Genomic DNA, 115,343 nt, shown 5'->3' on the forward strand with positions numbered 1-115,343 from the left:
CTAAATTCATCATGCCTGCGGTTAAAAGTGCTGGCTGGAATTTAATGACTCAAATACGCCAAGAAGTTAAGTTACGTGATGGTAAAGTGATTGTCCGTGGTCAGCTTGGTGTGCGCAAAACCGTTAAGTCTGCTGACATTGTTCTCTACCATAAACCTAATATTCCGTTAGCGGTTATTGAAGCAAAAGCTAATAAGCATGAAATAGGCAAGGGCATTCAACAAGGGCTTGATTACGCACGTTTATTAGAAGTTCCGTTCATCTTTGCCTCAAATGGCGATGGTTTCATTTTTCACGATAAAACTAATCTGAACCAGCTTGAAACCGAAATATCTTTAGAAGACTTCCCAACACCTGATCAGCTTTGGCAAAAGTATTGTGCTTATCGTGGATTTAAACCCGAACAAATACCGTTAATTACTCAAAGTTACCATGATGATGGCAGTGGTAAAGCACCACGTTATTATCAGCTACAAGCCATTAATAAAACCATTGAAGCGGTATCTCAGGGTAAAAACCGTATGTTGCTTGTTATGGCAACAGGTACCGGTAAAACCTATACGGCTTTCCAAATCATTTGGCGTTTATGGAAATCTCGCCAGAAAAAACGCATCTTATTTTTAGCAGACCGAAACGTGCTCGTTGATCAAACTCGTATTAACGACTTTCAGCCTTTTGGCCAAGCTATGACTAAAATTTCAGGGCGTAAAGTTGACCCAGCTTATGAAATTCACCTGGCATTATACCAAGCATTAACAGGCCCAGAAGAAAGTCAAAAAGCTTATAAACAAGTAGAGCCTGATTTTTTTGATCTGATTATTATTGACGAATGTCATCGTGGTAGTGCCGCAGAAGATAGTGCATGGCGTGAAATTCTCGAATACTTCAGTGCCGCTACACAAATCGGTTTAACAGCAACCCCCAAAGAAACAGAAGAAGTCTCAAACATCGACTACTTTGGCGAGCCTGTTTATACCTACTCATTAAAAGAAGGTATTGAAGATGGCTTTTTATCTCCTTATAAAGTAGTGCGTGTTGATCTTGATATCGACCTACAAGGTTGGCGACCAGAAAAAGGTCAGATAGATGACAACGGCGAAGAAATAGAAGATCGTATTTACAACATCAAAGACTTTGATCGCACTATCGTCATTAAAAATCGTACTGAATTAGTGGCACAAACCATTACCAGTTATTTACAACGTACCGACCCCATGGCAAAAACCATCGTCTTTTGTAACGATATTGACCATGCTGAACGTATGCGTCGTGCCCTTGTTAATTTAAACCCTGAACAAGTGGCAAAAAACGACAAATATGTGATGAAAATTACCGGTGATGATGAAATAGGCAAAGCCCAACTTGATAACTTTATTAACCCGAAAAAAGCTTACCCAGTGATTGCCACCACCTCAGAGTTAATGACCACAGGTGTCGATGCTAAAACCTGTAAGTTAGTGGTGCTTGATCAAAACATACAATCAATGACTAAGTTCAAGCAAATTATTGGTCGTGGCACACGTATAGACGATAAATACGGTAAGCTATGGTTTACCATTCTCGACTTTAAAAAAGCCACAGAGCTGTTTGCCGATGAACGTTTTGATGGTGTGCCGGAAAAAGTATTAGTCACCAAACCAGAAGATATCATTGAAGATGAAGACGATAGCTTTATTGATGATATCAATGGTGAAGAAGAAAATGAAACAGAAGCTCAAACGATAGCTGAGCCGCACCCAGATTTCACAAGTGATACTCAAACAGAAGAAACATCTGGCAACGCTGAAATAGACAGCGATTGGGGCGAAGATGAAGAAGAAAAGCGCTTCATCAAATTCCAAGTATCAGGTATATCCGTAAAAAAAATGGCAGAGCGTGTTCAGTATTACGATAGTGACGGTAAGTTAGTGACCGAATCATTTAAAGATTACACCCGCAAAACCATACAAAAGCAATTTACCTCGCTTGATGACTTTACCCGTAAATGGAACGAAGCAGATCGCAAACAAAGCATTATTGATGAACTCGCCAATGAAGGGGTTATTTGGCAAGCTCTGGAAGATGATATCAGTAAAGATTTAGATCCCTTTGACCTAATTTGTCATGTTGCTTTCGACCAACCACCCTTAACGCGTAAAGAACGTGCAAATAACGTGAAAAAGCGTAACTACTTCACTAAATACTCAGAGCAAGCGCAAACGGTGTTAAGTAACTTGCTTGATAAATATGCTGATGCTGGCGTGAGTGAAATTGAAAGTATTCATGTGCTTAAAGTTCAACCATTTAATCAAATGGGCAAGCCAATGGAAATAGCAAAGAAAGCCTTTGGTGGCAGAAAAGAGTATGATCAAGCCATTACCGAATTAGAAGCTGAGTTGTATCACGACGGTTCTCGTTCAGCTTAATTCTCACAATATTTTATCGGATAATACTAAGAAAATATGACGTGATTAGTCGTGATGATAAAATTCTTTTGAATACATAAATAATTAAATAAGAGAACGAGCAAAGTGAGTTTTTATAAAAAGAATGCAAGTAAATACGCAAGGGAGAAGACTAAAGTGCTATCCCTAGAAAGCGAAAATCCCCGAGGTATTCCCCGAGGATATAGCGCCGACCGAGCATTCCCAGTCCACTTATAAGTAAAGTGTAAGAACTCACCTCACATTTGTAAAGTATTAAACAAGATAAATTTAAAATAAGAGAAAAATATGTCAATTAGCTCAGTAATAAAATCCATTCAAGACATTATGCGTAAAGACGCCGGTGTAGACGGTGACGCCCAACGACTAGGGCAAATGTCATGGTTACTCTTTTTGAAAATATTTGACGCGCAAGAAGAAGAACTCGAATTTGAATTAGACGACTACCAAGAGCCAATTCCAAGCGAATACTTATGGCGAAATTGGGCTGCCGATGACGAAGGCATAACCGGTGACGAGTTACTTGAATTTGTTAACGACAAACTTTTTGTAGATTTAAAAAACCTTACCGCACCTATCAACCTTAACCCGCGTGGTTATGTGGTGCGTGAAGCCTTTAGTGATGCCTTTAACTACATGAAAAACGGTACGCTACTGCGCCAAGTCATTAACAAGCTCAACGAAATAGATTTTACAGACTCAAAAGAACGTCATCTTTTTGGTGATTTATACGAGCAAATATTAAAAGATTTACAAAGCGCAGGTAACGCTGGTGAGTTTTATACCCCAAGAGCCATTACCCGTTTTATTGTTGACCGTATCGACCCGCAATTGGGCGAAAGCATTATGGACCCAGCATGTGGTACGGGCGGTTTCTTAGCCTGTGCGTTTGATCATGTTAAAGAAAAATACGTGAAAACAGCGGAAGATCACCAAACCTTACAAAAGCAAATTCACGGTGTTGAGAAAAAACAATTACCGCACTTACTCTGTACCACCAATATGCTATTGCATGGCATTGAAGTACCGGTACAAGTTAAACATGGCAACACTCTTAATAAACCACTTTCAAGTTGGGACGATGAAATAGACGTTATTGTTACCAACCCACCATTTGGTGGCACCGAAGAAGACGGTATTGAAAAGAACTTTCCTGCCGACACCCGAACCCGTGAAACTGCCGACTTGTTTTTACAGCTGATTATTGAAGTGCTTGCTTCACCAAGCGGAACAGGTGATAACGCCAAAGCTGGCGGTCGTGCTGCCGTAGTATTACCCGACGGTACCTTATTTGGTGAAGGTGTTAAAACCAAAATCAAAAAGCTACTCACAGAAGAGTGTAATTTACACACTATTGTAAGATTACCGAACGGCGTGTTTAACCCGTACACAGGCATTAAAACCAATATCTTGTTTTTTACTAAAGGTCAGCCAACTGAAAAAGTATGGTTTTATGAGCACCCTTATCCAGCAGGTGTTAAAAATTACAACAAAACCAAGCCAATGAAGTTTGAAGAATTTCAAACAGAAATACAGTGGTGGGGTAATGAAGAAGACGGCTTTGCATCGCGCATAGAAACCGAACAAGCATGGCAAGTCAGCATAGACGAGATTATTGCGCGTAACTTCAACCTTGATATTAAAAACCCACACATTGAAGAAACCGTGAGTCATGATCCGCAAGAGCTATTAGCCGATTACGCCAAACAACAAGCGGATATTCAAGCACTGCGTGACCAGCTTAAAAGCATTTTGTCTAACGCATTGTCACCTGAAAGTAGTGAGGTGAAGTAATGGCATCTAATCGTCATTCCCGAGCAGGCGGTAATTTAGTTTCAGCATTAAACACTGATAACTTAATTACTGACAACTTAATTACAGACAACATTGATGTCTGGACGAGTGCGATCAAAAAGCGCAATTCACAAGGGCGTGGCAGTAATAGTAAGGTTGAACTAGTTGGCATTAAAAAACTACGAGAACTGATTTTAGAATTAGCCGTGCGTGGCAAGTTAGTGCCACAAGACTCCAATGATGAACCTGCTAGGGTGTTGCTTGAAAAAATAGCAGCAGAAAAAGCACAACTGGTTGCCGATAAGAAAATAAAAAAACAAAAGCCTTTACCTGAAATAACCGATGAAGACCAACCTTTTGAGCTTCCTAAAGGTTGGTCTTGGTGTCACTTACAAGATATCTCAATCTATATTCAACGCGGTAAAGGTCCTAAATATGATGAAAGTGGTAAAGTTAAAGTTATTTCTCAAAAATGTATTCAATGGTCAGGATTCGATCTAGAACCAGCAAGGTTTGTAAATAATGAGAGTTTAAGTAAATATCAGGAAGAACGATTTTTGCAGCCAATGGATTTATTGTGGAATTCAACCGGAACAGGTACAGCAGGTAGAATTAATTTACTTGAATATGTGGAAAATAAAACTCTTGTAGCTGATTCTCATGTCACAGTTATCCGTACAATATTGATTAATGCAGCTTTTATTAAAAATTATATATCAGCCCCAGGTATTCAATATCGTATTGAACCAGGACGTGAAAACTCGCTTGTTTCAGGTACCACGAACCAGGTGGAATTAAATACTAGTGCAGTTACAAGTATTGAAGTGCCGATTCCACCTCTAACCGAACAACACCGCATCGTCGCTAAAGTCGATGAATTGATGGCATTGTGTGATCAGTTAGAGCAACAAACTGAACAAAACCTAACATCACATCAAACCTTAGTGGAAGAATTGTTAAAAACATTAACCCAAAGTGTTAATGCAGATGACTTGACCGCCATGGATGGTGGAAATATCAGCTCTAATGAAGATAGGGCAGGAGCAAATTCCTTTCAACAAAGCTGGTTGCGCATCGCCGACCACTTTGATCTGTTATTCACCACCGAAGACAGCATAGAGCAACTAAAACAAACCATCTTACAACTGGCAGTCATGGGCAAACTCGTGCCACAAAACCCCAGCGACGAACCTGCAAGTAAACTACTTGAAAAAATCGCCGGAGAAAAAGCTCAACTGATCAAAGATAAAAAAATCAAAAAACAAAAGCCATTACCAGCCATCACAGATGAAGAAAAACCGTTCGAATTACCGAGTGGCTGGGAATGGTGTAATTTAGGCTTTATAACTGTAATACGTGGTGGTAAACGATTGCCAAAAGGGCAGCAGTTAACTACAAATAAAACCCCTTATATTTACATTCGTGTTACGGATATGAGAGACGGCAGCATAAGAGAAGATGATCTACATTATGTTTCTGGAGACGTTCAATCAAAAATTAGTAATTACATAATAACTAAAGATGATATTTACATGACGATAGTTGGTGCAACTATCGGCAAATGTGGTCTAGTCCCGCTTAGATTTGATGGTATGAATTTAACAGAGAATGCTGCGCGTATAACACCTTTTTACGGTATTGATCGTACATATTTATTCAAGTGTCTTGATAGCAAGTTCGCTCAAGAACAGTTTTTTGATAAGACTAAACAAGTCGGCGTTCAAAAGATGGCTTTGAACAGATTATCTAGTACAAAAATTCCATTACCACCACTAGCTGAACAACACCGCATCGTCGCTAAAGTCGATGAACTGATGGCGTTATGTGACCAACTCAAAACCCGACTAGCTGATGCCCAAACCACACAACTCCACCTTGCCGATGCTGTGGTTGAAAACGCATTAAGTGAGTAGTAATAATGCGCTATATTGTATTAATCGCTAATACACAGGAATACGATTTATGAAGCAAGATCTAACCTCATCGCTTGTAGCACGTCAGAATGTACTGAATAACCAATATGCGCTAGAAAAATTAGAAGAACACCTTGAATTGGGTGGGCTTGTGCATAATGGTGAAATTATTTTCACAAAATCGCAAGTGGCGGAAATATTGGCGATAGATGAACGCACTGTTGATCGGTATTTAGTGAAAGAAAGTGGTGAATTAAAGTCTAATGGTTATAAAGTGATAAAGGGTAAGCCACTGAAAGAATTGAAATTAAACTATGTCGACGACATGAATGTCGTCGACATACTTGATCCTAAATCACCTAGTTTAGGCGTGTTTAATTTTAGAGCCTTATTAAATATTGCCATGTTGGTTACCGAAAGTGAGCGAGCAAAGTCAATACGCAGTAGATTACTTGATATTGTTTTAGATGTGGTTGCCGAAAAAACAGGGGGGCAAACACGTTTTATTAATCAGCGAGATGCTGATTATTTACCTACAGCTTATCTGGAAGAGAGTTACCGTAAGCAATTTACTAATGCCTTAAGAGATTATTTAGATTTGGGACCTTATAAGTATGGTGTTTATACAGACAAATTATATCAGGCAATATTTTTAGAAAACTCTGCAGAATACAAAAAAGTATTGAGCCTTGCAGACAAAGATAAAACGCGTGAAACCATGTATGTAGAGGTTCTTAAAGTTATTGCTAGTTTTGAGCATGGTTTAGCTGAAGATATGAAAGTTTTTTTTAATAAACACGGGCGTAAATTAACACCTGCTGAATTAGATTTGTTAATTATAGAAGCGAAAGAGTCACCGTATTTAAAGCCAAGTATTGAAGATGCAAGAATACGTATGGCAAGCCGAGATCTTGGATTTAGGGCAGCGTTACACCAAAAACTTGAAGGTTATGTTCAAGCAGTACCACAAGGTGATTTTGATAAGTTTTTGGGTGATAAAAGTCGCTCATTGGAAGACCAATTATCAGACACTCGTACATTAGATGTGTTGAAAAGACTCAAGGATAGATAATTATGCTTGAAACGTTTTACTTTGATATAGCACATGCCATCGGTGTTCATGACTGGATAATTGAGCATTCTGGTGGTTTGGCGGGTACAAAAAATATTGGTCAATTAGAAAGCGTACTGGAGCACATTAAAAATGATCTTTATTACCCATCATTTCTGGATAAGCTAAACCACTTGGTGTTTGCTATTAATAAATTTCATGCTTTTAATGATGGCAATAAACGATCAAGTATTGTGCTTGGTTCATATTTCTTAGAGATAAATGGATACGATTATTGTGTGCAAGATTTTGTGATAAAAATGGAAAATATCACTGTATGGTTAGCTGAAAGTAAAATATCAAAAGAGTTACTCATCAAGCTGATTGATTGCATTATTATGGAAGAAGAATATCCAGAAGAATTAATGTTAGCGTTAATTACTGCTGTTGATAGATGAAGTGATACTTAAATACGGATGAGAATGGACGAACTATTAGAAAAATCAGAAGCACTAAACAGCGAGTTTAGCCGTATTTTTGATTATGGTCCTGCAGATGATAGTAAACGCGTTATATCTAGCTGGATAATGTGCTCAGTGGCTTTAGAGCATAGCGTAAGTGTTAGGCAGCTTTGTCTTCATGGTAGCTATACGTCAGCTATCTGTATTTGCCGTTCTCAATTTGAAGCGTTAACACGCGCAACATGGTTATTTTATGCAGCAAGTGATACAAAAATTGAAAATACTTTTGAGGAAGCAAGTAAACTCTCAAATACTGCAGAACAAAAATCAAGTAATGAAGACATGATTAAAGCAATGAAGGGGAAAGCGCCTGAACAAGCTGTATTGATGTTTAAAGAGTTTAGATATGTACAGTGGAAAGCATTAAATTCATACGTTCATGGTGGTATACACGCTTTACAGCGTCATGGTGCTGGTTATCCCGAACAACTAATTATTGATATTGTTAAATCATCAAATGGTTTGTTAAGCATGACAGCGATGATGGCAGCAATATTAACCGGCAATCAAGTTATTGCAAAAGATGTGTCTCAAATCCAGCGTCGACATGAAGAGTGTTTGCCTTCCTTATTAATTTAACTTCTTTGGCTTTAGTGACTACTATTTTTGTTAAAGTCTGTCATTACTTCTTTAAACTCTTCAGAGGTAAATGCTGCTTCCCAATCTTCTAGCCATTCATCGACAGTTTGCACTTCTGGTTGTTTATTTTTAATTAGTGGCTTGTTATTCGGGGTTTCAGTTCGATTATATTTATAACTATCTAAAGTACTTATATCTGCATTAGTAAACTCTTCTATTACTTCCTTCCTTATATACTTATTACCGTGGTTTGAGATACACGTACTTTTATTGGTCGCTAACCCTTTACTGTTAGGCTCTGGAGAGATACTCTTAGCGGTAAGAATTAGTGGTTGGTTAGCGGTTTTTTGGTGAAAGGTAAGAGATTGCTTAGCGGTCAAACTTTCAGTTACTTGAGCATTTTTAGGCTTCTTAAGCTTATTCAATATTTCATGATAGGTAACTTCAAGTAAAGTTAACTTTTTATCTTTAATCCTATCTTTAGAGTCTATTTCTCCAGTAAAAGTTAGTGGTTTTAATTTACTCATACACTCGTAAAACTTTGATAGTGAAGTAGGTAATGGTAAACCAGTAGAAAGCCAAAATTTATAAAAGTTACTTCTTTCACCTACAATAAACTGTTTATTAGGTAAGGGATCTCCTTTTTTACCATATTTACTTTTTCTACTTCTTTTTAGGTTAGCGTTAAAAATAATGTAAGCATTTTTGCGTGAAAGTAAATCAATAAACTGCAGTGTTACACCTGGGCTTTTATTTTGGCCGTAATTCCCCGTGGTGTAGCTGATATACTGTAGTGGAATACAATTTAATAACTTACAAATGTCATTTATCAGTAAAGTTCTATTTTGCTTTAACCAGCATACAGGAACGGGTAAACCACTATTAGGTTGCATGATTAACTTACCTTTGACAATGGATACCTCGTCCCCTCTATTTATTAATTTCACTAATAAACTGGAGCTACTATCAATAGTATTATTAAATTCAGAAGTCATGATCATTTATACAAGTGTAAGCGAGCTTTTAAGAGCTTTGCTCACAGTTCCTTAACCTAGTAAATTATGACGTTGTTCGATTAATTTTTGTACGAGACTTTTTAATTCCTGTTGTGTTTTTCCTGTAGCCATAGCTATTATCACAACAGCTAATTCATGTTTAAAATAACCGACAGAATTTGCGCCAAGGCTTATTCCTGAAGGTAAAAGTCCTTCGTTAATTTTTATGTGAAAATTGCTTTTAGATATACCAAGCATCTTTAATGCTTCAGGTTTACGAATTATTTGTAAATCTTGTGTAGCTAATTGAATTGTAGAGATGTGATGTTCAGTGTGGTTCATGATTCGCCTCAGTTGTTTGTGTTTGGATTAACTGAGAGAAATTTATAGACTTAGTTGTGTAGTTAGTGGCAATTACCAAAAATAATTGGCAATTGCCAAGAATAATTTAGATATCTTTAAGGTAGTTTAATCCTTTACTAATCCTTTCTCGCAAAGCTCTATCCTTTAAACCAGTATCATCATCTGGTAAATATTTTGATAATTCTATAGCAACCTGATTAATTACTGGCTTTTCCGTGTTACCTAATATATTACCTTTTGAATGAGTTAATGCTTTTGTTAAAAGTCCTATTGTTTTATAAAGGTTTTTACGTTCTTTACCGGAAAAGTCAACACAGCCATTTATGTGTGTTAAAGATAAGCCAAATAAAGCAAAATCAGTGCTATATATAAATACATTATGAAGTGTCACCTCTTGATATGACTTTTGATATGAATCAGGTGATGGTGAATAATTTGTACTGTCTTTTGATGATACCGAAATCAACCTATCGCCAATATAGTCACTATTTTCAGTTGAAAATGAAAAAATTTTATACTGATTTTCATTTCTTTCTATTAAATTGAAGTAAAAATTTTCTACTTGATGAGCCCACATTTTCAAGAAAGAGCTATGATAGCTTAGTGTGCATGGATTTGGACTGTTTATTATACGAATATAACCGCAATATCTTATATATGCAGGAATGTTTTTAGATTGAATGGTGTACAGTATGTCTACAGCAGGTATTTTCCAAAGATTAGATAGTTCATCTATTGAATAATATTCTTTCATTCGTAACCTCAACACAAAACCTCAATCAAATAATCAAACCAAAGCGGTGAGGTTACCGCCCGTTCGGGAGCTACCCTAGGCTTGATTAATTAGCATTTTAGCTAGATCATGTTTATTTCACCAGTGCTATTTATCCTTCATTGGCTGTGGTTGGTCAAACTAGTAAGCAATAGCGTTTCCATTGGTGGGCTAACGTAAGCTTAATCAATAGTGCTTAATATTAACATTTGTTATGTTTTGTACAGAATGTATACTTTAACTCTCATAAAAAAGTTTTCTTATTTGTTACACGTAAAAATTGAATTAAGAGGCTGACTAACAACACTACCTAACCTCAACAATTAGATAGCCCACCATTAATTCAAGGTGATCTGTACTTCCGTATTACAGTGCCTAGAATATCGGCCTGAATTGCAAACATACTTAAACGCTATTCATGTTTATTCTGTCTGCACAATACAATGTTCCCCTTTAGCTGTTCGCTTTGATGGCACATAAGCAATATTACCCGTTTTAATGTCGTTAAAATCGCTTAATATTTCTAGTTGGATTGTATTGATAAGATCTAGGTTGTGGTTAGTTGCTTGATAACCCATTATTTACCTATTTTAAATATAAAAGTTAACACTATACTTAAACTGCTTTTAACAGTTTAGTGCCTGATAATGAAAAACTACCCGTTGAACATTTCTCAATATGATCAGACCACCAATCCATCATTTTAGCTCGGCGTTTTAAATAATCAGCTCTGTTATAGGCTCGTCTAACTTCATTACTATCCACATGAGCTAGTGCGGCTTCTATCACGTCAGGATCAAAGCCTTGTTCGTTTAAAGTTGTACTTGCGAGAGCACGTAAACCATGAGCTACCAATTTTCCGTGGTAACCCATTCTTTTTATCGCTGCGTTTGCGGTTGATTCATTCGCATGACTTCTCGGGTTTCTATCTGCTGGGAATATATATTCTCTATGTCCGCTTATAGGTTTAATTGTAGTGAGTAAGTTTAATGCTTGCTTTGTCAAAGGTACGCTGTGAGGGCGTTTTCTCTTCATTGTTTCTGCGGGAATATTCCAAAGCTTTTGCTCAAAATCTATTTCTGACCATCTTGCTTTAACGGCTTCACCTGGTCTTATCATTGTGTGTAATTGCCACTCAATTATGTATCGGGTAACAATCTTTATGCTGGCAATGCTTAAAGCTTGCATGAATTGAGGCAGTTCATCAGGCTTAATAGTTGGCATACTTTTTTTCTTTGGTTTTTCAAAGGCAGCTTTAACGCCAGATAAAGGGTTGGAGTGAATAAGGCCTGTATTAACCGCATAGTTCATTATCTCATTTAGTCGTTGATTGATTCGTTTAACGGTCTCAAGGCTACCCTTTTCGGCAATAGGCTTTACGGTTTTTATTGCTATCGGAGCTGTTATTTCTGAAATAGGGCGTTTACCAATATAAGGAAAAACATGTAGTTCAAGAGAGCGCCAAATATCTTCAGCATAATTTGGTGTTACTGCTGACTTCTTTACTTGAAACCACTTCTTAGCAACATTAAGCAGAGTGTTTTCGATTTTCTCTTTTTGATGATTTGATATACTGTCCCTGTGCTCCATTGGATCGATGTTTTTAGCGAGCAATGTTCTGGCTTCCGCTCGTAATTTTCGAGCATCAGCTAAAGAAATATCAGGGTACTTTCCAAAACCTAAATTTACTCTTTTTTTAGTATATGGCCGAGAATAGTTTAGTAACCAAAGTTTAGATCCATTTGGTTTTATTCTTAACTGTAAACCTTCACCGTCTGATAAGTTGTATTCTTTATCTCTAGCTTTAGCCTGTTTAACTTCAGTATTAGTCAGTGGGGTAGTAATTCTAGCCATGATATTCTCTTTTTAGTAACACCAAATTTAGCAATGTTGCTCAGTGTTACAATTGATGTTACTAAAATTATAGGATTCTATCAAACTGGAAAAGACGCTATAGGTCAGTGTTTATGGATAATTTGTTGATTTTAGACGAAAAAAAAGACGCCGTAAGACGTCTTTAATTTGTTATGTGGTGGAGCGGGGGGGAGTCGAACCCCCGTCCAAAAAACCTACATCCTCGGTACTACATGCTTAGTCGATTATTTATTTAACCAATTAGACGCCAAACGACAGGCTTCGTCATGGTGAGCTTAATACTATTTCGCGGTTCAGCCTTAAGCGTGCTTCCCTCGCTATCCTATTTGGGGTGACCATCTATCCTCTAAACAACAGGACAATTTTCGAGGCGATGGCTAGCCTTAAGCGGCTAGTGCGAACGTTTCGTCGTTTGCAATTATAGTTTTGCGGCTTTTTACGAGGCCAACCGCCCCTCGGCATGCACCTTGGGTTTCGTGAATCTTGTCGAATCCTAGATCCGCCCCGACTAGTCGATTACCCTTGGTATCAAACATTACTAGTAAATATTTATTTATCAGTAATATCGTTATTCTACCTGCTATAGCTAGCTACAACAAGTATTAAGCTATATCTTTTTAGTTTTATACAATGAATGTTAAGCATCGAATATACAGGGTTGATTACTTTGGATTGTTTCAGAAGCAAACTGTTTTAATAATTGCTGTGAAGGCTCATCAATATCAATATTGTCAATATAAGGGAGTAGATCAGCAGGCTCTCCAGTAATAATTTCATAAAAAATATAAGAGGTTAACAATTTACCTAGTAACGATGCATGATTTCCGTCACTGCTGTGTAGCTGAAGTTGAGTATCTATTGCTAAGACGCTGTCCCATGCTAAACCAATAGGAGCAACACATGCTCTTTGAGATGCTGAGATACCCGTATGAATTTGATGCACCCTCATAGCTTCTTCCTTATTATCTTTTCTTGGGTGTTCAGGGAATAAAATTGGGGTGATGTTATTTTCCTTAGCTTTAGCAATCCACAGTTTAGTTGGTGCTGTGGGATAAGTATAACTGCCTGACTCAGAGTATTTTTGGCCTTGTAAAATAACATGTGTCCATGCTTGGTTGTCTAACAAAGTCTCTCTAGTTGACTGAGTATTTGGGTTGTCTAAAAAGCCTCCACCGGCGCTAACCACATTAACGGTTGCAAAAGGAGAACCCACCTTAATAAGGCTTGAGATTAAGCTATCAAGTCCAGAGATATGGCTATTGCCAAATAAAACAACTTCATAAGTATTTGAAAAACGGTTGTCAGGAATAGCTAAATTTGTGCTAGAAATTTCTTCGTTACTTTTGTCTTCCACTGCGATTTTTGTCGCATTGTCTGCACTACCGGAACAACCTGATAGATAAAATAATATAATAAAATAGTAGACTGTGCGCATAAGACTTCCTCGGTTAACATTTAATCTAATTTAATAATTACGCGTAAGTACTTCACCATTGCCTTTCATAAAACAAGTATTGAACTATTTGATATCGATTTTATGACTTTTTTCTAATAGTATACGTCGTAATGTTTGAGTCCGTAGTCTGCCATATTGCTGATTTTATGAAATAAAGGCGCAGTAATGGTTTCATAATGGTTTGATAATGATAGCTAACATATAGGTGATATATGCGTTTTCTCTTTGGTGATATTGTGGTTGACGCAGCTCAGGTAAAGTTAACTAAAAATAATCAACAGTTAGCATGTGAGCCTAGAGTTTTTGAACTTTTAGTGTACTTTTGTAATCATGCCAATAAAGCTATTTCAAGAAATGAATTACTTGAACATGTTTGGGAAGGAAGAGTCGTAAGCGATGCTGCAGTTAATAGGGCGGTTGGTGAATTACGTAAGTTGCTAGAAGTAAATCCATCTTCACCTCAATTGATAAAAACAATTAGCAGAGTGGGTTATTGCTTAGCTGTAACGCCGACTATAGTCACAGATCCGTTACCAAGCAAAGAGCTAATGAAAACAGAATCCATTCATGATTCAAGCTTTGTTTATTCAAAAATTACACGTAGTCAATTAGCTTCAACATGGCTTGGAAAAAGATTTTGGCTATTTTTACTCATAAGCTTAACCTTAGTTGTTTTTACTTTTTACCGTTACCAGCTTGATTTCATAGAAAGTAATGGCGGAACATTTCGATTATTAAGTCAAAAGCCTGTTACTATATCAAAGGGAAGCTCATTCAACCCTTTTTATCATTCTCAAACTGGCACTCTTGTTTTTCTTCATCGCAAAAATGCTAATGCTTATGCGCAAGTTTATATGAGAAAACAGGGTGAGCAAGGAAAGGTCATTTTAAGTGATGATTATTACTATACCGATGTTATTTATACAGGAGATGGTTTTATATATGCTTCTAGATTAAATAATTTGGAACAAAGACTTTGTGAAATTGTAAAGGTTGATCCTGAAACAAAAGAGCAAACACTAATAACAAAGTGTGGTGAAGGCGTTATTACGCAAATTGCGCTAGATGAGTATAAAAACAGATTAATTTACCAATCAAGAGCCAGTATATCTGAGCCTTACTCGTTATACTCTTATTTAATCGACACTGGACGCAAGCAACAGCTTACTCATCCTGCTCAAATAGGCAATAATACCGGAGATTACGCTTTTGCATTGTCACCTAATGGTCACATGCTAGCTGTTATTGAGTACCGTGGTGCAGACGTCGATAAGCTTAAATTATTAGACTTAAATACCCATCAAATAATTGTGAATAAAGCATTTATAAATAATGTTTATGGTTTGGTTTGGAATTTTGATCATCAAGTACTTGGATCAAATGGCGAAGGGTTATTTGAATTTGATATTAAAACACTTAAATTAACAAGCAAAGAACAAAGCGTTCAGTATGGCCGCCTTGCGTTAGGAGATAATCGTCTATCCCTACTGACAGAGCGTAGCCAGCAAACGATTAATATTTATAGTTATTTAAACGATAATACTTCGGTAAAGGCTTTAACTTCGAATAGAGGGGTTAATTTAATGCCAGTGTTTGGTAATAACTCTAACATCATGGCTTTTCGATCTAATAGTACAGGTATTGATCAAATATTTATTCAACCGGAGAATAAGCCCGCTTATATCGCAGAGTTTAATTCGGCTATAGAAAGTATTGGTGCGATGGCGTGGTCTGAGAGTGATGAGCAACTCCTAGCCAGTATTAATAACACTTTATATCTTTACTCTTTGGTTAATAAGCGGTGGACAGCATTAGCAAAAAATTTTAATCAAGTTCATTACGTCACTTTTGTTGAACATTCAATAATGTTTAGTGCGGAGGTTGATGGTCAGTGGAATATATGGAAGCTATCATTACACAATAATGAAGTAAGTCAGATAACCTTTAAAGGTGGTTATAGCGTTCAAGGTAATACTGATACAATTTATATAACAAAGTTTAATCGTAGTGGCTTATATCAGATAGATTTGAAGTTGGGTGTAGAGTCGGTACTTATCGAAAACTTTCCTATTGCTGGGTGGCGACATTGGCAACTACGAGATAATAAAATTTATTATTTAGAGGGTAAAGAATATAAGGTGCTAGATTTAAGTTTGAGCCTTAAGCAAACGTTACATTACTTTGAGGAGCGTAAACCTAGTAGCTGCAATATGAGTTTTCAGCATAAATTTTTTGCGTGTGAAAAAGTAGAATTAAGTAGTAGTAATATTTGGCAAATACAATTATCTGAGGGTAATGAGTACTAAGCTGTAATAAAAAGGCACTTCGCTTTAATGTTAAAAAAGCGTTTAAGCACCTATTTAAATTTGTGTGATAGTAGAAGGTTATTTATCTAAATTTTTGTTTTTCAATAATCGCCCTTTATCAACAGCCCATTCTCTGTCTTTAATATCAGCACGTTTATCGTGATCTTTTTTACCTTTACCTAAATAAAACTCTAATTTTACCCAACAAGCTTTCCAGTACATTGCTGTCGCGATAAGCGAATAGCCATCACGTTCAACAGCGCCAATAAGTTTATCTAATTCTCGGCGGTTAAGTAGTAATTTACGTGGGCGCACAGGATCACATACCACATGACTTGATGCCGCATTAAGGGGCATTATTTCAGCGCCGACAAGAAAAGCTTCGCGGTCTTTAACCATAACGAAACAGTCAGAAATATTAACTTTTCCGCTACGGATGCTTTTTATTTCCCAACCTTGCAAACTCATACCCGCCTCATACTTATCTGATAGCGTGTAGTTATGGCGTGCTTTTTTGTTAAGCGCTATGGTATTGCTGTTTGATTTTTTATTTTTTTGTTTTGCCATTATCGTTCCATATTTAACGGCGTTATTATACGTATATATGCAGTCTTTTAAATGGTTTTTCTTCAGAGAATGTATATATATTTCATTTTTCGTAATCTAATGTGTTTTTGACTTAGTTTTGCTATGATGCTGTCCATTATTAAGGAGAGAAAATGCCTGTTGTAAGTCGTAATGCGTTAGTAATGTATAATGTTGAACAAATGTATCAATTAGTGAATGATGTACTTGCATATCCACAATTTTTACCTGATTGCTCTGATAGCAAAATACTTGAGCAACAATCAGATAAAATGAAAGCCTCATTATTAGTGTCTAAAGGTGGTTTAACTAAATGGTTTACTACTGAAAATACATTAATTGAAAATAAACAAGTGTTACTAAAATTGATTGATGGGCCTTTTAAACGCTTACAAGGTAGTTGGAGCTTTACTCCTTTATCTGAAGATGCGTGTAAAATTAGTTTAGAACTTGATTATGAGTTTTCGAGTAAAGTTTTTGATTTAGCATTTGGGCGAATATTTAACGGTTTGACGAATAATATGGTACAAGCATTTTCTCAACGAGCAAAAGAGGTTTATGGCTAATATGGCTATAAAAACAACAAGTGTTTCATCTGAAAAGCTTGAACAAATACAGGTTGAAGTTGTGTATGGAACACCACAAAAGCAAGAGATTTTAACAATTTCCGTTGATCAAGGAACTACAGTTGAACAAGCGATTGAGGCTTCAGGAATTAAATCAATTTTTGAAGAGATTGATTTGAATATTCATAATGTGGGTATTTGGAATCGTTCGGCAAAATTAACCGATGTGTTAACTGACTTAGATCGTATTGAAATATATCGCCCGTTAATCGCAGATCCTAAAGAAGTTAGAAAGCGCAGAGCAGAGAAAGCAAAACTTGAAGGCAGGGCTGATAAAGTAACCGGCGGTAGAGTAGATCCTCGTAGAGGAAAGTCAGAATAAAATTAATTATGCTCAGGCTTTTTTTTAAGCGGGGCATTTAATAATTGATAGCCGTTTTTGTCAAACTTTAGCCATGAGCCTTGTTCATACCAATCACCTAGTACAATTCGCTTAGCTTGTTTGCCATTAACATTCACATTATGAATGTTTGGACGATGGGTATGTCCATGAATCATTAACAAACTATTATGCTCACTAAGAGAATTTACCACTTCTGAATCAGTAACATCCATAATCTCTTGGGACTTCATAGCAGTCGCAGATGCACTTTTTTTTCGGTAATCTTCGGCTATTTTTCGACGAACGAATAATGGTAGGCTTTTGATCATTGCTTGCCACCACCACGAACGTGATTTTTTTCTAAATTTCTGATAGCCGACATCTTGAGTACATAACGTATCACCATGCATTATGATAATTTTTTGATCATGAAGGTTAATCGTATCTATTTCTGGTAATAAAATCATTCCTGCTTTTTGGGCGTATTTTTTACCTAACAAAAAGTCTCTATTACCATGAATAAAGTAAATGGCAGTACCATTATCGGCTAACTGCTTTAAACCTTGGGCTATTTCTGCAACAAAAGGTGAATCATCGTCGTCGCCAATCCAGTATTCAAATAAATCACCTAATATATACAGAGTCTGCGCGTTCAATGCGTCAGTTTTTAAAAACGATAAAAAACAGGCCGTAATATCAGGCCTGTTCTGTGCTAAATGTAAGTCAGCAATAAAGTATGTTACTGAATTGTTTTTGTTTGCTGTCATTACATGGTTATCATTATTAATCAATCAATGGTATTAGCTTGTTTTACGCTTCAACAAAAGCCGATTCAACTACAATTTCTTCTTTAGGTACATCGTCGTGAAAGCCCATACGGCCAGTATCAACTAATGTCATTTTATCAACAATATCCATTCCTTCTACTACTTCACCAAATACGCAATAGCCCCAACCTTGTACAGATTCGTTTTTAAAGTCTAAAAAGTTATTATCAACTAAGTTGACAAAAAATTGTGCAGATGCTGAATGCGGGTCTTGTGTACGCGCCATTGCTAATGTGCCGCGTTTGTTGCTTAGACCATTATTTGCTTCGTTTTGAATAGTTTCACGAGTATCTTTTTCTTCTAAACCAGAAGAAAAACCTCCACCTTGTACCATAAAGCCTTTAATTACACGATGGAAAATAGTGCCGTTGTAGAAGCCATCTTCAACATATTGTTGGAAGTTTTTAGCAGTAATAGGTGCGTTGTCAAAATCTAAAGCAATTTTTACATCACCTAATGTTGTTTTAAATATAATCATTAATCTATTCTCAAAGTGTTCACATATAAATTTATTGGTGAATTGTAACCTAAAGAGCGAATCTGTAAAGGGAAGTGATGACCCTTAGCAATTGTTACGCTACAATAGTGCCAATTTTTTGTATTAATTTAATTTATTAAGTAAGCTTTTACTCATTTACGTAAAAGACAATTATTAGGAGTCATAAAACCTCATGTTGCAGATCTACAATACCTTAACTCGTAAGAAGGAAGTTTTTACACCGATTAATGAAGGTAAGGTTGGATTGTATGTGTGTGGTTGCACTGTTTATGACTTATGCCATATCGGACATGGCCGTACTTATATCAGCTTTGACAATATTGCACGTTATTTGCGCTTTTCAGGTTATGACGTTAACTATGTCCGCAATATTACTGATGTTGAAGATAAAATTATTCAACGTGCTATAGCAAATAATGAGACCACTGAGCAATTAACTGAACGTACTATTGCTGCAATGCATGAAGATTTTGATGCTCTTAATATTTTGCGTCCTGATATTGAGCCGCGAGTAACTACACATATGGATGAGATCATTAGCATGATCGAAACCTTAATAGCGAAAGAGCATGCATATATAGCAGATAGTGGCGATGTACTTTTTGAAGTGTCAAGCTTTGATGATTATGGCAAGTTAAGCGGGCAAAATTTAGAGCAGTTGCAAGCCGGATCTCGTGCAGAAATTGATGAGACTAAACGAAATCCACTTGATTTTGTTTTATGGAAATTAGCCAAGCCGCAAGAACCAAGCTGGGAATCACCATGGGGTGCTGGTCGTCCAGGATGGCACATTGAATGTTCAGCAATGAATGCAAAAGAATTAGGTGCTCATTTTGATATTCACGGCGGTGGTTCAGATTTACAATTTCCGCATCATGAAAATGAAGTAGCACAAAGTTGTTGTGCGCTTGATACTCCATATGTGAATTATTGGATGCATACAGGCATGGTACAAGTTGACCAAGAAAAAATGTCTAAGTCATTGAATAATTTTTTTACTATTCGTGAGGTGTTAGCTAAATATGATGCGGAAACAACTCGTTTTTTCTTAACGACAGGGCAATATCGTAGTCAGTTAAACTATTCTACTGATAACTTAGAGCAAGCACGTGCGTCACTCGAACGTATTTACACCGCACTTAGAGATATTGATACACCAGTAGATTTTACTTTAGATAAAAGTAACCCTTTTGTTAAAGCATTTTGTGTCGCAATGGATGACGATTTCAATACGCCTCAAGCCTTATCGGTACTTTTTGAGTTAGCTAAACAATTGAATGTGGCTAAAGCTGAAAATAATGAAAGCATGGTTGAATTAGCTGCAACATTAAAAGCTTTAGGTGGTTTACTGGGGTTATTACAACTTGACCCTGCAACCTTTTTACAAGGTGATGTTGATGAAGTGGCTGAAATAGAGGCATTAATAGCGCAACGTAACCAAGCTCGAATCGACAAGAACTGGGCGTTGGCCGATGAAGCTCGAGATAAGCTAAATGCTATGAATATCATTTTAGAAGATAGCGCGGGTAAAACCACGTGGCGTAAAGGATAAATTTAACAAAGTCATTTGAAAGTTATTAGCAAAATAAAAAAAATGCCAATCAATTGATTGGCATTTTTATTTTTAAAAGATATCAGAGATAAGCTTAATGACCAAATTGCTCGCACGCAATTAGTGTATTTTCAATTAAACTTGCTACTGTCATTGGTCCAACTCCACCAGGAACAGGAGTAATAAAAGAAGCTTTAGTTTTAGCAATATCAAATTCTACATCACCCACTAAACGACCAGTATCCATACGATTAATACCTACATCAATTACTATTGCGCCTTCTTTAATCCAATCACCTGGAATAAATGCAGGCTTACCAACAGCAACAACAAGTAAGTCAGCATTACGAACCTTACTTTCTAAATCTTTTGTAAAACGGTGAGTGGTTGTTACAGTACAACCCGCTAACAGTAACTCAAGCGTCATCGGTCTGCCGACAATATTTGAAGCTCCAACGACTAAGGCATCTAATCCGTGAGTTTTTACCCCTGTAGAATGAATCAGTGTCATTATACCTTTTGGTGTGCAAGGTCTGAGGCCTGGTTGGCGTAACACTAACTTACCCACATTAGAAGGGTGGAAACCATCGACGTCCTTATTAGGTGCGATATGCTCGATAACTGAATTTGCATCGATACTTTCAGGTAATGGTAACTGCACTAGAATACCGTCTATAGCATTGTCATTATTTAATTCAGTTATTAAGTCAAGTAACTCGGCTTGAGAGGTAGTAGAGGGTAAGTCGTAAGAACGTGACACAAAGCCAACTTCTTCACAGGCTCGGCGTTTACTACCAACATACACCTCTGATGCTGGATTATTTCCAACTAGAATAACAGCTAAGCCAGGGGCTCTCTTTCCTTGCTCAATGCGAGTTTTTACTTTTTCTTGTACAGAAAGTCTCAGTTGTTGTGCAATTGCTTTGCCGTCTATAAGTGATGCAGTCATAATTCCTAGCGCGTAAAGTAAGTTAAAAAACAAGCTTATTTTCGCACAGTTTCACAATTGAGCATAGATGAAAATACGCTATGTAGATCAATTGTCTTTTATTATATTGTATACACAATGCCATTTTAGTGGTGTGTTATTATTTCATCATTAGCTGGCGTAAAAACATACTAAAAGCATTTGATTGTTTTAAAAGTAGACGAATAGCTATTTTTTTATAAAAAACGTTTGACGAGTAACTGCCAACTAGGTAATATCCGCACCCGTTGAAAGCGCTATGTTTTTAACTAGAAGTCGGTGATTAGCGCAGCTTGGTAGCGCACTTGGTTTGGGTCCAAGGGGTCGCAAGTTCGAATCTTGCATCACCGACCACTTTTTAATATATTTTATAAAGTGTAGTTTTGTGTTATTTAACTAAGTATAATTTTTAGTTTTATAGCACTATTAACTTATTTAGTTTCATTTAAAATAAGTTTAGCTTCAGTAGGTAATGTGCGCCACTAGCTCAGCTGGATAGAGCAACGCCCTTCTAAGGCGTGGGTCTCAGGTTCGACTCCTGAGTGGCGTGCCACTTATGACCTATTAACCTTTTCAAATGTTTAATTTCACCACATCAATTAATGAACCTCAGTTGCAATAACCCCCTTAGTGTTTAAATTCGTATTTACTAAATAATATTTTAATTAGATTGATTTGCTTGACGTAAAGTTTGTTTTAAAAATATTTTATGTAGGAAGATGATTCTACAAAAGCTAGATATTATTAAAATTGTCTGAATTATTAAATTAGTATATGTGTTAATTTATTGACTTTATTTCTGTTGTTTAGTGTTATTCAAGTTACAAAGTCATACGGCTATAACAAAGTTACTAGTCTAAATGTGATTGGATGTAATAATTGTAATGCTACAATGTATGAACAAACGGCTTATGAACAGGCTAAAAGTATAGGTTTTGATTATGAATTAGGAGAACCTGTACCGACAAAAGTTTATGTATTTGATTATACAAAAAAACAGGTAAAATCATACAATGTCACTGAGCAATTTAATCCGTTTACAGGGGAACAATATATAACTTCAGCTGCCGCAGTTGAACTTTCCGTTTCTAATGAATGGTCAAACATAGTGAATGTTTCTAATTCATTTTTTTCTGATCCCTTTGTATCAACATTCAACGGTTATGATTACCTACTCTCTACTTCTGTTAGAAATGCTGTTCACCAACAGATATTAAATAATTGGTACGGTGTTGTCTTGGGCATGTCTTCTATGGTTTTAAAGTTAGATAATGTCATTGGTATAATTCCTGATAGTTTAACCGGTGATAAATTGGTCGTTACGTTTGCAGATAATTTGGAGCTAACATTAAAGCTCAAAGATCCGAATAAAGCAGGACTTAATCGACTATTAGATGCTCAATTAGAATATCAACCCGACTCAGCGTATTATGTTGATGAAGATGGCAATGTAATTAAAATACCTGATGATGTTAAAGAGTGGACTACTCCTATGCAAAGAAACTTTGATTCTGATGATGCTTTGAACAACTTTACTGGTTATATGTTAAACTGGGGGTTCGTAATTAGCGGTTCTAGTATTAACCGAGCAAATATGTCTTGTACTAAGGTTGTACATCCTGCGACAGATACGCAGTCGGAACGTGTGGTTTTAACTTGTACTTTAACTGGAGGATAATTTTATGTTTGTTTTAGGACAATTTATAGCCCTTTTTATTGCAATAGCTCTTCCTATTCTTATTATGAGAAAGAAAGTTAGGTGTGCTAAACAGAGAAGAGTTTGGTCAATACTTTTTATAATTTTTCCAATTATTAGTTTTATTGCTTATCTTATATATCAATATATTTATTTGATGAATATCACTAAAACTTCAGTTTGATATCAGATTATTCGTAATGCCCAGCTATTAGTTATAATCTAAGCAGAGAGGTTGTAATTTATAGTCTGGGGTTTTCTTTAGATAAGTAAATTATTCTGTTTTAATTGGCTCTCTTTATATGTATAGCAAGTGTATTTTAAAGTGACTAACTAACTGAGTATAGGTAAATTAAGAGACTCAAGAGTGTCGAATAGACTATTTACTTTAGCATCACATTTAAAGTTAGTTAAGCCTTTGGCAATTAATAGTTCGAATTGTATTTGTAACCGATTTTTTTGCGTTATAGACCTACATATGTTTATTTATTTTTCACCAAAATATCAAAACGTTTAGTCTCGTATAATATAATGATGCTACCTCTATAACTTAGTAAAGCGCATCAATAGTTTGCTATGCTAAACTTTTCAAGTAGACCATACGTCTAACTTATTGGTTAATATTTATTTGGACGTTTAATGAACGATTTTGATAGGGTTAATTTCTATTGTTTACAATAAATTACCTTATTACTCGTCAATATGTTTTTTTTTGGCGTATTTATGCGTTTTAGTCATAAAAGTTGTTGACTTTGGTAAGGGCGATAATTAATATACGCCTCGTTCTGAGCAGGGTGGATACAGCATTTAGGTATTTGTTGTGATTTAGAATGTTAACGTCTTGTATTATATATTTTTTACTTTGCAGGGCGTGCCGTAAAAAAATATTATGGTGGCTATAGCTCAGTTGGTAGAGCCCCGGATTGTGATTCCGGTTGTCGAGGGTTCAAGTCCCTTTAGCCACCCCATTTTTTATTGGCAGAAGTCATATATGTATCGGTGATTAGCGCAGCTTGGTAGCGCACTTGGTTTGGGTCCAAGGGGTCGCAAGTTCGAATCTTGCATCACCGACCACTTCTTAAATGTTTATTAATTCATTAAAATTAAGCACTGTTTACATTTAGATAAGAACTTGCGAAGCAAGTCGAAAAAATTGTCTGGAACAATTTTTAACGCGTAGCGACCCGAAGGGCGAAGTACAGGATGTACGAAGTCATCTTGCATCACCGACCACTTCTTTATTACTTGCCTCTATTTACATATTTAAATTATCCATTACTCACATTTAGCATATAACTTGTAGAGCAAGTCGAAACACTGTATTCATATCGATCATATATGATTAAAACTCTCCTTATATCGATTATTTTCCTTTAGTATTCAGTTATTAAATTTGGATGGATTATTGGGTTATTTACTTGAATTTTATTGATATAAATTGAAATTTAGTTCGTGTAAAAAAATTAATTTGGATCTCTGCTCGACTCTTGCTAAAAGCGCCGCTATAATTCTGCGTCATTATTTTTAATCTGAATGTCTGTTTTTCGGATTTTCCGGGCTCTCCTAGCATTTGCTGATGAGCGAGGGCAAATATTTTGCTCGCTATAGATAGATTCATTATATAAGAGCGTAGTAACGCTAAGTATTGAGGTAATTAAATGCAAGTTTCATTAGAGACTACAAAAGGTTTGGAACGTCGATTAACTATTTCAGTTCCGGCAGAAAAAGTGGATGTTGAAGTAAAAAACCGTCTTCGTCAAATTGGTAAAACGCAGCGTATAAACGGTTTCCGTCCAGGTAAAGTGCCACCATCTGTTATTCAAAAGCGTTATGGCGCATCGGTTCGCCAAGAAATCGCGGGTGAAGTAATGCAACGTAACTTTGTTGAAGCTATCATTGCAGAGAAAATCAACCCAGCGGGTCGTCCACAATTCGTTGCTAAAAGCAACGAAGATGGCAAAGATTTAGAGTTTGAAGCGACTTTTGAAATTTATCCTGAAGTGAGCTTATCTGGTTTAGATAAAATTAAAGTTGAACGTGCTATTGCTGAAGTAACAGACAAAGATTTAGATGAAATGTTTGTTACCTTACAGAATCAACACAAAACTTGGAAAGAAAACAAGCGTAAAACCAAAAAGGGCGATAAGTTAACGATTAACTTTTTAGGCCGCGTAAATGGTGAAGAATTTGAAGGCGGAAAAGCTGAGAATTTTGAATTAGAACTTGGTGCTAGTCGTATGATCCCTGGTTTTGAAACTGATATTATTGGTATGAAAGTCGGTGAAGAAAAAACGATTAAAGTTACTTTCCCAGAAGACTACCATGCTGAAAACCTAAAAGGTAAAGAAGCTGAATTTGATATTTCTATTCTTAAAACAGAAGGTCCAGTTTTACCTCCGGTTGACGAAGAATTTGCTAAATTATTTGGTATTGAAGAAGGCGGTGTTGAAGCTTTACGTGAAGAAGTACGTAAAAATATGACTCGTGAATTAAATCAAGCAATTAAAGCTAAAGTTAAAGAGCAAGTGATTGAAGGTTTATTAGAAGCCAACGAAATTGATTTACCAAGTGCTTTAATCGCCCAAGAAATTGATGTGTTACGTCAACAAGCGATGCAGCGTTTTGCAGGTCAAATGGATCCTAAAAACATGCCTGAACTTCCAGGTGACATGTTTGAAGAGCAAGCTAAACGTCGTGTTAAAGTAGGTTTGTTACTTGGTGAAGTCATTAAAATTAACGAATTGAAAGTTGATGAAGCCAAAGTTAATGAATTAATTGAAACGGCAGCTTCTGCGTACGAAGATCCTCAAGAAGTCATTGAGTACTACAAAACTAATAAAGAGTTAAATCAACAAATGCAAAATGTTGCTTTAGAAGAGCAAGCAGTTGAGTTATTAGTTGAAGGTGCTAAAGTAAAAGATAAGAAAGCTAGCTTCAAAGATATAATGAATCCTGAAGGTAAATAAGCTTTTTCATTGACATTAGCTTAAGCAATAGCTTAAATGGCTTATATGGAAACATATAAGCCATTTTTTATAGTAAGGAAATAATAGTTGTTTACTTCTCAAAATAATTCTCACGATTTTACCAATATCACTGAAAGTGCTTTAGTACCAATGGTTGTTGAACAAACACCTAAAGGGGAACGCTCTTATGATATATATTCTCGCTTATTAAAAGAACGAGTGATCTTTTTATGTGGTCAAGTAGAAGATCACATGGCAAATCTTATTGTCGCTCAGTTACTATTTTTAGAGTCAGAAAGTCCAGAAAAAGATATTTATCTTTATATTAATTCTCCAGGTGGTTCGGTCACAGCAGGAATGGCCATATACGATACCATGAAGTTTATTAGACCTAATGTAAGTACTGTCTGCATTGGTCAAGCTGCAAGTATGGGAGCCTTTTTGCTTTCAGGCGGTGAAAAAGGGAAACGTTACTGCCTACCTAATGCTCGCGTGATGATTCATCAGCCATTGGGTGGCTTTCAAGGTCAAGCATCTGATTTTGAAATACACGCAAAAGAAATTTTGTATATTAAAGATAAATTAAATCGTTTAATGGCAGAGCATACTGGTCAACCATTAGAGAAAGTCTCAGTTGATACAGATCGTGATAATTTCTTAAGTGCTGAAAGCGCAGTTGAATATGGATTAGTTGATGCCATATTAGAACAAAGAGCTGACAAGTAAAATTGTCATTATTTCACAGTGTGATTTGTAGGTTTTACGAAAGATTAAAAGCTATAGATATTGAATTCAAACAGTTTAGAGGTACCGTATGACCGATATTAAGAAAGGTGACGGTGATAGTGGAAAATTATTATACTGCTCGTTTTGCGGTAAAAGCCAACATGAAGTGCGCAAATTAATTGCGGGCCCTTCCGTATTTATTTGTGATGAATGTGTTGAGTTATGTAATGACATTATTCGTGAAGAAATAAAAGAAATTGCACCAAAACAAGAAAGTGAGTCTTTGCCTTCCCCTATTGAGATAAGAAAGAGCTTAGATGATTATGTTATTGGTCAAGACCATGCCAAAAAAGTACTAGCCGTAGCTGTTTATAATCACTATAAACGATTACGTAATGGTGATATGCATAATGGTATAGAACTTGGTAAAAGTAATATTTTATTAATTGGCCCAACAGGTTGTGGTAAAACTTTACTTGCAGAAACATTAGCTCGTTTATTAGACGTACCATTTACAATGGCTGATGCAACTACCTTAACAGAAGCGGGGTACGTGGGTGAAGATGTTGAGAACATCATTCAAAAGCTTCTTCAAAAGTGTGACTACGATGTAGAAAAAGCACAACGCGGTATTGTTTATATTGATGAAATTGACAAAATTTCACGTAAGTCAGATAACCCCTCCATAACTCGTGACGTTTCTGGTGAAGGTGTCCAACAAGCATTGCTAAAACTTATTGAAGGCACTATTGCTTCTGTTCCACCTCAAGGTGGTCGTAAGCATCCGCAACAAGAGTTTTTGCAAGTTGACACGTCTAAGATTCTATTTATCTGCGGTGGTGCATTTGCTGGGCTAGATAAAGTGGTTGAGCAACGTAGCCAAGTAGGAACTGGTATTGGCTTCGGTGCTGAAGTGAAAAGTAGCGATAAAAATAAATCATTAACGGATCGCTTCCAAGAAGTTGAACCAGAAGATTTAGTTAAATACGGGCTTATTCCTGAGTTTATAGGACGCTTACCTGTAGTTGCTACATTAAGTGAACTTGATGAAGAAGCGTTAGTACAAATTTTACAAGAGCCTAAAAACGCGTTAACTAAGCAATTTACTGCATTATTCGATATGGAAAAAGTAGAACTAGAGTTTAGGAAAGATGCCTTACTTGCTATCGCGAATAAAGCTATGGTACGTAAAACAGGTGCTCGTGGTTTGCGTTCAATTGTAGAAGGTGTATTACTTGATACTATGTATGAGTTACCATCAATGGAAAATGTTAGTAAGGTGGTGGTCGATGAAACAGTAATAAAAGGTGAATCAAAGCCCATTATTATTTACGAAAATCCACAGGAACAAGCTGCGTCAGAAAATTAGTACACCAACCACTTATGAACAAACTAAAAAACCACGTTTCAACGTGGTTTTTTAGTTTCAGGCCTTAACTTATTTTTGAGCTGATATAATTCGAAGTTTCCTAGGCTTTTTTGTTACTCTTTCTTGAAAGATAAAAAGTATATCCCCATATACTTTTTATCCAAGTTGTAATAATACTATACTGACTAATTTATTAGTTCAGTTGGTATAGCATCTAATAAGATTTCCAAGAGAGAATCCATAATGTCTGAAGAATTAGTTGATGTAGCCACGAATGTTGCTGCTATCCCCGTATTAGCTTTACGTGATGTTGTAGTGTACCCACAAATGGTGATCCCATTGTTTGTTGGTAGAGAAAAGTCGATTCGTTGTTTAGATATTGCAATGGAAGGAGATAAACAAGTATTTTTAGTAGCACAGAAAGATGCAGCTGTTGATGATCCTAATACTGACGACGTATATGAAACAGGTACTGTAGCTACCATTTTACAGATGCTCAAATTACCTGATGGTACTGTTAAAGTGTTAGTTGAAGGAGTGCGTCGAGCTAAAATTACCGCTTTTGTTGATACTCAGGAACACTTCACAGCAGATATTGACTATCTTGCATTAGAAAATATTGATGATGACAATGTAGAAATACTTGTACGCTCTGCTATCTCGCAGTTTGAAGGGTATGTAAAACTTAATAAAAAAATCCCTCCAGAAGTTTTAACGTCTGTAGCAGGTATTGATGATGCAGAACAGCTTGCAGACACTATGGCTGCTCACATGCCACTAAAATTAACAGATAAACAGAAAGTATTAGAAATCACTAGTGTGACTGAGCGACTTGAATATTTAATGGCGCTCATGGAAGGTGAAATTGATCTACTACAAGTAGAGAAAAAAATTCGTACTCGCGTTAAAAAGCAAATGGAAAAAAGTCAACGTGAATATTATTTGAATGAACAGATGAAGGCTATTCAAAAAGAATTAGGCGATGATGAAGAGGGAAGTAACGAAGTTGAGCAAATTGAAAAACAAATCAATGAAGCTCAAATGCCCAAAGAAGCTAAAGATAAAACGTTAGCGGAATTAAAGAAATTAAAAATGATGTCACCAATGTCAGCGGAAGCGACGGTTGTTAGAAGCTATATTGACTGGATGATTAGTGTTCCATGGAAAAAACGCAGTAAACTGAAACGTAATTTAAAACTTGCTGAGGATGTATTAGCGCAAGATCATTATGGTCTTGAAAAAGTTAAAGAACGTATTATTGAGTATCTAGCGGTTCAACAACGTGTTAGTCAATTAAAAGGACCAATATTATGTTTAGTGGGTCCTCCTGGGGTTGGTAAAACCTCTCTAGGTCAGTCAATTGCTAAATCAACTGGTCGTAAATATGTACGCATGGCATTAGGTGGTGTGCGTGATGAAGCAGAAATTAGAGGACATAGACGAACCTATATTGGATCGCTACCGGGTAAGTTGATTCAAAAAATAGCCAAAGTAGGTGTAAAAAATCCATTATTTTTGCTTGATGAAATAGATAAAATGGCATCAGACATGCGTGGAGATCCTGCATCAGCACTGCTTGAAGTGTTAGATCCTGAACAAAATAGTAGTTTTAATGATCATTATCTTGAAGTCGATTATGATCTTTCCGATGTTATGTTCGTTGCAACTTCAAATAGTATGGATATTCCTGGCCCATTGCTTGACCGAATGGAAGTTATTCGTTTATCAGGATATACCGAAGATGAAAAGCTTAATATAGCTAAACGTCATTTATTGTTGAAACAAATAGAACGCAATGGCCTTAAAGAAAAAGAGATAGAAATTGATGACAGCGCCATTATGGGGATTATTCGTTATTACACTAGAGAGGCTGGTGTACGAAGCTTAGAGCGTGAAATATCTAAACTATGTCGTAAAGCGGTAAAAGCGATATTATTAGATAAGTCATTAAAAAAGGTTACGATTACCCAAGATAATTTATCGGAATATTTAGGTGTGCAACGTTTCGATTATGGTAAGGCAGATACTGAAAACAGAGTAGGGCTTGTAACTGGCTTAGCATGGACACAGGTTGGTGGAGAGTTGTTAACTATCGAAACAGCATCTGTTCCAGGTAAAGGCAAGCTTTCCTATACCGGTTCGTTGGGTGATGTAATGCAAGAGTCAATTCAGGCTGCAATGACAGTAGTCAGAAGTCGAACGGAAAAACTTCGTATTAATGACGATTTTTACGAAAAAAGAGACATTCATGTGCATGTCCCTGAAGGAGCTACCCCTAAAGATGGACCTAGTGCAGGTATTGGTATGTGCACTGCGCTAGTGTCTAGCTTAACAGGAAATCCAGTTAAAGCTGATGTTGCAATGACTGGTGAAATAACTCTACGAGGAGAGGTGCTTGCTATTGGTGGCTTGAAAGAAAAATTATTAGCGGCGCACCGTGGTGGTATAAAAACAGTTATTATTCCAAAAGATAATGAAAGAGATTTAGCTGAAATTCCTGACAATGTTAAAGCTGATTTATCCATTCACCCAGTTAAATGGATTGATGACGTATTAAATATTGCATTAGAGCAACCAGTTGAAAAATGGAAGAAAGCTGACTAATTAAGGTGAAATCGTTGTTTTTTTGTTAAAAAAGGCAAAAAAAACACAAAAAATTGAAAAAAATTGCAATAAAGGCTTTCCAAATAAATAAAACGTGGTAAGTTAATGGAGCTGAATCGCTAGACCCCAATGTTAATAAGGGGTCTAGAAGAGATAAATTAAATTATCTTTATTTGGAATTTCTTTAACTCAGCGCTTGATGTTCGAAAAGAAGCTTGTTATAAAGTCTCGGCAGGACGCTAAAAATAAAAGATAGCGCTGAATAATAAACTTTGAAGGGGAATATACTGTGAATAAATCTCAATTAATCGAGAAAATTGCTGCTGGTGCTGACATTTCTAAAGCTGCTGCTGGCCGTGCGTTGGATTCATTTATTGAAGCTGTAACGGAAGAGTTGAAAAGCGGTGAGCAAGTTGCTTTAGTTGGTTTTGGTACTTTTTCTGTACGTGACCGTGCTGCACGTACTGGTCGTAACCCACAAACTGGTGCAACAATTGAAATTGCTGCAGCTAAAATCCCATCTTTCAAAGCCGGTAAAGCTTTAAAAGATGCATGTAACTAATCACAGTTATCTGTAAGATTTTCAAAGGCCACCTATAAGGTGGTCTTTTGTTTATCTAGCCTTATATAATTTTATAATATAGGCTGTACATAATACTTTTTTACCGATTTTTATCATTGCTTACTTCAACCATAACTCAGCATCTGTTAAAATCGCGCGCAGACAACACACCCGAGTGTAAATAGAGAAAAAAATGTTAGAGAATATTAGAGAAAATTCACAAGGAATGATTGCTAAAGTCATACTTGGTCTTGTTATGTTAACGTTTGCCTTTGCTGGTATCGGTAGCTACACCAATTCGGTTGATACGTCCGTTGCACAAGTTAATGACGTTAAAATATCACAAGCAGACTTTGAAAAGGCCTATCAAAATCAACGTAACCGAATGGCTCAGCAGTTTGGTGATATGTTTGATACCTTATCAGCTGATGCGAATTACATGGCTAATTTCCGTAAAGGTGTTTTAGATAATCTAATTAACGAAAAATTAATTGATATAGCCGCTGATGATTTAGCACTGCGTGTTTCAGATGAGCGCATTAAAACAACCATTCGCGAAATGGAAGAATTTCAAGTTGATGGCAAGTTTGATAATAACCGTTATTTAGCGTTAATTAATCAAGCTGGTTTTTACCAATCTTCAGATTTTCGTGACTACCTTCGTGTTGAAATGACGCGTCGTCAATTAAACCAAGCTTTGTTAGCAAGTGAGTTCAGCTTACCTTATCAAGAGAAACAGTTAACGGCTTTGCAAAATCAGAAACGTGATATACGTTTTGCAAGTATCTCAGCTGAGCAATTTAAAGCGGATGTAGAAGTAACAGATCAAGATATCAATGAATATTATCAAAACAATCAAACTCGCTTTCAAAATCAAGAAAAAATTAAAGTTAACTATATTGCATTAAGTGTTGACGATATAGCTGAGAAAGTTGAAATTACACAAGCTGATCTTGAACAATATTATCAACAGAATATTGCTAAGTACCAACAAAAAGAGCAAAAACGCTTCTCACATATTTTAGTTGAAATTGGTGATGATGAAGCAGCAGCTAAGCAAAAAATTTCTGACGTATTAGCAAAAGCAAATGCGGGTGATGATTTTGCTATGTTGGCAAAAGAATTCTCGGCAGATACGTTTAGTGGTGAAAATGGTGGCGATCTTGAATGGATTGAACCAGGTGTTATGGAAGAAGCGTTTGATGAAGCTGCATTTGCATTAACTGAAGTTGGTAATATTTCAGATGTTGTTGAAACAGAGTTTGGTTTTCATATTATTAAGCTGACAGAAGTTAAAGCGGAGCATGTTAAAGCATTTTCTGATGTAAAAGATGAGATTGAATTAGTGGTTAGTAAGCAAAAAGCTGAAGATAAGTTTTTTGAATTACAACAAGAAATGGCACGTTTAAGCTTTGAGTTTCCAGATAGCTTAGAAGATGCTGCAGATGCTGTAGGATTAGAAGTTAAAACATCTGAGTGGTTGTCTCGCTTTGGTAATATTGCACCTTTTGATAATGCAAAAGTCATCGACGTTGCTTTTTCAGATTTAGTTGTTAAAGAGCGTTTAAATTCTGACATTATTGAAGTTAACGATTCATTAGCTGTTGTGTTAAGAGCAAATGAATACCAAGCAGAAAATATTAAACCATTAGCCGAAATATCAGAGCAGATTAAGTCAATGTTGATCGCAGAAAAAGCGACGCAAAAGGCGCAGAATGTTGCTCAAGAGTTATTAAATGCTTTTAATACAGGAACAGATATAACCGAACAGCTTGCCTCAGTTAATGCGAGCTTTGAAGTGAAAACTGATGTTGCTAGATATGGTGCTGAACTTGATTCTAATATTGTTACTGAATCTTTTAAATTGCCTCATCCAAAATCGGGCAATAAATCTGCAACAACGGTAACTATGAGTAATGGAGATATAGCCTTAGTTGAGTTACAAGCAGTTAAAGAAGGTGAGTCATCAGTAAGCCCTAACTTTTCACAACAACAAACACAACAATTAGCACAATCTGCTTATAAAAGTTTTGTTGATGTGTTACGTGAGCAAGCTAAAATCACTCAACGTGAATTGGTTGTTTCAGCTGAATAAAATTCAGCGGACTAACACTTTTTAACTGAAAATAATAATACAACAAATTATTTTCAGTTAATCAAAAAAGCAGCGATATAGTCGCTGCTTTTTTATGTGCACTATGACATTTCTTAGCGATGAATTAGTTGGTACTGTTGGCTCATAATAAGCTTTTTAGTGTATTTATGCTTAGGTTTATTGAGAACATTAAGTGTTTTACCTTGCTCTACAACTTGTCCTTGGCATAGGACGATAATATCGTCACTGAAATGTCTAACTATACCTAAATTGTGACCTATGAGAATATAGGCAAGCCCCATTTGTTGTTGCAAATCGAGTAGTAAGTTAATCATCTGTGAGCGTAAAGATGGATCTAATGCCCCTAGAGCTTCATCAAGGATAACAACTTGTGGTTTTAAAATAATAGCCCTTGCAAGTGAAACACGTTGTTTCTGACCTCCTGAAAACATATGAGGGTAAAAATTCATATGTTCAGCAAGTAATCCTACTTTATGTAATGTTTCTCTGATTAATTGCACACGCTCTTCTTCATTTAAGTCGGTATTTAAACATAAAGGCTCATCAAGTAGCTGTTGTATCGTTAAGCTTGGGTTTAGCGTTGTACCAGAGTCTTGAAATATCATACGAATATGTTGGCAGCGTTGTTTAAAGTTTCCTTGATGTAAACTTTGTCCGTTTAGCTTTATTTCACCGGTTGTTGTGGTTTCAGCGCCAACTAATAATTTGGCAAGAGTAGACTTTCCTGAGCCTGTTTCTCCAACAATAGCTAGGGTTTTATGTGCCTGTATTTGAAATGAGATAGGCTCTAAGGCATGAATATATCGTTTTTTAAACCACCGACTAGGTAATTTATAAGCTTTACTTATATTAGTAACTTCTAAAAGATCTGTCATATTAATAACTCCCTTTTAGTGAAAAATGGCAGCTAACTTGATGTCCTTGGTGATTCTTTGCTTTGGGTGAATTTACACATTCACGCTGAGCTCTAGGACATCTAGGCCCTAAACGACAGCCTATAGGTAAGTGCTGAAGTACCGGAATACTTCCAGGCAATGTCATCAACCTAGATTTGGTGGGAATATGAATATTTGCTGTGGGGCTACTGTCGATTAATGCACGAGTGTAAGGGTGAAATGGCTGCTTGAATATTTGATCAGTTGTACCCGCTTCAACAAATTGTCCTGAATACATTACTGTAATGGTGTTGGTCCAGTGGGTAACGTTTTCAAGATCATGGCTAATTAATAAAATAGACATGTTTTTAAGTTGATTTAAACTTGCTAATAAACGAAATATTTGCCCTTGATTAGTGCTTTCCATCGCAGCAGTTGGCTCATCGGCGATTAATAACAAAGGCTTTTTAGCTAAGGCCATAGCTATCATTACTCGTTGGCACAGAGCTTCTGTTAACTGGTGAGGGTAGCTTTTCAAACATTGGATATGATTTTTAATGCCAACTTTATGCAATAAATTAATTGCTTCAAGTTTACGCTGTTGACGTTTTTTCCAAAAAAAACCTTCAAATTGTTGTTGGTCTACAGCTTCTTCTAACTGTTCACCAATAGTTGCTGTTGGATCTAAACACGCCATAGGTTCTTGAAAAATCATCGCGACATCATTTGAAATAATGCTTTTGCGTTCTTCCGCTGATAAGCGCATTAAGTCATTACCTCGCCAATGAAATCGATCAGCATCTACATGCCACTTTTCATCTAAAACCCCCATAATGGCTTGAGCTAACAACGATTTACCTGAGCCAGATTCACCTACTAAACCTCTAACTTCTCCTTCTTTTATGGTTAAGCTAACTTTATCAACTGCAAGAATAGGCTTATTATTAGTTAGTAATTCTATAGATAGATTTCTTACGTCGAGTAAATTCATTAGCTTTCTTTTCTTTGTTTTAGTGCATGACGCATACCTTCACCAACTAAATTGGTTGCAACCACAGCAAATAAAATAGCTAAACCGGGTAAATATACTGTCCATGGCGCGATATAAAAATATTCTATACCATTTGCAAGCATTGCTCCCCATTCTGACATTGGAATTTGAGCGCCTAATCCTAAAAATCCAAGTGTCGCAATATCAAGAATAGCGGCAGACTGAGCTAATGTTGCTTGACTAATTAATTTCTCGATAATATTCGGGAAAATTGAATAATGTAAAATACGGATTGAACTTGCTCCGTCTAGTCTAGACGCTAATACATAATCTTTACTAAACTCTTCTTTAACTGCATTACGTGTAATATGAATAAATTGTGGTATTAATACCATCACAATTGCCCATAAAGTATTACTCAGGCCAGGTCCTAAAATAGCGACGATAACGATAGCAAGTAATAAAGAAGGTATTGATAAAATAACATCTAAAAAATGATTTAAGAAACTTGATTTTACGCCTTTGGTTAAGGCCGAGATTGAGCCAATGATAACCCCAATCGCTAATGATATTAATACAACAATAAAACTTAAACCGAAAGTTAAAGAGGCGCCGTGCATAAGCCGAGATAACATATCTCGCCCTAAATTATCGGTACCTAGTAAAAAGCTAACATCTCCATTTTCATGCCATGAAGGTGGTAGTAATAAATGATCTAAATGGTTTTCTATTGAAGAATAAGGCGTAATGATAGGAGCGAAAATAGCTAAAATAATTAAAAATAAATAACAGCCAAAACCGATCATTACAACGGGTGTTTGTTTAAAGTTGTACCAAAGCTGTAAAAGAGGTGTTGGGAACTCTTCTTCTTGATAGGTTTTTTCACGACCCATATTTTTTTCCTCTCGCTATAGGGTTAAGTCCAGCGTAGATAAAATCAGTCAAAATATGAACAATAAAAATATAGCTAGAAAGCACTAATAACCCTCCTTGAATAGCAGTAAAGTCACGTTGATAGATACTTTCAATTAACCAGCGTCCAATGCCAGGCCAACTAAAAATAACTTCGGTAACCATCGCAAGAGTGACTAAATTAGCAAATTGTAGACCCACATCTCGTATAACATTAACCATAGCATTACGAATAGCGTGACGATAGATTATTTGCCTAAATGAAAGTCCTTTTGCACTTGCCGCTTTTATATAATGACTTTCTAATACCTGCATCATCGCAGTTCGTGCCAGGCGAATGAAAATGGTAGCAGGCGCTAAGGCGACAACAACAGCAGGAAGTACTAGGTGAGCTAATGCATTTTGAAATGCTTGCCATTTAAAAGGATCATCGCTAAGCATAATGTCGATTAGTAGTAGGCCTGTTACGTGTTCTATTTCAAAAAGCAAACTTATTTGGCCTGAGGAAGGAAACCAACCTAACTGAATTGAAAAAATGAGTATGACTAATAAACCTAACCAAAAAACAGGGATCGAATATCCGAGCATTGAAATTGTTAAAACTGTGTCATCAACTTTACTTCGGTGTTTAATCGCAGCAATAAAACCTAAAGGGATACCAAAGGCCATCGCAATAATTAATGCGACTAAAGTTAGCTCTATTGTTGCAGGTAAATGGATTAAAATTTCATTAAAAATAGGTGTTTGGCTTGACATTGATAAGCCCATATCGCCACTAAGTATATGGCTTAAATAGGCGAAATACTGACTAATTAAAGAGCCTCCTTGGTTGTATGACTCACCTATGATGGCTAGCTGTTCATCGGTTGCATTGACTTGCCCTGAAATGTTAACTAATTGATTTCCAGGAAATAGAAAGCTCAGACTAAAAGATAATAAGGTGAGTAAAATGATCGTAAATAAGAATAGATTTAAGCGTCTAAGTGAGAATATTAGCATCTTAATTTTTACTCACATTGGTAAAGTCGATTCCACCAAAAGCATTTAATATTTCGCCTTTTACGATTTTTTTACGTGCTTGATAGCGTTTTGAGTGAGCAATCGGAATGAGTGGCATTTCATCGGCGAGAATACTTAATGCCTCTTTGTAATAGCGTTTACGTTGGGCTATGTCATTAATTAACAAAGCATTAGCGAGTATATTATCGAATTCACCATTACACCAAAATGTACGATTATTACCGGTAAGCGCTGAAGCACAACTTAATAGTGGCGTAAAAAAGTTATCAGGATCTGGGTGATCTGCAGACCATCCTAATAATACTGATTGGTGCCTACCTTCTGCAAGTAAACCTAGAAATTTAGACCACTCATAATCTCTTATTATATTAACTTTAATATTCACTTTGGCTAAATCGGCTTGGATTAGTTTAGCCATGGTTCGAGCGTCTGGGTTATACGGACGTTGAACAGGCATTGCCCATAAATCCATTTCAAAGCCACCTTCAAAACCGGCCTGTGCAAGTAATTTCTTTGCTTGTTCAATAGAGTATTCAGGTGTTTGAATAGTACTGTCATAAGCCCATGATGTTTTGGGAATGATAGTTGATGCATTCTCAGCTTGTGAGAAATAAACGGTTTCTAAAATAGCCTGCTTATTAATAGCGTGTGCAATAGCTTTACGCACTACTTTATTGTTAAATGGCGGCTTTTGGGTGTTAAAACCTAAATAGCCAATATTAAAAGATGTTTTTTCGTCTAAGGTGAGATCGGGGCGCTGATCTATTTTTTCATGAGCAATTGGGTAGGAAATAATATCACATTCTTTAGCTAATAGCTTAGTTAAGCGGGTGTAACTATTTGGTGTTATATCAAAAATTAATTGTTCAATAGTTGATTTGTTCCCCCAATAACTCTCATGAGGAACATATTTAATGTAAGAGCCGGCTCTATAGCTTTTTAGTTTAAATGGACCGGTGCCAATAGGCGAACTGTCAATATTTGTATGAAAGTTATATTGAGCTAAAGTATCTGCGTATTCTTTTGATAAAATTATGGCAAAATCACTGGCTAAATTCGCTAATATTGTACTATCAGCCTGATTCAAGTTGAACCTAACAGTATAGTCATTAATTCTTTCAATATTATTAATTAACTTACCAAACTCTACACTTTGAAAGAAAGGGAACTTACCACCAGCACTAATATAGTATGGATGTTCACTATTTAAAATACGCTCAAAACTAAAAATAACATCATCAGAGTTTAGTGTCCGAGTTGGGGTAAAGTAGTTAGTTTGATGGAAGTTAACATCTCGCCTTAAATAAAAAGTCACTTTTTTCCCATCTTTAGTTACATGCCAAGATTTTGCAAGTGCAGGAATTATAGTGGTTTCATCTTTATCATACGTGATGAGTCTATTGTAGAGTTGATTTGAAGTCACATCGATTGTTACCCCAGAAGTTACTGTTTGCGGGTTAAAACCTTCTGGCACACCTTCGCTACAATAAACAATACTTTTATTATTTAATGAAATGTTTTCATCATAACCACATCCATAGAGTGATAAAAAGCTAAGTAGTGCAAACAACGTTCGCACAGTCGTTTGTTCTTGTATTGACAAAAAAACGCCCATTGACGGTTACTCTTCCTCGAGTGGACTCGAGTCTAATAAGTTATATTTTTTTAAATAGCCTCTTAATTGATGATAGGTCAATTCTAACGCATCGGCTGTTTTCTTTTGATTATATTGACAGTTTTCTAATGCTGACTGAATAAGTTCTACTTCGTAATTTTGCGATAATGACTTTAATGACAGCGGAAACTCTAATATTTGTTTAGTAGAAACACTAGGAGAATAATTTGGCTCTGCTAGTGTTTCATTATCAGTTGCTGTTGAAGCATTTGTACCATTAGATGAAGAAACTTTAACGACTCGATCTTGCGTTTTTACTCGCTTACTAGGTCGGTAAGGTGATTCAAAAGGATCAATAATCAGTTCATGTACAGGTAAGTGAGGATTATTACTGCGATAAACGCTACGTTCAACAACGTTTTTTAATTCACGAATATTCCCCGGCCAATGATGTTCAAGCAAAGCGCGTTTGGCTTTTTCTGTAAATCCACTAAAAAGTTCAAACTCGAGTTCTCTAGCCATATTAATGGCAAAGTGCTCAGCAAGCATTAATATATCTTCAACACGTTCTCTTAGGGGAGGAAGAGTGATAACGTCAAATGCTAACCTGTCGAGTAAATCAGCTCTAAACTCTCCTGCTTCTGCCATAGAAGGTAAATCTTCATTCGTTGCAGCAATCAATCGAGCATTGGTTTTTAGGCTTCTTGAACCACCTACACGCTCAAATTCGCCATATTCAACTACACGTAATAACTTTTCTTGTATCAGCCCACTAGTATTAGCGATCTCATCTAAAAATAAAGTGCCTTTATCTGCCCGCTCGAAACGCCCCTCATGGCGTTTGTTAGCACCAGTAAAAGCGCCACTTTCATAACCAAATAATTCACTTTCTAGCAGATTTTCATTAAGTGCAGCACAATTAAGCTTTAAGTAACTTTGATCCCAACGCTTTGATAGGTAATGAAGGCGAGCCGCAACAAGTTCTTTTCCTGTTCCTCGCTCACCGATAATGAGTACCGGCTTACTTAAAGGGGCGACTTGCGAAATTTGCTCTAAAACCTCGAGAAAACTATTTGATTGTCCAATTAGATTATCTTGTTGACTGAAGCGTGACATGCTTGACCTAATTATTAGTATATTTCACTAACAAATAGTGTATTTTATTAATCGTCTAGTTTGAAGTATTTTTTAAAAATAAAATAAAGTCATTTAAAACAATAGATTATTATAAAATTAAAAGTTGGCGTAAAACATGAATAGTACAGTATAACCACTGACAAGTTTATTATTTTATAGAGGAAGAAGTTATGGGTGTTTTTTCAAGGTTTACCGATATTATTAACTCTAATATCAATAGCTTATTAGATAAAGCTGAAGATCCAGCAAAAATGGTTCGTCTTATTATACAAGAGATGGAAGATACATTAGTAGAGGTACGCTCATCTTCAGCTAAAACTTTAGCAGATAAAAAAGAATTAACGCGCCAAGCAGCACGTTTTGAACAAGAAGCAGAGCAATGGCAGGAAAAAGCTGAATTAGCCTTAAATAAAGGTCGAGAAGATTTAGCAAGAGCAGCACTGGTAGAAAAGAAAAAGTGTATTGAGAGTTCACAATCATTAGTTGATGAATTATCACATGTTGATGAGCATATTACTAAGTTACAAGACGAGATCTCTCAACTACAAGATAAGTTAGCCGATGCGAAAGCACGTCAAAAAGCGATTATTATGCGAGAAAAAACAGCAAGTTCTCGTTTAAAAGTAAAACGTAACATCGATAGCGATAAAGTTAATGACGCCTTAAGCCGTTTTGACAGTTATGAACGTAAAATAGATGACCTTGAAGCGCAAGTTGAATCATATGATTTAGGTAGCAAGTCGTTAGCGGATGAAATCGCTGAACTAGAAGGTGATGAGATTATTGATGAAGAATTAGCGCAATTAAAAGCTACAATGAAGTCTAGTAAAAAGACTAAGTAAATAATTGGGTCTGTGTTTATTTAGCTAACAAGAGCATAATATAGACCCTAAAAATTAATGTAAGCGAATTCAGCGCGATTTTAGGAGAAAAACAATGGAAGACTTTTTATTTCCGCCCTTAATCATCTTTTTGGTCATAGTAGCACCTATCTGGTTAGTTCTACATTACCGTAGTAAGAGTCAAATTAGCCAAGGGTTAACTGAGGAGGATTTTCATCGATTAACAGAGTTATCTGAATCAGCAGATAAAATGGCTGACAGAATTAAAACGCTAGAAGCGATTTTAGATGTGGAGACCCCTGATTGGAGGAACAAAGTATGAGTACTTTTAGTCGTGGTGAATTGTTTCGTATACCAAGTAAAGGAAAAATTGCAGGTGTTTGTGCGGGACTGGCAGATTACTTCGGCTGGGAAACTTGGTTAGTCAGAATTTTAGTTGTATCGGGTGTCCTTTTAGGTATGGGATGGTTCGTTGTTATTTATATTGCAGGCTGGTTTATTCTTGATAAAAAACCTGGGGAAAAAGGCAGTAACTTAGGTAAGAAAAACAGTGAATATTCGCAAGCTAATAACGCAACATCAGCGGAGTTTGTTAGTGAATCTATAAAAGTTAAATCACGAATATGGCAAGCGGGTGAGCCCCCCAAACAAGCCTTTAGGGATATTTCATCTAAATTTAACTCTTTAGAAAAAGAGCTACAAAAAATTGAACGTTACGTAACGTCACCAGAATTTACTGTCTCACGTGAAATAAATAAACTGTAATAAGATAGCATTAGTATTTAAGCGGTTCAGGCCGCTTTTTTATTAAACTAAAAATGCCTAAAATACTGTTATATTTTAACAAAAGTCGATATTATTTATTCTGTTTTGTCGAAATAGCTAAAGTTATTGCTATAAATTACGGATTATTACTTTGTCGTTATTATCAAAGAAAAAAATTGAAAAATTAAAACGCAAAGCAACGGATATCGTCAACCGTACCTTTGATCAACATATAAATTTGGCTGTTACAGGGCTTAGTCGTAGTGGTAAAACGGCGTTTATTACCAGTTTTGTAAATCAACTGATTAATGAAGGTAGCCATTCGCAATTAAGCTTTTTTAATGTGGTTCATCAAGGTAACTTCATTGCAGCGAAAAGAGTACCGCAGAAACATTTACATATTGGTCGCTTTGAATATGACAGAGCAATGCAAGCTTTTAGTGAACAACCACCTAGTTGGCCTGAACCTACTAATGGTATTAGTGAATTGCGTCTAGCATTAAGATATCAACCGCAGGACAGCTTGATTAAATATGCAACAGATACCGTGACCCTTACTATCGATATTACCGATTATCCTGGAGAGTGGCTGCTAGATTTACCTATCCTTAATTTAACCTATGAAGAGTGGTCAGAATTTACAACTGAGCTGTTAACTACTGCGCCAAGAGTTTCTTATGCCCAAGTTTTTTTAGATAAAATAAAGCAGCTTGATCCACTAGCACCTGTTGATGAACAATTATTAGCTGATTTAGCGCATGACTATACAAATTTATTGATGATTTTCCGTCATAAATTAGGTTTGTCAGTAATTCAACCCGGGCGGTTTATTTTACCCGGTGACTTAGCTGACGCACCTATTTTACAGTTTTTTCCGTATACCTGTTTTAATCAATTAGACAAAGATGACTATCAAAATGCTAAAGAAGACAGTTTGATAGGTATGTTGCGTGCACGATATATTGAATATAAAGAGAGGGTAGTTAGAAAATTTTATCAAGAACACTTTATTCATTTTGATCGTCAAATAGTGTTAGCTGATTGCTTAACACCGCTTAATAATGGTCCTGATAGTTTTCAAGATTTAACACAAGCTATTAACATGATTATGGAAAGTTTTAACTATGGGCAATCTAGTTTATTAAGGCGTTTATTTTCCCCTCGTATTGATAAACTTTTATTTGCTGCAACTAAAGCCGACCATATTACCCCTGAACAACATGGTAACCTGACCGCATTACTGAATCAGTTAGTCTATAAAACAAAGCATCAATTAAGTTTCGATGAAATTGAAATGAAAACATTAGCTATAGCCTCGGTTAAGTCTACAAATGTTGGCAAAGCACAACACCAAGGAGTTGATCTTCCTGTGATTCAGGGAAATCGAGCGAGTGATGGTAAACTCATCACTTTATTCCCAGGTACAGTCCCTAACAAGCTCCCACAAGCTAATTATTGGCAAGAGAATAAATTTAATTTTATCGGTTTTTCACCATTAGCACGAGTAGATAGCCATGAAAGTTTACCACATTTAAGGATGGATCAGGTGTTGCAATTTTTGTTGGGAGATAAAATAAAGTGAGCGAAGATAAAACAAAATATCAACAGCAAATTCTATTTGAAGAACTAGGTAGTCAAACGAAAGAGTTACCAGCGACACAAGAACAAGTTGTTATTGAGAACACGGCTTGGCAAGCAGAAGAAAGTGAACCAGTAGATGAAAATATAAATTTAATCACCGTGAGCAAGCCTAATTGGCTATGGCGTGCTACTGGATTCGTTTTCTCTGGACTTGTAGTTTATGAAACTGTCGACTTCTTTATTCAAGGGTTTCAGCAAAGCCCTTTCTTAACGAGTATCTACGCTACATTACTTGGTTTGGTTTCGATTATTGCAAGCGGTTATCTATTTAGGGAGTATCGAGGCTTAAAACAGTATAAACAACGCCAACGTTTGCAAAAGCAAGCTGAGCATATTTATCAAGAAGACACGATCGATAGTGCTCATAATTTATGTAAAAAAATTAGTGCCCAGTTACCTTGTGACATTTTAAGTGAGCAAGAACAGCAATGGTCAGCGGATGAACATAAAGAATTAACAGATAAAGAAATATTGACTTTATATTCAAGACAAGTCTTATCAATTGTTGATCAAAAAGCTCTAGATAGAATTAGTAAACATGCTACAGAAGCGGCAGTATTAGTTGCTTTAAGTCCTATCGCAATTTTAGATATGCTATTAATGTTTTGGCGTAATACTAAAATGATTAATGAAATTGCCGCATTGTATGGTATGAAAATTAGTTATTGGAGTCGAATTAAACTGATTAAACAAACTTTTAAAAATATGGTTTACGCTGGTGCAAGCGAGTTGATTACTGACGTAGGAGCTGATTTACTCGGTGCAGATATGTTAGCTAAACTTTCAGGGAGATTAGCTCAAGGATTAGGGGCTGGAATGCTAACAGCCCGATTAGGACTAAAAGCAATGCAAGTATGCAGACCTATTCCTTTTCACGAAGAACAACCTAAATTAAAAGCTGTAAGAGCTAAAGTGATAGGTCAAATTAAAGGCTTATTAAATAAAAAATCGGCTCCGTAAGCTTTACCTAATATACCCTTGCCAAATTCTGATAGAAATAGCTGAATGTATGATGGACTGAGCATTTAGCTATTAACTTAAATTTACATATTTATAACAGAATCAATACCCTATCGATGGCATACATTTTAGTGTAATTTTTATGATACAAATTCATCACCCGCTTAAAAAACAACCTGTCTAGTGTTTAGTGCAATTTAATGTAATCTAGGATTATTATAGTAACTAATGTGACAAGTTTTCTTGTGTCTCAATAAAAATAGTCGATTCAAATAAATTTAACATTAATAAATGGATGGGGCTATATCTAGTTTTACTTAGTAAATTCTATTTAAGCATTACTAATTGAGTGTGAAATAAAAGGAAAAGTTTATGGCTAAGGCAACTCAATATGTTTCCAAGGTTGCGGATGAACACGGTAATATTGATTGGAGTGATGAAGAAAATAAAATATGGCATGAGTTGATTACACGACAACTAGCTAATATTAAAAACACCGCTTGTGATGAATATAATGAAGGGTTAGCAAAGTTAAATTTACCCACAGATCGTATTCCTCAATTGGAAGATGTCAGTAAAGTACTACGAGAAACAACAGGGTGGGAGTGTGCTCCTGTACCTGCGTTGATAGGTTTTGGGGAGTTTTTCCGTTTGCTATCAGAAAGAAAATTTCCTGTTGCTACATTTATTCGAACAAGGGAAGAGTTTGATTATTTGCAGGAGCCTGATATTTTTCATGAAATATTCGGGCATTGCCCATTGTTAACTAATTCGTCATTTGCCGACTATACTCAGGCCTATGGTCAAATGGGGTTGAATGCAACCAAAGAGCAACGCGTATTTTTAGCTCGCTTATATTGGTTTACGGTCGAATTTGGCTTACTAGAAACTCCAAAAGGTTTACGTGTTTATGGCGGTGGTATTATTTCATCACCTACCGAAACTGAATATGCGTTAACCAGTGACAAAGTTGAACGAAAAAAATTAGATGTGCTTGATGTATTAAGAACACCGTATCGTATTGATATCATTCAACCTATCTATTATACGTTAACTAAAGTAAGTGACTTAGATAATATTAGAAAATATGAAGTCGAAGATATATTAGCATTTGTTGAACAAGCAAAATCACTTGGTCTACACCCTGCTAAATTTCCACCTAAAGAAGAACAAATTGCGAGCTAAGGAATATATTATGTCAGAATTATCAACTCAACAATGTGAAGCTTGTCATGTTGATGCTCCTAAAGTGAGCGAGGAAGAATTGCACCAGTTAATGTCACAACTGCCTGATTGGGTGCCTGAAGTGAGAGACGGAATTATGATGTTAGAGCGAGTTTATACATTTAAAAATTATAAACTTGCTTGGGCATTTGCAAACAAAGTATCAGAATTAGCGGAAGCAGAATTTCATCATCCTGCAATATTATTAGAGTGGGGCAAGGTTACAGTTACGTGGTGGACCCATGCTATTAAGGGATTGCATAAGAATGATTTTATTTGTGCAGCAAAAACTGATCAACTTCTGTAATATTTACTTACACTCATTAAATAAGCCCCCTATAATAGGGGGCTTTTTTTTATTGTAAGTATTAGTTTACAATAGCCAAAATAAATAATATCACTTAGTGATATCGCTGTAATTTGCCGTTTGAGGATACTTCATGCGTTTGGAAATTGGTTGTCAAGATCGTGTCGGTATAGCCCAAGAAGTTTTGATGATATTTGTTGAGCGAGAAATCGATCTCAGAGGAATTGAATTAAAGCGTCCAGGAAAAATTTATATACACATTCCAGATCTTGAATTCTCTGAGTTACAGTCTTTTATGCCGCGTCTTCGTCTAATTGACGGAGTTATTGATGTAAAAACTACACCTTTTATGCCGTTTGAACGCGAACGTCATGAATTAGAAACTTTAATTAAAACTTTTCCTGATCCATTTATTTCAATAGATGCTAAAGGCAATATCCGTATGATCAATACGGTTGCTTCTTTAACTATTGGTTGTAGCGAAAAAGAATTAATAGGCGATCAAATAGGTAATTGGCTAAAAGGCTTTAACTTCCTTCGTTGGTTAGACTCTAAAGAAGTACTTGCTCAAACTCGTCGAGTTAAAATCCAAGAAGATGATTTTGTGGCTGATATTATGCCCATTCATGTTTCTGATAGTGATGGTGAAGAAGTATTAGCAGGCGCTGTACTTATACTTAAATCTGAAGCGCGTTTAGGGCAACAAATTAGTGCCTTTAAACAAGCTAACGAAAATAATTTTGCCGGTATTCAGGCGAGCAGTGGTGCCATGCGAAAAGTGATCAGAGAAGCTAAACGCATGGCACTACTCGATTCTTCAATATTACTCGTTGGTGAAACAGGCACAGGTAAAGAGTTAATTGCTCGTGCTTGTCATGCGGCAAGTGACCGAGCTGAACATCCATTTATGACCTTAAATTGTGCTTCTTTACCTGACGAAGCTGCTGAAACCGAATTGTTTGGTGTTGGTGTACCTGGGGGCGTAAATAGTAAACGTGGTTTATTTGAATTGGCGGATGGCGGAACAATATTTCTAGATGAAGTAGGGGAGATGTCTCCTAAGTTACAAATTAAGTTACTTAGGGTTATTCAAGACGGTATATTTCGAAGAGTTGACGATGAAAGCGAGATCAATGTCAATGTTCGTATTATTGGTTCAACCAATCATGACTTATTAGCAATGGTGTCTCAGGGTAACTTTAGAGAAGATTTATATTATCGTCTAAATGTTTTAGGACTCAATATCCCTTCGTTGAGAGAAAGGCGTTCTGATATTATTCCACTAGCAGAATACTTTACGGCTAAATTTGGGCAACGAATAGGCAAGAGCGCCGTGAGTTTATCTGATGACTGCCGAGACTTTATAGAACATTATCCTTGGCCAGGTAATGTTAGACAACTCGAAAATGTATTAATACGAGCGGTTTCGCTAATGGAAGGTAATGTTGTGCTGACATCGCATTTACAATTACCGGCTTACACACGTGAACATGGCTATTTAGAACAGGAATTTGAAGGGACATTAGATGCTGCAGTGAAAAATTTTGAAGCTGATTTATTGCGTAAACTTTATCCTGCTTACCCTAGTACACGCCAACTGGCTAAAAAATTAGGTTTAAGTCATACAGCTATAGCGAATAAACTTAGAGAGTATGATATTAATAAAAAAACCGTTAAAATTTAATTCAATGGCCTTTGGGTTAATGAAGTAGCCTAATTAACGTTGATAAATTTATTGTTTTGTAAACATTCAAACACAAAAGGCCATACTTAGCTGTTATTAAGTTTATAGATAAGTTGCGAGTTTATTTTAATCAGATAAAATTTATTTTACTTTTTATTAACTTATCTTTTGCTTATGAAACTCTATGGTTATTGGCGTTCTTCGGCTGCATATCGTGTTCGCATTGCTTTAAATTTAAAGAAAATACCTTTTGACTCTCTTTCAGTGCATTTGGTTAAAAATGGTGGTGAACAACATAGTGATAGCTATGTAGAATTAAACCCGACCCATCTTGTACCGACATTAGTTGATAATGATATTGTATTAAATCAATCATTGGCGATTATCGATTATTTAGATGAAAAATACCCGTATGATTCGGTTTACCCTCAAGCGTTAGAAACAAAAGTGCAAGTAAAAGCAATGGTTTATGATATCGCTTGTGAAATACATCCTGTTAATAACTTGCGAGTTCAACAGTATTTAGTAAATGAATTAGCAGTATCTGAACAGCAAAAACTGGCATGGAATCATCATTGGATGGCATTAGGGTTCACTGCGATAGAAGCAAAGTTAGCGAAAACATCGGGGCTATATTGTTTTGGTAATCAAATTACCTTGGCTGATATCTGTTTAGTACCTCAGGTTTATAATGCTAATCGTTTTGCACTTGATATGTCACCTTTTCCCCTGATAAATGCTATAGTAAAAAGGTGTAATCAATTACCTGCTTTTATTGATGCATTACCTGAAAATCAACATGATGCAGCGTAATTTACACATAAATACTGAATAAATGTATCAAAATATAAATTGCCTATTGCAACTGTGTTGAAAAAACGTTGCAATAGGCTTGGTTACACTATGAGTATTACTCTCGTTCAGCGAGTCTTAAACAAGTCATTTTTATATAAATTCTCGCCTTAATTTTTCATTTCAATTAACGAATAGGTAAGTATGGAAAATTCATCTTCAAGTAAACAGAATAATAATTCTTCGTGGGTTATCGTAGCACTAGTGTTTTTAGTGGCTATTGCTGTGATTGGTTATTTTTATCAAAGCACGACTCCAGAGCCCGAGCCAATAAAAGAGGTATCAGTGCCTGAACCGGTTATTGTTGAAGAAGAGCCGAAAAATATTGAGCCAGAAATTGAGCAACCAGTTATCCCTGAACAAACGGTGCAAGAAATAACGCCTGAACCTGTAGAAGTTGAGCCTGAAATTGTATTACCAACGCTCGATGAAAGTGATAATTGGATCAGAGAAAAACTCCCTACTATTACTTGGCGAAATGAGCTATTAAAGCTTATTGTTGACGACGATATGGTTCGTCGCTTTGTTGTATTTACAGATAACTTTGCTAAAGGTGATATTGCCTATCGCCACAGCATTTTAGTTCAACCTACCGAGAAATTCTCGGCACAAGAAAATACGGAAGATGGTCAACAAATTTTAAGATGGGATGAAAACGTTAGTAAACGTTTTAGCTTATATGTTGATTTACTACGTACAATCGATAGTGACTTACTAGTACAATGGTATGTTGAGTTGAAGCCTTTAATTGACGAGGCTTATAGTGAATTGGGCTATGTCGATGAAGAGTTTACAGACGTGTTGCATGATGCTATCTCTCGTGTTCTTGATATGGAAATACCTAAAGAACAACTAGAATTAGTTCGCCCAAGCGTAATGTATAAATATAAAGATCAAGATATTGAACAGTTAACCGATGCTGATAAATTATTACTACGAATCGGTAAAGATAATTTGTTAGTAATTAAATCTGTTTTACTTGAAATTAATGAAAAGTTATCTAGAACACGAGAGTAAGAGTGAAATGTCTTACGTTTTACCTAGTAATGTACCTAAACGAGAAGGCCAATATTTATATCGCTTTTCAACTAAATTATTGAAGTGGCTGGGGTGGCGCATTGAAGGGCAATTACCTAATCGGCAGCAATTTATTATAGCGGTTGCTCCTCATACTTCTAACTGGGATTTCTTTTTAGGGGTCTTAGTTATGTTCAGGTTGCAACTTAAGGTAAAGTTTTTAGGTAAACACAGTATTTTTGTTTGGCCGGTAAAAGGACTGCTTACACGCATTGGTGGTATACCTGTTGAGCGTAGTCATCGTCATGGCGTTGTTGGTCAAATGGTTGAATATTTTGACCGTAAAGAACCCTTAGTGTTAGCACTTGCGCCTGAAGGAACTCGTAGTAAAGTTGAACAATGGAAAACGGGATTTCTTCAAATCGCTTATCAAGCTAATGTACCAGTAGTACCAATAGGTTTTGACTTTAAGAAAAAAGCGATTGTTATAATGAAGCCTGTAGTTGTTGATGCCGATATTGAGCAAGCAAGAATAGACTTTCAACAACTATTTAGTCAGGTTTGTGCAAAAAATCCACACTTAGCTTAATATCTCCTAATTATCCTTGCAACCCGTTATTGTATTAGCGATAATCAGCGCGGCTATTTAGTGTAGCCAATCTATGGTGACCCTTTCGGTCCCTTCGCAATGATACTCTGTGAACTCGGCCAGGTCCGGAAGGAAGCAACCGCAGCAGACGACTCATGTGCCGGAGTGTGGCTGATTGGGTTGCCACCCAATCTCTTTAAAGCAATAACTTACACATCTTTTAGCTACTTGCTACATATTCACACCTGATCTTAATCCAATTAATACCATTATTAAAAATAAAAAAAGTAAAAACTTAAATCGCTATTTAAAAAAACAAGTGCTAACTTTATGCATAATAATTATGATTTAGCGATCAAGTCGCTTTATCAAAATCTCAATAATAAAAATAGAGTTTACAGTTTGAATATACCAGATATCCCTAATAATCATGCGCTTATAATGTTACTCATCACTGTTGTTGCGCTATATTTTTTTCGACGTGATGACATTCCACTAGAAACATCTTCATTAGCTGTACTTGTTGTTTTGTGTTTAGTGTTTACTGTTTTTCCTTTTGAAATAAACGGTAACCATTTAGAGCCTGCATCGTTATTTTTTGGTTTTGGTCATGAGGCATTAGTTACCGTATGTGCTCTAATGATTATTGGACATGCATTAGTTAGAACTGGGGCCTTAGTGCCTGTAGGGCGTAGTTTAGCTAAACTTTGGAAAATAAGTCCTACGTTGTCGTTATTAATTACTTTGATTATTGCCGCTACTTTAAGCGCGTTTGTTAACAATACGCCAATTGTTGTATTGCTTTTACCCATTTTAACCAATGTGGCTTTGCGAACTAATACTGATACCTCTCCGATGTTATTACCTATGGGGCTGGCTACTTTGGTGGGGGGAATGACGACGACTATCGGTACATCTACTAACTTACTTGTAGTCAGTGTTGCCAGCGATATGGGACTTCCGAGAATGGGAATGTTCGATTTTAGTTTACCCGCTGTTATTGCTGGGGTTATTGCTATTGCTTACTTATGGATAGTAGCTCCTAAACTATTACCGAAAAGATCTCCTTCATTACCAGATACTTCACCGAGATTATTTAGCGCCTATTTGAATATTAATGAAGATAGTGTCGCTAACGGAAAGAAGGTGTCTGAAATTTTAAAACTCACAGATGATCAGATGAATATTGAGTCCATTCAACGTAGCCCTGATTACCGTAATATAGTTGCTCTACCTGATACGATAATTAAAGAAGGCGATCGTATCCATGTTAAAGATTACCCAGATCAATTAAAAGAATTTGAATCGGTTTTACAAGCAACGCTTTTTTCCGGTAGTCAGAAAGTTGATGACGATAATCCTTTAAATGCTGAAAAACAAATGCTTGCAGAAATCGTCGTTATACAAGCATCAGGACTCGTGGGCAAAACCCTAAAACAAGTACAATTTGCTCGACGTTATGGCATTTCCGTAATTGCATTGCATCGTGATGGTAAAGCAATGGATATAGGTAGAAGAAGCATAGGGCATATTCCAATTCTTACCGGTGATGTGCTATTAGTTCAAGGTGACGGTGAACAAATTACAGAGTTAAAGGAGAGTAGAGGATTCTTAATTATAGATGGAGCGTCTGATCTGCCCCAATCAAAAAAAGCACCCTTAGCTTTACTAACTTTGTTCTTAGTGATTGCTTCCGCAGCCGTAGGCTTATTACCGATAGCGATTAGTTCTATGTGTGGTGTTTTAATTTTATTAGCCACTAAGTGCATAGATTGGAGCGAAGTATCTTCAGCTTTAAGTTCTCAAGTAGTCTTAATCGTAGTCGCATCATTAGCTCTAGGTTCCGCTATGATGCAAACTGGAGGTGCTGAATACATAGCTCAATTATTTGTTGCGCTCGCTTTTGATTTACCCCCTGCAGGAATATTATCAGCATTAATGCTAATGTTAGCGGTATTAACTAACATTGTTTCGAATAATGCTGCGGCAGTTATTGGAACGCCGATTGCAATTTCAGTGGCAAGTCAATTAAATGTCCCCGTTGAACCCTTTATTTTAGCGGTACTATTTGGTGCAAACTTAAGCTATGCGACACCAATGGCATATAAAACCAACATATTAGTGATGAATGCGGGGGGATATCAGTTTTCAGATTTTATAAAAGTAGGTTTGCCTTTGATATTGTTGATGTGGGTGACATTATCATTTTTATTAAGTTGGTTGTATTTATAATCTGAGGCATTGAAAAATGTTGCTTTAAGTATTTTTAGACATACATTTTTGCGATAATTTATCAAAAATAGGGATATTTACTGACTAAATCTTGCACTTTTATAGAAGTTATATATTTTTTATAGTTTTTAACTATAAAGCCTTATTTTAGTTATGGTTAAATACTACTTAATTGTCATATAATAGCGGCAAAGTAATAACATTAAAGAGATTAAAATGGCAGCATTTGGTACTGTTTTTATGCCGCAGATGATTCAAGCGCGCTTTTCTGACAATGCTTGGAGTGAAACTAGCGTTGTACCTTCGGATAAAATTGAATTACACCCTGGGGCACATGTACTTCATTACTCAAGCACGTGTTTTGAAGGGTTAAAAGCGTTTCGTCATGAAGACGGCTCTATCTATCTTTTTCGTATGGATGCCAATATTGCTCGAATGAAACAAAGCTCAGCTTTATTAAGCTTACCAGCGTTTGATGATGCGATGCTTAAAGGCATGATAATTGATATTGTTCGTCAGTTTGCTGATGAAACTCCATTACCCCCTGGTTCCATGTACATTCGCCCAACGCATATTGGCACTGAAGCAGCCATTGGTAAAGCGGCTGTTCCATCATTGAGCTCATTACTTTATGTCTTACTTTCACCTGTAGGAGACTACTTTGCCGGCGGTTCAACCGCATTACGTATATTGTTAGAAGAAAATGGTATGCGTTGTGCTCCGCATATGGGCATGGTGAAAAGTGGTGGTAATTATGCTAGTGCTTTAGCACCAATTTCAGCAGCTCGTGAAAAATATCAAGCCGATCAAATTTTATTTTGTCCTGGTGGAGATGTACAAGAAACAGGAGCAGCAAATTTTATTTTGATTGATGGTAATGAAATTATTACTAAAGCGCTTGATAGTACATTTTTGCATGGTGTAACTCGTCATAGTATTTTAACTATAGCTAAAGATTTAGGTATGACAGTTACAGAAAGAAACTTCACAGTAGATGAGCTACTTGAACGTTCAGCAAAGCCTGGCACTGAAGCGGCACTTTCAGGTACTGCAGCAGTATTAACACCTGTGGGTACTTTTATTCATAACGATAAAGAATACAAAGTGGGTAACGGTGAAGCCGGACCAACAACCATGCGTTTGCGACAAGCATTGAATGATATTCAATGGGGTAAAGCGGCTGACACGCACGGCTGGTTAACTAAAGTAGACGTTTAAATCCACTTCTAAGTATTACCATTAGTTAGCGCCTACTTTAGATTAAATGGTAGGCGCATACTTTTAATAAAGTTCAATAACTTTCCTACTGACTGCTATACTATATAGCTGATTTAATTCTTATTTCTTCAAATTTTTGAGGTTTAGTCTAAATGTCATTTTCAATGTTTACATTGTGTGATCCCTTATTAAAAGCTATCACCGAATTAGGCTACACCCAGCCAACGGCTATTCAGGAAAAAGCGATACCGAGTATTTTATCTGGCCAAGATGTTATAGCGGCCGCACAAACAGGCACAGGAAAAACTGCTAGTTTTGCTTTGCCTATATTACAAAAATTAAGTGCATATCAAACGGGTAAAGAACGTAAATTACGTGGCAAGCGTATACGTGCTTTAATATTAGCGCCAACGCGTGAGTTAGCGGTACAAGTTGAAGCTAGTATTTCGGCATACGGAAAATACGTAGAGTTATCTTCAATGGCGATATACGGTGGTGTTGATTCAGATGAGCAAAAACAACGCTTAATATGGGGTGTCGATATTGTTGTTGCAACGCCAGGCAGATTACTCGATTTAGCCCATCAACGCGCCTTACATTTTGATGAACTTGAAGTATTCGTATTGGATGAAGCCGATAGAATGCTGGATATGGGCTTTATTGACGATATTAATAAAATTATTGAGCGTTTACCTGTACAACGTCAAAATTTACTCTTTTCAGCCACTATTTCTGATGATGTGCGTGCGTTAGCCAGAAGGGCTATTCATAATGATGCCATAGAGCTTGCTATTAAGCCTGATAAAGCGACGAGTGCAAAAATTGATCAATGGTTAGTAACCGTCGATAAAGGTAATAAATCAGCTTTATTAAGTTATCTGATAAAAGAACGGCAATGGCAACAAGCCTTAATTTTTATCGAAACTAAACATGGAGCGGCGAAGTTAGTCTCACAACTAGAAAAACGCGGCATTCATGCTGAGTCAATTCATAGTGGCAGAACACAAGCGGTGCGTGAGCAAATATTGACACAATTTAAAGCAGGTAAAGTAAAGTTTCTCGTAGCAACTGCAATTGCCGCGCGTGGTATCGATATTAATGATTTAAGTCGTGTTGTAAATTATGACTTACCTGATCAACCTGATGACTACATTCATCGCATAGGCCGGACAGGTCGTGCTGGTGCTAGTGGTGAAGCAATTTCTTTCGTGGCAAAAGATAATTTTAGAAACTTATGTGCTATTGAAAGCCGTTTAGGTCATATTATAGAACGTAAAGCATTCGATGAATTTCCTGTTAAAAAAACGGTGCCTGTTTCTATTTTAAATTATGTACCTAAACATCAACGCAGTAACTAATATTCTGTTATATAAATCATAGTTAATCAGTATATAATTCTGGCATTATTTTATTTCCAATTAGATTTAAGGTGTATTAATGAACCCAATAATTGCATTATTAAAAGAACAAAATGTTAATGACAAACAAATTAAAGAAGTATTTGAAGCATTAACTGAAAACCCTATTATGGCGATGAACACTGTTCAGCAATTAGGTATACCTCAAGATAAACTACAAGCGCTTATGATGTTGTTGATGCAAAACCCTGATTTAATTAAAGAAGCGGTTGATGAACTAGGTTTGGATTTTAGTAAAGTAGAGCAAGCGAAAAAAACCTTACAACCTTAAATTCTTTTTGGGGCGAATGCTAATCGCCCTACAAGAAATTTTTTGATATACACTAATCAATTATAGTTTCCTTAGTGCCTTGCACTATGTTGCTATCATCAGTATCCTACGCGGCTTTCACTTAGCTTAATGGTTCTAAATTAACATGATAGGTTTTGATTACGGCACATCAAATTGTGCCGTGGGTGTAATGAAAAATGAGCAACCTGAAATAGTTACTTTAGGTGAACATGGTCGTTTTATTCCTTCAACTTTATATTCGCCAAGCAGAGATATCATTTCACATTGGTTATATCAACAACTACCTGAAACCGAGAAAGTTACTTTCAAACAACAGCGTTCTTTAGTCTTACAAAAAGGACAAAGTGTTGCTCGTGAGCTTAATTTAGATGGAATTTCACCTGAACTGTCTTTTGGAAAATTAGCCTTACAACAATATTTAGAAGAGCCTGATGAAGGTTACTATATTAAATCACCTAAATCTTTTTTAGGGGCTAGCGGTTTATTACCAGTACAAATTAACTTATTTGAAGATATTGTTGCCGCTATGATGAGTAATATCAAAAACTTAGCAGAACAAAATCAACAAACTGATATCACTAAAACTGTGATCGGACGCCCCATAAACTTTCAAGGCTTAAAGGGTGAAGAAAGTAACCGCCAAGCGATTGGAGTACTGACTAATGCCGCTAAACGTGTTGGTTTTAAGTCAGTTGAATTTCAATATGAACCGGTGGCTGCTGGTTTTGAATATGAAGCAAGCTTAACTAAAACACAAAAAGTATTAGTGGTTGATATTGGTGGGGGAACTACCGATTGTTCAATGTTGCTAATGGGTCCTGAATTTATTAATAGCATTGATCGAAATAAGCAGCTGCTTGCGCATAGTGGTATAAGGGTTGGTGGAAATGATTTTGATATTCAATTGGCACTCAAAGGTATAATGCCAAGCCTAGGAATGAATGATTTGCTTAAAACGGGGAAGCCGATGCCTGTAAATAGCTTTAATCAAGCAGTTGCAATTAACAATGTTAATGAGCAAACTGAGTTTTATCGCCCCAGCAATCGACGTTACTTAGAGCAACTACAGCGAGATGCTGCTGATCCTGATACCTTTGCACGTTTAATTAAAGTACATGATCATAAATTAAGCTATCGTCTAGTTAATGGCGCAGAACAAGCTAAAATAGGGCTAACGAAAAGTGATGTTCAGCCAATAGCGTTATTCGATATTGCTGATAATTTACAAGTGGATATTTCACGATCGCTTATGCTTGAAGCAAGTACTAGTCAACTTACTCAAATTGCTAATATGATGGAAGAAGCGGTTAATCAGGCAGGATGTAAGCCCGATGTGATTTTTGTTACCGGCGGTACGGCAAAATCACCCGTACTAAATCAATTTTTATCAGCACAGATGCCTAATACGCCAGTGGTGATAGGAGATCATTTCGGTAGTGTAACAGTAGGTTTGGCACGTTGGGCGAAGCGAATTTTTGCATAATATGATTGTTGTTTATCTACTACCGCTTTAGGGAAACAAATGAGTAATAAAGTATCAGATGAAACTAAAGAGCAAGCGATTAAAGTTGCCAAAGGCATTCAGAAAAAAGGACAAACAAAAGATCAAACTAAGTTAATCGCTCAAGGTATTGAAAAGGGAATTGCTGAGTATAAAAAGCAACAAAGTAAAAAATCTCGCGAAAGGGATAAGCAGCGTAAAAAAACAATGAAAACTCAGCAAGAACTAAAACCTGAGCTTTCTCAACCCAAATCCGTAAATAACGTTGTTAACTTGTTGCCTTGGGGACTACTTGTGTTCAGTTGGCTAGGTTTTATTATTTATATCAATTTGGTTTAACTATAAACAGATAAAACAACGCTACCAGTTAACTAATTTAGGAAATTTAATGTCAAAGTTCTTTTATAGAGGTACACCCGATGTGATGGGAAAGTACGGAAAAAGTGGTTACCAGCCTAAAAATAACGTGAAATTAGGCTCTAAAGCCAATCCACTTTCGTTAGTTGTGGCAACTGAAGAACGTAAATTAGCGGTTGAACAAATAATCACAGAAAATGAATTAGTTGCTATTATTAACGTTGATTCTGAGCAGGATGAAAATATTGAAGCATTAGACTTTGTGTTGAACCTACCTAAAACCCAACGTTTTGAAAAAGTACCAGAGCGAAATGCGCCTTGCTCATGTGGTAGTGGTAACAAATATAAAAAATGCTGTGGTTAACGCATAAAACAACCGTAGTAATCGTCAGTTAAAATAAGCTGACAATGACTTTGACAACTTTAGGAAACCTAGAATGAAAGCACCTTTATTTGACGACATTATTAGCTTATCTCAAAATATTGCTAATGCATCTGCAAACGAAAATGATAATGCGCGTGAATTAAATTACAAAGCACTTATTAAATTGTGTGCAAACAATGAAAACACACCGAAAGATCATCCGCTACAATGGGAAGCCTTAGCCGACTTTACTCTGGATAGTGAACAGGCAATAGATATTTATCAAAAAGGCTTAGATTGCGCACAACGTTTGGCACTTAACAACTCAATCGCCTCAATTTATTTATCGATGGCTATGCGTTATCAAGAAATGGAAGATGTAGAAAAAGCCAAATCTTACAGCCAAATGTCACTTGAGTTAGTTGAACAAGTGAGTAATGAAGATTTAAAAAACGACATTATAGAATTTGCAAATAGTCAAAAATAAACATTATTATTTTCTAATAAAAACCTATGATTTACAATTAGTTAAGCTGTTTTACTAACTGGTTGTATAATAACTTGTTTGAATTGATTAATTCTAATACAATCAATACCGATATATAAGGAAATGTATCGGTTGAATTCCTTTCTTGTTTCTTATTATCTCTAAATTTCGCTTGCTCTCTTATTATTAGTTAAAGGATTTAACGATGAATAAACAAGTAAAAGTATTAAGTTTTTTTGCATTTCTCCTTATTTTCATTAGTGACTCCTCCCTCGCTAATACCGTTAGCGACAAAGATATATACCGTTATTTGACTTTATCTGGTGCAGAAAAAGCATTAGCAAATATTCCTGCTCAAATAGAATCTATGGGGCAACTTATGCAGGTAACAGGTAAAGATACAGAAGCAAGTCAAAAAATAATGAATAGAATCATTTCTCATTGGCAACAAGATGAAATTGAAAAACAAGTATTTGATTATGTGAAACAAAATATTAGTACAGAGCAAATGAAACCTATTTTGATATGGTTAAATACTGATCTTGCTCGAAAGGTAAAACAAGCTGAAGCTCAAGCGTCTGAGCCCAATTTTAATCAAGAAATAATGAATTATTTAGTAGAGCTTGAAAGAAACCCGCCTTCTGCGACGCGTGTTACTGCTATTAATCAATTTATTGAAACAACACGAGTTGTTGAGCATTCGATAACACTGGTCATGAGCGTTGCCGAGGGTCTTACAAAAGGGCTCGTTATTGATGCTAATGAAAAGGGGAATATGGAATCGGTAAGTAAAATTAAAAAGCAACTTCAGGATATGGAATCTATGCTTAAACCTGCACTTGAACAGCAAATGATCATGGTGTCTTATTTTATTTATCGAAATATAAATGATAAAGATTTCCAGAAATATAGCGAGTTCTATCAACAAGAATTAGGACAAAAAGAAATTAGTCTTATGTATAAAGCTATGGGAGCGGCAATAGTCTATTGGGCTGATAGTATGTCAAAAGAAATGTTATTAAAGTAAGCAATGTATAGATTTTAATTTAGCGTACCAAGATGTCTTTTTATACATAAAACCAAATCATAAAAAAATGACAGGCAGCACCCGCTAATACAAACAAATGCCAGATTGCATGATTAAAAGGTATTTTATGATTGAGATAAAAATAGACCCCAAACGTATAAAAGCCGCCGCCAGCTGCTAATAAAATCAAGCCGCCCAATGCAAGCAGTTGATATAAGTCACTGATCACGATAAGTGAAATAAATCCCATACCTAAATAGATTGATACGGATAAAATTTTATATTTAGCGCCATACTTTAATTTAAATAAAATACCTGCAATGGCAATACCCCACACTAAAGCAAACATTCTTAAGCCGATGTCGCCTTTAAGGGTGATAAGAGTAAGCGGTGTGTAGGTGCCAGCGATAAGAACATAAATGGCACAATGGTCAACTAGTTTAAAAATTCGTTTCGCATGTTCGCTTTTAAAGCCGTGATACAGGGTTGATGCAAGGAATAGTAATATTAAGCTACTTCCATAAACAGCAAAGCTTGTTGTTTTTATCCAATCATCATCAACAATTGCCACATTAACCAATAATATTAAGGCAAGCACACTGAGAAGAGCTCCAAGGCCATGGCTTATGGCATTAGCACGTTCTTCAGCGGGTGAGTATTGTGAGGTTTGACTTGTCATTGTGAGTTACAGCTTAGAAAGTTTAGTGTACACGTGTAAGCTTAAATAATAACAGACAAGTCTTAGACAATAAAGCTAATGTGTTAGACAGAATAAATTGTGCATTTTATTTAGGTGCATTCTCGTATGGGTTTGCGGGAACTGAGGTTGATTTGTTACGTTCATTCTTTTTAAAATCTGAAGACTTTCTATCGTTCCTAGCACTTGAATGGTTAGTTTTCGAATGTTGATTATTAGAGCGAAAATTAGTTCGCTCTTTTGGCGTAGGCGCTTCGCCAAGAATCAGTACTATAGGTTCTCTCGGCTTTTGATGTAAAGGAATAACTCGTTTACGAGGTGTTATTTCGTATTGAGTATCATCAGCCTTAGGTAAGTTTTTATAAGTATATAAATAAAAACGCTCCATTTTTTCACGTGCCCATTCCGTTTTTTTGAGAAATTTTAGACTAGTGGCGATACTCGCTCTGTTTTTAAAACAATTAATATTGGTATATTCCGCTAAAATTTCAAAACCATAATGATCAACTAGCTCAGTTAAAAGAGTCTCTAATTTTAGACCATGCAAAGGGTTATTTAATTGTTCGTCAATAGTACTCATAAAGGCTTAACTGTTAATGCTGATAATTAGCAATTATATACTATTTTAATTGTTCAGGTGCTGTTGATGGCTAGGTAATTTAAAACCGCCTTATAATAAATCATTTTACTTGCTTAATGTTTTATAACCACTATAATACACGTTGCTTGTTATTTCTCCTCTCAGTATGATGAGCAACTATCCATCGCGATAGCATTGTGTATTGCCTTTCCTTGATCCAGTCAGTCATCACTAAAATTTGTCAGCTTTATTTATACAATTTTTAATCAATTAAATTTTGATCTTAGTGAATTAATTAATAAAGCTCTGTAAAAGCCAATTGGCTAGTTAAATGTGAGTTTTTATGTCTTATATATATGGTGGAACACAGATCCACATAGTACGCCCAGTGCGTTCAATTTCTGTAAACAAACAAAATGTGGTTGTTAGAGACCAATCAGGCTCAATGCGAGTGAAATTTACTAATGTAAATGAATCTAAGCAGTTCTTGGCTTGGTTATATCAAAGCTAATACGTTAATTTTAATTGTACCGATGCCAGTTAACTTCAGTTACTGGCATTTTATTTTTAACTTACAGTTCATTTTACCTTGAAAAACTAACAGATCTTAGCATTTACACATTTTCTTATTTACCAGCTTCCGAACATTATTATTGATTATTGCTTCGACATTCAACAGTTTTACTCTCGCACTTTTTTTATTTAAGAATAAGCAAGTTAGTCCTTTTTTAATATTTCTATCTAACCAGATGAAAAATAATACTAAAGCTAATAATAATAAAGGCAAATAAACTAAGGAATAAACGATCTCACCATGGTGGATTACGTTTAATACAATGGGGGTTAGTAAAATAGTGATGGCTACTATCCGATAAAATATCATTATAGTTCGAGATAACATGTTTCTTCCCTAAAATTTATAAGACGCTTTTAATATCGATATATTAATCATCGCTAAAGCTATCTTCAAAGGGATTATATTCACACTATTGGTGAATGATATTCATCTATTGGGTTTAGGTTGTTAATTATTTTCTAATGGTTTCATATTAGGAGATTGAATTAACCAACGTAAAAAACATTGTATGTCGTGTCTGTCTTTATCTTCTTCACGATAAATAGCATATAAAGACAGCTTAAAAGGAAAGATTTGTTTGAATGGATTGACAAGTATTTTGCGTTCAATAAGCGAGTTTTCAATTGGCATCATTGCGAGAGCTAAACCCAGACCTTGTTCTGCAGCATGTAGTGTGGCTTCGTAATTATCAAACGTTAAGTTGTGCTTAAAAGTCCTTTCTTTTATATCTGCAGCCTTTGCCCATGCTAGCCACATATCATCCATATAAGATAAGTCGATTAACGGGATCTCATTAATTTGACTTGCCTGTTTCAATTGGTATTTCTCAGCAAATTTAGGAGAGCATACAGCGGTAATATTAATATCTAGTAGTTTTTTATTTATGGTGTTAATTGCGTCACCATGACCAACTCTAATGGCTAAGTCAAATTCCTCATCGCGTAAATCTACAAGATTCATACTGGTTGCTAATCTAATGTCTATTTCAGGGTGTGCGTTTTGAAATAAACTGAGTTGTGGAATAATCACGTTACTCGCCATGGTAGGAAAAGTGTTGATCTTTAAACTAGGTGATGAAAATTTATTTTTTACCTTTTTAGTACCAGAATCAATGATTGTTAATGCTTGCTGTACAGACGAAAAATACATTTTTCCCGCTGAATTTAAACTTACGCCTCTGCTTTTACGTATAAATAATGGAAACCCTATGTGTGCTTCAAGTGTCTTAATTTGGTGGCTGACGGCAGAAGGCGTTATGAATAACTCAGCACTGGCTAGTTTAAAACTTTCGTGACGAGCACTTGCTTCAAAAATAGCTAATAAATGTAATGGAGGAATATGTCTTGCCATAATCTTGCTTATCAGTGTAATGCTTAATTTTATTATATATTCACCATAAACTATTTTTATAAATAGGTGAATAAAATTTATGTAAAGTGACCGTATATTAAATGTGAATTTGGCTTGAATATTATCTTCTTAGCGGCGAAAATAACGCTAAATGTTAGTAAAAATAAGCCGATATGAAAGAAAGTGCATACCCCATAGGTCGTCCAGGGAAAAAATGGGATACAAATGAGAAGCAGCAATGGCTGTCGCAACAACACATTAAACGTAATTACTTAGAAGAAGTTGTTGGTAAAATTCAAGCATTAACAGAATGCTTTGACATAGTTCAATATGGGGCACTTTCATATGATGAAGCTCGTTACCCATTGTTTGTATTAAGGTCGTTAAATTGGGATGTTAATAAAGCAACAATATTAGTGACTGGTGGTGTCCACGGCTATGAAACGAGTGGTGTACAAGGGGCTATTCGATTTGCTGAAACTCAAGGGCAACATTATAGTCAATTTTTTAATATACTTGTGGTGCCATGTATTAGTCCATGGGGCTATGAAACGATTAATCGTTGGAACCCTAAAGCTATTGATCCTAATCGCTCTTTTTATCAAGATAGCCCCGCCGAAGAATCTGCATTAATAATGCAATATATCGCATCACTTAATGTTGATATTAAAGTGCATGTTGATTTACATGAGACAACAGATACCGATAATTCTGAATTTAGGCCGGCTTTAGCTGCTCGTGATGCCGTTAGCCATGATATATGGAACATACCGGATGGTTTTTATTTAGTTGGAAATTCAACAAAACCTATGGCTGATTTTCAACAGGCTATAATTTCGTCTGTAGAAAAAGTTACCCATATTGCCCCCGCAGATGAAAGCAATAAACTCATAGGTGAGCCATTACAGCAATGGGGAGTTATCAACTATGCCGCTCGTGAATTAGGGCTTTGCATGGGGTTTACTGATGCTGCTTATGTAACTACCACAGAAGTTTATCCAGATAGTCCAAACTCTGATGATGAAAGTTGTATTTTAGCGCAAGTTGCTGCAATTACTGGCGCACTTAATTTTGTTCTTGATAAAGGCTAATTCATTAAGTGTAAAATCTTCGCTAATAAGTTAATCTTGCATTAATTGTAAGTCGTGTTATTTTCGCAATATAAATAAAATTTAAGGTAATAATTGTGCCAAAAGCAAGTGATATAAAGAAAAATGCAGCTATTGAATATAATGGCAAAGTCGTAATTGTTAGAGATATTGAACGTTCAGTACCACAAGGGCGTGCAGGCGGCAGTTTATATAGAATGCGTATGTACGATGTAGTAACCGGTGGAAAAATTGACGAAACCTTTAAAGCCGATGAAATGCTTAACTTTGCGGATTTAAGCCGTAGACCTTCGATGTTTTCATATATAGATGGCGAAGAGTATGTATTCATGGATAATGAAGATTACACGCCATACAACCTTAATAAAGACAGTATTGAAGAAGAAATATTGTTTATTAATGAAGAAACTCAGGGCTTACAAGTCATTATTGTTGATGGCACTCCGGTTGGTGTTGATTTACCGTCAAGTGTTGAATTAGAGATTGTTGAAACTGACCCATCGATTAAAGGTGGCTCGGCAACGGCACGTACTAAACCTGCAATTTTATCTACTGGTTTAACAGTACAAGTACCTGAGCACATTTCTGTTGGTGATAAAATTAAAGTAAACACCGAAGAAAGAAAGTTCATGGGGCGTGCGGATAAATAATCACGTAAGTTTAGCTTATCTTTGTTGATGTAAATTATGAAAGGGTCTGTTATTAATAACAGACCCTTTTTTTGGTTAAATTATTGCTTTAACTAAAGGTAGCTACTTGCTTCAGTTAAGGTTTAATGTTCGCAATACTTATTGAAAAATTTAAGCATAATAGTTGACATAGCTCGGTGTTAATTCAACCAATTTTTGATAAGTTTCAGGGGAGCCAAGGCCATTATTTCCCCAACGCATTGCCAGTTTATATGAATCTGATTGTTCATCATTTAGTTTTACAATATCCATTAAAATATCCTTGTCGCTTTGCCCCTCAGTTCGACCTTGGCGAATTAGTTCCTGTTCTTGATTCAGATAATTATTCATTTCTTCTGCCACTTGGCTGCTTAAACGCTTTACCCTTCCAAGTAATTCATTTCCACTTTCGTTATTATTGGCATTTATAATTCGGCTCATATCAATGCCAATTAATGATGGCATTCTTCCTGTTAAAGAGTTAACTCTTGCTGTTAGTCCTTCTGGAGTAGCGTTTTCAATAAACGAGAGTAAATTCTTTCTATTATCAGAATTATTAACTATGACTTCAGGTGCTTTAATGTTATTCACCGTAGTTTGTTCAACTTTACTGGTATTGTCATAGGTATATGAGGGGATTTTTTGAACGGCATAGTTTTGTTAACTAATTGAATTAATCATTTTATTTTCCCTAATATTTATTTGAAAAATTTGGCAAGCAACCTTTTACGTAAGTAATGAAGCCAAAAGTAGTTAACAGAAGATAAAGAGCAAGTAACATACCAAAGAGTCCACAGCTGATATTTCTAACCTTTGCTTTTCAGCAATGGGTATTTATTGGTTAATAATACGGCAAGAAGTAACGCAGAGTCTTTTATAGCGGCAATGATTTGCCAGTTAATTAATTACAGTTAGCTAAGAAAGCTAATGATTTTAGGTGCTTTTTAAACACTACTAGTGAGGAGTTGTGATGGTGCGCTTTTTGCTTTCTGTAGATATTCATCACTTAATCGCCAAGATTAATATTTACTGAGAGGGTAAAATGGAAGTCACTAATACCAGTTTTCAAGCCTATTCACAAAACGTAGAACAATCGAGTAAACCGAAAAGCAACAATACGTTTTCTGAAGTATTTGCCAGTTATAAAGCAGTGAATGCTGTTGCTGGGACTGAAAAAACAAGCACCGATGCTGTTTTTTCAATGAATACTAATAAAGGTAACCAAGAAGATATTAATTTAGATGAATATCTTACACCAGGACCACGAACAGAAAATGTGAGTTTAGGTGATGTGTCGATACTTCTTCCTACCGCGCATAATATTGATACTTTATCAAAGTACTCGCAAGCCGAGTTCAAACAGTTATTGGAACAATATAATATTCCATCACCAGCCACTATCGAGTTTGATAATCATGGCCAAGTTGTTTTACCTGCTGATTATGCTTATTCAGACCAATTAAAACAGGCTTTTACTGAAAACCCAAAAGTTGAAAATGCGCTACGAACCACTGCCGCCTTAGCGAGCCATTATGCTGGTATTATGGAAGGGCAACCCTTTCGAGATGAAATGTCTACGGCAAGAAGCCAAGCAGATAGAAATAGAATTATTGAAAAATACAGTTATCTATTCGACGATAATCGCCCAGGTAAACACATTGTTTTAACCTTCTTAGACGACGGCAATATGCTAGTAGGTGAAAAGAAAGTTTAAGAACTGAGTATGAGTAATTTGATTTAGAGATGATATCCATATCATTGTCCTATCTCTTAAGGAAGGTTGCTCGAATTTTGTCTTTTATGTTGTTTGATAATTACTTGAAAAAAGTAATAAAAACTGTCAGCTTATTATGATATTTTTATTGACGCTAAATCGAGCGGAGAGATATTTTGGCTGGTACAAGTTTACTCGCATTAATTGATGACATTGCAACCTTATTAGATGATATAGCGGTGTTATCGAAGGTAGCCGCAAAAAAAACAACAGGTGTTTTAGGAGATGATTTAGCCTTAAATGCAGAACAAGTATCAGGTGTTAAAGCTGAGCGGGAATTACCTGTCGTCTGGGCGGTAGCCAAGGGGTCTTTTTTAAACAAACTTATTTTAGTCCCTTCTGCATTACTCATTAGTGCCTTTGTCCCTGCACTTATTACCGTGTTATTAGTTATTGGTGGTTTGTTTTTATGCTTTGAAGGTTTTGAAAAGATCTCACATAAGTATTTGCATGCAAATGAAGACATTGAAAGTGCGCATCAAGAAAAACTGAAAGCCTATGCAGATGAAAAAGTCGATTTAGTCGCGCTAGAACAAAATAAAATAAAAGGGGCAATTCGTACTGACTTTATTTTATCGGCAGAAATAGTGGTTATTGTGCTTGGCACAGTCCAAACCGCTCCATTTATTACCCAAGTGTTAGTCTTGTCAGCTCTAGCTATTGCGATAACCGTTGGTGTTTACGGATTAGTTGCGGCCATTGTTAAATTAGACGATGTCGGGCTGTATCTATTAAGAAAGTCGGTAACAGGCCGCTTTAATGTTTTACAACGCAGCGTAGGTAGAGGTTTATTGATTTTTGCACCTTTTCTGATGAAAACTTTAGCCATTGTAGGCACTATCGCCATGTTTCTTGTAGGGGGCGGCATATTGACACATAGTTTTAGTTGGCTACACCATCAAGTGGAAACTATAGTTACAACAGCAAACGCATTTGTGGGAGAGTTGGCTAACATGATACTTCCTATCGTTGCAGACGGAATTATCGGTATCATTGCCGGTGGCTTAGTATTGTTGCTTATAACACTAATACAAAGGTTGAAGTTAAAAGTTACAGTATCATCATAAAATTAAAGCATTTATTAACGCATACTATTTAAAAACCTAAAATTAACAGACTTCAGAGTTGAGGAAATACAATGGCATTAACAGCACTTGATTACGCAAAAAAAGCCGAGCAACTTTGCGCTTTACCTGACGTGTATTTACGATTAAAAGAAATACTCGACGATGAAAAAACCAGCTTAGATGAAATAGCAGACATTATTATTTTAGACCCTGCTTTATCGTCTACTTTACTTAAATTAGCCAATAGTGCCTTTTTTAATTTTCCTCGTGAAATAGACTCAATCTCACGCGCTTTAATGGTACTTGGCATTAAAGAAGTGAATAACTTAATTAATACTTACGGGGTCACTCAAGCATTTGCCAATGTTAATGAACATATTATTGATATGGATCGCTTTTGGGAAGTGAGTGTTGATTGTGCATTACTATGTAAGTATCTAGCAAAGAAGAAAAATATTCCTGAAGCCGATGGCTTATTTTTATCTGGGTTGCTACATAATGTCGGTACGTTAGCCATGATGCAAAGTGAAGATAAAAAGCTACAATATTGTGAGCAATACGACAGTGACGAAACCCCGTGGCAGCGCCAACAAGATGTATTTGGTTTTACTTTCGCTGAAGTAAGTGCTGAACTTTTGTGTTTATGGCAACTACCTGAAAAAATTATTAAACCAATAAGAGAATACCATCAAGCTTATAGCCAAGAACTATCACCCACTAGTTCATTGTTGTATATCACGTCACGTTTAGCATTAATTAATTCACACCCAGGTATGTATTCAAAGAAAACTTTTTTAGGTAAGCATTTAATGGATGATTTAGACATTACGATGGATGAAATTAATGAAGCCATTGATTTTTGTAATGGTGAAGGTTTAGCAATTATGTCGGCATTAAAATTGAAAAAGTAAAAAGGAGATGGTGTTAAAGAAAAGGCTAGGCTCTATCGATCTCTTGTTTGATGGGGATATTCGTTGAAGAATTGATAATAGTCTTGTGCGAAGCGACCTTGATTAACTACGCCATAAGTAGTAATTATTTCTTTAATTGATTTATCCTTTTTTACTTTTAAATCATGATGAATTAATTGTAGCCTTCGCTTGATTATATACTGTTTAGGCGACATTTTTAATATTTCCATAAAGCTATATTCTAAGCTGCGAATACAGCAAAAACTTGCTTTAGCTAGCGTTGGGATTGTTATTTTGAGTGTACTATTGGAGTGAATATATTTTAATGCTCTATTAACTATAGCTAATTGCCTTGGCTTGTTTTTTTCTTCTATATTCAATAAAGGGCAACCTAAAAAACTCAGGGAGAGTAACTGACAAAGTGACGCTATTAGCCTTTCTTGAATATCAAACACAGCTTGATAACTTAATAATTGGCTTTGATTAAGTAAGTTTTCGATTATTAAACACAAATGCTGTTGATGATTTTTAGGGTTAATAAATTTTATAGGTTTAATCGCTTGTGTTTCTATTGTTTTTTTTAAAGTGTCTACATTTTCTCTTCCGTAATACTCAGCTAACTCTTCAGAATTGATGATAATTACATAATATTTTTGACTATTTTTAGGGACGTTGAATAACATCTCTTGGTTGTTAGCAAAAATAATAGGTTGATTAGCATCTATTAAGTGTCCATTAATTGATACATCATGATTATTGTTAGGTAATATAATATAAAAACAATCTTGCTTTAACATCGTATGAAGTCGAAGTCCCGTACTAATAAAGCGATCGCCAACAATTAATTTTGGTAATTGTAATTCTCTATACTGACACAAAAATTTTCCAGAGGTAACTTGCGTTGCATAGATATCTAATTTTTTCAATTTACTTAGGTATTCACCAAGGCAAGTATATTGTAAATCTAACAACGCTTATCTCCGCTTAGCCATTTGAGTTGAGTGATTATGTCATTCAACTAACCTAAGTCAATTCAATGTAGTGTACATTTTGCGCACAAAAACATCACTATAAGTAAGGTTATTTTTGTAACTTAATATTAATAATGTTTATGCTTTTAAATTTTTACGTTAGTACATATGAAATCTTTCAAAAATTTAGGTGAAAAATATCTTTTAATCATAAGGTAAATTAAACGCATATTGGATTTTTGTTCTTAATTTATAAGGAATTAGTGATTTAATATTGATATGTTATGAGAAATATTTGATTTGTTTTTTAGATCATTATTCTGATCATTTAATAATAATAAACAGAAAGTAAAGTAAAAAATAACACTAAAATCACAGCGCTATTAGAGGAAGTTTTAGTTTTAATGTGACTGTTTTTTAGACTCTTTTTACAATAAATACTTGGAATAAAAATGAGTACAGAAAAGTTTTTTTCAGCATCTGAAATTTTGCTATCTACAACCGATTTAAATAGTCATATAACTTATGCTAATAGTAATTTTTGTAATATTGCAGGCTTTACTTTAGATGAAATGCTAGGCAAACCCCATAACATGGTAAGGCATCCAGATATGCCTAAAGCAGCATTTGCCGATTTATGGGCTTATATACAACGCGGTGATTCATGGATGGGGCCGGTAAAAAACAAATGTAAAAACGGTGATTATTATTGGGTGAATGCCTTTGTTACTCCGATTAAAGATAAAGACGGTAAAGTTTATGAGTATCAATCTGTAAGAACATCACCTGATAGAGACGTTATCAATAGAGCAAATAATATTTATCCTCAATTACGTCAAAATAAAACCCCTACCGCTATAAAATACCATACAGATAAAAGTTTATGGGTATCTAATTTACTAATAATAACGACGTTACTTTCAGTCATTGGCTTTTTTTTATCAGACGATAATTCTCTTCTCCTACTATTTTTATCCTGCATGCTACTAATCAATACTCTAGTTCATACCTTATGGCGTCAACAATATAAAGCAGTGGTTGCTGAGTCGAAGGGCATTTTTGACAATAAATTAATGAGCTATTTATATTCAGGAAATAGCGATGACATAGGGACTATTTTACTTGCATTAAAAATGCGAAAAGCTGAATTAAATGCGGTAGTAGGGAGGGTAAGCGATGACTCAATTGCGATTACAGCCAAGGCGGAAAAATCGGCTACGCGTGGTAATGACATAGCAAGTATTTTAAAAGAGCAAAAAAATGAAACAGACCAAGTCGCCACTGCAATAAATGAAATGTCTGTAACCATTCAAGAAATATCCCAAGTCGTCACAAACGCTTCTCAGGCATCTCAGCAAGGTTTAACGATAACGAGTGAAGGACAAAAAGTGGTAACGGAAATGGTTAACTCTATTAATGAACTTTCTTCTCAATTAACTGAAGTCGATACAGCAATAACACGACTAACTGAAGGCATAAAGTCTATTGAAACAGTGCTAGATGAAATCAGTAGTATTGCCGATCAAACTAATTTACTTGCCTTGAATGCGGCTATTGAAGCTGCACGAGCAGGAGAGCAAGGCAAAGGTTTTGCAGTGGTTGCTGATGAAGTTAGAAGCTTAGCCATGAGATCCCAACAATCGACAGAACAAATTAGTAAGCTTTTAGAGGTATTACAACAAGAATCTGATTTTTCAATAAAGTCTATGAGTAAAGGTAATCAACTCTCTTCTCATTGTGTGCTACTTGTTGGAAAAACTGGAGCATCATTAACCCAAATAGCTAAGGAAGTGTCAGCAATTAGTGACATTACTCTTCAGATAGCAAGCTCTATTGAAGAGCAATCTGTTGTGGCAGAACAAGTTAATCAAAATATTGTAGCAATTAGTGATATGTCGTCAGAAAGTGAAAACTATGGGCGTGAAGCCGTTCAATTAAGTCATGGTTTACTTGAAAATTTAGCCGAGCAACAAAGTCTGGTTATCCAGTTTAATAATTGATTGAATTTAGCGTTTGTTATTAAAGCCAAAGTAGTTGGAAAGAAAGGTATGTGGGAGTAGAAAGTGTTGTCGAATGTGGAAAATTTACCTTACAGCGAGAATATGTACAGAAGTTTATTTAAAAATACTGCTGAAGCAATGCTATTGATTAAAGAAAATAAATATATTGCTTGTAACAAAGCAACTTTGAATATGCTTGGGCTAAATAGTGTGAAGAATATATGTTCAATTCACCCCTCTGATATTTCACCGCCTACTCAGCCTTGTGGTATGGAGTCAGAAAAAAAAGCTGAAGAGATGATGAAAATAGCTTATGAAAATGGCAAACATAGTTTCGAATGGTTACATCAAAGTTCAAGTAATGAATTCTTTCTTGTGGAGGTTATATTAACTGTTATTGAATACAATAATGAGCAACTTCTTCATGTGGTTTGGCGAGATATTTCTACATATTATGAGATGGGTAAACGGTTAAAAATTACAGAATTAGTGTTTGAAAAAACAACGGATGCTATAATGGTAACAGACCAAGACAATATTATTATCGATGTAAATACTTCTTTTACTCATATTACCGGTTATACAAAAGAAGAAGCGATTGGCAATTTTGCTGGTTTTATGAAGTCAGGAGTTCATGATAAAAGTTTTTACCGAGGTATGTGGGAGTCTATTAATAATCATGGTTGTTGGAAAGGGCAAATTTGGGATAAACAAAAGTCGGGCATTAACTACCCTAAAACACTCAACATAAGCACAATTAAAAATAAATCAGATAGTGTCGAAAATTTTATCGCTATATTTTCTGATTCAACAGAACGCTTAAAGTATGAAAAACGGATTGAACGACAGGCCAATTTTGATTCTTTGAGTGGCTTTCCTAACCGTAGCTTATTACTAAGACTTCTTGAAGAAAGAATACTCATGGCGCGAGATAAAGAGAGTATGTTTGCATTAGCGTTTATTGATATTGATAGCTTTAAAATGATAAACGATTCCAAAGGACATGCTTTTGGTGATCAAATAATCACAAAAGTAATGCAATGTATAAATAGTTGTATCGATGAAGATGATTTACTAGGTCGAATGAGTGGCGATGAATTTCTTATTATTTTTCAAACCGATCAGCCGTTAAGTGTTGTAGAGGAAAAAATTAAGAAGATTATTACTTTTTCTGAAGTTGCTATACCAATTGATTCAAGTGATTTTTTTATCACGTTAAGCGCGGGCATCAGTTGTTTTCCTTCTGATGGGCAGGATGTCAGTTCATTAATCGCTAATGCTGATATCGCTATGTATCATACTAAGCAAAATGGGGGAAAAAGTTATACGGTCTATGATTATCATCTCGGAAGAAAATTTCAAGATAATAACGAATTAGAAGAAGAGCTAGTACGGGCGATTAATGATCAAGTTATCACATCTTTTTATCAACCTAAGTTAGATTTGTCTACAGGAAAACTTGTTGGATGTGAGTCACTGGCTCGTTGGCAGCGCTCAAATGGAAAATATGTTCCCCCCGATCTTTTTATTGAAATAGCAGAAAAAAAACACAGAATTAATCAATTATCTACTAGTTTGTTTACGAAAACATTCAAATCGATCTCAGACATGAATTTACCTTCTGACTTCATTACCTCAGTAAATGTATCGGCAATGGTTTTACTTGATGATAATTTTCAAAGTAATTTTATTGAATATATTCATCAGTCAGGTTTAGCATTAAATCAAATTGAAATAGAGATAACTGAAACCTGCTTAATAAAAGATTTTGAAAAAGTAAAAAGTACCTTATCTAGTTTGAGAAGTCAGGGCATAAAGATAGCCATTGATGATTTTGGTACTGGCTTTGCTTCGCTCAATTACTTAACACAATTGGATATAGATACCATAAAAATAGATAAGTCATTTGTTGGACAACTAGATAACAAAGGTAAATCAAATCGAGTTATTGTTGAATCAATTATTATTATGTCTCATAAATTAGGTTATAAAGTGGTGGCAGAAGGGGTTGAAACAATCAGTCAGCTAGAGATATTAAAAGAGTTAGAGTGTGATTTAGTTCAAGGTTATTTAATTTCGAAACCAGTAAATAACTTTTTTTTCAAAAGCTTTATTAACGAGTTTGATTACATGAAAATTTTAGAATATGTAAAAAGTGACTTATTGGCGTAAATAGCAACTGACAAAAGTATATTAATGTAGGTGACTATTTACGCCGATATCTATGTTAAGGGCGATCTTGTAAACGGCGATTCTTAAAGTCTGACTCAGCCTTCCATTTTGGCCAATCGCCATTGTTAGCAAGTTGTGTTGCTATATCAATGATTAACTCTATATCTTGTTCAACACCACCAAGCGACCAATTTTCAGAATAATCATCTGCTTCTTTATGGTATTTATGGGTGATATATTCAGGATCGGTATCACCTAAACTCATAAATAGTAAGCTTGGTACGCCTTGTTTTGCTAGAGAAAAGTGATCAGAGCGGAAAAACAAACCGTTTTGAGGTCGTGGATCCATTTTTACTTTACGTCCTTGAGCTTTAGCAGCTTTAGCAAGGTAGTCTTCCATCTCAGATAAGCCTTTGCCATATTGTAAAATATAGTCAACACTGTCTAACACATTCATGCCATCTATATTTAATAAAGCGACCATTTGTTTGGTCGGGATAATATCGCCATTTGCAAATTGTTCTGAACCGATTAAACCTGTTTCTTCTGCGGTAAAATTAGCAAAAATGATTGAACGTTTAAAAGGTTTACTTTGATGCATTTTCGCCATGATTCGGGCTATTTCAACAGTGGCTGCGGTTCCTGACGCATTATCTACAGCACCATTAAAAATTTTAGGTCCGGTTTCTGTTTCACTCGTACCAAAATGATCCCAGTGTGCACTAATCACAATATATTCATCGGGGGCTTCACTACCAGTTAATTGAGCAACCACATTATGCGATTTAGCCATAGTTAACTGGTTTTCTAACGTTAAATTAGCTGTACTTTTTAATGAAACGGCTTTGAAGTCAGGCTGTAATGCTTTTTGTTTTAACTGGTGATAATCTAAACCTGCTTGTGAAAAAACTGCTTCTGCTGCTTCCACATCGATCCAGCCCATAATTGGAATTTGTGAGGCATTTTTATTGTTATCTATTAAGGTGTATTTACTTCCTGTATTAGAGCTCTCTACCACGCTCCATGGGTAAGCAGCTGGGGCTGTTTCATGAACTATAAATACTGCTGCAGCGCCTTGGCGAGCAGCTTCCTCATATTTATATGTCCAACGACCATAGTAGGTCATGGCATTACCAGTAAAAAGCGTGTTATCTTGGGTCGCAAAGCCAGGGTCGTTAACTAATACGACTAAGGTTTTCCCTTTAACATCAATGTCTGCAAAGTCGTTCCATTGATATTCTGGTGCATTGATACCATAACCAACAAAAATCACATCAGAATTATCGAGCTCGATAATTGGCTGAATTTGCTGAGTACGGGCAGTAAAATCACTGCCAGCATTAAAGTTTAGATCTCCAATGGTTAATGTCATTTCTTGATTTGGTGTTAATTTAGCCATTTCAACTGGTTGTAAATATTCACCATTGAAAGCGCCAGACAATCCAATTTTCTTATACTGATCAGCTAAGTAATTGATCGTTAAAGTTTCCCCTACTGTTAAGGGGCCGCGACCTGCAAATTTATCAGAAGCTAAAATTTTTATGTCTTGATGGATATGTTGTAAATTAACTTTTTGTTCTAAATTATCTTCAACATTGTTAGCTGTGGTTGTTTGAGTTGTATTTTCAGAGCAGGCGACAAGAGCCAGACTCAATAATAAACAGCTGGTTTTAAACTTTATCATGGGCATATTTATTCCTAAGAATTGAATTTTTACTATAAAGTATTCTGTAGTGAAACTAAAGGTATACAGGATAGGTGAGAGCTTAATTTCCAATCAAGCCTTTAATGTGTTCTACCACGCTTCTGCCTAAGGCACTTAAAGCATAACCACCTTCTAACATAGATACTATTCTGCCTTCAGCGTAAGTATCGGCTATTATTTTTAGCTCGTCGGTGATCCAACGATAATCAGCTTCTGTTAAGCTAATACTCGACATTTCATCTTCTAGGTGAGCATCAAAGCCTGCTGAAATGAAAATTATTTGTGGTTTAAATTTATTAAGCGCGGGTAGCCAATGCTCGGTAATTGCTTTTCTAAAATCCGGCCCTTTGCTTGTTGCCGCAAGTGGTGTATTTATAATGGGAGGAGTATCACTTTCTTGCATTTCAAAAGGATAAAAAGGATATTGATAACTTGAGCAAAATAAGTAGCCTTCTTTATCTTTAATAATGTTTTCAGTGCCATTACCGTGATGTACGTCAAAGTCTACAATGGCAACGCGCTCTAAATTATATTTCTTTTTGGCGTATGCGGCGGCAATAGCAATATTATTGAAAAAGCAAAATCCCATACCTTTATCATATTCGGCATGATGTCCTGGGGGACGAGTAGCACAAAATGCTGCACTTAAGGTTTTATCCATCACCATATCTACAGCATTTATAGCCGCACCTGCTGATAATAGTGCCGCAGGTAACGAAGCGCTATTCATCGCTGTATCATCGTCTAAACGGAAGGTGCCTTCATTGGGCGCATTGTTAAATATATAATCAATATATTTCGGGCAATGGGCTAAATAAATTAATTCTTTATCTATTGGTGTAGCATCAATTTGCCTGACCACATATTCAAGACCACTTCTGATCAATTGGTCTTGAATTGCAGCCATACGTTTAGGACTTTCTGGGTGATAATCCCCCATTTCATGTTGACTACATTTATGATGACTTATTACACCGACCGTCATGTGTTTTCCTTCTTTTCACTAGTTTTGGTTTCTTGCGCATCGCTAAGATCAACGGCTAAGTTTATTTCGTCTAATTCTTCTGAGTAAGTGCGAATAAAGCCAGCACTTTCAAACACTTTTAGCATAGGGGCATTATCTCGTCTTACACATGCTATTAATTTATTGAGTTTTCGTATTTTGGCTATTCTTATCATTTCATTTAATAAAGCCTTTGCCATGCCTTTACCGCGTTTAGTTTCACGAATAACAAAGGCGACTTCAGCGCAATTATTACTTTCGATATAGTAATAACGTCCAACGGCATGTATTTCTTCACCTAATGCATTACGTTGCGTAAAACAAAGCGCTAAGTCTTTATGTTGATCAACGCTAACAAGCTTGCATGAACTTTCCCTTGTCATTTGTCTAGCGTAGTGGTTATAACGCATGATCAAGGTTTCTTTGTTATGAGAATAGAAAAATTCCTGTAATTTACGTTCATCAGCCGGACTTAATGGCCTTAACGTGTATTCTAGCTTATCAAACGTGAATTTTTTTAATTCGATAGCACCTAGTTCTGGTACTGACGTTGGACTATTGTCTTGATATGTTGGTACCCAATAATGTTTGCGTACATCTTCTAATAGTTGTTTTCTAAATTTGGGGTGAGCAATACGAATGAGTTCCAGTGCTCGCTCACGAATACTCTTGCCGATAAGTGAAGCAATACCATATTCAGTGACAATATAGCCGACATGACCTCGAGAGGTAACAACGCCACCACCTTCAGTTATATGAGCAACAATTCGAGATATTTTTCCATCTTTAGTCGTTGAAGGTAGCGCGATAATAGGTTTTCCTCCCTTACTGAGCCAAGCACCGCGAATAAAGTCAACTTGTCCTCCAATGCCAGAATAAAATTGATATCCAATTGAATCTGAAACAACTTGTCCGGTTAAGTCGACTTCAATTGCGCTATTGATCGACACCATATTGTCATTTTTAGCAACATTGACCGGAGAATTGATATGTTCAGACGGGTAAAATTCAACATGAGGATTACCATCAACAAAGTCATACAGTCTTTGTGTACCTAAGCAAAAACTAACAACGGTTTTGCCTTTGTGAAACGTTTTTCGGCGATTGTTTATTACTCCTGAAAGCATTAAATCAAGAATACCGTCGGTGATCATTTCACTATGAACACCTAAGTCTTTATGGTTGGCAAGATAATGTAAAACAGCAGAAGGGATTTTACCTATGCCTATTTGTATAGTTGCACCATTTTCGATAAGCATAGAAGTATACTGGCCTATTTGTTCAGATACTCTATCCATTACAGGTGCGGGAAGTTCAGGCAATTGTTGATCTACTTCAATCCAGGCATGAATTTGATTAATATGTACGAAACTGTGGCCATTAGTGCGAGGCATTTTATGATTGACTTGTGCGATTACATATTTAGCTGCTTTTACAGCCGATGAAATAATATCTACACTTACTCCTAGAGAACAGTAGCCATACTCGTCAGGTGGACTCACCATGATAAGTGCTGCGTCTAATGGCAATATATTTTCTTTAAATAGGGTAGGTATCTCAGAAATAAAGCAGGGAGTATAATCAGCACGGCCTTCAGCGACTGCTTCTCGAACATTATTACCACCGATAAAGAAAGCATTCACTTTGAATAGGTCTTGGTGTTCCGGTTTAGCCCATTTATTTTCAGATAGCGTTAATATATGTACCGCTTCAATGTCGTGCAGTTGTGCGCTGTTAGTAATTAAGTCATCAATAAGTGCATTAGGAACTGCCGCATTGGAGCCAATAAAGATACGATTACCAGATTTGAGATAATCTTGCCAACGTGTTTTTTTGCTATGACTTTGAAGTGACATAAATAAGTATTCCATAATTATATTTAACGCTATTTTGAACGTATTAAAATATCCAACTATTGATTAGAATCAAGTAGTTGAATATTTCTACTGTAAAAGCATAGTGTCAATCATAGAAAATTACACTTTATTTGTAGGTGCATCTTACGTTAACTAGTAAATCTTTTTAATTACACCTTAGTCGAATAGTCTATGAATAAATAGTAATAAAATAGAATAACTCCGGAATGTCATTATTATTTATCTATTGAAGTAAATTATAAGTTTGAATTAGCGTTTTGAATTTCTTGGGCGATACGCTGAACATCATCTAATACTCTGAGTAAATTTCCACCCCAAAGTTTTTCAATATCGCTTTCGGAGTAACCACGTTTTACTAACTCTATTGTAACGTTTTGGGTTTCCGAGGCGTCATTCCAACCGAAAACACCGCCACCTCCATCAAAATCAGAGCTAATACCTACATGTTCGATACCTATTAGCTTAACCATATAATCAATATGATCGACTAGGTCAGCTACATCAACCGGTTGAACTGTTTCACTAAGGGTGTTAATTAAAGGTTGTGATTTTTCTTTAATCAGTCCCCAATCGTTGATCATTTTTTCTTTGCCAGTTTCATCAAGAGCAGAATATGCCTTTCTGTTAAAGAGTGCTAGGCCAAGTTCATCGGCAGTTTGTTGATATATACTTTTCGCTTTTTCTTGGAATATGTTGTGCTTATCAGTATTTAAATAACTTTGAAAGGCCACTGTTTGTACAACACCGCCATTTTTCTTAAGCATTAATAACTCTTCATCATCCAAGTTACGACTATGATCATTCATTACTCGACTTGATGAATGTGAAGCAATTACAGGCGCTTTAGAAAGTTTCATCATTTCCATATTTGCCACTTTAGAAGGATGAGAAATATCAACCATAATTCCCCACTTGTTCATTTCTTGTAATACTTCACGCCCTAAATCACTTAAGCCGTTATGTAACCATTTTTGGTCTTTATCCCCTGTATTTGAATCACTTAATTGGCTGTGACCATTATGAGCAAGCGACATATAACGCGCGCCTAAGTCATAAAATTCTTTAACTCGGCTAACATCTGTTCCTAAAGGATAACCATTTTCAACACCTATCATGGCCACCTTTTTACCACTTTTTAGGATGCGTCTAACATCGTCTGAGGTTAGCGCTAATTCAATTTGGTCAGGGGCTATCTCTTGTGTTAAACGATGAATAGAATCAAACTTTTTCATGGCATTTGCATAAGCGTTGGCATAACCTTCTTCGGTTAATTCGCCTTGGCCTGTGTAAACAATTAGCCATGAAACGTCTAAACCGCCTTCAACCATTTTAGGGAGGTTGACCTGGCTTTTTAAGCGCATTGTGTAGTTTTTATCTTCAACAAAATTAGCATTACTAAAGTCATTATGTGTATCAAGTACAATCACACGTTTGTGTATAGCTTTGGCACGTTCAATTAATTGTGCTGTTGATTCTGTTTCTGAAACGGTTTGTGTTTTTGGGGTTTGAATATTGGTATTATCACAGCCTAGAACAAAAGCTAAACTTAACGCGATAATTGATAATTTAAATTTCATTGTTCATTCTCATTATTATTGTTAGATAAACAGCATAGAGTGTTTAGAAAATAATTACCTACTTTTACGATGAAATAACAATAAACACTGTTGAAGCGTTCCGATTAAATACAAGCTGCTTAGTTAATTATTTGCTAAAATATAGGTATGACTCTTTAAGAATTATGACACATGAATCGTAAGAAAAAAATTAATGAAACGCTTAAAAAGCGTGCAAAAAAAGCGAATGCTAAATTACAAAAGTCCAATAAGCCTAAATATGTAAGTAAAGCAGAAAGAGCTCGGTTAGCCATTGAAAGTGCTGAGGGCAGCAACTCTTTAGAAAGCTAAGCATCATAATTTTTGAGTGGTGAAAAAGACTAATAACTTTTATTTTTCACAGAAAAAATTGTTTTTTATACTATTTTATAATTTTAATTTATATTAACCTTATGAAAAATAAGCTTATTTAATATCGGTTTGATTTTTGCTTTAGTCTAGTTAATTAATGAATTTATAAGAATGATAAATTAAAAAGGATTCGAGATGTCTGTTACGATAGAAGATAGACCCATTGAAAGTTTACGTGAAGAAGTTATTGACCAACTGATCATGAATTATAGTCACGGAAAATTATCATATGAGGCGTTTGAGCGTCGATTAGACGTGGCAATGGCAAGCAAGAGTAATGTTGAAATTTTTGCGTTAGCTGAAGATTTAGATCTAAAAGTTGATCCTGCCTACGTAGAAAGTAAGAAAAGAGACTTTTCTACGCAATATACTACTAAGCCCCCAGAAGAAAATGATCTCATGATTAATATTTTTGCAGGTAGTAACAGACAAGGGCGCTGGACTGTTGCCAAAGAAATTAGATCATTAACTGTTTTTGGTGGGTCTAAAGTTGATTTTACCGATGCACAATTTAGCCAACCTGAAGTGAGAATGCGTGTTTTATGCTTGTTTGGTGGTGTTGATATTTATGTACCTGAAAACGTTAATATAGTCTCAAAAGCATTTTGTGTTTTTGGGGGAGTTGATAATAGTGCTCCTTGTATTGCTGATAGGCATTCACCTACAATTATCATTGAAGGTTTTGTGATGTTTGGTGGTGTAGATATTAAGGTGAAACGCACTATTAAAGAAAAATTTGTGGCCTTTGCTGATAACATGAAAAATATGTTCAATTAGCATTGCGAAAGACTCTGTTCATTAAAGTTTATTGATTTTTAGTACGATTATGAGTAATGTCTTCTGGTCTGACCAATAAGGACTTACCATGAATCAACGATCACTTTTTATAAAAGATGGACATCATCAATTACATTTACGCCATATTTGGAATAAACCTGATGGCGTACCTGTACTTATGCTTCATGGCACAATTGAAAATGGAAAGATTTTTTATACCGAATCGGGTAAAGGGTTAGCCTGTTATTTAGCAGAGCAAGGTTTTGATGTTTACGTAGCTGACTTTAGAGGTAAGGGCAAGAGTACACCACATATTCATCAAGACTCAGAACATGGGCAATTTGAAGCCATTACTCAAGACATTCCATTATTTATCGAAGAAGTTGCTAAACGTAATCCTAAAAAAATGCATGTTATTTGTCATTCGTGGGGCGGTGTTTTATTTGCTAGTACGTTAGTTCGTTACCCTGAAAAGTTAACGTATATTGCCAGTAATATTTGTTTTGGTACTAAGCGAAGCGTACTAACATCAGGTATTGAAAAAACACTGAAAGTTGATTGGTTATGGAATCGAATTGCTCCTAAAATTGCAAAACGTAAAGGCTATATAGACGCTAAAAAATTAAAATTTGGCGCAGAGAGTGAAACGTCGTTATTTCTACAAGATAGTATAGATTGGGTCAAACCTAACGCATGGCTTGATCGCAACGATGGTTTTAATTACCAAGAAGCGGCTAAAGAAATACAATGGCCGCCTACCTGGCATATAACAGGTATTCGCGATAAAGTGCTCGGCAATGTAAAAGATGTGCAAGCGTTTATCGATGAAAGCAACAATACGACTGCGAAATTAAGTTTATTATCTAAACAAAGTGGCAATGCATTAGATTATGACCATATTGATATATTAACGCATCCATCTAATATTGAAGATCATTTCCCTCATGTTGTTCATTGGCTAAATGAACAACATAGTTAAATCTCCTGACTATATTACTTTACTTAGGATTTCCTACTACTCAAACCAATGATTATTTTTAGCTTTCTTAGCCAAAAATATAAGAAAAATAGCAATAATAATAACGAATATCGGCATAATAATGGCCTGAGCGCCATAAACAGAAATAGTATCAATTACCAAGAAAGAATGTATGTCTTGAATTATAACGGCGATTAATGAGGTTATTAGCAAGGGCAAACAAAATGCTTTTTTGAGTAATAACCCAATACTACCTAATAACCCTGTCAATACAGCAGTAGCGAAAGCTAACGTTGCCCATAAAGGCATATTTTTATAAAGTTCTTGCTCAGCAAGGGGCAAGGTTGCCAACATGTCTGGTGTCATCATTATATGGCCTACAAATGCAAGCAGGCCTAAAATATTCCAGATAACTGCAATAATAGCGATTATTTTATACCATTTAGGAATTACACTAGAGTTATTCATTTTTAATCCTTATTTATTATATTGTTGTGGATCATTTATTTGTTTTACTTCTATACTTTAATTTGTATAGTTAACATAAAGTATAAATGAATAATAATTATAGAAAAGTCGATAGTTCATTTATTTTAATTCTCAGTGTTTTACTTAGAATACCCCGTGAAAAAATGGAGTGTAGATGAAAGGCGGTTTTTTTACTTTGTTAATAGGGATGATAAGTTTTTTTTGCTATTCAAGTGAGCAAATTAAGTTAATGGCTTATGACATTCCTGCTATTCTTCAAGCAGATAAACAAGGAGAATATGACTTAGTTATTGAGCAAGTTAGACAGCTTCAACAAGAAAAATGGTTTTATACCGTAGCCCCACCTGCAAGGGTAGATAAAATGTTTGAGCAAAAAGTGGTTGATTGCATTTTACCATTTGATAAAGCTTTTCACCCTAATAAAAATACGATCAATTCTGTTCCATTAAATATTGCAAAAGCACGTATATATTCTATTAGCGGTCAATTTGAGTCTTTGAATGCTTTAGTAGGAAAAAAAGTAGGAGCTAGAACGGGTATGCTTTACGGACCTGAATTTGATTCACTAAACCTTGATGTGAAACTTGTTGGCCATATCGATCAAAATATTGAAAAGTTATTATCTCAGCGAATTGATGCCTTTGTGGCTTGGTCACCTGATATTGATGCAGCGCTAAATAAAAAAGGCTTAACTTTTATCCGTAGCGACGCTTTTATTGTCCATAATGAAGCTTTTTTGTGCCATGACACTCCCATTGCTAGGTCTTTTATAGAAACTTTTAATAAGGGCATGAGCCAAATTAAGTCTGAAGTACAGTCTGACTAGGCTTAATGTGTTGAAAAGCACTGATTTAATATGAAGAATCGGTGCTTTTCCCTTGATACACATTAGGTCGTCTTGGAGCTAATTTACTTTATAACCTCGAATAAATAACAATCCAAGAAGTAACATGATTACTCCGACTGAACTTGTACCACCATGCTCATGTACCACAATATATTCAGGATCATAATCAGTACTCTCTAGCGGCAAAGCATATAAGTCATTGGTATCATCACTACTGTAACTCGCCACAATATCATTATAACCTACTTCATAAAGGTCGATCAGTATGTCATATTCGTCAGTAGGGTAGCCTTGGTCGAGCGTAGTATAAACTTCATATATATCGTCTTCGCTTTCACCGAATAGCGTAAAATAGTCTGTCGTATAGTAATGAATCCAAGGTCCACCATTTTTGCTTAAGTATAGCTCAGCATAAACATCAAATTCATAGTCGTTACTTGTCGTCAATACGTCTGCGTCAAAAGTTACACTAAAAGTTTGATAATACCCGTCCTCGTCAAAGTCTTCTATTAGCTGCGCATACCCTTGATAAATTGAAAAACTATAATAAGCACTATTAGATAGCCTTGGCGAACTTGCATTTTTAGTGGTTAATTTTTGTTTATTTACTAACACGTTGGTATTTAATTTTTGTTTTTGATGCTGCTCGCGGGGTAAATATTGCGTTTTTTCTAAATTCTTGTCGCTATGTAAATTCTCCACTTTATTTTTTATAAGGCTGAGTATTTCTTCTTTAGATTGTTTATCTTTGGTTTGCTCTAAAGAAAAGCTTAATGGTTTTTCATTAGCTAAAGTAGCGCTACTGATTATTAATGTGGTAACCGTTGAAAAAATTGTTAATGCACGCGTAAATGTTGTCATGGCTAAATCCTTATATGAATAACTTGGTGCTATTAAAACCTAATAAAACTGAACTAAAGCTGAACACTTTTATCTCAAAGGTTGTGGATAAAGAGTGATTCGTGTGTTCAGCTTAAATTCACAATTAAATGTTAGTATTTAATAAGATCTTAGTTTCTTTAATAGGTGTGATCTTTTACACTGATATCAGTGTTCATATGTGTGGCTCAAATTAGTTAGGTGGTTAAAATGAAGTCGATTATAGGATTTATCAGTTTAGTGTTTATAGGTGGCTTACAGGTTGCTATGGCAGATAATCTTGGGCTTACTACTATTAATTATCAGTCGGACGATAAAAGTAATAAAACGGTAAAAAGTTCACAGCAGGCAGCCAGTCTTGTAAAAAAACAATACGGTGGCAAAGTGCTTAAAGTTAATAAGCAAAAATCTGATTATAAAGTAAAAATACTAAAACCAAATGGTCATGTCGTATCAAAAAAAGTTAATGCGACTACAGGTAAAATAAACAAGGATTAACCATGCGTTTGTTACTCGTCGAAGATGATCTTGTTTTACAGCAGCAACTTTTTAAGCAACTTACCAATGAAAATTATTCCGTAGACGTAGCTGATGACGGTGAAATAGCCTTATATCAAGGGCTTGAGCATGATTATGATGCTGCTATTATAGATTTAGGTTTGCCTAAAATTGATGGGAGTACTGTGATTAAAAAATTAAGATCACAGGATCGTGAATATCCCATTTTAATTTTAACTGCTAGGGATCGTTGGCAAGATAAAGTTGAAGGTTTAGACGCTGGCGCTGATGATTATTTAACAAAACCTTTTCATGTTGAAGAATTAAGCGCTCGTTTAAATGCTTTAATTAGACGCAGTGCTGGAAAAGCAAGTACTGTGATTAATAATGGCCCATTCTCACTAAATACTGCTACTGCAGAAGTATCGGTTGATCAGCAAACAATTAGTTTAAGTTCACATGAGTTTAAAATCTTTAAATATATGATGTTGCATATAGGGGAAGTTATCTCAAAAACAACATTGACTGAACATATTTATGATCAAGATTTTGATCTTGACTCTAATGTGATTGAAGTTTTTATTAGACGTTTACGTAAGAAGTTAGATGCTGATAAATCATTAAACTTTATTGAAACATTACGTGGCCAGGGTTATCGCCTTATTAGGTTTGATTAGTTTGAAGCGCGTATTTAACTTATTTTCTCGTTCTTTAAAAGCGCGTTTATTTTTAAGCTTAATTGTTATGGTGATCATTGTATTGCCTAGTATAGGCATGATTATCACCAATGCGTATGAACAGCATATGAATAATAGCATAGAAAATGAATTGAGCGCTTATATCTATTCAATTTTAGCTGTTGCTGAAGTTGAAGAGTCGAAATTAATAATGCCGGAGGTGTTAGCTGAAAACCAATTTAATGTCAGCCAATCTGGTTTGTATGCAGTAATAAACACACTACAAACGCCTATTTCTAATGATTTATGGCACTCTCAATCTTTGTTAACTATTGAACTACCTGATTTTAATTCTATGCTGCAAGTAGGCTCTAGCTCTTTCACTACAATTAATATTAGTCAACAGCCTCATTTTATTTATAGTTATGCGGTAAGTTTTGGTGATGAAGATGAATCATTCCCTTTCTCTCTACATATCATTAAAGAGAAAAATGAATTTTTACAACTAATGACAGAGTTTAAGCAGCAGTTATTAATTGGTTTGTCATTATTAATTAGCTTGATTTTAATTATTCAGTTTATTTGGTTAAAGTGGACACTGAAACCGTTACTTGTATTAGAAAAAGAAATTAAAGCCATAGAGCAAGGTAAAGTAGCTCAACTTACGGCAAATTATCCGCAAGAGTTGGCGAAGGTAACCACTCAGCTAAACAGTTTATTGGCGACAGAGTTACAACAACGAAAACGTTATCGTAATGCTTTATCCGACTTAGCCCATAGCCTAAAAACACCACTTGCTGTGCTACAAGCTGATCCCAATATAACGGAGCAGAATCAAGAACAGATTGATAGGATAAATTTTACTATTGAACATCAATTAAAACGAGCTCAAAGTGCAGGGCATACGTCTTGGTTGCTTGGTATTAATGTCGCATCAACGGTTAATAAACTGATAAACAGTTTAGAAAAAATATATAGAGATAAAGCGATTAATTTAATTATTACTATAGATAAAGCACTGGTGTTTAAAGGTGATGAAGCTGATTTGTTAGAGCTACTAGGTAATTTATTAGATAATGCATTTAAAGCCGCCAAACATACTATTAAGTTAACAATTGTTAAACATGATAATTGTTTAACGATGACGATTGAAGATGATGGTGTGGGTATCGATGAACAACAGAAAAAAACTATCTTTGATCGTGGAGTACGAGCTGACACTTATGAGCAAGGTCATGGGGTTGGTTTAGCTATCGTGAGAGATTTAGTACAAAGCTATAACGGTAAGCTTGAAATTAGTAATAGCGATACATTAGGGGGAGCTAAATTCACTTTAATATTTTCTTCTTAAGCCGTTCTAGTGCCCACCAAGTAAGTTATTTAGTATTTTATCCATAGATTGATCATTTATTTAAATTGTTTTATTTCCTGTTCAGCTTTAATTCAGTTTTCATCACGTAAGCTAGCGTTAACTTCAAATAAATTGAGTTAACAAGGTGAATGTATGAATACTTTCCTACAGAAAATCAATATGAAAAAATTACTGATCTCGATTATGCTACTTATGACAAGTATGAGTTCGTATTCAAGTGAAGATCAAGAAATGCAATTTTCAGATGCTGAGTTAGCACAAATGCTTGCGCCTATTGCACTTTATCCTGATTCTTTACTTACTCACATATTAATTGCATCAACATATCCACTTGAGGTAGTCGAGGCTGAGCGTTGGTTAACAAAGCAAGGTACTTTATCTAAAGAAGCACTCGAATCTGAAAGTGAAGCGCTACCATGGGAGGCAAGTGTTAAAGCCTTATTAGCTTTTCCTTCAGTTATATCCAAGCTCAATGAAGATTTAACATGGATGCAAAACTTAGGGGATGCTTTTCTTCAAGACGAAGCTAACGTGCTTGAAACTATACAAGTGTTGCGCCAACAAGCAGAAGAGGCGGGAAGCTTGGCGACAATGGACAATGTTCAAATTGTAAAAGAAAAGACTACTATTATTATTGAACCGGCAGAACCAGAAGTTATTTATGTGCCATATTATGATACTAGAGTTGTTTATGGTCGCTGGGGGTGGTCACATTATCCACCTATTTACTGGAATACCCCAAGATACTATGGTTACAACAGAGGGCCATTTTATTGGAACACAGGTATTAGTATTGGTTTTGGTTTTTCCTTCAGTCGATTTCATTGGCATGACCGTTACATTGTAGTAGATCATCGTTATGCACGTAACCCTCATTCTAGAAAAAGAGTGTCAACCAGTAGCCCTGCAAAACGTTGGTATCATAAGCCTAGTCATAGAAAAGGTGTAGCTTATAGAACTACACATTTAAAACGTAAGTATTCAAGCAGTAGACCTGTGGTTCCAGCAACGAGAAAAGTAAGTACGTCTACTAGGGTGACTACAGTAAAATCAATTAATAATGAGCGAAAAGTTACTCATAAAAGTGTAAGTAAACATGAGCGTAAAAATAGTAATACAACTGTTGTTAAACGTAATCGGGTTGAGGAACCTCGTCATAAAGTTTTTAAGGAAAAGTTACAAGAGCGTCCATCAATTCAAAGAGTGAAAACTCAGACACAAGTTGTTAAACATCAACCTGTGCGCTTAAAAACCAATAATGGTATACAGGACTATAAAGCGAAAAGTAACACAACCGTTACAAGTCAAAAAACATACACAACAAAAAGTAATACTCAAAAAATGGTGACACCGAAAAAATATGAAGTTAAAGAACGTAAAACGTATAGTCAACCTAAGGCTCAAGTTCAGCGTCAAAGAGTTAGCCATAGCAGTCAGAATAAAAACCGCTCTAGGGTAAAAGAACATTAAAGGGCATTTGATTTAAGGATCTACAATTGTTGATTTTTGGGCTATAATTTAAATATTAATCATATGTTTAACTTTATAATGCTCAAGGATCAACATGCGCTTTTTAACTCGTCGATTAGTACTACCTAGTGATTTGAATTATGGTGACTCTTTATTTGGTGGTCGAGTGCTACAATGGATAGATGAAGAAGCTGCTATTTACGCTATTTGTCAGTTGGAAACGAATTATTTAGTCACTAAACATATTGGTGAAATTACCTTTGAAGCCCCTGCATTAAAAGGCGATGTCATTGAGTTTGGTTTAGAAACTAAAAAAGTGGGAAGTTCATCTATAACGATTAGTTGCTTAGTTCGGAATAAAGCAACGAAAAAGACCATCTGCTTTGCTGATGATATTGTTTTTGTTCAGATCAATCCAGAGACTAGAAAACCCGTTGCCCATGGAAAAAACTTAGAGCAATTAGCTCAAGCCACAGCAAAAGAAATTGAAACATTAAATGTGTCTGTTTCAAATCGATGATTAAGATGTTTTTAACCAATATTGTATTTGATATAGTTAAACTTTAGGATTTTGTTTGTAGTTATATAACGGTTATTATACTTTCTATAATGACTGAGAATTTATGGAAGAATCAATTTATGAAATTTATAAGGATATTATTAATTATATTTAGCTGTAGTACATTTGCAAGCGACGAAATTAAGCCGACTACTGCTGAATTAGAAACCCAAATTAAACATCTTCAAAACCGACTATATTTTATAGAACAAAGCGTTTTAGATAACAGCTCAGCACTTAGGAATTTATCGCGAACGGCTCAGGATAATATTCTGGTTTTAGTACTATTTGCTTTTTTTTGTGCTTGGTGGGCAAAAACAACAGACAGAAATTCAGTACTCTGGTTCTTTTTAGGTCTTTTATTTAATGTATTTACGGCTATAGCTATTGTATTAAAAACAGAGCCGAAACCAAGATATAGATAAAATTTAATTATTATTAGGTAGCACTAACTCATACTTGGCTATAAGTACGCCATTTTCATCTGCATATAACCAATCGTTAGGACGTATATTAACGCCAGCAATGTTTACAGGTGTATTAAGGTCACCTAAGCCACGTTTTTCAGTTTTAATTGGCGTTGTTCCTAAGGCTTTTACACCAATATTTAATGAATTTATAGTAGCAACATCTCTAATAAAGCCGTTAATGACAACGCCTTGCCAGTTATTTTTTATCGCACTCTCTGCGATTAAATCACCAAGCAATGCTTTTCTTGTTAATGCGCCCCCATCAACCACTAGTACTTTTCCTTTGCCATCTTGAGCTAAGATTGATTTTACCAATGAATTATCTTCAAAACATTTAATAGTCACTACTTGACCATGGAAAATTTTAATTTGTCCATAATCATTAAACTGTTGGGCAAGGACCTTTGTATCATCTGGGTATAAATCACATAAGTCGGGAAGTAGATCAAGCGCTGGATAGGCGAAAACGTTAGCCATTAATAATCCTTATCTTTCTATAGATTAATGTTTATATTGCTCAGCAAAACTATTAATGTCACTTATTTATTGATGATAGTGATTATAACTCTGACTAATATACAAAAAATTTAACTAAGCTTTTCTCGTTATTAATTTAATTACGAGGGAGAACTTTTCATCTAACTGTATTAGAAATGTAACCTTTTTGTCATTTATACCCGATAACGTAATGGGTATGACCATGTTAGAAAGTATTTATCAGTACGATTTAAAGTTATTACTTTGGTGTCGTAAATCACGTTATTACCCAACGTTTTTAACTTTCATTCGTGCAATATCCAAAACAGGGGATGGCTATATGCAAGCCCTAGTTCCCTGCCTATATTTTTTGGTTAATCCTATTGATGGTTTAGTCTTTATCAAACTTGCTGTTATTGCTTTTACAGTAGAACGTTTAATTTACTTTATTTTAAAAAACAAATTAAAACGCCGCCGACCTCCCGACATAGTTCCAGATTTTACTAGTGTTGTTAAAGCTTCCGATCAATTTAGCTTTCCTTCAGGACATACAATGGCCGCATTTTTACTTGCAGGGCTACTGATGTTAACCATTGGTATTGCTGCTTGGCCCTTATATTTATGGGCAATTACGGTGGCATTTTCGCGAGTTGTACTTGGTGTGCATTTTCCAACAGACACTATTGCAGGCGCACTTTTAGGCACTTTAATTGCAATTATGGTAGTAAACAATTGAAAATACTTTACGGCATTCAAGCCACTGGTAACGGCCATATTTCACGTGGTCGCGTAATGGCAAAATATTTAGCACAGTCTCAAATTGATGTGACTTATTTGTTTTCAGGAAGAGAGCAACACAACTTGTTTGAGATGGAAGCTTTTGGTGAATATATTCATCGAAAAGGCTTAACATTTGCTACGGTAAATGGTCAAATTAATCATTTAAAAACCTTTAAGGATAATAGCCTTATAGATTTTATAAAAGATGTAAAATCATTAAACGTCGACGCTTATGACCTGATAATTACAGATTTTGAGCCAATTACGGCCTGGGCTGCAAAAAGAGCTAAAAAACCGAGCTTGGCTATCGGGCATCAGTATGCTTTTGATAAAAATACGCCATTGGCAGGAGAGTCTTTTATTGCCAAAGCTATCATGCGATATTTTGCTCCTGCTCAAGAAAAAATTGGTTTACATTGGGCTAAATACGATGCCCATGTTTTACCGCCAATTATCGACAATAGTTTGGTTAAACAACCAAAAAATAATGCACATAATGCGATTTTAGTTTACTTACCGTTTGAAAATCAGCAAGAAGTGTGTGATTTACTCAATCGTTTTCCACTTTACAATTTTATTCAATACTCTTCAGAGTTAACAGAGCAACAACAGGGTAATGTTACCCAAAAACGGGCATCTTTAGTTGGTTTTAAAAATGACCTATGCCAATCAAGTGGCGTGATCTGTAATAGTGGCTTTGAACTGAATAGTGAATGTTTGCATTTAGGTTTACCTATTTTGACAAAACCTATAAAAGGACAAATGGAGCAAGAGTCAAATGCCCTAGCATTGGCTTCTCTTGGGCTAGGCCAGGTGATGCTTTATTTAGATGAGTCAATTATAGAGCAATGGTTATTAACTCAACATCAGGTAACGAAAAAAGAAATGCCAGATGTGGCCAAGGCTATAGTTAATTGGCTTGTTGATACTCCTAGATCCCCTGTGTCTGAGTTAGCCAATCATCTTTGGGTTTGAATTAGCGCAATCGAAAATTAACCATACTTTATTATTCCATAGATTTATTTTAATCAATCAAATTTTTATATATTTCAGTGAATTAACTTTAATCAATACGCTTGATTGTTGGGTATTTATTGATTTCTTAATAAATATTGTTTGTGTTTTGGTGTGCTGGTGATGTATAACACTGTTTGGGTTTGGCTTGGTTAAAGGAAAATATATATGTTAACTCATTGGAATAACGATATTCCTATTTATATTCAGCTTCACCAACAAGTGATTGATCGAATACTCGATGGCTACATAAAAGAAGGTGATGCATTACCGTCTGTTAGGAAAGTTGCATCTGAATATCAACTTAATCCTTTAACAATCTCAAAGGCTTACCAGATGTTGCAGGATGAAAATATTGTCGAAAAACAGCGTGGTAAAGGGCTTTTCGTTAAGGAAGGGGTAATAAACGTAGTGTTAACAAAGGAAAGAGAAGTATTTTTAAAAGAAAAATGGCCACAAATTTTAGTACAGATCACTCGACTAAAGTTATCACCAGAACAATTATTAATGGGGGAGGAAAAGTAATGTCACCATTAATTTCAATTGCTAATTTAAATAAATTTTATGGTCGTACAAAGGTTGTAAATGATGTTAATTTAACTGTATCAGCAGGCCAAATACTAGGCCTTGTTGGTCCTAATGGCGCGGGAAAAACCACTTGTTTACATGCACTGCTTGGCTTAGCTGATTACGAAGGCGAAATAGATGTTTTAGGCCTTGATCCTCGTAAACAACGTGAAGAGATGCTAAAAAAGGTGAGTTATATCTCTGATGTTGCGGTATTACCGAAATGGTTAAAGGTGAGTCAAGCAATAGATTATATGGCAGGGGTTCATCCTAACTTTAATCGAGAGCAGGCATTAGTATTCTTAGCGAAAACAAATATAAAACATAGCGCTAAAGTTAAAGAATTATCAAAAGGTATGGTCACTCAACTCCATCTTGCCTTAATTTTAGCAGTAGATGCCAAAGTCTTAGTGTTAGACGAACCTACCTTAGGTCTCGATATATTAACCCGACGTCAATTTTATACACATCTGCTGGAAGATTTTTATCAAGAAGATCGCTGTATTATTGTGACAACTCATCAGATTGAAGAAATAGAACACATATTAACTGATGTGGCATTTATTCAAAATGGTCATATTGTCTTGGCAGAAAGTACTGATGAAATTAAGCAGCGTTTTAAAATGCTTGCAGTTACATCAGAGCATATTGAACAAGCTCAGCAATTAAATCCTTTATATTCTAATAGTATAATGGGCGTAACCACGATGTTATTTGATGGCGTGTCTATAGAGAAATTAAGTGAATTAGGACGAGTAAATTCGCCAACATTGGCGGATATATTTGTAGGTGTTATGACCAAGGAGACAAATTCATGAATATTTTACAATGGAAAACCAGCTTTATAAAAGAATACTGGGAATATAAAAATTACTTGTTTTGGTTACCGTTAATCATGTCAGTATTAATGATTGTTATACCAACGGTGTCGTTTATATTAAAGGATACTTCTGGCACTCAATGGTTAGAGTTATTCAAAAACTTGTCTATGACAACAGACTCGCCGCAGTTGGCTAGCGCTTTCTATAAATTAACGATGGGTATATTTGTGCCCTTTACGGCAGTCGCTATCATTATACAGTTGTATTACTTTTTAGCGTGTTTATATGATGAGAAAAAAGACACTTCTATTTATTTTTGGCGTTCTTTACCGGTAGCTGATAGCACAACGGTGATAGTGAAATTATTAACGGGGATGTTATTTATTCCGGGTATATTGTTATTTGCAGCTACCATAACATTGGCTGTATTTTTATTAGCCGCTTTAGTGTTGACTATTGTACTCTCAATTGGTTTTGATATTTCATTGTGGGCGGCGTGGTTAAATGCTGAAATTATTTCAGCGATCTTTTTTGCATGGCTAAACTTAATACCAGGATCACTTTGGTTATTACCTCTATTTGCGTGGTTAATGTTAGCTTCTGTTATTGCCAATAAAGCGCCTTTTTTATGGGCTTTTTTACCTATTATAGCGTTATTAATAATCGAAGTTGTATTAGTTAATTACAGCCTTTTACCTGATTTTTACTTAGCAAAATCACTGAAAGAATACTTTGCTATCTCTGATGAGCTATTATTACAGTATTCAAATGGTGATTTTCAAGTAAGTAACATTAGTGTAAATGTATTATTGGCTAAAATAAGTGTTGTTGGTTTATTTTTAGCGGCTATTTTCCTATATGCCACTTATTGGTTAAGAGCTAACCGAAGCCATGCTTAAAGTCATGGGTTTTTTGAAGTAGTTGAGCTTATTAAACTCATTAAATAGTAGGAACGGGCATTATTTATCATGCCCGTTTTTTATTGCCTTGCTATTGTTTTTATTCGTTTTAGGTTTTATCAGTAAGATATTGTTGATAGTTAGGCGCACCAAAGTAGCGTACTGATTTTTTAAGCGTCACTTTTTTAGCGATGAGTATGCCATCACAATATATTTTAATGACTTGCTTATCACCGTTGCTATCAGAATCATAGCTATGGTTTTCATTTAATCGAAGATCATCGAACTCCGTTTTCATGATGAGTTTCAAAAGGAAACCCCCAGTTTAAAGTTTGTTGATTTCTTTTTGTACGTTATAACCTTCATCAGTAACAATAGCCTCTAAAACTTTAATCCGATCTTCTAAAGAAGATACTTGTTTTTTCAGGGCAATATTACTTTCGTCAGTTTTGCTATTATGCTTGAGGGTACGTTCTTTAAATTCAAGATGCTTTTTGTACATATCAATCATTACACCAAAGCCAACTGAAATAAAGACAATGAGTACAACCATAGTGGTACCAGTCATCGTTCGTTCCTTTTATTGTTTTTTATTTTAGAAATTAGTTTAGGATATAGTTTATTGCATTATTTAATCAAGTTATTGAGTTCAAATTTTGCTAAATAGTTATCCATTGTTGAGCGTAGAAGCTTATAAAGCAAAATAGAGCCATCTATTTCTTCTTTTCGGTTTGTTAAGCTTTCAATATTTAATCCTAGGGGTAAGTTATATGGCAATACTGCATCAAGTATTTGTTTTAAGCTGTTATGACAAATACGGATAGACTCAAATAATGGTTTTTCAGCATTTAAAATTCGTAAACTGGTTGCTTCTGGCACACTTACACCAAGCCATTCAATAAATTCGAGGGTTTTAACACTACCACATGGTGAAAAAGTTAAAATAATACGTTGGGGTTTCAGCCCTTGCTGTTTACATTCAATAGCATAACGAGTTAACAGATCAATTGTCGCTTGTGAGTCGTAAATAGCTTGAGAGATGAAAAAGTTACAACCTTGTAAGTGCTTTTCTATTAAACGTTGATGTTCATTACCTTTGCTGGCATGTCGCTCTGCGATGGTTACTCCGCCAATAAAGAAGTCATTTTTGTTATGAACTAAGGTGTGATACGCCTCCGCTAAAGGTAAACTAACCTGATTATTTTTAGACGGGCTGCCCACTAATACAATATCTCGTACTCCGTATTGATCCCACGCGTCGTCTGCCCATTGATTAAAGGTAGCCGCGTTAGATTGTGTGACACTTTTATAAGTGATTACAGGGCGTGAAGATTTTTTATTAAGTAATGCCGAGTAATGACGAGGATCATGTGTTGATTTAAAAGGAAATGGGCGAGGTTTATTAGTGCGTGAATTTTCATCTTGAATGTCATAAACAATTAAACCATCAAAGTCGATATCACTAACACGCTGTAGTAATTTATCGGCAATAGTGTCAACTTGCTCTAGTGGTGTATCACTTTTAGGCGGGGTGGTGCCAATAAAGTATACGCCACGGGTATTGTCGTTATATCGAGCTCTAAGTTCTGAATCGTTAATCACTGTTGTCTTCTGTATGCTATGAACGTCTAGATGGCTATACTAGCATTTAAAATAATAAATGGTACGTCTTTTTTATAATAAATTGACGTATATATCATTAATTAGTAATTAAAAACGGGATTAATTAGCTAGGATTGTTAATAGTTACCGAGAAAAATTCAACGATAGAAACTTATTATGCGTGGTGAATATTTTCGATGGCTCTTATTATTTCATCCTTATTTTTAAGGAGCTTTATTTGGTTAAATAATTGCTCAGCTTCAATAAATCTTAGCTTGAGATAACGTAACCATTGTTTGACACGACTTGAGAAATAGTAGCTTTTGTCTCCACTAAGCTCTAAAACAGCAAAGTGTTTAATTAATTCGCATAAATCAGGCCATGTCATTGGTTGATGATTGAGTTTAATAACATTTGCAAGGTTTGGCATGGCTAAGGCCCCACGGCCTAACATTAAATTATGCGTACCAGACTCTTGAATGCATTGCTCTGCATTCTCTTTTGTCCAAATTTCTCCATTAGCGAATAGCTCTATTGGGTATTTTTTACTGATTTCTCCAATTAAGTGCCAATATGCAGGCGGACGATAGCCATCTGATTTTGTACGTGCGTGTATTGTTAATTGATCAGCTGAAGCAGAAACTACAGCACTCACAATTTCATCAAGTAAACTATTATCATCAAACCCTAATCGAATTTTAGCTGAAACTTTAGTACCCAAAGGAACCGCTTGTTTTACGGCTAACACTATTTGATAAATCTCGTCAGGTGTTTTTAATAAAATAGCCCCACCTTTACTTTTATTTACCGCTTTAGCTGGGCAGCCAAAGTTTATATCAATACCATGAGAGCCCAATGATATGGCTTTAATCGCATTTTCTGCCATCCATTGCGGGTGTTGTCCCAGTAACTGCACTCTAATCGGCGTATTATTGCGGGTAAATCCATTATTTTTTAGTTCAGGACAAATTTTATGATAAATATGAGTAGGTACTACTTTTTCAACGACCCGAATAAATTCAGTGATACAAAAGTCGTAACAATTAATTGAAGTAAGCATTTCACGCATTATTGCGTCAGCCACACCTTCCATAGGCGCAAGTACAAGTTTATTAACTTTGGGCATTGTGCTTACCGATACAAATAGGGGTATTAAACATATTAGTCGCTATAGAATGGAATTATGTATTACACTTGTACTAACTCTTAATAAATTTCAGGTGAAATTTATTTCTTTACAGAAAGGTCAATATAAGAAGCTATGAATTTCATTAGTGATTATATTAAAAATTTAAAAGGAAAACATGATGAATATGATTAAAGTTACAAAGTCTTCACTTGCTGTTTTATTAAGCGTTTTTGCATTAGTTACAACGTTAAGTACTTCTGCTCAAGCTGAGACTAATCCATTTGAATCTCAAGGTATTATGACAGTTGCCAGTCAAGAAGACACAGCAAAGAGTAAATGTGGCGAAGGCAAATGTGGCGAAGCTAAAATGAAAAGCAAAGCTAAAGAAGCCAAAGGTAAGTGTGGCGAAGGCAAATGCGGCGAAGGGAAAATGAAAAGCAAAGCTAAAGAAGCCAAAGGTAAGTGTGGCGAAGGCAAATGTGGTGAAGCTAAAATGAAAAGCAAAGCTAAAGAAGCCAAAGGTAAATGTGGCGAAGGTAAATGCGGCGAAGGGAAAATGAAAGCAAAAACTAAAAAGTGTGGTGGTTAAGCTAGTCGCTAATTAACGTATGAAATTAATTGAAGCCATCTGTAAACAGATGGCTTTTTTGTTTATAAAATTGATATTTATGGTATTGCCCTAACATAGTATTGAAGAATTCTAGATATTAAAGGTAAATTATGAAAAACGTTGTCATTACAGGTGCTAATAGAGGAATAGGCCTTGCGCTTGCCAAATTATTTAAGCAACAAGGGGACAATGTACATGCACTTTGTCGTAAAAATTCAGCGGCGTTATCTGACTTAAATGTTAATGTGATCACTGATGTAGATGTAACTCAACCTCAAGGTTTAAATAAAATGGTTGAATCGCTAGAAGGCATTAATATAGACGTATTAGTGTGTAATGCGGGAATATTAAGAGATGAACAATTAGGTACTATCAACTCATCTACGATAAGAGAGCAATTTGAAGTTAATGCCTTAGCACCTTTACTAATAGCTGAGGCTTTGTATAAACAAATTCCACCGTTAGGTAAAATAGCGATGATTACCTCACGCATGGGCTCAATAACGGATAATACATCAGGCGGAAGGTATGGCTATCGTATGTCTAAAGCGGCTTTAAACGCGGCGGCTATGTCACTTGCCAATGATCTTGCTCCAATGAAAATTTCCGTTGGTATTTTTCATCCTGGTTATGTTCAAACTGATATGGTTAATCATAGCGGTGATATAAGTGCAGATGATTGTGGACAACGCTTGGTTGGCCTTATCAATCAACTTTCTCCGAACGAGACCGGTGTATTTAGACATTCTAATGGTGAAGTCTTACCTTGGTAAACGTTTGATATTTAAAGCTCCTTTTAAATATCATAAGATACAAGGAGCTTTTAATTTTGCTATTGATTAAACAGGCGAACGATTAAGTCAGTTTCTTTGCAAAAAAGTCTAATGTGCGTTGCCATGCTAAATCAGCACTTTCTTTATCAAAACGTCCTGTAGAGTCATTATGAAAGCCATGATGCGCATTTTTATACATATGCATTTCATAAGGTACTTTATATTTTTTTAAATCTTTTTCATATTTAGGCCAAGATTTGTTAACGCGCTCGTCTAACTCCCCTAATTGAATTAAAAGAGATGCCTTAATGTTTTTTCTAAGATCTTGTGCTGCCGGAGTCCCATAAAAAGGAACACCTGCTAATAACAAATCTGACTCTACTGCGGCCAAATAATTAACCATATAACCACCAAAGCAAAAACCTACTGCGCCAAGTTTACCATTACTTTTAGGATGACTTTTTAGATACTTAGCTGCCGCAACAAAGTCATGTTCAATTTTTGGTCGCTCTAATGTTCTTTGCATCGCTCTGCCTTCGTCATCATTGCCTGGGTAACCGCCAAGTGGAAATAGGGCGTCGGGTGCAAATGCGAGAAAACCGGCTTTAGCTAAACGTCTAGCTACATCTTTCACATAGGGGTTTAATCCACGATTTTCATGAATAACTAAGACAACGGGTAAAGGACCTACTTTATTTTGTGGGGTAACTAAATAACCTTGGCATTTACCATGGCCTAGAGGTGAATTGAATGCTTCATAGGTGGCTTTTATGTCATCATCATTAAATGATACCTGTTCTGCGAGTGCATAATTGGGTAATAGCGCGGCGGTTAGTACACTCATCGAATACCCAACGGCGACTAGTGTGCCCAATTTTGTCATAAAAGATCTGCGATCCATACCACCATGAGCATAAGCATCGTACCAATCAAAAGCTTCTTGCGGAATATCTTGTTTTAATTTTTGTGACATAGTGCTTCCTTTAATTAAAAATTATCATGCTAAGTTACTATCAGTTTAGCGTCTATTTGCATTTTTTAAATAGAGATTTTAGTTATATTATTGTTAACATTAAGTATACAGATACCGAGCAGCATTTAATTCTAAATTGGTATAAGCTGAGCTTGAAAATATAGGGTGGATTAATTGAATACAAATTATCATCAAATCTGGCAAACAGTACAACTAATTCCAAAGGGAAAGGTCGCTTCTTATGGGCAAATAGCTGACTTAGCAGGTTTGCCTAATCGAGCAAGATTAGTTGGGAAAGCATTAGGCTTTGTACCTGACAATGGTTGGAATAATAAAGCGGTTCCTTGGTATCGAGTCATTAATTCACAAGGAAAAATATCGCTTCCAATTGGAAGTGATGCTTTTGAACGGCAAAAAAGTTTACTTCAAGACGAGCAAGTGGTGGTAATAGGAGCAAGAATCAAACTAGCCGAATTTCAGTGGCAGCCTGACCTTGCTGAACTCTTATTTCAATTAAAGTTTTAGCCTTAAATTAACGCGTTTATAAGCAAGAGGTTCTTCCACCATCGACTGGGAGATTAATACCGGTAATATAGCCAGCTGAAGGTGATGCTAAAAAAGCGGCCGCATAAGCAAACTCTTCTGGTGTTGCAAAGCGCCGCATAGGGATAACGGCTTTTTCATTGTTGGTTGCTTGTTCTACAGAAATATTTTGTTTCTTTGCTTTACCTTCAATAATGGCATCGAGTCGGCTGGTAGCCGTAGCGCCTGGAAGTACATTATTAACGGTTATACCAAACTCTCCTAATTCATTGGCAAGTGTTTTTGCCCAACTTGCGACAGCACCACGAATTGTATTTGATACACCTAACCCAGGTAAGGGCTGTTTTACTGAGGTTGAAATAACATTAATGATTCGGCCATAGGCTTGCTGTTTCATATATGGAAGAAGCGCTTGAACTAAATGGTGGTTTGAAACTAAGTGTAGGTTAAATGCATCGATAAAGTTTTCAGCATCAGCAACGTTCGCTAGGCCAGGGGCTGGACCGCCGGTATTGTTTATTAATATTTCATAACCACCGCTTTTTCTTACTTCAGCATTGATCGCTGATTTAACTTCTTCAGGCTTACTGAAGTCTGCAATTAATATTTTATGTTGCTGATTTTTTGAGGTATCTAAAATAGTTAAAACTTTTTCAAGTGAAGCTTTGTTGCGGGAGAAAAGAGTCACATTTGCGCCTAATTGTGCAAGTTCTATTGCACAGGCTTTACCAATTCCTTGGCTGCTTCCACAAACGAGCGCAGATTTATTGGTTAAATCAATATTCATTTTAATTGCTTCTTATATTTACTTTCTACCATGCGGTAGTTTTAACACAATTAAACTCATAATGTCAGAAGCTTAAATAAAAAAATTAAAGAGCTCATAATAAGTTTTGACAATTCAAACAGGTGTTTCATAATGCTAGTCTTAAATGTTAAAAATCTTAGTTTTACTATCGGAGTAGTTGAATTTTATGGCAACCTTACCATCGGGCGTATATGTTAAAGGTTCAGGACCTGCTGTTGTTTTTTTGCATTCATCATTAAGTACCGCCAAGCAATGGGTGCCACTGATTAATATAATAAAAGATAAGTTTACTTGTATTAATATTGATATTTTAGGTTACGGCAATGCAGAAAAGGTAACCGATGAAGCTAATTATAATTTTGATGTCGAGGTAACACGCATTCGACATATTATTAAAACTTGCATTGGTGATGAGAATTACCACCTTGTAGGGCACTCTTGTGGTGGTGCCATTGCTTTGAAGGTAGCCTTTGAAGCACCGCAGAAATTATTGAGTTTGTCTTTATATGAGCCTGTTGCATTTCATCTTCTCGCTCAAGGGTCAATTGAGAGACAAGAGGCGTTTAGCTTTTCAGAGAAAATAGCCGGCCTTTCAAATGAAAACGCTGCGCAAGTATTTACAGATTTTTGGAATTATGATGGCTTCTATCTAAGCTTACCGTCTAAAGTACAGGAAATGATGGCTACAGATATGCAAAAGGTTAATTTAGATTTTAAAGGACTTACTTGTGAACAATATCAACTTAATGATTTAAGTGTTATTACTTGCTCCGCTGTTATTTATTCCGGAACACAAAGTCCACATTTAACCCAGTTTCTCGCAAAAACTATTGCAGAGGCTTTGCCTAAAGGAACACTATGCGAACTAAAGGCAGGGCATATGGGGCCTATTGATAAAGCGGAATTGGTATTAACAAAAATCGCTGAAAATATTGTATCAATGAATTGATAACATAAAAAAGCCCAACATTACTGTTGGGCAAAAAACATATAAGGGAGAGAAATATTGTGAAGGTTAATTTTTTCTTTCTAATAAACTTTTACCGTTAATTGCTATTTTTCTTGGTTTTAAAGCTTCAGGTATTTCTCTTTGTAAATCAATATGAAGCAGGCCATTTTCCATAAAAGCACCAATGACTTTTACATGGTCACCTAACTGAAATTTACGTTCAAAGCTTCGTTCTGCAATGCCTTGGTGTAAAAATTTTCGTTCAGATGTGTCTTTGCTAGCGGCTTTAGTGCCAGTAACAATCAGGTTGTTATCTTTAGATTCAATTTCTAATTCGTTTTCAGCAAACCCTGCTAAAGCCATGGTGATACGGTATTGATCATCGGCTAGTAATTCAATGTTATAAGGAGGGTAAGTTGATTGTTTGTCAGCACGTGAGGCTTTATCCATCATACTAGCTAAGTGATCGAAACCAATAAATGAACGGTAAAGTGGGCTGAAATCTGTATTTGTACGCATAATTCATATCCTATTTGTTTAGCAATATAAAATGTTATTTATATCCGTTAAACCTAAATTAGTGTCCAACATCAATTAGTTGCGACGATTATGGTTTACTGAATATAAAAATTAGTGCCTTTCATTACGAACAGGCGGTTAATGTAATCCCACTAGGGCGACTACATAATTAAAGATGGGATTGAACAATAAAATTTCAAGAGAAAAATTAAATTTATTTTATTTCTTTTTTTATCTTATTGAATAATAAAGGTAAATAATTACCTTTATTATGGGAGATTTTGTTGATTAACTTTCTGGGGATTCGAGTGTCTCAGATGAATTACTACTTTGATCCGGACTTAAGGCTTTTAATGTGGCTAACGCCATATCGTAATCTGGATGGTTTGATATATTAGGCACTAACTCTTTATAGGCTATTTTTCCTGATTGGTCGATGATAAAAATGGAACGAGTTAGTAACCCCATATCTTTTATAAGAATGCCATATTTAGTGGCAAAATCACGCCATACACTATCAGAAAGAACCGTGATTTTATCTATGTTTTCAGCCTTACAAAATCGTTTTTGAGCAAAAGGTAAATCATTACTGATGGTTAAAATTTGAATGTCTTTGGGCAGTTTTACGACTTCTTCATTAAAGCGTTTAGTTTGAATCGAGCACACACCAGTATCTAGACTTGGTACCGCAGAAATTAGGATTATTTTGCCTGTATAATCGGATAAATTGACAGGAATAAATGATTCATTCACCACTCTAAACATAGGGGCGTCATCACCTACATTAACTTGATTGCCTAGCAGGGTAATAAACTTTTCTCCCGCTTTAACTAAGTTGTTAGTTTGCGGCAGATCTTCATTTAACAATGAGCCTGCTAAAGCATAATTACAGCAGAGAGTGAAATAGGTGAGTGACAATAATTTAGATATTTTCATAAAGGGTACTATGTTTGTTGTTTATTGATTTAGCTTAACGCCCAATAAAAAAAAATGCTATATAATAGTGTCTTATTTCAAATTTTAGCTATTGTTATAGTTAAGAAAAATATTTTTAATAGATAATTCATTTATACGGTTTTAAAGAAGTTATAACTATGCCAACACCGCTTTTAATTTGTGATGATTCCAATATGGCGCGAAAACAAGTCGCGCGCTCTTTACCTGACGGCTGGGATGTCGATATCAGTTTTGCTACTAATGGCTTAGAGGGAATTGAAGCGATTAAGGCTGGTAAAGGGGATGTGTTATTACTGGATTTAAACATGCCCGTTATGGATGGCTATCAAGTCTTAGAAACGATTGTTGCTGAAGATTTACCTACATTGGTTATTGTTATTTCTGGTGACATTCAACCCGAAGCTCATCAACGAGTGACAGGATTAGGTGCTTTAGACTTTATTAAAAAGCCAGTTAATAAAGAAAAGTTAACCGAAATATTAGCCGCTTATGGCATTTATAATGCGGCAAACATTACCGAACAAGAACAACCTAAAGATATAAAAGTCCCTGACATTGTTATTGAAGATAAAACCGAAGAAGGAGTTTTAAAACCATTAATTAAAGCAAGCCCGCCGATAGTTGAGGAACTACATGATAAAAGACCACAGTTGGAACAGCTTGAGCCAGATATACGTGATTGTTATCAAGAAATAGCTAATGTAGCTATGGGCCAAGCAGGGGATTTATTAGCGAGATTACTGAAAGTTTTTGTGGTGTTACCAATTCCTAATGTGAATTTAATTGAGGTAAGTGAATTAAGTATGGCGCTTTCTGCTATTGAAATGCATGAGAGTACATCAGGTATATGCCAAGGCTTTATCGGTGCGGGTGTGTCTGGTGAAGCATTATTAATTTTAAATGATTCAAGTTTTAAAGATGTTGCTTCTTTGATGAACTATCAATATGAGGTTGATGAAAGTACTGAACTTGAATTATTAATGGATCTAGCGAATGTGTTAATAGGCGCTTGTCTTAATGGGGTCTCTGAGCAACTTGATATGCCATTTAGCCAAGGCCACCCAGTGGTTTTAGGGCAACACCGAAAAATATCAGAACTGATTGCTTATAATGCGAACCGATGGCGAAGAACCTTAGCTATTGAAATTAGCTACAGTATTGAAAATTACTCGATAAAATGCGACTTATTGTTGCTTTTTACTGAAGAGTCTATGAACACTTTAAATAACAAATTAGCGTACTTGTTGGATTGATTAAATATGTCGTTAGAAACAGAACAAATTAATGAGTTACATTGGTTGATGGAAATGCTGCACACCATCGATGTAGGGCTAGTTGTATTAGATAGAGAATATAATATTCAAATCTGGAATGGTTTTATGGAAAACCATAGTGGCTTATTACCCAGAGAAGTAAAAGGTAAAGGTGTATTTAATTTATTTGATGAAATTCCAAAAGATTGGTTTATAAGAAAAGCTGAATCTGTATTCTTATTAAAAAATAAAGCGTTTACTATTTGGGAGCAGCGCCCTTACTTATTTCGTTTTCAAAATTATCGCCCCATTACTGGGACGGCTGATTTCATGTATCAAAATACTACTTTTATCCCTTTAATGTCAGCGACAGGAGTTGTTACGCATTTATGCTTAATTGTTTATGATGTTACTGATATAGCAATCCATAAAACCGAATTAGAAAGGGCCAATAAAGAGCTAGCTATATTAAGTCAAACAGATGGATTAACAGGGTTATTTAATCGCACTCACTGGGAAAGTTGTTTGCAAGGCGAATATAAACGTTGGTTACGCAGCCAGCATGCTAGTTGCTTAGTAATGATAGATATAGATGGCTTTAAAGAGGTAAATGATACCTATGGGCATATGGTAGGAGATGAAGTTATTCGCCATATATCAGGTCTTATTCGACACCATGTAAGAGAAACTGATGTGTCAGGTCGATATGGTGGTGAAGAGTTTGTGATTTTACTAGCTGATACCACATTAGAAAACGGAAAAGTATTTGCTGAGCGTTTAAGACAAGAGATAGAGGCTTCTGTTGTTAAATATAACGATATTGAGGTGAAATATACGGTGTCTTTAGGGATTGCTCAAATAAACCCTAGTATTGATAACTATGAGGCATGGATTGAGTGTGCTGACGCCGCTATGTATATGTCAAAACAAGCGGGTAAAAATACAACAACACTATACCCAAACGCAACTTCGTAATAACCACTTATCGGCAGACATAAAAAGCTCATACACCTTTGCCTTATTGGGTGAATGAGCTTTTGGTTATTTATATAAATAAGTTGTGATTAATTGTAGTTAATTAATATTAAATACTTGTTTGCCATTGACCCAAGTACCTAATACTTTTATTTTCCAAATGTTTTCCTCTGGCATGTTAAAATAGTCATCTTCAACTAAAATAAAGTCCGCTTTTTTACCTTCAGCCAAACTGCCAATAATATTTTCCTGATGTCCTGAATATGCTGCATCTATAGTGAAACTTTTGAGTGATTCAAGCCGTGTCATTTTTTCTTCTGGAAACCAACCATTTTCAGGGGTGTTAGCATGGTCTTGACGTGTTACTGATGCGTGTAAACCAAAAAATGGGTTAGGAGATTCTACAGGGAAGTCGGACCCTGCGGCTATAACTGCATTGGCATTTAATAATTTGCGCCATGCATATGCGCCTAAGATACGTTTATCTCCAATTCTTTCTACAGCCATATTTTTATCGCTTGTTGCATGAGTCGCTTGCATAGAAGCGATTACGCCAAGTTGATCAAATCTTGGAATGTCTGATAATTGTAATATTTGTGCATGTTCAATGCGATGGCGAAGTGCTTGACTCTCAGTTTTATCAATTAATTTTTCATATAAATCAAGTGTTAATGTATTTGCATTGTCACCTATCGCATGAGTATTTACTTGAAACCCTGCCGTCATGGCTGTTTCAATATATTTTGATAAATTAGCTGAGCTATGGAGCAAAAGGCCTTTATTTCCTGCATGATCAGAGTAATCCTCAATCAATGCTGCGCCACGACTCCCTAATGCGCCATCGGCTTGAATTTTTACACTATTAAATAAAAACAAATCATCTTGGCTTTTATAAAGCCCTTTATCTAGCGTGTCTTGCCATTCAGGGCTAGGAAGGTACAACATGGCATTTATGCGAATTGGCATTTGATTACTTTGAGCTAATGACTTATATAAAGCTATATCACTACTATCAACCCCAGCATCATGTACGCTTGTTAACCCCATAGAGACTAGGCTGTGCATTGCTTTTTTAAGTGCAATTTTTTTATCTTCAGAGGTTAGTGGGGGGATCGCAGCCCCAATTAAAGCCATTGCATTATCAATAAATACACCTGTTGGTCGTCCTTTAGCGTCTTTAATTATTTCGCCACCATCAGGAGAAGTTGTTTTAGCTGTAATTCCAGCTAATTCCATGGCTTTGCTATTGGCCCAACCTGCGTGACCATCAATACGTTTTAACCAAACGGGTTGGTTTGGAAATACAACATCAAGAGTTTTAGCTGTTGGAAAAGTATTTTTTTTCCATTGCACTTGATTCCAGCCTCGACCATGTATCCAATCTAGGTCAGGGTTCTTTTTAGCATATTCTAGAGTGCGCTTAACTGCTTCTTCTTCACTTGTAGTGCCAACCAAATCAACGTTAAGTAAACTGAGGCCGTAGCTTAATACGTGACCATGGGCGTCGATCAAACCAGGTAATAAGGTTTTACCTTGACCGTTAATAACAGTTATATTTTCATCTATTATTACTTTGTCATTTTCAAGATATAACTTGTCAATTTTATCATTGGTAAATTGAAGAGCATGAAAAGATTTTAGTTGTTTATTTTCTATTGAGTAGCCTTTGATATTACTAATAATAGTGGTATTTGCTATTACATTGGTAATATAAAAAAGTAATAATATTGGAATTATTTTTGATAGCGTCATTGTTTTAGCTGCTTTTATTTAACGGTATCTTAAATATTAGCATGGAATTAAAGTAAATAACGTTTTAGTACAATAGTTATGATTTGTCTGTGTTTAGTCGACTAAAGAAAAATAAAACCAGTAAGTACATTAATACCAATAACCATGTAATGTAAGGGGCTATTACTAGGTAAGGCGTTTTTCCTTTTACTAGCTCAACTTTTCCTTTTAATACTAACTCTTGAAATTGAGGTATTTGATTTTGAATATTCCCTTGGTGATCAATAATGGCCGTTATACCATTATTAGTACTTCTTAATACAGGGCGAGCAAACTCTAGCGCACGCATACGAGCAATTTCTACGTGCTGATGAGGACCATGAGAGTTACCAAACCATGCATCATTACTTACGGTTAGGATCATATCTGTTTGTTCTGTAAAGTTAGCTGCAAGTTGTTCAGGAAATGCTATTTCAAAACAAATTAATGGGAGGATATATAGATCTTGCGCGATAAGGTTTTCTTGAATATAGCTGCCCCTAGAAAATGAAGATTGAGCTAAGTTAAATAATGGCGCAAGGGGGCGCAATATATCTCCAAATGGTACAAATTCACCGATGGGTAATAAATGATGCTTGTAATAACGATTATTGTTGTTATAAAAGTAGCTTCCTTGAGTATCAGACCTTTGTTTTTTTCCTAAAACAATCAAACCGTTAAATGACTCTCGTGATTCAAAGTTGTAATTAAGAATACCAGTAATGATAGTGCTTTGATTGAGTGCAGCAGAACGATTAGCAATATCTAAAAATTCTTGTGTTGTCACAAGAGGCTCAAGGCCTGTTATTGCTGATTCAGGCCAGATAATTAAATCTGCATCATAGCTATCTTTTGTTAAGGTGAGATATTTCATCATAGTTGGCCATTCTTGATCTTTATCCCACTTTAAACTCTGTTTAATATTGCCTTGTACTAACGCAGTATTAATAGACTTTCCTGTTAATAGCCCCCATTGTTGGAAGTTACTCCAGCCTAGAAATGAAAGCATGATTAATAAACTAATGCTAACCTTAATACGATAAACTGATTGAAACCACTTAACGGCTAATACACTAAATAATATGATGAAAAAGCTTATACCTACTTCACCTATAATAGGTGCTAGGGGGGCTAAAGGGCCATCTATTTGGCTATAACCTATTGATAGCCATGGAAAGCCGGTAAGAAAGTTGGCTCGCATCCATTCAGATAATAACCATGCTGCGGGAAATAGAAATAAATTGAGGGTATTATTTTTATTGAGCTTAGCGCTAATGTAGCATGCTATGGCTGGAAAAATCGCGAGATAAGCCGCAAGTAACAACATGAGTAATAAAGAAATAAAGAGCGGTGTGCCACCAAATTCATCAATACAAACAAATACCCAGCTAATACCGCTTAAAAACCATCCTAATCCGAAATAAAACCCATGTTTTAATGCGGGTTTTGTAGAAATAAACTGTATTTTATATAGCCAAAGTGGAAATATAATTAATGTTATCCACCATTGAGAGAAAGGGGCATAAGCAAATAATAAACAAAGTCCTAAAATAAAGCTTTGTCCGTAAACTTTAAGCTCAGAAAAGGAAGGTAACTTTATAATAGACTTTGTCATTATGTATATTCTTAAAACCTAACAATAAATTAAGGTTAGTCAGTAATTCTACCTAATATTTGATGGTCTTTAGGAATAGTGACTTGAATGGTTTGAATTCTACGATTGTTAGCCGATGTGATTTTAAACTCAAAATCATCAATTACAATTACTTCACCTTTTTGAGGCATATGTCCAAATTTATGTAAAATAATTCCACCTAAAGTATCTGCATCATCTTCATCGAGTCCGCAGCTAAAGTATTCGTTAAAATCAGGTAATTCAATTAAGGCTTTTACTTGATAAACATTACCCGCTAACGGCTTTATGCTTTCTTCACTTGCGTCATCAGTTTCATCTTCTATTTCACCAACGATTAGCTCTAGTATGTCTTCAATGGTAACTACACCTGAAACTCCGCCATATTCATCGACAACAATCGCCATATGGTATCTTTGTGAACGAAATTCTTGAAGTAAAGGCTCTACTTTCTTACTTTCAGGAACAATGATCGCAGGGCGAATAACTTGTTCAAGTGAGAACTCTTCATTTTTTTGGTTAAAACCGTAAGCAAGCAAGTCTTTGGCTAGTAATATGCCTTCAACATGATCTAGATCTTCTTTAATTACTGGAAATCGAGAGTGCCCAGACTCAACAATAATCGGTAAAGACTCTTCAAAAGGGTCGTTAATATCAATAGTCACTATTTGCGAGCGCGGTATCATTATATCCCGTACACGCATATCTGAAACTACAAGTACACCCTCAATCATGAGTTTAGTTTCAGGTTTTATTAAGTCTCGGTCTTCAGCGTCGTTTAATACTTCAACCAGTGCATCTTTCTTTTGCGGTTCTCCTGTAAATAATTCAACAATTTTATTTAAAATTGATTTATTCGAAGAACCGTTACTAGAGTGAGGGTTGTCATCGCTCATAGAGCTTTTTATCTTCCTGTTATTGAACAATAGCTGTTTAGTTTGGAACTTAAACTGACTATTTTCAAGTTATTTTCAATAATTATCATCTAAGCCTGTTTAAGTGGTTTAGATGGCGTATGGGTCATTAATATTTAGCTGTGAGAGTAAAGAAACTTCTAATGATTCCATTTCTTCTGCCTCACTATCTGTTATATGGTCATAACCGAGTAAATGCAAGCAACCATGTATAACTAAATGAGCCCAATGATCTTTTAGATTCTTATTTTGTTCCATTGCTTCTTGTTTGACAATATCCGCACAAATAACTAAATCACCTAGTAAATTAAGCTCTATACCTTCTGGTACTTCAAAAGGGAAGGACAGCACGTTAGTGGGTTTATCTTTTTGGCGATATTGTGAGTTAAGTTGTTGACTCTCTTCAATATCAACGATACGGATAGTTAGTTCAAATGCTTTATTGTATTGTGTTAACGCGCAGGAAACCCAAGTTAAAAGTTCATTTTTGCTGGGTAAATCTAAGGTATCTGATGCAATTTGAACATCTAGGTCAATGCTCATGTTTATTGCCTTGGTGGTCTTTTTTTGCCTGTGCTTTAAGTAAATTCGTCTTTTTTTCGTAGGCTTCGTAGGCGTCAATAATTCGGGCTACTACAGGATGTCGAACCACATCTTTTGATTGAAAAAAGTTAAAACTTACACCTGGAATTTCTTCAAGCACTTCAATTGCGTGCCTTAACCCTGACTTTTGCCCTCTAGGTAAATCAACCTGAGTAACATCACCTGTAATAACTGCTTTTGAATTAAACCCTATGCGTGTTAAAAACATTTTCATTTGTTCAACAGAGGTATTTTGACTTTCGTCTAAAATAATAAAAGCATCATTTAAAGTTCTACCACGCATATATGCTAAAGGAGCAATCTCAATTACGTTTCGCTCTATTAGTTTTTCAACTTTTTCAAAACCTAACATTTCAAATAAAGCGTCATAAAGAGGTCGTAAATAAGGATCTATTTTTTGGGATAAATCTCCTGGCAAAAAACCCAACTTTTCACCAGCTTCAACAGCTGGTCGAGTTAATAGAATACGACGAATTTCCTGTCGCTCGAGTGCTTCGATAGCACATGCTACAGCAAGATATGTTTTACCTGTTCCTGCAACCCCAACTCCAAAACTAATATCGTTTGTTAATACATTATGGACATAGGCTTGTTGATTAGGGTTACGTGGCTTAATTACACCTCGTTTGGTTTTAATGGTCACCATTTGTTGGTAGTCAGTATCAACTTTACCTGGAGCTTGCTCAAGTATATTGGTACTTAAGATTGCTAGGTGCACCATTTCATCAGTGATTAACTTGGCTTCGCCTTTTACCGTTGCCGTTTCAACATATAAATCAGTTAATAATTTTGCAACTGCAATGGTTGCATGGCTTAGACCAACAATTTTAAATTCGTTACCGCGATAACTTATTTCAACCCCTAAACGTTTTTCTATTGTTTTAAGGTTGTCATCCATAGGGCCGCACAAATTGGCTTGTCGATTATTATCAATCGGCTCTAATGTGATTTTTTTATGAATATGCTTACTCAAATTATTATCCAGTATTTTTCATGCTATGGTGTTTTTAAACTTCAACATTAAGGTGTAAAAGTTTCTACACCTAAGCTATCTTTATTATCTTCAGGTGTCCGGTGGTGATTGTTTGCTAAAATATCTGCAGGTGAAAGTGCTATTCGTAATCCCATTTCATTTTCAGTACGAACTAATGAACCACGGAGCGAGTTTGCATAAACATCAGTGATTATTACATCAACAAACTGTCCAATGACAGAGTGCGGGGCTTCAAAGTTAACAATGCGATTGTTTTCAGTTCTGCCTCTTAATTCCATTGGGTTCTTTTTAGAAGGTCCTTCAACTAAAATACGCTGTTCAGTATTTAACATTTGTCTAGCAATACGCAAGGCTTGCTGACTTATACGGTCCTGCAATAATTGTAAGCGCTGCTTTTTAGTTGCTTCACTAACATCGTCGGGCATATCTGCTGCGGGAGTTCCTGGGCGAGCACTGTAGATAAAGCTAAAGCTTAAATCAAAATCAACAGCTTGGATTAAATCCATTGTAGCTTGAAAATCATCATCTGTTTCACCTGGAAAACCAATGATAAAGTCAGAAGACATACAAATTTCTGGTCGAGCTTTACGCAGCTTACGAATTTGTGACTTATATTCTAAAGCAGTATGCCCACGTTTCATTTGTACAAGAATTCGATCAGAGCCGCTTTGTACCGGTAGGTGTAAATGACTGACAAGTTCAGGAACATCTTTATAAACATCGATAATGTCATCAGTAAATTCAACAGGGTGAGAGGTGGTATAACGAATTCTATCAATACCATCTATCGTGGCTATTAAACGAATAAGATCAGAAAAACGACAAATGCTATCATCGTGCATTTTACCGCGATAAGCATTTACGTTTTGTCCTAGTAAATTGACTTCACGTACACCTTGCTCCGCTAATTGTGCTATTTCATATAACACATCATCTAAGGGACGGCTTACCTCTTCACCACGTGTATAAGGTACTACACAGAAAGTACAATATTTACTACAACCTTCCATGATAGAAACGAAAGCCGTTGCTCCTTCAGCTTTTGGTTCAGGTAATCGGTCGAATTTTTCAATTTCAGGGAAACTTACATCAACAACGGGGTTATGATCTCCAGTAACTTGTTGGATCATTTCGGGTAAACGGTGTAAAGTTTGTGGACCAAAAACCATATCCACAAATGGTGCGCGTTGACGGATAGCGTCGCCTTCTTGAGATGCAACACAACCCCCAACTCCAATTAATAAATCAGGATTTTTATCTTTAAGGTTTTTCCAGCGACCTAATTGGTGGAATACTTTTTCTTGTGCCTTTTCTCTGATAGAACACGTATTGAGTAAGATAACATCCGCATCTTCAGCTTCTTGTGCTAATTCAAATCCATGGGTGGAATCTAACAGTTCAGCCATTTTTTGCGAGTCGTACTCGTTCATCTGGCAGCCCCAAGTTTTGATGTATAACTTTTTACTCATTAATACTTGCCTAAAATTTATTCGATAAAGATAAAAAAGAGGCGTATTTTACTCTTTCTTCTTCCTTGAGGCTAGTGAAACTAAAAATAGTTAATCAATATTAAGAAATTTGCATTAATGGAATAGAAATGACGAGCTGACTGCCTTGATTATTTTCAGTAAACGTATTAACTGATGCTGAATGTTTATTAGCGATTTGGCGAATATAATACATTGCCATATCAAAGCTAACTTTACTTTTGAAGTGCGTAAAACTATCACCGTCATCAGTAATGGTCAGCCATATTTTTTGTTTAAACTCTTGAAGTGATACTTTAAAGTTTCGACCATTTCCATTTAAGATCGCTGAGATAATTGCTTCGTAAATCATAGTGTAAATGTCAGACTGTAATTCATAACCGAGTTTTTCTTCATTAAGTTCATGATTTACATTTATATTGATATGATATTTTTTATGAACAAAATCAGAAAAATATGGTAATGCTATGGTTAATGAGTTTCCATAAAGGTTATCTGGCACTTTAGTTTGAGACTTATCTGAAAGCTCGTTAATTGACTCTTGCAATAGCTCTTTTATTTTTAGCTGTGTTTGATTAATTTCTACTTCGCTATTTGGCGGTATTTTCTCACATAGACTTAATACATGAGATAAGTTTCGACTAACATTTAATGCGCTTTTTCCTCGTAGTTTAATATCATCTGTTAATAGCCTATGAATATGGCTGATTGATCTTCCTCTCAAATACAATAACCAAAACGAAGTTAAAATAAATACAGCAATACATACTGCATAAAGTACCCTTAATTTTGGTGTCCAGTACCAAGGATAAGCTACATGAATTTGAGTAAATGCCTTTTTATTACTCCATTGACCTAGGCTATTTGTTCCCATGATTGTGATATAATAGCTCCCAGAAGCTAAGCCGGTAAGTGTTAATTGGTGTCCATTAATTGGATGCCAAATACCATTGTTGATTTGATACTTAAAAAGTTTGCTTTGACCTGAACGATAATCTAATGAAGCAAGATCTAGTTGAATTACATCGTTTGCTGATTCAATGTTAATTTCTTTATTGAGTAAAGATGACAGTCCTGAAACAGTAGTCTTACTGATAAAAATATCAGGATCAAAGTTAGTTGTACTTTGAAGAGGAATAGAAAGTACTCCACCATAGTGAGCAATATATACCGTATTTTGAAAAACGACAGGCTCACTAGTAAAACTAAACTTTTCAGTATTTGGGGCTAAAAGTATTTTTTGTGTAGTTGGCGTTATCCTAAATAATCCCTTTCTCGATGGCGCCCAAATTTCTTCATCGATAAGCTTTGCTTTACCAAAATTAATGCCTGTGCCAAATTGATTTAAAATCTCTCCAGAGTAATTTAGAACAAACACACCATTACTTTTTGAAAAAGCAAACACCTTATTTTGTGTATTAATTAGCGACACTATTTTACTTGAACCGGGCAAGTTAATGCTGGTGATAGATTTTGTCATTTTGTTGTAAATATCAATACCTGCCGCTGTTGCTAGCCAAATATTATTTTGTACACCTACGCTACCTATAATTTCTGCAGAGCTAAAATTATATGACTTATCAATAGCTTGAATTACTTTATTCTTAATATGATCGTAGATAATAAAACCATTTCCATCTGTGGCTAAATATAAGAGATTATCAATTAAGCTGATATCAAGTAATAGCTGGTCATTTTCTTCGAAAGGTAGCTTGAACAGTGAGTTATTTTTAGTGCTGTATTTCCACAAACCGCCGAATGTTGCAATGAATAAATCGTCGTCGACTCGTTGTAAATCAGTGATACGTCTATTCTTACTTTTTAATTTAGCTTTAATCCCATCGGAGAATAATTGACTAGTATTATCAAAAGTATGTAAACCATCGCCATAGCTACCTAGGACAATTTCATTATTGTATCTTTCAAGCTTTATAGAGTTAATTTGGGTATTAAAATAAAACGACTTATTACTAACATGTTGTGATGATACTTTATTAACTCCTGAGCCACTAAAGTACCAGATAACATCTGAGTTATCATGAAATATTGTATTAACGCCTAAAGCGAGAATTTGCGGAAAGTCATGTGTTATTTGTGCTAAATTTGGGGTGAATTTATGAATATTGCCATGTTCATCTAGTATAAAAAAATCATCATTATTGTGTGCTTTAGTTATCGCTTTAATATGATAGTCTAGACTTTGTTCTTTTATTAAAATATTGTCTTTATAAGTGCTTAACTTTTTGTTGCCAGCAATAACCAATGTCTCTCCTATACTTTCTACATCAATTATTGGTTGTTGTACTATCGTTGTATATCCTTGGCTTGTTAACCTATTTAAAGATGTGTTGTTAAAAAAATAAATAGAATCTGTTGTTTTTACAAAATCTCGTACTTTAGGGGTATTGACTAAAATAGTTGTATCTTTAGTGAATTCATCAAAAAGATAAATATTGTCTGAAAAGATATAAAACTTACCTTGAAAATACGTACTACGATAAACGCTATTATCGTTAATTGTGACATTAAGTTGTGTTGAAATACCTGAATTGGGATCAAACCACCAGACACCTTTAGATTCTGTGCTTATTAATAATTTATTATCTAACAGTTCAATATCATGAGTCCAAGTAAAAGGAAGCTTCCACTCATTGCTGTGATTAGAAAAAGTTAATAATTCTTCTCCATCGTAGCGAGTTAACCCTTGTTGGCCTGTTAACCAAATAAACCCATTACTATCTTGGCTAATGCTTTCTACATTTGTCAGAGTTGATAGCACAGAATGTTCAATAGCATGAACCAATGAGGCATTGAGAACTAGTGGTGACAAAAGCCACCACAATAAAATATGTTTAATTTTATGTAATACTTTTAGGTGCAATATCTTTTGGGTGTACTTCGCCCCCACACTTTGCATAAGTATTTGGTACTGAGTTATTATCTTCTGGTTTTTGAACCAAGATATAAGTCGGTTTACGTGGATCATTTTCTTCTTGTTTTTCGTTCCATGCTTTTCTGATGTTATCTGCGTGAATTTTGCCATATTTAACTTCAAAAGCTGTAGCAATCATTTCAACGCCAAAATCGTCCATGACCATTATAGAATTGTTATGGTAGCCACTATTGGTATCAAAATCTATATCAACGGTTAATATTTTATCGCTTGGTAATACTAAGTCGGCACGTAACTTAGCAACCACAGCACGATCTTTATGCGCTTTTAATTGGGTTAAATTTGGTTTTTCGGTGAAGTCATAAATTAAATTAATATCTTTTTCAACGCGTACTTCTTTATGTAATGCAGACATAATCTTTCCTTAATTATATTGTTGCGCTTTCAATTTAAGCGGATTTTAGTATAACTAAAAATTTATTTTTGGCTAGGGCTATTTATTTAATTTAAAAGTGATTTGTAAAGGATAATCAATCAAAGATATATTGGCTTTAATCTCGATAATGAGTGAAAGGTTCGTTAGAATGAGCTTAATTTAATTGATTATAGATCTATATAGAGATGGCGTGAATGAAAACCTTTGATTGCATTATTATTGGCGGAGGAATGGTTGGAGCATCAAGTGCCTTATCTTTAGCTCAACTCGGGTTAAAAATCGCTGTAATAGAAAAAGTTGAGCCTTTTGCTTTTAGTATAGAACAAGCATTTGATTTACGCGTTTCAGCTATTTCATTATCTTCACAATATCTGTTAGAAAGCATAGGAGCTTGGCCTTTAATTAAGGGGATGAGGAGCTGCCCATATCAACGGCTTGGTGTTTGGGAACAAGAAAAATCTTACATCGAGTTTAATGCTGAAAATATTTCACAAAGTTATTTGGGGCATATAGTTGAAAATAGAATTATACAACTGGCTCTATGGGAAAAAATTAAAACCAATGAGAATATTGAATTATTTTGCCCTGAAGCTGTGAATAAATTTGATCAAAATGAAAGTGAGGTTTTAGTTAACTTAGAAAGTCAGGTAATTAAAGGCAAAATTCTGATTGCTGCTGATGGCGCTAATTCTGTTATACGACAGCAAACAGGGATAGGCATTACTGG

General features: G+C 35.5%; 111 protein-coding genes, 4 tRNA genes and 2 other RNA genes (2 of these 117 cut by a window edge). 72 read left to right on the plus strand and 45 right to left on the minus strand.

What is annotated here, in order from left to right; all coding sequences use genetic code 11:
- The 6 genes from hsdR to IE155_RS05790 all read left to right on the plus strand — a co-directional run.
- Positions 1-2,405 carry the 3' portion of an EcoAI/FtnUII family type I restriction enzme subunit R gene (gene hsdR / locus IE155_RS05765; RefSeq protein ID WP_189377227.1) on the plus strand. Its footprint begins 37 nt before the window's first position, so only the last 2,405 of its 2,442 coding nucleotides appear in the window; its start codon lies beyond the left edge, outside the window; it ends in the stop codon at positions 2,403-2,405.
- A 306-nt stretch (positions 2,406-2,711) separates the two neighbouring features.
- A complete protein-coding gene (locus IE155_RS05770) occupies positions 2,712-4,217 on the plus strand; it encodes an N-6 DNA methylase (protein WP_189377228.1) in 1,506 nt (501 codons plus the stop codon).
- The gene (locus IE155_RS05775) at positions 4,217-6,130 is read left to right on the plus strand and encodes a restriction endonuclease subunit S (RefSeq protein ID WP_189377229.1); all 1,914 of its coding nucleotides are present in this window, start codon (positions 4,217-4,219) and stop codon (positions 6,128-6,130) included. Before IE155_RS05770 ends, IE155_RS05775 begins: the two co-directional genes overlap by 1 nt.
- Positions 6,131-6,179: 49 nt before the next feature.
- On the plus strand, positions 6,180-7,202 hold the full coding sequence (locus IE155_RS05780; protein WP_189377230.1) for a DNA-binding protein: 1,023 nt from the start codon (positions 6,180-6,182) through the stop codon (positions 7,200-7,202).
- A gap of 2 nt (positions 7,203-7,204) precedes the next feature.
- Positions 7,205-7,639, plus strand: coding sequence for a type II toxin-antitoxin system death-on-curing family toxin (locus IE155_RS05785; RefSeq protein WP_189377231.1), 435 nt, complete (start codon positions 7,205-7,207; stop codon positions 7,637-7,639).
- Between the two features lie 24 nt (positions 7,640-7,663).
- A complete protein-coding gene (locus tag IE155_RS05790) occupies positions 7,664-8,281 on the plus strand; it encodes a DUF6988 family protein (protein WP_189377232.1) in 618 nt (205 codons plus the stop codon).
- A gap of 11 nt (positions 8,282-8,292) precedes the next feature.
- On the opposite strand, the gene IE155_RS05795 is transcribed toward IE155_RS05790, so the two are convergent.
- The 7 genes from IE155_RS05795 to IE155_RS05825 all read right to left on the minus strand — a co-directional run bounded on the left by IE155_RS05795 (position 8,293) and on the right by IE155_RS05825 (position 13,721).
- Positions 8,293-9,174 (minus strand): hypothetical protein, encoded by an 882-nt coding sequence (locus IE155_RS05795; protein WP_189377234.1) that lies wholly within the window; start codon positions 9,172-9,174, stop codon positions 8,293-8,295.
- Between the two features lie 153 nt (positions 9,175-9,327).
- Positions 9,328-9,618 (minus strand): helix-turn-helix transcriptional regulator, encoded by a 291-nt coding sequence (locus tag IE155_RS05800; protein WP_189377235.1) that lies wholly within the window; start codon positions 9,616-9,618, stop codon positions 9,328-9,330.
- A gap of 106 nt (positions 9,619-9,724) precedes the next feature.
- Complete coding sequence (locus IE155_RS05805; RefSeq protein WP_189377236.1) at positions 9,725-10,393, minus strand: hypothetical protein; 669 nt, start codon at positions 10,391-10,393, stop codon at positions 9,725-9,727.
- A gap of 440 nt (positions 10,394-10,833) precedes the next feature.
- On the minus strand, positions 10,834-10,989 hold the full coding sequence (locus tag IE155_RS05810) for a hypothetical protein (RefSeq protein WP_189377238.1): 156 nt from the start codon (positions 10,987-10,989) through the stop codon (positions 10,834-10,836).
- Positions 10,990-11,026: 37 nt separating this feature from the next.
- Positions 11,027-12,265, minus strand: a complete 1,239-nt coding sequence (locus tag IE155_RS05815) for an integrase domain-containing protein (protein WP_189377240.1) — start codon at positions 12,263-12,265, stop codon at positions 11,027-11,029.
- Between the two features lie 176 nt (positions 12,266-12,441).
- Positions 12,442-12,792, minus strand: a transfer-messenger RNA (tmRNA) gene (gene ssrA, locus IE155_RS05820).
- Between the two features lie 131 nt (positions 12,793-12,923).
- Positions 12,924-13,721, minus strand: coding sequence for a hypothetical protein (locus IE155_RS05825; protein WP_189377242.1), 798 nt, complete (start codon positions 13,719-13,721; stop codon positions 12,924-12,926).
- A 233-nt stretch (positions 13,722-13,954) separates the two neighbouring features.
- On the opposite strand from IE155_RS05825, the gene IE155_RS05830 reads away from it, so the two are divergent.
- Complete coding sequence (locus IE155_RS05830) at positions 13,955-16,048, plus strand: winged helix-turn-helix domain-containing protein (protein ID WP_189377243.1); 2,094 nt, start codon at positions 13,955-13,957, stop codon at positions 16,046-16,048.
- A 78-nt stretch (positions 16,049-16,126) separates the two neighbouring features.
- On the opposite strand, the gene smpB is transcribed toward IE155_RS05830, so the two are convergent.
- A complete protein-coding gene (gene smpB, locus IE155_RS05835) occupies positions 16,127-16,615 on the minus strand; it encodes an SsrA-binding protein SmpB (protein WP_189377244.1) in 489 nt (162 codons plus the stop codon).
- A gap of 152 nt (positions 16,616-16,767) precedes the next feature.
- Between smpB and IE155_RS05840 the strand changes: the two genes are divergently transcribed.
- Entirely contained in the window at positions 16,768-17,199 is a 432-nt protein-coding gene (locus IE155_RS05840) for an SRPBCC family protein (RefSeq protein WP_189377246.1), read from the plus strand.
- Positions 17,192-17,581 (plus strand): RnfH family protein, encoded by a 390-nt coding sequence (locus IE155_RS05845; protein WP_229817076.1) that lies wholly within the window; start codon positions 17,192-17,194, stop codon positions 17,579-17,581. The genes IE155_RS05840 and IE155_RS05845 overlap by 8 nt, the downstream gene beginning before the upstream one ends.
- 2 nt (positions 17,582-17,583) lie before the next feature.
- Here IE155_RS05845 and IE155_RS05850 read toward each other — a convergent pair whose 3' ends face one another.
- Together IE155_RS05850 and IE155_RS05855 are read right to left on the minus strand one after the other, a co-directional pair.
- On the minus strand, positions 17,584-18,348 hold the full coding sequence (locus IE155_RS05850; RefSeq protein WP_189377248.1) for a UDP-2,3-diacylglucosamine diphosphatase: 765 nt from the start codon (positions 18,346-18,348) through the stop codon (positions 17,584-17,586).
- A gap of 43 nt (positions 18,349-18,391) precedes the next feature.
- Positions 18,392-18,886 (minus strand): peptidylprolyl isomerase, encoded by a 495-nt coding sequence (locus IE155_RS05855; protein ID WP_189377249.1) that lies wholly within the window; start codon positions 18,884-18,886, stop codon positions 18,392-18,394.
- 193 nt (positions 18,887-19,079) lie between these two features.
- Between IE155_RS05855 and cysS the strand changes: the two genes are divergently transcribed.
- A complete protein-coding gene (gene cysS / locus IE155_RS05860; RefSeq protein ID WP_189377251.1) occupies positions 19,080-20,459 on the plus strand; it encodes a cysteine--tRNA ligase in 1,380 nt (459 codons plus the stop codon).
- A 94-nt stretch (positions 20,460-20,553) separates the two neighbouring features.
- On the opposite strand, the gene folD is transcribed toward cysS, so the two are convergent.
- On the minus strand, positions 20,554-21,408 hold the full coding sequence (folD, locus tag IE155_RS05865) for a bifunctional methylenetetrahydrofolate dehydrogenase/methenyltetrahydrofolate cyclohydrolase FolD (protein ID WP_189377253.1): 855 nt from the start codon (positions 21,406-21,408) through the stop codon (positions 20,554-20,556).
- 295 nt (positions 21,409-21,703) lie between these two features.
- On the opposite strand from folD, the gene IE155_RS05870 reads away from it, so the two are divergent.
- The 11 genes from IE155_RS05870 (at position 21,704) to IE155_RS05920 (ending at position 33,444) form a co-directional block, all read left to right on the plus strand.
- Positions 21,704-21,780 (plus strand) — tRNA-Pro (locus tag IE155_RS05870).
- A gap of 122 nt (positions 21,781-21,902) precedes the next feature.
- Positions 21,903-21,979 (plus strand) — tRNA-Arg (locus tag IE155_RS05875).
- A 339-nt stretch (positions 21,980-22,318) separates the two neighbouring features.
- The gene (locus tag IE155_RS05880; RefSeq protein ID WP_189377255.1) at positions 22,319-23,104 is read left to right on the plus strand and encodes a hypothetical protein; all 786 of its coding nucleotides are present in this window, start codon (positions 22,319-22,321) and stop codon (positions 23,102-23,104) included.
- A gap of 910 nt (positions 23,105-24,014) precedes the next feature.
- A tRNA-His gene (locus tag IE155_RS05885) sits at positions 24,015-24,090 on the plus strand.
- Positions 24,091-24,119: 29 nt separating this feature from the next.
- Positions 24,120-24,196: transfer RNA gene (locus tag IE155_RS05890), tRNA-Pro, on the plus strand.
- A 584-nt stretch (positions 24,197-24,780) separates the two neighbouring features.
- On the plus strand, positions 24,781-26,088 hold the full coding sequence (tig, locus tag IE155_RS05895; RefSeq protein ID WP_189377257.1) for a trigger factor: 1,308 nt from the start codon (positions 24,781-24,783) through the stop codon (positions 26,086-26,088).
- A gap of 87 nt (positions 26,089-26,175) precedes the next feature.
- Positions 26,176-26,814: an ATP-dependent Clp endopeptidase proteolytic subunit ClpP gene (gene clpP / locus IE155_RS05900; RefSeq protein ID WP_308433812.1), complete on the plus strand. Its 639-nt coding sequence runs from the start codon at positions 26,176-26,178 to the stop codon at positions 26,812-26,814.
- Positions 26,815-26,902: 88 nt separating this feature from the next.
- On the plus strand, positions 26,903-28,183 hold the full coding sequence (clpX, locus tag IE155_RS05905) for an ATP-dependent protease ATP-binding subunit ClpX (RefSeq protein ID WP_189377258.1): 1,281 nt from the start codon (positions 26,903-26,905) through the stop codon (positions 28,181-28,183).
- Positions 28,184-28,426: 243 nt separating this feature from the next.
- Entirely contained in the window at positions 28,427-30,787 is a 2,361-nt protein-coding gene (gene lon, locus IE155_RS05910) for an endopeptidase La (protein ID WP_189377260.1), read from the plus strand.
- Positions 30,788-31,076: 289 nt separating this feature from the next.
- A complete protein-coding gene (gene hupB, locus IE155_RS05915) occupies positions 31,077-31,349 on the plus strand; it encodes a nucleoid-associated protein HU-beta (protein WP_074499445.1) in 273 nt (90 codons plus the stop codon).
- A gap of 193 nt (positions 31,350-31,542) precedes the next feature.
- A complete protein-coding gene (locus tag IE155_RS05920) occupies positions 31,543-33,444 on the plus strand; it encodes a SurA N-terminal domain-containing protein (RefSeq protein WP_189377261.1) in 1,902 nt (633 codons plus the stop codon).
- 113 nt (positions 33,445-33,557) lie between these two features.
- Here the strand turns inward: IE155_RS05920 and IE155_RS05925 are convergent, their stop codons facing one another.
- The 6 genes from IE155_RS05925 to pspF are packed head-to-tail and all read right to left on the minus strand — an operon-like array spanning position 33,558 to position 39,994.
- On the minus strand, positions 33,558-34,340 hold the full coding sequence (locus IE155_RS05925) for a peptide ABC transporter ATP-binding protein (RefSeq protein ID WP_189377263.1): 783 nt from the start codon (positions 34,338-34,340) through the stop codon (positions 33,558-33,560).
- 1 nt (position 34,341) lies between these two features.
- Positions 34,342-35,331, minus strand: a complete 990-nt coding sequence (locus IE155_RS05930; protein WP_189377265.1) for a peptide ABC transporter ATP-binding protein — start codon at positions 35,329-35,331, stop codon at positions 34,342-34,344.
- Entirely contained in the window at positions 35,331-36,224 is an 894-nt protein-coding gene (locus IE155_RS05935; protein WP_189377266.1) for an ABC transporter permease subunit, read from the minus strand. The genes IE155_RS05930 and IE155_RS05935 overlap by 1 nt, the downstream gene beginning before the upstream one ends.
- Positions 36,214-37,242 carry an ABC transporter permease subunit gene (locus IE155_RS05940; protein ID WP_189377268.1) on the minus strand — a complete coding sequence of 343 codons (1,029 nt, stop codon included), beginning with the start codon at positions 37,240-37,242 and terminating at the stop codon, positions 36,214-36,216. Before IE155_RS05940 ends, IE155_RS05935 begins: the two co-directional genes overlap by 11 nt.
- 1 nt (position 37,243) lies before the next feature.
- Positions 37,244-38,866, minus strand: coding sequence for an ABC transporter substrate-binding protein (locus tag IE155_RS05945; RefSeq protein WP_229817078.1), 1,623 nt, complete (start codon positions 38,864-38,866; stop codon positions 37,244-37,246).
- Between the two features lie 18 nt (positions 38,867-38,884).
- Positions 38,885-39,994, minus strand: coding sequence for a phage shock protein operon transcriptional activator (pspF, locus tag IE155_RS05950; protein ID WP_189377271.1), 1,110 nt, complete (start codon positions 39,992-39,994; stop codon positions 38,885-38,887).
- A 191-nt stretch (positions 39,995-40,185) separates the two neighbouring features.
- On the opposite strand from pspF, the gene pspA reads away from it, so the two are divergent.
- The 21 genes from pspA to IE155_RS06055 all read left to right on the plus strand — a co-directional run bounded on the left by pspA (position 40,186) and on the right by IE155_RS06055 (position 58,792).
- Positions 40,186-40,857 carry a phage shock protein PspA gene (gene pspA / locus IE155_RS05955; protein WP_189377273.1) on the plus strand — a complete coding sequence of 224 codons (672 nt, stop codon included), beginning with the start codon at positions 40,186-40,188 and terminating at the stop codon, positions 40,855-40,857.
- A gap of 94 nt (positions 40,858-40,951) precedes the next feature.
- Positions 40,952-41,179: an envelope stress response membrane protein PspB gene (pspB, locus tag IE155_RS05960; protein WP_189377276.1), complete on the plus strand. Its 228-nt coding sequence runs from the start codon at positions 40,952-40,954 to the stop codon at positions 41,177-41,179.
- Positions 41,176-41,622 carry an envelope stress response membrane protein PspC gene (gene pspC / locus IE155_RS05965; protein ID WP_189377278.1) on the plus strand — a complete coding sequence of 149 codons (447 nt, stop codon included), beginning with the start codon at positions 41,176-41,178 and terminating at the stop codon, positions 41,620-41,622. The genes pspB and pspC overlap by 4 nt, the downstream gene beginning before the upstream one ends.
- 151 nt (positions 41,623-41,773) lie before the next feature.
- A complete protein-coding gene (locus IE155_RS05970; RefSeq protein ID WP_229817080.1) occupies positions 41,774-43,204 on the plus strand; it encodes a YcjX family GTP-binding protein in 1,431 nt (476 codons plus the stop codon).
- Complete coding sequence (locus IE155_RS05975; RefSeq protein WP_189377281.1) at positions 43,201-44,223, plus strand: YcjF family protein; 1,023 nt, start codon at positions 43,201-43,203, stop codon at positions 44,221-44,223. The genes IE155_RS05970 and IE155_RS05975 overlap by 4 nt, the downstream gene beginning before the upstream one ends.
- Positions 44,224-44,595: 372 nt before the next feature.
- Positions 44,596-45,408, plus strand: coding sequence for a phenylalanine 4-monooxygenase (gene phhA / locus IE155_RS05980; RefSeq protein WP_189377282.1), 813 nt, complete (start codon positions 44,596-44,598; stop codon positions 45,406-45,408).
- Between the two features lie 10 nt (positions 45,409-45,418).
- The gene (locus tag IE155_RS05985; RefSeq protein ID WP_189377284.1) at positions 45,419-45,754 is read left to right on the plus strand and encodes a 4a-hydroxytetrahydrobiopterin dehydratase; all 336 of its coding nucleotides are present in this window, start codon (positions 45,419-45,421) and stop codon (positions 45,752-45,754) included.
- Between the two features lie 133 nt (positions 45,755-45,887).
- A complete protein-coding gene (gene tyrR, locus IE155_RS05990; RefSeq protein WP_189377286.1) occupies positions 45,888-47,438 on the plus strand; it encodes a transcriptional regulator TyrR in 1,551 nt (516 codons plus the stop codon).
- Between the two features lie 174 nt (positions 47,439-47,612).
- Entirely contained in the window at positions 47,613-48,251 is a 639-nt protein-coding gene (gene maiA / locus IE155_RS05995) for a maleylacetoacetate isomerase (RefSeq protein WP_189377288.1), read from the plus strand.
- Between the two features lie 183 nt (positions 48,252-48,434).
- Positions 48,435-49,307, plus strand: a complete 873-nt coding sequence (locus IE155_RS06000; protein ID WP_189377290.1) for a DUF3014 domain-containing protein — start codon at positions 48,435-48,437, stop codon at positions 49,305-49,307.
- A 7-nt stretch (positions 49,308-49,314) separates the two neighbouring features.
- A complete protein-coding gene (locus IE155_RS06005; RefSeq protein ID WP_189377293.1) occupies positions 49,315-49,896 on the plus strand; it encodes a 1-acyl-sn-glycerol-3-phosphate acyltransferase in 582 nt (193 codons plus the stop codon).
- A gap of 83 nt (positions 49,897-49,979) precedes the next feature.
- An RNA gene (gene ffs, locus IE155_RS06010) (signal recognition particle sRNA small type) lies at positions 49,980-50,076 on the plus strand.
- 150 nt (positions 50,077-50,226) lie between these two features.
- On the plus strand, positions 50,227-52,128 hold the full coding sequence (locus IE155_RS06015; RefSeq protein ID WP_229817082.1) for an SLC13 family permease: 1,902 nt from the start codon (positions 50,227-50,229) through the stop codon (positions 52,126-52,128).
- A gap of 201 nt (positions 52,129-52,329) precedes the next feature.
- On the plus strand, positions 52,330-53,346 hold the full coding sequence (locus IE155_RS06020) for a branched-chain amino acid aminotransferase (RefSeq protein ID WP_308433817.1): 1,017 nt from the start codon (positions 52,330-52,332) through the stop codon (positions 53,344-53,346).
- 152 nt (positions 53,347-53,498) lie between these two features.
- Positions 53,499-54,704, plus strand: a complete 1,206-nt coding sequence (locus IE155_RS06025; RefSeq protein ID WP_189377297.1) for a DEAD/DEAH box helicase — start codon at positions 53,499-53,501, stop codon at positions 54,702-54,704.
- A 79-nt stretch (positions 54,705-54,783) separates the two neighbouring features.
- A complete protein-coding gene (locus IE155_RS06030) occupies positions 54,784-55,035 on the plus strand; it encodes a DUF2999 family protein (RefSeq protein WP_189377299.1) in 252 nt (83 codons plus the stop codon).
- Between the two features lie 145 nt (positions 55,036-55,180).
- Positions 55,181-56,539, plus strand: coding sequence for a molecular chaperone (gene yegD, locus IE155_RS06035; protein ID WP_189377301.1), 1,359 nt, complete (start codon positions 55,181-55,183; stop codon positions 56,537-56,539).
- Between the two features lie 39 nt (positions 56,540-56,578).
- On the plus strand, positions 56,579-56,896 hold the full coding sequence (locus IE155_RS06040) for a DUF2956 domain-containing protein (protein ID WP_189377303.1): 318 nt from the start codon (positions 56,579-56,581) through the stop codon (positions 56,894-56,896).
- A 49-nt stretch (positions 56,897-56,945) separates the two neighbouring features.
- On the plus strand, positions 56,946-57,278 hold the full coding sequence (locus IE155_RS06045; RefSeq protein ID WP_189377305.1) for a PBPRA1643 family SWIM/SEC-C metal-binding motif protein: 333 nt from the start codon (positions 56,946-56,948) through the stop codon (positions 57,276-57,278).
- 73 nt (positions 57,279-57,351) lie between these two features.
- Entirely contained in the window at positions 57,352-57,765 is a 414-nt protein-coding gene (locus tag IE155_RS06050) for a hypothetical protein (RefSeq protein ID WP_189377307.1), read from the plus strand.
- 205 nt (positions 57,766-57,970) lie between these two features.
- On the plus strand, positions 57,971-58,792 hold the full coding sequence (locus IE155_RS06055; RefSeq protein WP_189377309.1) for a hypothetical protein: 822 nt from the start codon (positions 57,971-57,973) through the stop codon (positions 58,790-58,792).
- Between the two features lie 40 nt (positions 58,793-58,832).
- Here the strand turns inward: IE155_RS06055 and trhA are convergent, their stop codons facing one another.
- Together trhA and IE155_RS06065 are read right to left on the minus strand one after the other, a co-directional pair.
- A complete protein-coding gene (gene trhA, locus IE155_RS06060) occupies positions 58,833-59,471 on the minus strand; it encodes a PAQR family membrane homeostasis protein TrhA (RefSeq protein WP_189377311.1) in 639 nt (212 codons plus the stop codon).
- A gap of 106 nt (positions 59,472-59,577) precedes the next feature.
- A complete protein-coding gene (locus IE155_RS06065) occupies positions 59,578-60,069 on the minus strand; it encodes a VF530 family DNA-binding protein (RefSeq protein ID WP_189377313.1) in 492 nt (163 codons plus the stop codon).
- A 343-nt stretch (positions 60,070-60,412) separates the two neighbouring features.
- On the opposite strand from IE155_RS06065, the gene IE155_RS06070 reads away from it, so the two are divergent.
- Positions 60,413-60,580 (plus strand): hypothetical protein, encoded by a 168-nt coding sequence (locus IE155_RS06070; protein ID WP_189377315.1) that lies wholly within the window; start codon positions 60,413-60,415, stop codon positions 60,578-60,580.
- Positions 60,581-61,093: 513 nt separating this feature from the next.
- Here IE155_RS06070 and IE155_RS06075 read toward each other — a convergent pair.
- Entirely contained in the window at positions 61,094-61,996 is a 903-nt protein-coding gene (locus tag IE155_RS06075; protein ID WP_189377317.1) for a LysR substrate-binding domain-containing protein, read from the minus strand.
- A 173-nt stretch (positions 61,997-62,169) separates the two neighbouring features.
- On the opposite strand from IE155_RS06075, the gene IE155_RS06080 reads away from it, so the two are divergent.
- A complete protein-coding gene (locus tag IE155_RS06080; protein WP_189377319.1) occupies positions 62,170-63,087 on the plus strand; it encodes a M14 family metallopeptidase in 918 nt (305 codons plus the stop codon).
- A 95-nt stretch (positions 63,088-63,182) separates the two neighbouring features.
- A complete protein-coding gene (efpL, locus tag IE155_RS06085; RefSeq protein WP_189377321.1) occupies positions 63,183-63,755 on the plus strand; it encodes an elongation factor P-like protein EfpL in 573 nt (190 codons plus the stop codon).
- A gap of 150 nt (positions 63,756-63,905) precedes the next feature.
- On the opposite strand, the gene IE155_RS06090 is transcribed toward efpL, so the two are convergent.
- Complete coding sequence (locus IE155_RS06090) at positions 63,906-64,364, minus strand: hypothetical protein (RefSeq protein WP_189377323.1); 459 nt, start codon at positions 64,362-64,364, stop codon at positions 63,906-63,908.
- A gap of 451 nt (positions 64,365-64,815) precedes the next feature.
- Between IE155_RS06090 and IE155_RS06095 the strand changes: the two genes are divergently transcribed.
- The 3 genes from IE155_RS06095 (at position 64,816) to IE155_RS06105 (ending at position 67,525) form a co-directional block, all read left to right on the plus strand.
- Positions 64,816-65,487 carry a hypothetical protein gene (locus IE155_RS06095; protein ID WP_189377325.1) on the plus strand — a complete coding sequence of 224 codons (672 nt, stop codon included), beginning with the start codon at positions 64,816-64,818 and terminating at the stop codon, positions 65,485-65,487.
- A 176-nt stretch (positions 65,488-65,663) separates the two neighbouring features.
- A complete protein-coding gene (locus IE155_RS06100; RefSeq protein ID WP_189377327.1) occupies positions 65,664-66,614 on the plus strand; it encodes a DUF808 domain-containing protein in 951 nt (316 codons plus the stop codon).
- A gap of 71 nt (positions 66,615-66,685) precedes the next feature.
- Entirely contained in the window at positions 66,686-67,525 is an 840-nt protein-coding gene (locus IE155_RS06105) for an HDOD domain-containing protein (protein WP_189377329.1), read from the plus strand.
- Between the two features lie 32 nt (positions 67,526-67,557).
- Here the strand turns inward: IE155_RS06105 and IE155_RS06110 are convergent, their stop codons facing one another.
- Entirely contained in the window at positions 67,558-68,496 is a 939-nt protein-coding gene (locus IE155_RS06110; protein ID WP_189377331.1) for an AraC family transcriptional regulator, read from the minus strand.
- Positions 68,497-68,948: 452 nt separating this feature from the next.
- On the opposite strand from IE155_RS06110, the gene IE155_RS06115 reads away from it, so the two are divergent.
- Positions 68,949-70,496, plus strand: coding sequence for a methyl-accepting chemotaxis protein (locus tag IE155_RS06115; RefSeq protein ID WP_189377333.1), 1,548 nt, complete (start codon positions 68,949-68,951; stop codon positions 70,494-70,496).
- 63 nt (positions 70,497-70,559) lie between these two features.
- A complete protein-coding gene (locus IE155_RS06120) occupies positions 70,560-72,668 on the plus strand; it encodes a putative bifunctional diguanylate cyclase/phosphodiesterase (protein ID WP_229817084.1) in 2,109 nt (702 codons plus the stop codon).
- 55 nt (positions 72,669-72,723) lie between these two features.
- Here IE155_RS06120 and IE155_RS06125 read toward each other — a convergent pair whose 3' ends face one another.
- From IE155_RS06125 to IE155_RS06140, 4 genes are all read right to left on the minus strand, one after another.
- Positions 72,724-74,352: a M28 family metallopeptidase gene (locus IE155_RS06125; RefSeq protein WP_189377335.1), complete on the minus strand. Its 1,629-nt coding sequence runs from the start codon at positions 74,350-74,352 to the stop codon at positions 72,724-72,726.
- Positions 74,353-74,434: 82 nt separating this feature from the next.
- Entirely contained in the window at positions 74,435-75,358 is a 924-nt protein-coding gene (locus IE155_RS06130; RefSeq protein WP_189377336.1) for a histone deacetylase family protein, read from the minus strand.
- Entirely contained in the window at positions 75,355-77,232 is a 1,878-nt protein-coding gene (locus tag IE155_RS06135) for a GNAT family N-acetyltransferase (RefSeq protein ID WP_189377338.1), read from the minus strand. The genes IE155_RS06130 and IE155_RS06135 overlap by 4 nt, the downstream gene beginning before the upstream one ends.
- Positions 77,233-77,489: 257 nt before the next feature.
- Entirely contained in the window at positions 77,490-78,830 is a 1,341-nt protein-coding gene (locus IE155_RS06140; RefSeq protein WP_189377340.1) for a dipeptidase, read from the minus strand.
- A 171-nt stretch (positions 78,831-79,001) separates the two neighbouring features.
- On the opposite strand from IE155_RS06140, the gene IE155_RS06145 reads away from it, so the two are divergent.
- The 3 genes from IE155_RS06145 (at position 79,002) to IE155_RS06155 (ending at position 80,976) form a co-directional block, all read left to right on the plus strand.
- Positions 79,002-79,160, plus strand: coding sequence for a DUF2986 domain-containing protein (locus tag IE155_RS06145; RefSeq protein ID WP_189377342.1), 159 nt, complete (start codon positions 79,002-79,004; stop codon positions 79,158-79,160).
- A gap of 195 nt (positions 79,161-79,355) precedes the next feature.
- Positions 79,356-79,997, plus strand: coding sequence for a LiaF domain-containing protein (locus IE155_RS06150; protein ID WP_189377344.1), 642 nt, complete (start codon positions 79,356-79,358; stop codon positions 79,995-79,997).
- A gap of 88 nt (positions 79,998-80,085) precedes the next feature.
- Positions 80,086-80,976, plus strand: a complete 891-nt coding sequence (locus IE155_RS06155) for an alpha/beta fold hydrolase (RefSeq protein ID WP_189377346.1) — start codon at positions 80,086-80,088, stop codon at positions 80,974-80,976.
- Between the two features lie 36 nt (positions 80,977-81,012).
- Here IE155_RS06155 and IE155_RS06160 read toward each other — a convergent pair whose 3' ends face one another.
- Positions 81,013-81,444: a hypothetical protein gene (locus IE155_RS06160; RefSeq protein ID WP_189377348.1), complete on the minus strand. Its 432-nt coding sequence runs from the start codon at positions 81,442-81,444 to the stop codon at positions 81,013-81,015.
- A gap of 175 nt (positions 81,445-81,619) precedes the next feature.
- Here IE155_RS06160 and IE155_RS06165 point away from each other — a divergent pair, with 175 nt between their 5' ends.
- The gene (locus tag IE155_RS06165; RefSeq protein ID WP_189377350.1) at positions 81,620-82,291 is read left to right on the plus strand and encodes a transporter substrate-binding domain-containing protein; all 672 of its coding nucleotides are present in this window, start codon (positions 81,620-81,622) and stop codon (positions 82,289-82,291) included.
- Positions 82,292-82,369: 78 nt separating this feature from the next.
- Here the strand turns inward: IE155_RS06165 and IE155_RS06170 are convergent, their stop codons facing one another.
- Positions 82,370-83,173, minus strand: coding sequence for a choice-of-anchor H family protein (locus tag IE155_RS06170; RefSeq protein WP_189377352.1), 804 nt, complete (start codon positions 83,171-83,173; stop codon positions 82,370-82,372).
- Between the two features lie 228 nt (positions 83,174-83,401).
- Here IE155_RS06170 and IE155_RS06175 point away from each other — a divergent pair, with 228 nt between their 5' ends.
- The 6 genes from IE155_RS06175 (at position 83,402) to IE155_RS06200 (ending at position 88,192) form a co-directional block, all read left to right on the plus strand.
- On the plus strand, positions 83,402-83,689 hold the full coding sequence (locus tag IE155_RS06175) for a PepSY domain-containing protein (protein ID WP_189377354.1): 288 nt from the start codon (positions 83,402-83,404) through the stop codon (positions 83,687-83,689).
- A 2-nt stretch (positions 83,690-83,691) separates the two neighbouring features.
- A complete protein-coding gene (locus IE155_RS06180; protein WP_189377356.1) occupies positions 83,692-84,366 on the plus strand; it encodes a response regulator transcription factor in 675 nt (224 codons plus the stop codon).
- A 1-nt stretch (position 84,367) separates the two neighbouring features.
- Positions 84,368-85,717 (plus strand): ATP-binding protein, encoded by a 1,350-nt coding sequence (locus IE155_RS06185; protein ID WP_229817086.1) that lies wholly within the window; start codon positions 84,368-84,370, stop codon positions 85,715-85,717.
- A gap of 153 nt (positions 85,718-85,870) precedes the next feature.
- Entirely contained in the window at positions 85,871-87,208 is a 1,338-nt protein-coding gene (locus IE155_RS06190) for a DUF3300 domain-containing protein (RefSeq protein ID WP_189377358.1), read from the plus strand.
- A gap of 94 nt (positions 87,209-87,302) precedes the next feature.
- Positions 87,303-87,728 carry an acyl-CoA thioesterase gene (locus IE155_RS06195; RefSeq protein WP_189377360.1) on the plus strand — a complete coding sequence of 142 codons (426 nt, stop codon included), beginning with the start codon at positions 87,303-87,305 and terminating at the stop codon, positions 87,726-87,728.
- A 119-nt stretch (positions 87,729-87,847) separates the two neighbouring features.
- Positions 87,848-88,192: a hypothetical protein gene (locus IE155_RS06200; RefSeq protein WP_189377362.1), complete on the plus strand. Its 345-nt coding sequence runs from the start codon at positions 87,848-87,850 to the stop codon at positions 88,190-88,192.
- A gap of 3 nt (positions 88,193-88,195) precedes the next feature.
- Here IE155_RS06200 and IE155_RS06205 read toward each other — a convergent pair whose 3' ends face one another.
- The gene (locus IE155_RS06205) at positions 88,196-88,714 is read right to left on the minus strand and encodes a putative 4-hydroxy-4-methyl-2-oxoglutarate aldolase (protein WP_189377364.1); all 519 of its coding nucleotides are present in this window, start codon (positions 88,712-88,714) and stop codon (positions 88,196-88,198) included.
- Positions 88,715-88,901: 187 nt separating this feature from the next.
- Here IE155_RS06205 and IE155_RS06210 point away from each other — a divergent pair, with 187 nt between their 5' ends.
- From IE155_RS06210 to IE155_RS06230, 5 genes are all read left to right on the plus strand, one after another.
- Positions 88,902-89,450, plus strand: a complete 549-nt coding sequence (locus IE155_RS06210; protein WP_229817088.1) for a phosphatase PAP2 family protein — start codon at positions 88,902-88,904, stop codon at positions 89,448-89,450.
- The gene (locus IE155_RS06215; RefSeq protein WP_189377367.1) at positions 89,447-90,469 is read left to right on the plus strand and encodes an MJ1255/VC2487 family glycosyltransferase; all 1,023 of its coding nucleotides are present in this window, start codon (positions 89,447-89,449) and stop codon (positions 90,467-90,469) included. Before IE155_RS06210 ends, IE155_RS06215 begins: the two co-directional genes overlap by 4 nt.
- Before the next feature lie 207 nt (positions 90,470-90,676).
- Positions 90,677-91,033 carry a GntR family transcriptional regulator gene (locus tag IE155_RS06220; protein ID WP_189377369.1) on the plus strand — a complete coding sequence of 119 codons (357 nt, stop codon included), beginning with the start codon at positions 90,677-90,679 and terminating at the stop codon, positions 91,031-91,033.
- A complete protein-coding gene (locus tag IE155_RS06225) occupies positions 91,033-91,893 on the plus strand; it encodes an ABC transporter ATP-binding protein (RefSeq protein ID WP_189377371.1) in 861 nt (286 codons plus the stop codon). Before IE155_RS06220 ends, IE155_RS06225 begins: the two co-directional genes overlap by 1 nt.
- Entirely contained in the window at positions 91,890-92,795 is a 906-nt protein-coding gene (locus IE155_RS06230; protein WP_189377373.1) for a hypothetical protein, read from the plus strand. Before IE155_RS06225 ends, IE155_RS06230 begins: the two co-directional genes overlap by 4 nt.
- A 109-nt stretch (positions 92,796-92,904) precedes the next feature.
- On the opposite strand, the gene IE155_RS06235 is transcribed toward IE155_RS06230, so the two are convergent.
- The 4 genes from IE155_RS06235 to IE155_RS06250 all read right to left on the minus strand — a co-directional run bounded on the left by IE155_RS06235 (position 92,905) and on the right by IE155_RS06250 (position 95,523).
- Positions 92,905-93,105, minus strand: coding sequence for a hypothetical protein (locus IE155_RS06235; protein ID WP_189377374.1), 201 nt, complete (start codon positions 93,103-93,105; stop codon positions 92,905-92,907).
- 15 nt (positions 93,106-93,120) lie between these two features.
- Positions 93,121-93,363: a hypothetical protein gene (locus tag IE155_RS06240; RefSeq protein WP_189377377.1), complete on the minus strand. Its 243-nt coding sequence runs from the start codon at positions 93,361-93,363 to the stop codon at positions 93,121-93,123.
- Between the two features lie 59 nt (positions 93,364-93,422).
- Positions 93,423-94,397 carry a methylenetetrahydrofolate reductase gene (locus IE155_RS06245; RefSeq protein WP_189377379.1) on the minus strand — a complete coding sequence of 325 codons (975 nt, stop codon included), beginning with the start codon at positions 94,395-94,397 and terminating at the stop codon, positions 93,423-93,425.
- Between the two features lie 175 nt (positions 94,398-94,572).
- Positions 94,573-95,523 carry a tRNA-dihydrouridine synthase gene (locus tag IE155_RS06250; protein WP_189377380.1) on the minus strand — a complete coding sequence of 317 codons (951 nt, stop codon included), beginning with the start codon at positions 95,521-95,523 and terminating at the stop codon, positions 94,573-94,575.
- Positions 95,524-95,701: 178 nt separating this feature from the next.
- Between IE155_RS06250 and IE155_RS06255 the strand changes: the two genes are divergently transcribed.
- The gene (locus IE155_RS06255) at positions 95,702-96,115 is read left to right on the plus strand and encodes an HvfA family oxazolone/thioamide-modified RiPP metallophore (RefSeq protein ID WP_229817091.1); all 414 of its coding nucleotides are present in this window, start codon (positions 95,702-95,704) and stop codon (positions 96,113-96,115) included.
- A gap of 131 nt (positions 96,116-96,246) precedes the next feature.
- Entirely contained in the window at positions 96,247-96,909 is a 663-nt protein-coding gene (locus IE155_RS06260; protein ID WP_189377384.1) for an SDR family oxidoreductase, read from the plus strand.
- An 82-nt stretch (positions 96,910-96,991) separates the two neighbouring features.
- Here IE155_RS06260 and IE155_RS06265 read toward each other — a convergent pair whose 3' ends face one another.
- Positions 96,992-97,882 (minus strand): dienelactone hydrolase family protein, encoded by an 891-nt coding sequence (locus tag IE155_RS06265; RefSeq protein ID WP_189377385.1) that lies wholly within the window; start codon positions 97,880-97,882, stop codon positions 96,992-96,994.
- A 174-nt stretch (positions 97,883-98,056) separates the two neighbouring features.
- Here IE155_RS06265 and IE155_RS06270 point away from each other — a divergent pair, with 174 nt between their 5' ends.
- Positions 98,057-98,407 carry an MGMT family protein gene (locus IE155_RS06270; protein WP_189377386.1) on the plus strand — a complete coding sequence of 117 codons (351 nt, stop codon included), beginning with the start codon at positions 98,057-98,059 and terminating at the stop codon, positions 98,405-98,407.
- Between the two features lie 16 nt (positions 98,408-98,423).
- Here IE155_RS06270 and IE155_RS06275 read toward each other — a convergent pair whose 3' ends face one another.
- The gene (locus IE155_RS06275; protein ID WP_189377387.1) at positions 98,424-99,212 is read right to left on the minus strand and encodes an SDR family oxidoreductase; all 789 of its coding nucleotides are present in this window, start codon (positions 99,210-99,212) and stop codon (positions 98,424-98,426) included.
- A 187-nt stretch (positions 99,213-99,399) separates the two neighbouring features.
- Between IE155_RS06275 and IE155_RS06280 the strand changes: the two genes are divergently transcribed.
- On the plus strand, positions 99,400-100,182 hold the full coding sequence (locus tag IE155_RS06280) for an alpha/beta fold hydrolase (protein ID WP_189377388.1): 783 nt from the start codon (positions 99,400-99,402) through the stop codon (positions 100,180-100,182).
- 66 nt (positions 100,183-100,248) lie between these two features.
- On the opposite strand, the gene IE155_RS06285 is transcribed toward IE155_RS06280, so the two are convergent.
- Both IE155_RS06285 and tpx read right to left on the minus strand, forming a co-directional pair.
- The gene (locus tag IE155_RS06285) at positions 100,249-100,701 is read right to left on the minus strand and encodes an Hsp20 family protein (protein ID WP_189377389.1); all 453 of its coding nucleotides are present in this window, start codon (positions 100,699-100,701) and stop codon (positions 100,249-100,251) included.
- Between the two features lie 288 nt (positions 100,702-100,989).
- Positions 100,990-101,637 carry a thiol peroxidase gene (gene tpx, locus IE155_RS06290; RefSeq protein WP_189377390.1) on the minus strand — a complete coding sequence of 216 codons (648 nt, stop codon included), beginning with the start codon at positions 101,635-101,637 and terminating at the stop codon, positions 100,990-100,992.
- Positions 101,638-101,795: 158 nt separating this feature from the next.
- On the opposite strand from tpx, the gene IE155_RS06295 reads away from it, so the two are divergent.
- Together IE155_RS06295 and IE155_RS06300 are read left to right on the plus strand one after the other, a co-directional pair.
- On the plus strand, positions 101,796-102,911 hold the full coding sequence (locus IE155_RS06295; RefSeq protein WP_189377391.1) for a response regulator: 1,116 nt from the start codon (positions 101,796-101,798) through the stop codon (positions 102,909-102,911).
- A gap of 6 nt (positions 102,912-102,917) precedes the next feature.
- Entirely contained in the window at positions 102,918-103,886 is a 969-nt protein-coding gene (locus IE155_RS06300) for a sensor domain-containing diguanylate cyclase (protein ID WP_189377392.1), read from the plus strand.
- A gap of 99 nt (positions 103,887-103,985) precedes the next feature.
- Here IE155_RS06300 and IE155_RS06305 read toward each other — a convergent pair whose 3' ends face one another.
- The 8 genes from IE155_RS06305 to IE155_RS06340 form a co-directional block, all read right to left on the minus strand.
- Positions 103,986-105,638: an amidohydrolase gene (locus IE155_RS06305; protein WP_189377393.1), complete on the minus strand. Its 1,653-nt coding sequence runs from the start codon at positions 105,636-105,638 to the stop codon at positions 103,986-103,988.
- Between the two features lie 76 nt (positions 105,639-105,714).
- Positions 105,715-107,271, minus strand: coding sequence for an apolipoprotein N-acyltransferase (lnt, locus tag IE155_RS06310; protein ID WP_189377394.1), 1,557 nt, complete (start codon positions 107,269-107,271; stop codon positions 105,715-105,717).
- Positions 107,272-107,306: 35 nt separating this feature from the next.
- Complete coding sequence (locus IE155_RS06315; protein ID WP_189377395.1) at positions 107,307-108,185, minus strand: CorC family transporter; 879 nt, start codon at positions 108,183-108,185, stop codon at positions 107,307-107,309.
- Positions 108,186-108,293: 108 nt separating this feature from the next.
- A complete protein-coding gene (ybeY, locus tag IE155_RS06320; protein ID WP_189377396.1) occupies positions 108,294-108,746 on the minus strand; it encodes an rRNA maturation RNase YbeY in 453 nt (150 codons plus the stop codon).
- Positions 108,736-109,779 (minus strand): PhoH family protein, encoded by a 1,044-nt coding sequence (locus tag IE155_RS06325; RefSeq protein WP_189377397.1) that lies wholly within the window; start codon positions 109,777-109,779, stop codon positions 108,736-108,738. The genes ybeY and IE155_RS06325 overlap by 11 nt, the downstream gene beginning before the upstream one ends.
- Positions 109,780-109,826: 47 nt before the next feature.
- Positions 109,827-111,269: a tRNA (N6-isopentenyl adenosine(37)-C2)-methylthiotransferase MiaB gene (gene miaB / locus IE155_RS06330; protein ID WP_189377398.1), complete on the minus strand. Its 1,443-nt coding sequence runs from the start codon at positions 111,267-111,269 to the stop codon at positions 109,827-109,829.
- Positions 111,270-111,369: 100 nt separating this feature from the next.
- Complete coding sequence (locus tag IE155_RS06335; protein ID WP_189377399.1) at positions 111,370-114,117, minus strand: sensor histidine kinase; 2,748 nt, start codon at positions 114,115-114,117, stop codon at positions 111,370-111,372.
- A 28-nt stretch (positions 114,118-114,145) separates the two neighbouring features.
- Positions 114,146-114,595: a hypothetical protein gene (locus tag IE155_RS06340; protein WP_189377400.1), complete on the minus strand. Its 450-nt coding sequence runs from the start codon at positions 114,593-114,595 to the stop codon at positions 114,146-114,148.
- A gap of 215 nt (positions 114,596-114,810) precedes the next feature.
- On the opposite strand from IE155_RS06340, the gene IE155_RS06345 reads away from it, so the two are divergent.
- On the plus strand, positions 114,811-115,343 hold the 5' end (the start) of the coding sequence (locus tag IE155_RS06345) for an FAD-dependent oxidoreductase (RefSeq protein ID WP_189377401.1). Its footprint extends 637 nt past the window's final position; the window shows 533 of its 1,170 coding nt (coding positions 1-533); the start codon lies at positions 114,811-114,813; the stop codon falls past the right edge of the window.

It is taken from the genome of Thalassotalea profundi (assembly GCF_014653195.1).
Classification (GTDB): domain Bacteria; phylum Pseudomonadota; class Gammaproteobacteria; order Enterobacterales; family Alteromonadaceae; genus Thalassotalea_B; species Thalassotalea_B profundi.

Coding starts and splice junctions, on each gene's coding strand:
- IE155_RS06200 (WP_189377362.1), top strand. CDS start 87,848: ATGAAATTTATAAGGATATTATTAATTATATTTAGCTGTAGTACATTT.
- IE155_RS06095 (WP_189377325.1), top strand. CDS start 64,816: ATGGAAGTCACTAATACCAGTTTTCAAGCCTATTCACAAAACGTAGAA.
- maiA (WP_189377288.1), top strand. CDS start 47,613: ATGAAACTCTATGGTTATTGGCGTTCTTCGGCTGCATATCGTGTTCGC.
- IE155_RS06285 (WP_189377389.1), bottom strand. CDS start 100,701: ATGCGTACAAATACAGATTTCAGCCCACTTTACCGTTCATTTATTGGT.
- pspA (WP_189377273.1), top strand. CDS start 40,186: ATGGGTGTTTTTTCAAGGTTTACCGATATTATTAACTCTAATATCAAT.
- IE155_RS05840 (WP_189377246.1), top strand. CDS start 16,768: ATGCCTGTTGTAAGTCGTAATGCGTTAGTAATGTATAATGTTGAACAA.
- tpx (WP_189377390.1), bottom strand. CDS start 101,637: ATGAAAATATCTAAATTATTGTCACTCACCTATTTCACTCTCTGCTGT.
- IE155_RS06165 (WP_189377350.1), top strand. CDS start 81,620: ATGAAAGGCGGTTTTTTTACTTTGTTAATAGGGATGATAAGTTTTTTT.
- IE155_RS06065 (WP_189377313.1), bottom strand. CDS start 60,069: ATGAGTACTATTGACGAACAATTAAATAACCCTTTGCATGGTCTAAAA.
- folD (WP_189377253.1), bottom strand. CDS start 21,408: ATGACTGCATCACTTATAGACGGCAAAGCAATTGCACAACAACTGAGA.
- IE155_RS06255 (WP_229817091.1), top strand. CDS start 95,702: ATGATGAATATGATTAAAGTTACAAAGTCTTCACTTGCTGTTTTATTA.
- IE155_RS06305 (WP_189377393.1), bottom strand. CDS start 105,638: ATGACGCTATCAAAAATAATTCCAATATTATTACTTTTTTATATTACC.
- IE155_RS05920 (WP_189377261.1), top strand. CDS start 31,543: ATGTTAGAGAATATTAGAGAAAATTCACAAGGAATGATTGCTAAAGTC.
- IE155_RS06295 (WP_189377391.1), top strand. CDS start 101,796: ATGCCAACACCGCTTTTAATTTGTGATGATTCCAATATGGCGCGAAAA.
- trhA (WP_189377311.1), bottom strand. CDS start 59,471: ATGACAAGTCAAACCTCACAATACTCACCCGCTGAAGAACGTGCTAAT.
- IE155_RS06180 (WP_189377356.1), top strand. CDS start 83,692: ATGCGTTTGTTACTCGTCGAAGATGATCTTGTTTTACAGCAGCAACTT.
- IE155_RS05780 (WP_189377230.1), top strand. CDS start 6,180: ATGAAGCAAGATCTAACCTCATCGCTTGTAGCACGTCAGAATGTACTG.
- IE155_RS06145 (WP_189377342.1), top strand. CDS start 79,002: ATGAATCGTAAGAAAAAAATTAATGAAACGCTTAAAAAGCGTGCAAAA.
- pspB (WP_189377276.1), top strand. CDS start 40,952: ATGGAAGACTTTTTATTTCCGCCCTTAATCATCTTTTTGGTCATAGTA.
- IE155_RS05785 (WP_189377231.1), top strand. CDS start 7,205: ATGCTTGAAACGTTTTACTTTGATATAGCACATGCCATCGGTGTTCAT.
- IE155_RS05805 (WP_189377236.1), bottom strand. CDS start 10,393: ATGAAAGAATATTATTCAATAGATGAACTATCTAATCTTTGGAAAATA.
- clpX (WP_189377258.1), top strand. CDS start 26,903: ATGACCGATATTAAGAAAGGTGACGGTGATAGTGGAAAATTATTATAC.
- IE155_RS06105 (WP_189377329.1), top strand. CDS start 66,686: ATGGCATTAACAGCACTTGATTACGCAAAAAAAGCCGAGCAACTTTGC.
- IE155_RS06250 (WP_189377380.1), bottom strand. CDS start 95,523: ATGCCCAAAGTTAATAAACTTGTACTTGCGCCTATGGAAGGTGTGGCT.
- IE155_RS06175 (WP_189377354.1), top strand. CDS start 83,402: ATGAAGTCGATTATAGGATTTATCAGTTTAGTGTTTATAGGTGGCTTA.
- IE155_RS05850 (WP_189377248.1), bottom strand. CDS start 18,348: ATGACAGCAAACAAAAACAATTCAGTAACATACTTTATTGCTGACTTA.
- IE155_RS06000 (WP_189377290.1), top strand. CDS start 48,435: ATGGAAAATTCATCTTCAAGTAAACAGAATAATAATTCTTCGTGGGTT.
- IE155_RS06045 (WP_189377305.1), top strand. CDS start 56,946: ATGTCAAAGTTCTTTTATAGAGGTACACCCGATGTGATGGGAAAGTAC.
- IE155_RS06140 (WP_189377340.1), bottom strand. CDS start 78,830: ATGAAATTTAAATTATCAATTATCGCGTTAAGTTTAGCTTTTGTTCTA.
- phhA (WP_189377282.1), top strand. CDS start 44,596: ATGGCTAAGGCAACTCAATATGTTTCCAAGGTTGCGGATGAACACGGT.
- pspC (WP_189377278.1), top strand. CDS start 41,176: ATGAGTACTTTTAGTCGTGGTGAATTGTTTCGTATACCAAGTAAAGGA.
- IE155_RS06315 (WP_189377395.1), bottom strand. CDS start 108,185: ATGAGCGATGACAACCCTCACTCTAGTAACGGTTCTTCGAATAAATCA.
- IE155_RS06150 (WP_189377344.1), top strand. CDS start 79,356: ATGTCTGTTACGATAGAAGATAGACCCATTGAAAGTTTACGTGAAGAA.
- IE155_RS06075 (WP_189377317.1), bottom strand. CDS start 61,996: ATGGCAAGACATATTCCTCCATTACATTTATTAGCTATTTTTGAAGCA.
- IE155_RS05770 (WP_189377228.1), top strand. CDS start 2,712: ATGTCAATTAGCTCAGTAATAAAATCCATTCAAGACATTATGCGTAAA.
- IE155_RS05985 (WP_189377284.1), top strand. CDS start 45,419: ATGTCAGAATTATCAACTCAACAATGTGAAGCTTGTCATGTTGATGCT.
- IE155_RS06005 (WP_189377293.1), top strand. CDS start 49,315: ATGTCTTACGTTTTACCTAGTAATGTACCTAAACGAGAAGGCCAATAT.
- pspF (WP_189377271.1), bottom strand. CDS start 39,994: ATGTCACGCTTCAGTCAACAAGATAATCTAATTGGACAATCAAATAGT.
- IE155_RS06050 (WP_189377307.1), top strand. CDS start 57,352: ATGAAAGCACCTTTATTTGACGACATTATTAGCTTATCTCAAAATATT.
- lnt (WP_189377394.1), bottom strand. CDS start 107,271: ATGACAAAGTCTATTATAAAGTTACCTTCCTTTTCTGAGCTTAAAGTT.
- yegD (WP_189377301.1), top strand. CDS start 55,181: ATGATAGGTTTTGATTACGGCACATCAAATTGTGCCGTGGGTGTAATG.
- IE155_RS05800 (WP_189377235.1), bottom strand. CDS start 9,618: ATGAACCACACTGAACATCACATCTCTACAATTCAATTAGCTACACAA.
- IE155_RS05795 (WP_189377234.1), bottom strand. CDS start 9,174: ATGCAACCTAATAGTGGTTTACCCGTTCCTGTATGCTGGTTAAAGCAA.
- tyrR (WP_189377286.1), top strand. CDS start 45,888: ATGCGTTTGGAAATTGGTTGTCAAGATCGTGTCGGTATAGCCCAAGAA.
- IE155_RS05790 (WP_189377232.1), top strand. CDS start 7,664: ATGGACGAACTATTAGAAAAATCAGAAGCACTAAACAGCGAGTTTAGC.
- IE155_RS06205 (WP_189377364.1), bottom strand. CDS start 88,714: ATGGCTAACGTTTTCGCCTATCCAGCGCTTGATCTACTTCCCGACTTA.
- IE155_RS06055 (WP_189377309.1), top strand. CDS start 57,971: ATGAATAAACAAGTAAAAGTATTAAGTTTTTTTGCATTTCTCCTTATT.
- IE155_RS05815 (WP_189377240.1), bottom strand. CDS start 12,265: ATGGCTAGAATTACTACCCCACTGACTAATACTGAAGTTAAACAGGCT.
- IE155_RS06080 (WP_189377319.1), top strand. CDS start 62,170: ATGAAAGAAAGTGCATACCCCATAGGTCGTCCAGGGAAAAAATGGGAT.
- IE155_RS06160 (WP_189377348.1), bottom strand. CDS start 81,444: ATGAATAACTCTAGTGTAATTCCTAAATGGTATAAAATAATCGCTATT.
- IE155_RS06230 (WP_189377373.1), top strand. CDS start 91,890: ATGAATATTTTACAATGGAAAACCAGCTTTATAAAAGAATACTGGGAA.
- tig (WP_189377257.1), top strand. CDS start 24,781: ATGCAAGTTTCATTAGAGACTACAAAAGGTTTGGAACGTCGATTAACT.
- miaB (WP_189377398.1), bottom strand. CDS start 111,269: ATGAGTAAAAAGTTATACATCAAAACTTGGGGCTGCCAGATGAACGAG.
- IE155_RS05930 (WP_189377265.1), bottom strand. CDS start 35,331: ATGAATTTACTCGACGTAAGAAATCTATCTATAGAATTACTAACTAAT.
- IE155_RS06260 (WP_189377384.1), top strand. CDS start 96,247: ATGAAAAACGTTGTCATTACAGGTGCTAATAGAGGAATAGGCCTTGCG.
- IE155_RS05810 (WP_189377238.1), bottom strand. CDS start 10,989: ATGGGTTATCAAGCAACTAACCACAACCTAGATCTTATCAATACAATC.
- IE155_RS06225 (WP_189377371.1), top strand. CDS start 91,033: ATGTCACCATTAATTTCAATTGCTAATTTAAATAAATTTTATGGTCGT.
- IE155_RS06040 (WP_189377303.1), top strand. CDS start 56,579: ATGAGTAATAAAGTATCAGATGAAACTAAAGAGCAAGCGATTAAAGTT.
- IE155_RS06115 (WP_189377333.1), top strand. CDS start 68,949: ATGAGTACAGAAAAGTTTTTTTCAGCATCTGAAATTTTGCTATCTACA.
- IE155_RS05775 (WP_189377229.1), top strand. CDS start 4,217: ATGGCATCTAATCGTCATTCCCGAGCAGGCGGTAATTTAGTTTCAGCA.
- IE155_RS06240 (WP_189377377.1), bottom strand. CDS start 93,363: ATGACTGGTACCACTATGGTTGTACTCATTGTCTTTATTTCAGTTGGC.
- IE155_RS06030 (WP_189377299.1), top strand. CDS start 54,784: ATGAACCCAATAATTGCATTATTAAAAGAACAAAATGTTAATGACAAA.
- IE155_RS06025 (WP_189377297.1), top strand. CDS start 53,499: ATGTCATTTTCAATGTTTACATTGTGTGATCCCTTATTAAAAGCTATC.
- ybeY (WP_189377396.1), bottom strand. CDS start 108,746: ATGAGCATTGACCTAGATGTTCAAATTGCATCAGATACCTTAGATTTA.
- IE155_RS06275 (WP_189377387.1), bottom strand. CDS start 99,212: ATGAATATTGATTTAACCAATAAATCTGCGCTCGTTTGTGGAAGCAGC.
- IE155_RS06220 (WP_189377369.1), top strand. CDS start 90,677: ATGTTAACTCATTGGAATAACGATATTCCTATTTATATTCAGCTTCAC.
- IE155_RS05825 (WP_189377242.1), bottom strand. CDS start 13,721: ATGCGCACAGTCTACTATTTTATTATATTATTTTATCTATCAGGTTGT.
- IE155_RS06135 (WP_189377338.1), bottom strand. CDS start 77,232: ATGTCACTTCAAAGTCATAGCAAAAAAACACGTTGGCAAGATTATCTC.
- IE155_RS06190 (WP_189377358.1), top strand. CDS start 85,871: ATGAATACTTTCCTACAGAAAATCAATATGAAAAAATTACTGATCTCG.
- smpB (WP_189377244.1), bottom strand. CDS start 16,615: ATGGCAAAACAAAAAAATAAAAAATCAAACAGCAATACCATAGCGCTT.
- IE155_RS06015 (WP_229817082.1), top strand. CDS start 50,227: ATGCATAATAATTATGATTTAGCGATCAAGTCGCTTTATCAAAATCTC.
- IE155_RS06125 (WP_189377335.1), bottom strand. CDS start 74,352: ATGATAAAGTTTAAAACCAGCTGTTTATTATTGAGTCTGGCTCTTGTC.
- IE155_RS06195 (WP_189377360.1), top strand. CDS start 87,303: ATGCGCTTTTTAACTCGTCGATTAGTACTACCTAGTGATTTGAATTAT.
- IE155_RS06155 (WP_189377346.1), top strand. CDS start 80,086: ATGAATCAACGATCACTTTTTATAAAAGATGGACATCATCAATTACAT.
- IE155_RS06280 (WP_189377388.1), top strand. CDS start 99,400: ATGGCAACCTTACCATCGGGCGTATATGTTAAAGGTTCAGGACCTGCT.
- IE155_RS05845 (WP_229817076.1), top strand. CDS start 17,192: ATGGCTAATATGGCTATAAAAACAACAAGTGTTTCATCTGAAAAGCTT.
- lon (WP_189377260.1), top strand. CDS start 28,427: ATGTCTGAAGAATTAGTTGATGTAGCCACGAATGTTGCTGCTATCCCC.
- IE155_RS05935 (WP_189377266.1), bottom strand. CDS start 36,224: ATGGGTCGTGAAAAAACCTATCAAGAAGAAGAGTTCCCAACACCTCTT.
- IE155_RS05855 (WP_189377249.1), bottom strand. CDS start 18,886: ATGATTATATTTAAAACAACATTAGGTGATGTAAAAATTGCTTTAGAT.
- IE155_RS06170 (WP_189377352.1), bottom strand. CDS start 83,173: ATGACAACATTTACGCGTGCATTAACAATTTTTTCAACGGTTACCACA.
- cysS (WP_189377251.1), top strand. CDS start 19,080: ATGTTGCAGATCTACAATACCTTAACTCGTAAGAAGGAAGTTTTTACA.
- IE155_RS06070 (WP_189377315.1), top strand. CDS start 60,413: ATGTCTTATATATATGGTGGAACACAGATCCACATAGTACGCCCAGTG.
- IE155_RS05925 (WP_189377263.1), bottom strand. CDS start 34,340: ATGACAGATCTTTTAGAAGTTACTAATATAAGTAAAGCTTATAAATTA.
- IE155_RS05880 (WP_189377255.1), top strand. CDS start 22,319: ATGTATGAACAAACGGCTTATGAACAGGCTAAAAGTATAGGTTTTGAT.
- IE155_RS05940 (WP_189377268.1), bottom strand. CDS start 37,242: ATGCTAATATTCTCACTTAGACGCTTAAATCTATTCTTATTTACGATC.
- IE155_RS06340 (WP_189377400.1), bottom strand. CDS start 114,595: ATGTCTGCATTACATAAAGAAGTACGCGTTGAAAAAGATATTAATTTA.
- IE155_RS06130 (WP_189377336.1), bottom strand. CDS start 75,358: ATGACGGTCGGTGTAATAAGTCATCATAAATGTAGTCAACATGAAATG.
- IE155_RS06300 (WP_189377392.1), top strand. CDS start 102,918: ATGTCGTTAGAAACAGAACAAATTAATGAGTTACATTGGTTGATGGAA.
- IE155_RS06265 (WP_189377385.1), bottom strand. CDS start 97,882: ATGTCACAAAAATTAAAACAAGATATTCCGCAAGAAGCTTTTGATTGG.
- IE155_RS05830 (WP_189377243.1), top strand. CDS start 13,955: ATGCGTTTTCTCTTTGGTGATATTGTGGTTGACGCAGCTCAGGTAAAG.